Genomic DNA, 82,265 nt, shown 5'->3' with positions numbered 1-82,265 from the left:
TAGGGTAACAAGTACTGCGTTATTAGTATTTTAAGACTAGCAAAAAAGACATATCTGCAAAGGTAATGTCCTCGTTTTCGTTTTCCTAGACAGCCTTTCGTTCTAGGCCGTCTGAAAACCAACGAACTTTTCCACGAAACCAACCATATCGTATAAAACTGACCCTCATGGAAAAAATCAACGGCAATTAATTTTAATCGGGCTGATGGGGCGCGGGCAAAACCACTTTGGGCAAGCAGCTTAGCCCAAATGTTTGAATTGCCCGTTTTACGACAGCGACTACGAAATCTGCACTTCTTCGGGCGTATCCATTCCGACCATTTTTGAGATGGAAGGGGAGGAAGGCTTCCGAAACCCGCGAAACCAATATGTTGAAGAAGCTCGCTTCCCGGCGCAATATCGTTTTATCGACCGGTGGCGGCTCCGTATTACGCAGTGAAAACAGACAGATTTTTGCGCCAAAACGGCACGGTTGTTTATCTGCATGCCATCCCCGAAACCTTGCTGGAGCGTACCCGTTACGACAGCAACCGGCCGCTGTTGCAAGTTGCCGACCCTTTGACCAAACTGCAAGAGCTGTATGACCAACGCGATACGCTGTACCGTCAAACCGCCCATCTCGTCATCGAATCCGACAGCTGTCACAAAACGCTCAAACGCCTGATACAGGCTTTAGGCGAATAAATACGCTTTGCAAAGGAATACTATGCGCACACTGACTGTCCAAACCCCGTCCCATCAATACCCCATCTTTATTGGGCATAAACTGATTGAGCAGGCCGATACGCTGCTTCAGCCCTATTTAGGCAAAAAAGCAGCCATCATTACCAACGAAACCGTTGCGCCGCTTTATCTCAAACAGCTTCAGACGGCCTTAGACAGACTGGGCGTGCCGCATTTCAGCATTATCCTTCCCGACGGCGAAGAATATAAAAACTGGCAGACGCTCAACCTGATTTACGATGGCTTGATGCAAAACCGTGCCGAGCGCAAAACCACTTTAATCGCTTTGGGCGGCGGCGTGATAGGCGATATGGTCGGCTTTGCCGCGGCGACTTATCAGCGTGGCGCACCTTTTATCCAAGTGCCGACCACATTGCTCAGTCAGGTCGATTCCTCGGTCGGTGGTAAAACCGCCATCAATCATCCGCTCGGTAAAAACATGATTGGCGCGTTCTACCAGCCGCAAGCCGTGCTGGCCGATTTGACCGCCCTGCAAACGCTGCCGCAGCGCGAACTTTCTGCAGGCATGGCCGAAGTCATCAAATACGGCGCATTGGGCGATGCCGAATTTTTTGCTTGGTTGGAAGAGAATATGGCCGACCTGATGGTGCAACACCAAGAAAAAATGGCAGAAGCCGTTTATCATTGCTGCAAAATGAAGGCCGATATTGTTGCCCAAGATGAAACCGAGCAGGGTATCCGCGCATGGCTTAATCTCGGCCATACTTTCGGCCATGCCATCGAAGCTGAAATGGGTTACGGCGTATGGCTGCACGGCGAAGCTGTTGCCGCCGGTTGCGTCCTCGCTTCCCATTTGTCGCAAATTTTGGGCAAAACCCAACAAGCCGATACCGATCGTATTGCCGCTTTAATGGAAGCTGCCTCCCTCCCGTCTGCGCCGCCTGTTTTCTCCTTTGAAAAATGGATTGAACACATGAGCCACGACAAAAAAGTCAGCAGCGGTATCATGCGTTTTGTCGGTTTGGAATACTTGGGCAAAGCCAATATCACCGAAATTACCGATATGGAAATCCTCCGCCAAACCTTGCAGCCGTATTTGTGAAGAATGGATGAGGTTTGCTTTAAAATGTAAAAAGGCCGTCTGAAAGTCATTTTCAGACGGCCTTTGGTTTTTTAAGCGTTTTGATTCATCGGCTTAAAGTTAGATAAACCAATTTGGGCAGGTCAATCATTTAAAGCGTCTTTTTATCCAACTCGGCGATAATCAACAAGCCGCTGTCAAAGCGTCGGCTGTCGGCCAGTTTCAGACGGCCTTGATGGCGTTTGACAATGGTGTCTGCAATGGACAGGCCCAAGCCGGTGCCTTGTTGTTCGGTGCCGAGAATGCGGTAGAAGGGGTCGATAACGCGTTGGCGTTCGCTTGGGGGAATACCGGGGCCGTCGTCTTCCACCCAAATGTTGAGGTATTCGGCGGTTTCATCAAAGCCCAAATCGATGCGGCCGCCTTTAGGGGTGTAGCGGATGGCGTTGTCGGTAAAGGTTTTGATGAGGGTGTAGATTTCGGTGTCGTCGGCGTGGATTTGGCAGTCGTTTTCAACGGCAACGCCGATATCTTGACCTTTGGCCAGCGCCAGCGGCATGAGTTCCTGCAAGACGCGGCGGAACTGGTTTTGCAGGCTGATCAAGGTTTTAGGGCGTTGGGTTTCGGGTGCTTGGACGCGTGCGAGGGAAAGGAGTTGCTCGAGCAGGTGGCGGTTGCGCAGTATGCTTTGTTGCAACAGGGCGGACTGCTCGCGCGCTTCGGCAGACAGCTGCATATTGTTGAGCCGCTCTGCCTGAAGGGAAAGGGCGGTCATGGGGCTGCGCAATTCGTGTGCGGCATCGGCGATAAAGCGTTGCTGTTGGCGGACGTTTTCGTCAGTACGTTGCAACAGGTTATTAATGGCGATGACAAAGCCTTGGATTTCGCTGGGAATGTTTTGCGTGTCCATCGGCGAGAGGTCGTTGATTTGGCGCTGTTCCAAATCGTTGGACAGGGTTTTGATGGAATGCATGGCGCGGTGGGTAATCCAGACGGTAAGCAGGATAATCAGGGGCAGGGCGAGGAGCATGGGGAGGATGCTCTGCACGGCGGCCATTTCGGCCAGCTCTTCTCGGTAGTCGCTTTCCTGCATGACGGCGATGCGGCCTTGCTTGGTGGTGCGGGTATAAACGCGGTAGTAATCGTCGTCGTCATCGGCCTGAATGGTGTGCAGGCCGTCTGAAATCTTCTCAGGTAGGCTGACAATGGGGTTGGGCGTATTGGGAAATTGAACGGAAATCTTGTTGTCGTTGTCGAGCGAGTGATTCTCGTCATCGGCATCGCTCGGGTCGAGATAGTTCGCGACTTGGCGCAACAGGTCGTCTTGAACCTCTTGGGTCTCGTGATAAGTATCGTAATATGAAAATATGCCTGCAAGAATGGAGAGGGGCAGGAGCATACAGATCAGGGCGAGGCTGATCTTGACTTGCAGAGATTGTTTGATGGTGTGGATAAGGCGTTGCATGGTTTATGTGTTGATATTGTTGTGGTTTTTCAGACGGCCTGGTTGTTTTGAGCAACCAGCCAGCCGACCCCGCGGACATTTTGAATCGCTTCTTTGCCGAGTTTTTTGCGTAAGGCGTGAATCAGGAAGTCAACGGCGTTGCTTTCGACTTCTTCGCCCCAGCCGTAGATTTTATCTTCCAAATCGCTGCGCGACAGAATCATGCCCGGACGCAGCAGCAGGGCTTGGAGGACGGCAAATTCTTTGTTGCTGAGCATGATGGCCTGTTCCTGCCCGACTACTTCCGCCTGATGGGTGGAAGGGTTGAGCGTGATGATGCCGTTGGTCAGCAGCGTTTGCGCCTGTCCGCCGTGTCGGCGCAATACGGCGCGCATACGGGCTTGCAGTTCAGCCATGTCGAAGGGTTTGACGATGTAGTCGTCTGCGCCGCCGTCCAGGCCGTTAAGACGGCTGTGCAAATCATCGCGCGCGGTCACGATTAAGACGGGAACGGTACAGCCGCCGTTGCGGATTTGCGCCAATACGTCCAAACCGTCTTTGCCGGGCAAACCCAAATCCAAGAGCAGCAAATCGTATGCCTGCGCCGCCACTGCTGCAGCAACTTCCGAACCGCGGCTGACCCAATCGACAGCGTAGCCGGTGTCTTTCAGGTTGGCACTGACGGCTTGGGCAATCATGGCATCGTCTTCAACCAATAATACGCGCATGGAAGTTCTCCGGAGGATGGGTGGATAGTGATTATAACCGCACTCAATTAGTAAAAATTTAGGAACTATCGAAAAACTGATTTTTTGCAAAAGAAGAGGCCGTCTGAAATTCGGTTTTCAGACGGCCTGTATGCTTCAATCCCGATTATTTAGGGTTTTTCTCAATCAAGGCAACCAATTGGTCGATATAGCCTTGAACAAAGCCGCGCGCAGATTCGATGAGCTGGCCGTTGTCGTCAAACAGGGTTGGAGAGTTGCCGAGGAACACTTCCGGTTGGCCGGTCAGCGGCATATCGAAATATGAGAGGGCAAGGCGCAGATTTTTTTGCGCGCTATAACCGCCCATTTTGCCGACAGAATGGCTGATGATGCCGGCCGGTGTTTTTTTCCAGGCAACATCGGCATTGGGTTTGGAGCCGATGTCGATGGCGTTTTTCAGGCATGCTGGGAGGGTACGGTTGTTTTCAGAAGTCACGAACAATACGCCGGCAGAGGCTTTGATGGTTTCACGGAACTCGGTATAGCTGGACGGAGTAGGGAAGTCGGTAACGGCAGGATCGTCGTAGTCGAAGTTGTATAAAGGCAAATGGCCGATTTCGACGATTTGCGCTTCGTAGCCTTCGGGGAACATGGAAATGACGTTTTGTGCGACTTTTCGTGCGAACGAGCCTTTACGCAGGCTGCCGACCAAGATGCTGACTTTCTTTGACATGTTTTTCTCCTGTTTAATAATAAAAATGAAAACAATTCTAAATTTTAGTGTTATCTGGGGAAGCGGTCAAGGTTTCAGACGGCCTGTCAAAATGGTTTATGCTAAAATAACGGTTTCGCTGATATTTCAAATTATTATGCACGCTTCTGATTCGCAAGAGGGCGAAACGGCACACGAATACTACGCCGACAATCCCGACTTTCCTGCTAAAACCATTGTCGCCACCTTATTCATCGGCGCATTTTTCGGCTATCTCAACGATACGCTGCTGAATGTCGCGCTCACGCCGATTATGAAAGATTTCGGTGTCGATAAGACCACGGTCCAATGGCTGACGACGGGTTTTCTGCTGGTCATGGGGGCATTTACGCCGATTACGGCAGGCGTGATTCAATGGTTTGAAACACGCAAAATGGTGCTGTTTACGCAGGCGACGTTTTTAGCTGGCTCACTGATTTGCGCGTTTGCACCGACGTTTGGCGTATTGGTGGTCGGTCGGATGGTGCAGGCAGTGTCTGCCGCGTTTTTTGTCCCGCTTCTGTTTAACGGCGTGTTGTCGATTTTTCCGCCCAACAAGCGCGGAACGGCGATGGGCGTCATCACCATGATGTTTACCGCCGCGCCTGCAATGGGGCCGACGCTGTCGGGCATCATCATCGACCATACGCATTGGCGCGTACTGTTTGGCTTTACCGCGCCGTTTATGTTGGCGGCGATGGTGCTGGTGGGCAAATATTTGACGGTCAATTTGAGTAACATCAGCCGTCCGAAAATTGATATGTTGTCGGCTGTACTATCGATTGCGGGCTTCGGCGGGCTAGTTTATGCGAGCAGTAATTTTGCCCATATGCCGCTGCTGGAATTTATCCTGCTCTTTGCCGCTTCCGTTGTGCTGGTGGGTTGGTTTGCGCATCGTCAGTTCCGTTTGGCTACGCCGTTGTTGAACCTTCGTGCGTTTGAATACAAACAGTTCAGATGTTGTGTTGTGATTTTGGCCGGTGCGATATTCCTGTTTTTGGGCTTGGAGCTGATGGTGCCGATGTACACGCAGCAAGTGTTGATGCTGACCGGTACGGCAACCGGCCTGATTCTGATGCCTGCCAGTATTGCCCAAGCAGTTGCTGCGCCGTTGTTCGGCAAATTGTTGGACAAAAAGGGCGGCCTCTTCGTCGTTTTGCCGGCAACAGTGATGCTGGTGGTGTCGCTGGCGGTATTGTGGCTGTTTTTGCGGATTGATACGCAAGTGGTGATGTTGACGGCGATGTTTACGCTGTTGGCGCTTTCCGTGTCTGCTTGTGTAACCGGCGAAACTCATGGTCTGAACGCGTTGCCGAAAACGCTCAATCCGCACGGTGCGGCGATTCTGACCACCATCAACCCGATTGCCGGTGCCATCGGCGCGGCATTTTTTGTCGGTGAGACCAATATCGGCGAGAAACTTTCCAACGCAGATATGCCGCAACAGGCAATGCTGGACGGTATCCATTTGGCGATGGGTTGCGCTTTGGTTGTCGGTGTTGTGGTCGTTATGTTTGCTTTACGTTTGAAAGCGCATCAGAAATAAATAAAAGGCCGTCTGAAACGTTCAGATGGCCTAAGTACCTCGTAAGAATTTATAAGATTTTTGTAACATAATGAAGTTGAAAAGTATTTTATCAATCAGCCTGATGGTGGCGGTTTGTCCGTCATGGGCTTTGGATTTCGGGCGTATTCCTGAAAATGAAATTTCTGTTTATGTGCAGGAATTGGACAGCGGCAAAGTGATTGCCGAACACCGTGCCGATGAATTGCGCAATCCTGCTTCGACCATGAAGCTGGTAACGGCGTTTACCGCGTTTCGTATGTTGGGCGGTGATTATCGTTGGAAAACCGAGTTTAAAACCAACGGCACAATCAAAGGTGATACGCTGAAAGGCAATGTGTATTGGGTGGGGAGCGGCGATCCTGTGTTTGACCAGCATGATTTGGTGCAAATGCAGCAACAGATGCGCGATAAGGGCATGCGCCATATTGACGGACATCTGATACTCGACCGCAGCCTGTGGGGCGATGTGAAGAATCCGGATGATTTTGCTTCCGATTCTGCCGAAAGCTTTATGACACCGCCCGATCCTAATATGTTGGCGTATAAAACCGTTGAACTGCGTGCTGAAAAAGAAGGAGACGGAAGCTTGGTCATCCGTACCAATCCGCCGCTGCCGAATCTGAACATTCAAAACAAATTGACGCTTGAGAATAAAGAAGGGAAGTGCAGTGTTTTAAAAAACCACATGAAGACTTCCTATAAAAACAATACGCTGACCGTATCGGGTAAGCTGCCGGAAAGCTGCTTGGGCAAAGAACTGTATCTGAATATGTACAGCATGAAAGAATATGTCGGCAAAAGTTTTGTGAACCAATGGCGTCAACAAGACGGCACGGTTTCAGACGGCCTGACGACAGGTGTCGCGCCTCATGATGCACATGTGTTGGCAAGCCATCTATCCAAACCGCTTACCGATATCCTCACCGATATGAACAAGCATTCCAATAATCTGATTGCCCGTTCGGTTTTCCTTAAATTTGCCGGAAATATGTCTGATTACAAGTTGGCGCAGACTAAGGCCGCGTCTATCGTAAAAAGTGAGCTGGCGGTCGCCGGTATCAATACGGAAGGGCTGGTGTTGGAAAACGGCTCAGGCCTGTCCCGCGTAGAACGGCTCAATGCGCGCATGATGGCGCAAATGTTGGAAAAAGCCTACTTCAGCCCGTTTAAAAACGAGTTTATCAGTACGCTGCCGATTGCCGGTAAAGACGGTACGCTTAAAACACGCTTGAAACAGCCGGGTGAAAACCTGCGCCTTAAAACCGGTACGCTTAAAGATGTCCGCGCATTGGCAGGGTATTGGTTGGGCGAAAAGCCGTTGTTGGTTGTCGTCATTATCAACAGCCAGAAATCAACCGATTATTTACGCGACTTGGATAAGCTGGTGTCTAAAATTGTTCAGCCCGGTGGCGAACATTGGATTGATGCTAAGGTCTCCTGCATGATTAGGTATCAGGCTTGATAAGCTAAAAAAGGCCGTCTGAAAATGTATTGGCGTTTTCAGACGGCCTTTGTGTAAGAAGGGGAGGCAAGTATTTATGTCTATTTTGAATAGATGATATAGGGATTTAATGGATAAGCGTTTGGTGTGAATCCGCTTGAGATGGATGGTCTTTCAGGGTTTAAACCGTATGTCTGCTTTATTGCGTTGCCCTGTTTTATTTTATCTAAAATAGCTGGATTTTTTATGAAAAGGCATAGGGTACAGACGAAAAAAATACCGGTAAAAACCGGTATTTTTTACTTTTAACTTAATGGCGCGGCGGACGGGGCTCGAACCCGCGACCCCCGGCGTGACAGGCCGGTACTCTAACCAACTGAGCTACCACCGCGCATCCACTGTCAGAGACAATGAAAAGGAAAGTGGTGGGTGATGACGGAGTCGAACCGCCGACATTCTGCTTGTAAGGCAGACGCTCTACCAACTGAGCTAATCACCCATGCGCAAAATTGCGAAGACGCTATTAAACCAAAAAATCCTGATGCGCGCAAGATTTATTTGCCGATAATTAGATATCTCCCTGCAAACACCAGTTTTCAAAGGAAATAATTTCTTCTTGCTTACCTGCGACAACCAAAATATCACCGTTTTCCAAAACGAAATCAGGGTCAAGGTCTTGGATTTTCCCGGTATTGCGGCGGATAAACAATAGTTTCAGATAATGCGCCGCCAATGGCAATTCACGGATGGTTTTGCCGATGGCGTGTGCCTCGCCTTGTAATGGGAAGGCATGGCGGCAGACGGCCTTGCTGTCTTCGTCGGAGAAGCTGTCATCATCACTGCCGACAAACAAGTCTTGCAAAGATGCATAGCGGCTGTGACGGATATGGGTTATGGTTTGATAAACATGGTTGTAAGAGAGACCGTGACCCAACATGGCATAGCTTGCCAGCACCAGGCTGGTTTCTTTGGTATCGGAGACGGTTTCTTCCGCACCCATTTCGGTAAAGGTTTTGACGTAATCGTCATTGGTGGCTCGAACATAAACCGGCATGCTCGGATGCATGGACATGATGTTGCCGAGAACATGTTGGGTCTCGTGCATATTGTTCAGTGTGATGACCACCATTTTGGCGCGTCCCAAGCCGGCGGCTTCCAAGACTTCACGGCGTTTGGCATCGCCAAAGGAAACCGGTTCGCCTGCGTTGCGTGCCACTTGTACGCGGGCAATGTCCAAGTCAAGGGCAAAGTAGGGGATGCCTTCTTGCGCCAATACACGGGCAACCGATTGACCGCCGCGTCCGAAACCGATAATCAGGACGTGTTCGGATTTGCTCATGGTTTCCACCAGCATGGAGTGTAAGTCCAAGGCTTTCATGTCCCAGTCGGATTTGACGAAGCGGCTGACGATGGCATCGCTGCTGCCCAAAATGAATGGTGCGGCAATCATGGAGAGCAAGACGGCTGCAGTGGCTGCTTGTTCCAATTCGGGCGAAACCATATTGATTTTGCTGGAAATGGCCAGCATCACAAAGCCGAACTCGCCGCCTTGCGCCAAATAAAGCGCACTTTTGAGGCTGTCGCCCACAGGGTTTTTCATGCGCAAAGCGATGATGAAGACGACCAGTGCTTTCAAAATCAACAGGATTGCCAACAAAATCAGGATTTGCTGCCAGTTGCCGATCAGCGCCTGAATATCCAGCTTCATACCGACGGTAATGAAGAAGAAGCCCAGCAGGATATCGCGGAATGGACGGATGTCGTCTTCCACCTGAATGCGGTATTCGGTTTCGGAAAGCAGCATACCGGCAACGAATGCGCCCAATGCCATAGACAGGCCTTCAAGCTCTGTAAGATAGGCCACGCCTAAAGTAACCAGCAAAACGTTGATCATAAAGAGTTCGGACGATTTGCGTTTGGCAACCAGTCTGAACCAGCGTGACATCACTCGGCTGCCGACAACAAACAAAATGCCCAAGGTCAGCAACATTTTCAAACCGGCCAAGCCCAGCTCTACCCATAAGTTGCCTTCGCTGCCGCCAGCAAGTGCCGGAATCAGAATCATCAGCGGTACAACGGCAATATCTTGCATCAGCAAAACACCCATGGCCATTTGACCATGCGGCTGACCCAGTTCGGTTTTCTCCGACAGAATGCGGCTGACGATGGCGGTGGACGACATGGTCAGTGCGCCCGCAGTGGCAAACGCCCAGTTAAACGGTGTGCCCATTGCCATCAAAATGCCCATAATCGAGAGCATGGTAATGATGACTTGCAAACCGCCCAAGCCGAATACGAGGCGGCGCATGGCTTTGAGTTTGGGCAGGGAGAATTCGAGACCGATGCTGAACATCAAGAACACAATGCCGATTTCGCCCAAATAGTCAGTGGCGTGGCTTTGAGGAATCAGTTTGAACATACCCGGACCGGCAATAAAACCGACCAAAAGATAACCGAGCATGGAAGGAATGTTGAATTTGCGACAGCAGATAACCGTAATGACGGAAACCAACAGGACAATGACAATGGGACCGAGGGAGAATTCGTGCATAGAGTGGGCGGCCTTTCGTTAAAAGTAGCTATTGTTATATAGGCCGTCTGAAACACGTCGAAAACCGACAGCAAACCCAAATAAAAACGCACAGAATGAACTTCATTTCTGCGATTTGATTTCCCGTATCATGCTTATTTGGACTTACTGTTTCGAGCGTTATCTAACGGATTGTTAAGATTATATCAAGATAGAATGTAAAGTAGTGTTTTGATTGAAAAAAAAGGGCCGTCTGAAATATTCAGACGGCCTTTAAATAAACAAACGGGTTAAGGCATCAACATGCCGCCGTTGACATGAAGTGTCTGACCGGTAATGTATTTTGCCTGATCAGAAGCCAAGAACAAGACTGCATCGGCAATATCTTGCGCTTCACCGAATTTGCCCAAAGAAGTTTGCGCTTCAAAGGTTTTGCGGGTTTCTTCCGGCAGGGCGCGGGTCATATCGGTGTCGATAAAGCCGGGGGCAACGCAGTTGACGGTAATGCCGCGGCTGCCGACTTCACGCGCCATAGATTTGGAGAAGCCGATTAAGCCTGCTTTTGCGGCCGCATAGTTGGTTTGGCCGGCATTGCCCATCACGCCGACAACGGATGTGATGTTGATGATGCGGCCGGTACGCTGTTTCATCATGCCGCGCAATACCGCTTTGGAGGCGCGGAAGACGGATTTGAGGTTAACCTGCATGATGTCGTCCCATTCTTCCTCTTTCATGCGCATTAGGAGGTTGTCACGGGTAATGCCGGCGTTGTTGACCAGAATATCCAGTTTGCCGAATTCTTTCTCGATGTCGGCAATCAGGTTTTCGATGGTTTCAGGTTCGGCAGAATTCAATGCACGGCCTTCGCCGCCCCATTGTGCCAAGCGTTCGCCGATTGCAGCCGCACCGCTCTCACTGGTGGCTGTACCGATAACTTTTGCACCGGCCGCAGCCAAAGTATCGGCAATCGCTGCACCAATACCGCGAGAAGCGCCGGTTACCAAAGCGATTTTGCCGCTCAAATCTTGTGTACTCATGTTTTATTCCTTAATTGCGATTGGGAAAAATGGTTTCAGACGGCCTTATTTACCTAGGGAGGGTGCTTGATACCGTCGTTTGTTGATTCTGCGTAATAAATATTCTTTGTAGTATGCCCATGCTTGCTTTTTTTGTCCTTGTTTCCAAAGTCGTTTGGCTGCTTGTCTAAATTTCCTTTTAGGATTTGGAAAGGGCAACCAAGTTGATAGAGGTTGTTCTAGATATCCGTTATTCCATGGGGAATTCTTAAAATATTGATCATATGCAGGGTGGAAGCCTAATTGATGCCACGGTTTGATATGGCCAACAAAATGGACTAAGCGGATATTGTTGGGATTGTCGATTAATTCACTGTATTTTTGATGCCAATGTATCCAGTTAAAGTTTTCTGAAAGCCAGTGTACATGACCTATACAGGCTAAATTCAAAATATCTTGGTCTGGACAGGAGAGTTTAAAATTCTGTTTTTCTACGGCTTGCATTTTTTCAGACAAAATTTTATCTATTGCCATATCATTCCATTTGTCAATATTGAATAGAATGACCCCAGAGTTGAAATAAGGCTCAGTATCTGTAAAACCAAATTGATTGAGTTGTTTTATATATGCTCTGTATAAGATTGCATCAGGTACGGCAGCAATCAAAGAATTTGAAATGTCGATTTCAAATAAATCATCAATGTTGCCCAAGCACAGTACATCAGTATCTAAATAAAGCGCAGTATGAGCAATACCTTTTAATAAGCAAGGGATACTCATACGGTAATACATAGCGATAGTAAAATAATGGGTAGTCTGCAGGGTAGAAAAGTATTCTGTATTTAAATGGTAAACGCTTATTGCGTAGTTTTGATTTGATGTTTCAATTTGATCGAAAATATTAAAATCATAACCTTCTGAACCACTAACTAACAAATGAAAATGTATTGGACTGGTATTGTTTTGCAGCACAGAAAGTAACGCAGTGCCGATGTGTTTGATATAGTTTTGATCGGCTGCATAAACAATATGTTTCGGATGTTCAATGAATTCTCGTTTGCGGATATGAACAGTTTCTAATACTAATTTTTCTCTATCAAACATTTAAATTCTCCACAACTTCTCTATTGATTTCAGGTAATCTGATAGGGATATTCGGTTCAATATCAAATGCGCAGCTGATCCAGTTGCTGAAGCTGTATTTGTGTTTCAGGCCGGGGGCAAGCGGTATATACGGCAAGGTCAGGAAGGCTTTGAGTTCTTCAAGGTTGCTTCCGTCCCAGTAGAACATATTGTTCGGGTGATAAAAATCGTAATGTACGATGGTCGGATTGGTCGTAATCAGTTTTTTGTCCAATCCAATCGCTTCGAAAATCCGCAAAGAGAGGCCGTAGTGCTTGCGGTTGAGGAAATCTACCAATACGGAGGATTTGGCCGCTTCTTCTAAGTTTTGACGATAGGAGAGGGCGTTTTCAAATGAGAAGAACTCGACTTCTGGAATGCCTAAAGCCGCTTTTTCTTCGTCAATTTTCTTGCTGGCCAAGCGGAAATCTATTTCTAAACCGATTGAACGTGCAGCTTCGCAAAATGCACGGATGTCATTGTTGCGGTCGGCGGCGTACGAGCCGATAAACAAGATTTTGTTTTGCGGGTTTTCAGACGGCCTGAAGCTGTCAAAGTAGAAGCTGGTGGTTGGAAAGAGTTTTTCGGTGTATTCAGGATGTTTGCCTTGGTCAAACGGATCGAAAAAGTAAAATTTGTCGAAAAATTCGATGTTGTCGAAGTCTTCTTTCAAGAAGGTCAGGGCTTCCCAGTTGTAGTACACCATTAATTTTGAATGCGCTCTGAGCTTGGCGATGAAGTCTTTCGGATAGGCGCCCAGCCAAATCATGAAGCAATAATCCGCTTGTTCGGGATGTTCGCTTAACAGGGTATTGAGGCGTTCTTCTACGGCGCGGAACATGGTCCGTTTTTTGAAGTCTTTTTGTCCAAGAATATTTCGATACCAGATTTTTTTCAGCCGTTGAAATACATTTTTGTATTTGAACTCTTTTTCTTCATAGGTCAGGGACAGCACTTCAAATCCGCATTTCTCCAAGTTCTCAATAATGAGTTCGTGGATTTTGAAGAGTTCCGGCATGGCGAGAATGACTTTTTTCTTACTCATAATGTATTCAATATAATATTTTGTCAGGCAGGTATATTTGCCATAGGCAATAGGGTTAATCAATGCCGAGCAGGCGGTTTAGCCATTGTGTAAACGAATAATAGGCTTTGATTTCAGGGGCAGGTTGCTGATACGGACGTGCCAAAAATTCAGGCAATGCGTCTAAATTACCGCCGTCCCATACGAACACGCGGTCTGGGTGGTATAGGTCGGTTTCCAAGATATGTTTGTTGGTGGTAATCAGTTTTTTATCGAAACGCAACGCATCAAAGATACGGAATGATAAGCCGTAATGTTCGAATTGTGCAAAATCGACGACTGCACCGCAACTTTGCACTTGGCTGAGGTTTTCTTCAAAGCTGAGGATGCTGCTGCGGTCAAGATAGCGGATGCCGTTGTGTCCGAAGGCTTTTTCAGCCCTGTCGTCTTTGCAGTAGATATGAAAATCCAAGGGTAGGCTGAGGCGTTCGGTTTCTTGGATAAAGCGTTTGGTTTGCTCTTCGCGTCGGAGTTCGTAGCCGCCTAAAAAGTAGAGTTTGTTGGTGGGCGCATATTCCGCCACGGGAAAGTCAAAGTAAAAATTGGTGGTGGCTTTGAAATGGCATTGCGGATATTTTTGAATATCGTCGGGGTCGAAAACCCAGCATTGGTCAAAATAATCCAAATATTCAATAATATCTGGAAATCGACCTACGCCATCCCATTGATAATTCACGCAAACATTGCTGTGTTCGCGGATGGTGGCGATGATTTCTTTGGGGTAAATATTGGCGCGGATACAAAGCGCATAATCGGCTTTTTTGCCGTTTAGCAAGGCCAATTTTTGCTGAATGTCGTCGAGGTGGCGGCTGTATTTGAGGTATTTTTTATAGTTGCCGTCTTTGGTGATGTGTTTGTGGTAGAGGTTTTTGAGTCTGCTGCCCAAGTTCGGATAATAGGAATCTCGGTCGTCATAGCACAGATTAATGACATCAAAACCAAGAAAACGCAGATTTTTTTCGATACATTGATCCAGTCCGTACATGTAGGGAACGGCAAGAATAATGGTTTTTTTCATAATGTATTCGGATTGGGGTGGGCTGATTTTTCAGACGGCCTTGCCTGACAGGATAAGGCCGTCCGAAAACGTTTTAGTGGGCTTCGATAAATGCAGCCACTTGGTCGGCATTAGTCAATGCGCTGCACGCGGCTTCTTTGTTGATGCGTTTGGCGAGGCCTGCGAGGACTTTGCCAGGGCCGCATTCGGCGGATTCGGTAATGCCTTCGGAAACAAGCGCGTTGACGGTTTCTGTCCAGCGCACCGGGCTGTACAGTTGGCGTACCAAGGCATCTTTGATTTTGTCGGCATCATCGTAAGAGGCAACATCGGCGTTATGGATGACACGGATTTGCGGTTGTTTGATGGTGATGTCTTTCAGTGCTTCGGCAAGTTTTTCCGCTGCAGGCTGCATGAGGCTGCAATGTGAGGGTACGGAAACAGGCAGCGGCAGGGCGCGTTTGGCTCCGGCTTCTTTGGCGGCGGCCATGGCGCGTTCGACTGCGGCAGTGTTGCCGGCAATCACGACTTGGCCTGGGGAGTTGAAGTTGACGGCTTCAACGACTTCGCCTTGTGCAGCTTCGGCACAAATGGCTTTCACTTGTTCGTCTTCCAAACCTAAAATAGCGGCCATTGCGCCTACGCCTTGCGGTACGGCAGATTGCATAAGTTCGGCGCGCAGACGAACCAGTTTGACCGCATCTGCGAAATCCAATGCGCCGGCAGCGACGAGGGCGGTGTATTCGCCGAGGCTGTGGCCTGCAACGACGGAAGGGATTTTACCTCCGGCTTCCAAGTAGGCGCGATAGGTGGCAATGCCGGCAGCCAGCATGATGGGCTGGGTGTTGACGGTTTGTCCGATTAATTCGGCATCTTCGCCGTTAATCATTGCCCACAGGTCTTGACCCAATACGGCGGAAGCTTCGTCAAATGTGGCTTTAACGATGGCTTGCTCGGCAAAGCCGTTCATCATGCCTAGGCTTTGTGAGCCTTGTCCGGGGAAGAAGAATGCGAAAGACATGGTAATTCCTTATTGGTTTGAATGTTTGAGGGTGTCTGCCAGCAGAAGGAGGGTGGCGACAGTATTGGTTGCGGCGGTCAGTCGGAAGGTGCGGACAAAACTGAGTTTGCTGGTTTTGTGCCTGAATGCGAGGCTGCCGCAATAACCGCCCGGCCAGCCGCCAAGCAGATTGAGCAGGTGCAATTTTGCTTCGGGTATGCGTCCGCCGTGATTGCGTGCGCGCTGTTTGTCTCGGTAGTAAAGCAGGAAAACGTATGCACTCAGTGTGAGATAGGCGATTGCCAGTTTGGGCAATATTACAGCCGTTATGCTTAAAAACAGGCTGCTGATGCAAAGTGCAAACGTTAGGGATTTCATAGGTTTTAGCAGAATAGGCCGTCTGAAAGAGATGTTCAGACGGCCCAACCGTTAGTATTTTACTAAGACCGCACCCCAGGCAAAACCGCCGCCGATGCCTTCGAGCAAGAGATTTTGTCCGCGTTTGATTTGGCCGTTTTTAATACCGACATCCAGTGCCAGTGGAATGGAGGCTGCGGAAGTGTTGCCGTGGTCTTGTACGGTTAAGATCACTTTATCCATGCTCAGGCCCAAGTGTTTGGTGGTAGAGTCGATAATGCGCTTATTGGCCTGGTGCGGCACAAGCCAATCGATTTGATCGGTGGTGTAACCGGCTTCTTCGATAACGTCATCGGCGATTTTGGACAGCATTTTGACGGCAAACTTGAATACGCCGGGGCCGTCCATGCTGATGTAGGGCGAACCGCAAATCTGGCCGTTGGCGATTTGTCCGGGGACGTTCAAAAGGTTGAGGTAGTTGCCGTCGGCTTTGAGTTTGCCGTGGATGATGCCCGGTTCGTCAGATGCGCTTAAGATAATCGCGCCCGCACCGTCACCAAAGAGGACGCAGGTGGTGCGGTCGTTCCAATCGACGATGCGGCTGAAGGTTTCCGCGCCGATAACCAAAGCGTTTTTTGCCATGCCGCTTTTGATGTAGGCATTGGCAGTGGTCAGGGCATACATAAAACCGGCGCACACGGCTTGTACGTCGAAGGCAGGGCAGCCGTTGGCAATGCCTAATTTTTGCTGCACGATGGTCGCAGTGGAAGGGAACTGCATATCGGGAGTGGCTGTAGCAACGATAATCAGGTCGATATCGTCAGCCTGCAAATTGGCATCTGCCAAGGCGCGGCGCGCTGACTCGGCGGCCAAATCGCTGGTTTTTTCGCTGTCGTCTGCAATATGGCGAAATTTGATACCTGTACGCGTGGTAATCCACTCGTCGGAAGTGTCCACTTTTTTTGCAAGGTCGTCATTGCTGACGCGGTTGGCAGGAAGGTAGCTGCCTGTACCGGAAATTTTGGCATATTGCATGAGAACGGCCTTTTTAGAGAGTTAATTCAGATAGTCGGGTATTGTAAGCGAAAATGGGGAAATTCCCAATATTAAGAATGAAGTCGGTGATTAAAGATAAAAACAGGCCGTCTGAACATTTTGAAGTTTCAGACGGCCTGTGTATATCAGCCTTAAGCTTCCGTTGTTAGAGCAGCGGTTTCTTCCAGTTCGGCTGCTGCTTTGACGGCTTCCAAAGCGGCCAACTGGGTGGCTACGCCTTGTTCGATTTGAGCGAGGCCGGCAGATTTGGCTTCGTGGTAGGCTTCTTCTAAAGCATAACGGAAGCCGACTTCGTCGGTTCCGCCATGGCTCTTAATCACGATGCCGCGTAGGCCAAGAAGGATGGCGCCGTTAAATTTGCGCGGATCGAGTTTGCCTTTCAAGCCTTTGAGCGCGGGCAGGGCGGCAATGGCGGCAAGTTTGTTGAACAGGGTGCTTTGGAATTCACGGCGGATGGCGCCGCTCATGAATTTAACCGCGCCTTCGATGGTTTTGAGCATAACGTTGCCGACGAACCCGTCTGCGACAACGACATCGGCTTCGCCATACAAAACGCTGTTGCTTTCGATATTGCCGATGAAGTTGAGTTTGCTGCTGCTCAACAGTTTGAAGGTTTGTTTGACGGCATCCGTGCCTTTGATGTCTTCTGTACCGACGTTCAAAAGAGCGACGCGCGGGCTGCCTTTTTCAGGGTGCAGCGCGTGTACCAGCTCGCTGCCGATGATGGCAAATTGAACCAGTTGTTCGGGCGTACAGTCGACGTTAGCTCCCAAATCCAAAGCCAGAGTAACGTGTTCGCTGTCGGAAGGCAGGAATTTGGCGATGGCAGGGCGCTCAATGCCGGGAATGGTTTTGAGGACGAATCGGGCGGTCGCCATCAGTGCACCGGTATTGCCTGCCGATACGGCGGCTTGCGCGTTGCCTTCTTTAACTTGGTTGATGGCGATGCGCATGGATGATTCTTTTTATTTTTCAGCGCAGATTGTGGCGCTTCATCCATTTCGACGACTTGCGCTGCATGGTAGACGGTAATGCGGTCCATAGGCGCGCCTGCCGAGCTTAATGCTTGGCGGACTGCTGCTTCATCGCCAACCATAATCAGATGTACGTCGGATTGCTGTTTCAGGAAATCCACTGTACCGGGGACGGTAATCGCAAGGCCTGCATCTCCGCCCATGGCATCTACGGCCAGTGTAATCATGTTGTTCTCCGGTTTGTGTGTTTCAGACGGCCTCAGACAATCGGACAAGCACACTCATCTGATTTTCAGGAGAATGAATTGAAAATCAGATGAAAAGGCTTGTTGCGACGGTCGTGCCAGATTTATTGGTTTTGCGCAGCCAATTTGTTGTGTTCGTCGATGTCCAGCGCGTCCCAAGGATAGTTGATCCACCAGTCTTCCACGGTAATGCCGCTGAAATAAGGGATGCCTTCGGGAATCTTGCCGACTTTGGCTTTGATTTTTTCATGCAATACTGCCACGCCGATGGTGCCGAAATCTTCTTTCAACAATTCGTTCAGGCAGAACTCCATGGTAACGCGGCTGTCGTCCACTTCGTCAACAACCAGTACGTTTTTGCCTTTCAGTACATCGGGAACGGGATCGAGCCATTGGACTTTTTTCACTTCCTCGGTCACTTGACCTTCGTGATCGTTGTCGTAGTAGGCTGTGGTAACGGCGTAAATCGGGATTTCCAAGAAGCAGCGCAACATGCGGGCAGGGATAAAACCGCCGCCGCCAATGGCAATCATGGCATCGTATTTGGTGCCGGAGTTTTGGATTTTTTCCGCCAATCCTTTGATTACGCGGTGGATGTCGTCGTAGGTGTACCAGATTTTACGTTTCATGGTGTGCTTCCGAAGAGGAAAATACAGGGTGCAATGCAAAAAAGCCAGTCATTGCATGGCAATATTCTGGCTTTTTCAGTCAGACGAACGGATTATTCGCCTTTAGCTTTTACCACTTTACGGCCACGGTACATACCGTTTGGAGAAATGTGGTGTGGACGATGTACTTCGCCGGTTGCGCTGTCAACAGACAGAGAAGGCGCAGTCAGAGCGTCGTGTGAACGGTGCATACCGCGTTTAGAAGGGGATTTTTTGTTTTGTTGAACGGCCATTTCAAGCTCCTAGATAAATAAACTGTGTCCTAATTAACTGCTTTTCAAACCTGCTAAAACAGCGAAGGGGTTTGGTTTGTCCCGATTGACTTCGTCCAGTGTTCCATTGTTGCCGCAGTCTTCGTGTCGAGGGGAGAAAGGGAGCGACATCAGGATTTGGTCTTCAACCAGAGTCCGCACGTCAAGCTCTTTTTCGAGCAGCATGCCTTCCAATTCTTCATCGGCAAGCATGGCTTCGTCCAAACTCTCTTCATCGGCAAACAGGACGATACGGCTGGTTTCATCGAGCAGAAACGGCATGGGCGTAATGCAACGCTGGCAAATCAGGGGCATGTCGGCTTTGACGTTTAAATCGAGAAACAGACGTTGCAGCCGGTCGCAACCGCCTTGCAGCGTAAACGACACGCGTGTCTGTTTGTCGGCCGGATAATCGTGCGAACTGACTCGTTCATCCAATTCTTCGAGCAGGAAGCTGCCTTGCAGATTCTGCCCTTCGGCGGCGAAAACTTCTGGGTCAATCAAATTAGGGTATGACATAAACGGAGTATGATATAATTTCGGCAGTCTAACGTCAATGTTTTTAAGTAAAAATATGGAAGTAAAACTGCCTTTGGTTTTAGGGTCGAGTTCGGTTTTCCGCTGCGGACAGCTTCGCCGTTTGGGTATCGATTTTCAGACGGCATCGCCTGATTTTGACGAAACGCCTATTGCGGGCGAGCATGCGGGCGAGACGGCGCTGCGTTTGGCTGAAGGCAAAGCCCGTTCATTGGTGGCAACTTTCCCTGCCGCGCTGATTATCGGCGCAGACCAAGTCGCATGGTGCGAAGGACGGCAGTTGGGCAAGCCGATGAACGTCGCAAATGCACAACAGATGCTGGCGGACTTAAGCGGAAAACGGATTAAATTTTACAGCGCAATCGTGCTTTTGAATACTGCTACGGGCAAGGTTCAGCATCATGTCGATCATACGGTGGTTGCCATGCGACAGTTGACGCAGGCGCAAATCAGCCGATATTTGGAACGAGAGCCGGATGCGGTTTATTGTGCCGGTGCGGCGAAGAGCGAGGGTTTGGGCGCTGCTTTGTTGGAGCGGATTGAAAGTACGGACCCGAATGCTTTGATCGGCCTTCCGATTTTCCGTCTGATTGATTTTTTGAAAAACGAAGGTGTGGAAGTTTTATAGTTTGAGGCCGTCTGAATGTGTTCAGACGGCCTGAGATTTTTTGGAGTTGTAAGAATGAAACCGATTTTGTATTTGATTCCTACCCCTTTGGGTGCGCCTGATACGCCATGCCTGTTGCCGCATGAGCAACAGGCGATTGTCGGGCTGACGGATTTTGTCGTGGAAGCGGAAAAAACAGCGCGCGCGCATTTGAAACATTTGGGCGTGACTACGCCTATCCGCGAGCTGAATCTGCAAACGCTGAATGAACACACGGATTTGAAGACTTTGCCGGAATTGCTGAAGCCTTTGCAAGAAGGGCGCAGCATGGGTATTGTCAGTGAAGCGGGTTGCCCGGCTGTGGCCGATCCGGGCGCGAATTTGGTGGCATTGGTGCATAAACACGGTTTTGAAGTACGGCCTTTGGTCGGTCCGTCCAGCTTGTTGCTGGCGCTGATGGCTTCTGGTGCGAATGGGCAGAACTTTGCGTTTAAGGGTTATCTGCCGTCTGAAAAAAATGAGCGCATTCAGAGTTTGAAGGCTTTGGAGCAACGTTCACGCCAGCAAAATGAAACGCAGCTGTTTATCGAAACGCCGTATCGCAACGATGCGTTGTTGGCTGATGCGGTGGAAAACCTGCATCCTGAAACGCGCTTGTGCGTGGCTACGGACTTGACCTTGCCGACACAGGAAATCATCAGCCAGACGATTGCGCAGTGGCGAAAAAGAAAGAAATGCCGAACTTGAAAAAACGCCCGACGATTTTTGTGTTGCATGCCGTTTAGAACTGGATTGGGTTCAATCTCAAACTGTATTTGTTTGAGGAAATAAAAAAGGCCGTCTGAACAACAGACGGCCTTTGTGTTGCCTAAACCTTCATCAAGAAACGACTTCGCCTTGGGTGCGTTGTTTTTCGATGCTGCGGTTGATGTGCCATTGTTGGGCGATGGTCAAGAGGTTGTTGACTACCCAGTACAGAACCAAGCCGGCAGGGAAGAAGAAGAACATGATGGAGAAAACCAAAGGCATGATTTTCATCATTTTCGCCTGCATAGGGTCGGTTGACGGCGGATTCAGATAAGTTTGTGCAAACATGGTTGCCGCCATAATAAAAGGCAGGATGTAGAAAGGATCCGGACGGCTCAAGTCGGTAATCCAACCCAACCAAGGCGCTTGGCGCAATTCTACGGAGGCGAACAATGCCCAGTACAGACCGATGAAGACGGGGATTTGCAACAGCATAGGCAGACAGCCGCCCAGCGGGTTGATTTTCTCGTCTTTGTAAAGCTGCATCATGGCTTGTTGTTGCGCCATGCGGTCATCGCCGTATTTCTCTTTGATGGCTTGCAATTTAGGTGCGGCGGCACGCATTTTTGCCATAGAGCGGTAAGAGGCGTTGGTCAATGGATACAGTACGGCTTTGACGATGATGGTCAAAACGATGATTGCCCAGCCCCAGTTGCCGATGATGTTGTGCAGTTGGTTCAAGAGCCAGAAGAGCGGGGAGGCGAACCAGTGTACTTTGCCGTAGTCTTTGGCCAGTTGCAGTTTGTCGGCGATATTGGCGATAACGGAAGTGGTTTGCGGACCGGCATACAGGTTGATGGCGGTTTCGGCTTTCGCGCCGGCTTGGATGGCGGCTAAAGGCACGCTGACGCTTGCGCTGTACAGGTTGTCGTTGCGACGTTTGATGTCGATACGGCAGTCGCCTGCGGCGCAAACGCTTTGGCCGTCTTTAGGCTGTAAAATCCAAGTGGACATGAAATGGTGTTCAATCATGCCGAGCCAGCCGGTCGGCGTTTTGCGGATGTATTCGGCTTCGGATTTGCCGGATTTGGCATCGTCGTCCAAATCAGAGAAGCTGACTTTTTGGAAGCCGCCTTCAGGGGTGTAAACCATCGGGCCGACGTAAGAACGGGTGAAGTAGCCTTGGCCTTCAGGTTCGCTGTGGTCGCGGACGATGCGGTAGTCTGCGCTCAGGTTGACGGGTTGGCCTTTGCTGTTGGTAATGTCGAAACGGACGTTAACCAAGTAGCTGCCTTTGGTGAAAGTATAAACTTTGTCGATTTTCAGGCCGTTGGTTTCAGGTGCGCTCAGGCGGACTTCAACTTTGTCGCCTTCCAAACTGTATTGTTTTTGCGGAGCGGTAAAGCTGATGCCTTTCAGAACGTTGTTGCCTTGTGCGTCCAAAAGCTCGGATTGGGCAACGTAGGTGTATTCTTTGCCGTCGTTAAACAGGACGAAAGGTTTGTGTTCGTCACCGGTTGCTTTGTATTGCAAGAGGGTCAGCTGGCGCAGGTCGCCGCTTTTCTCATCGATGACGGCTTTAACCGTGTCTGTGGTAACGGTAATAGGGGAGGCCGGGGCAAGCGCGGCTTCGGCAGCGGCTTTTGCCGGAGTGGCGGCAGTTTGCTGTTGCGCAGCTTGTTGTGCCGGATTAGGTTTGGGGCTGGGGAAAAAATGTTCCCAGCCGGCAAAGATTGCCACTGAAATGGCAAAAAACGCCATTAGTCTTTTAAAATCCATAAGAGATTCCTGGAATTGACGGATAGGTAATCGAGATGAAAACTGCTTCAGACGGCATTATATAGAAACCGACGGGAAATTAAAGGAAATCGTGTTCTTTAAATGGTTGACAGCAGCATTATGGAACAGGGTCATGTCCGTGTCCGCCGAAAGGATGGCATCGTGCGATGCGTTTGATGGCCAGCCATCCGCCTTTGAATGCGCCGTATTTTTTGACGGCTTCGACTGCGTATTGTGAACAGGTCGGGGTATAGCGGCAGCGCGGCGGAATGAGGGGGCTGATGCAGTATTGGTAAAAGCGGATGAGTGCAAGGAGGAGCTTGGAAAGCAGGGTGTTCATCGGCGTTTTTTCATCAGCTGGGCAAGTTGGTTTCGGGCTTCCGGGGCAGTTTCCCGATTAAACGCCTGACGCACGCGCACAACAAAATCATGCGGCGGCAGCTGGTGTTGATTCAGCCTGAACCAGTCGCGGATGACGCGCTTCATATAATTGCGGTCATGGGCGCGTTTGGCGGTCTTTTTGCTGACGACCAAACCAAGGCGCGGATGGCCGAGCGCGTTGTCTGCGGACTGGGAGACTTGCAGCAAATCGCGGCTGCGTCGGTTTTTCAACGCAAAAACGGATGAAAAATCATCCGTTTTTAATAAGCGATACTGCTTCGAGAAGCCGTAATTCAAAATTATACAGCCAGGCGTTTGCGGCCTTTGGCGCGACGAGCAGCCAATACTGCGCGACCACCGCGGGTTTTGGAGCGAACCAAGAAGCCGTGGGTGCGTTTGCGTTTGGTAACGGAAGGTTGATAAGTGCGTTTCATGATGTTTCCTAAAAATTGGTAGATAATTAAACCGTGAATTACACTCTAATTTGCCGCTTTTGTCAATCAATATAAAAACTTTTCGTCGGCCTAAGTGTGACAACGGGTTTTATGCATTGATAGAATTTGTGGATAAAATTTTGCGGCGGTTGTGGATAAAAAAGAGCGGAATGGGTATAATCGCCCAACCTTGCTTTTCTCTGTACGCAAGGCCGTCTGAAAGCAGCGGGAGTATCGTAAAAATTTGATTTTTATCGGATTGCCTGTCTGCTCTGCCTTCTTGTATTTCCCAAATCTTCCATTTTCCGAGCTTAATCTCATGACGTTAGCTGAATTTTGGCCGCTGTGCCTTTGCTGCCTTCACGAAATGTTGCCTGCCGGGCAGTTTGCGCAATGGATTGCGCCTTTAACCGTGGGCGAAGAAAACGGCGTATGGGTGGTGTATGGTAAAAACCAATTTGCCTGCAATATGCTCAAAAGCCAGTTTGCCGCCAAAATTGACGCCGTGCGTGCCGAATTGGTGCCTCAGCAGGCTGCGTTTGCGTTTAAGCCGGGCGTAGGTACGCATTATGAAATGGCGGCTCAGGCTGTTGTGCCGGTGCAAGTGCAAGAAGTCATTGAAGTTGAAGAATTTGTAGAGCCTGTCCAAATACCTTTGCAAACTGCTGCTGCAATGGAAGAAGATAGGCCGTCTGAAACGGTTTCCAAGCCTGCAGCTGCCATGACGGCTGCCGAGATTTTGGCGCAACGCATGAAAAACCTGCCACATGAGCCTCAAGTGCAAACTGCCGCTCCGGCTGAGTCTAAAGCAGTTGCCAAAGCTAAAGCCGACGCGCAACACGATGCGGAAGAAGCGCGCTACGAACAGACCAATCTGTCGCGCGACTATACATTTGAAACCTTGGTGGAAGGTAAGGGCAACCGCCTTGCTGCCGCAGCCGCCCAGGCTATTGCTGAAAATCCGGGGCAGGGCTACAACCCGTTTTTCTTATACGGCAGTACCGGTTTGGGTAAAACCCACTTGGTGCAGGCCATCGGCAACGAATTGCTGAAAAACCGTCCTGATGCCAAAGTGCGCTATATGCATTCGGACGACTATATCCGCAGCTTTATGAAGGCTGTGCGCAACAACACTTATGACGTGTTCAAGCAACAATACAAGCAATATGACCTGCTGATTATCGACGATATTCAGTTCATCAAAGGCAAAGACCGTACGATGGAAGAGTTCTTCTACCTGTACAATCATTTCCACAACGAGAAAAACAACTGATCCTGACGTGCGACGTATTGCCTGCCAAAATCGAGGGTATGGACGACCGTCTCAAGTCCCGTTTTTCATGGGGTTTGACTTTGGAACTCGAACCGCCCGAATTGGAAATGCGCGTGGCGATTTTGCAGAAAAAGGCAGAAGCAGCCGGTATCAGTATCGAAGACGAAGCCGCTCTGTTTATCGCCAATCTGATCCGCTCCAATGTGCGTGAGCTGGAAGGCGCGTTCAACCGTGTCAGCGCCAGCAGCCGTTTTATGAACCGTCCTGTCATCGACATGGATTTGGCGCGTACGGCTTTGCAGGATATTATTGCCGAGAAACACAAAGTCATTACCGCCGACATCATCATCGATGCGACAGCCAAATACTACCGTATTAAAATCAGCGATATATTGGGCAAAAAACGCACGCGCAATATTGCCCGTCCGCGCCAAGTTGCCATGAGTCTGACCAAAGAGCTGACCACGCTCAGCCTGCCTTCTATCGGCGATGCCTTTGGCGGCCGCGACCACACGACTGTTATGCACGGTGTCAAAGCGGTGGCGAAACTACGTGAAGAAGATCCCGAATTGGCGCAAGACTACGAAAAACTGCTGATTTTGATTCAGAACTGACCCAATGCAATATTCAGACGGCCTGATGTCAATATGAGGCCGTCTGAATACAAAAAATATTTTAAAATACCCAAATCAACCGATTTCAAATTCAAAGGAATGGAACATGCTGATTTTACAAGCCGATCGCGACAGTCTGCTTAAGCCGTTGCAAGCCGTTACCGGTATTGTCGAACGTCGCCATACTCTGCCGATTTTGTCCAATGTGTTGCTGGAAAGCAAAGACGGACAAACCAAACTTTTGGCAACCGACTTGGAAATCCAAATCAATACCGCCGGCCCTGAAAGTCAGGCAGGCGATTTCCGTATTACGACCAACGCTAAAAAATTCCAAGACATTTTGCGCGCCCTGCCTGACAGTGCGCTGGTGTCACTGGATTGGGCGGACAACCGTTTGACTCTGCGCGCGGGCAAATCTCGTTTTGCCCTGCAAACCCTGCCTGCTGAAGACTTTCCGTTGATGAACGTCGGTAGCGATGTGAGCGCGACTTTCTCGCTGACTCAAGAAACCTTCAAAACCATGCTTTCGCAAGTGCAATACAGCATGGCGGTTCAAGATATCCGCTATTACCTCAACGGCTTACTGATGCAGGTTGAAGGTAATCAACTGCGCCTTGTTGCAACCGACGGCCACCGCCTTGCTTATGCGGCCAGTCAAATTGAAGCAGAACTGCCGAAAACGGAAGTAATCCTGCCGCGCAAAACGGTATTGGAACTCTTTAAGCTGTTGAACAATCCGTCCGAGTCCATTACCGTTGAGCTTTTGGATAATCAAGTACGCTTCCAATGTAATGGTACGACCATTGTCAGCAAAGTCATTGACGGAAAATTCCCTGACTTTAACCGCGTGATTCCTTTGGATAACGACAAGATTTTCCTCGTATCCCGTACCCAGCTTTTGGGTGCGCTCGAGCGTGCCGCCATTCTTGCCAATGAAAAATTCCGCGGCGCGCGACTGTTCCTGCAGCCTGGTTTGCTGAGTGTCGTATGTAGCAACAATGAACAGGAAGAGGCGCGCGAAGAGCTGGAAATCGCTTACCAAGGCGGAGAACTCGAAGTCGGTTTCAATATCGGCTACCTGATGGATGTGTTGCGTAATATCCACTCCGACGATATGCAGCTTGCTTTCGGCGATGCCAACCGTTCAACGCTGTTTACCGTGCCGAACAATCCGAATTTCAAATACATCGTAATGCCGATGCGTATTTAATTGGTGTGTGAACAAACAAAAAGAGCGTGTACGGTACACGCTCTTTTTTATAGGCTCGAATCAAAAGGCCGTCTGAAAATTGTTTTTCAGACGGCCTTTTGATTAAACCGGGATGATTCGGTTAAATAGGAAAACTGGGATTAACGTGGACGTGGTTCGCAGTTTTTCACCAGGAATGAGCCGTTAGGGGCGTTCACGCCAACCACTTCAGAAGTAGTATGGGTGTTTTTGTCGATGAAGCCGGCAGACATTACATAGCCTTTACGGTTGGTGAAAGTAGTGCCAGTGCTGTCAGAACGTTTTTTGTCGACAACCAAAGAGGCTTTTTTGCCACCGGCGTTTACGTCAGCAGTAACTGCACGGCCGCTGCGGTCAAAGCCGTACATCACGTTCAGTGATTTGCCACCGTCACAACGGTAAGAAACGAAGCCGGCAGGTGCAGCGGCAGCAGAGAAGGAAACAGTAGCCAATGCGGCTGCAGTGATAACAGAAAGTAATTTCATGATCTAAGCTCCATATGAGGGTTGTGTGTTATCTTGCAAAGTGAGAAAGGGTTTCCGTTTGCAGATGAGGCGTATTTTAGGCGTTTTGTCGGTAGTGGCAATTAGGTAAATTGCAAAACAGTGTTTACTTATGATTACCCGATTGTTTATTAATAGAAAGTTGTTTGTAATTTGGTGTTGCAAAGTGGTTATGTGGGTTGTTGCGGAATATATACATTAATGATTCTTTAAGAAATATAGCGAAAGAATACAAAAAAGGCCGTCTGAATGTTCAGACGGCCTTTGATATGAAGCGGTTTACAAGAAGAAAATTGCAGCCACAGTCACGGCGATGATGCCGTAGATGGTCATCGGGATGACGGTTTTCTTAATAATCGCACCTTCGGCGTTGTTCACGTTCAACACGCTGCACACGGCGATGATATTGTTGATGCAGACCATGTTGCCCATTGCGCCGCCGACAGATTGCAGGGCGAGGATGAGGGTAACGGACAGGCCGGTATCAAGCGCGATTTGTTGTTGAATCGGACCAAAGGTCAGGTTGGATACAGTGTTGGAACCGGAGAAGAATGCACCAATTGCACCCAAATATGGGGAGAAGTACACCCAATGTTCGCCGGCCATATTGGCAAATTCTTTACCGATGATTTTCACCATGGAGTCATCGCCGCCAACCATCATCAGTTGAACCATAATCAACGCACCCATCAGGGCAAGCAAAGGTTTTTTGGTTTGGTTGAAGGTTGCAGCGTAGAAAGACCACGCATCTTTGAATTTGGTTTTGTACAGCAGGATGCAAATCCAAACGGTGAAGACAAACGGAATCCAAGCCGGAACGTAGAGGGTTTGGTAGGAAGCGTTTACGCCTTGACCGAAGATGTTGCCGAAGGTGATGGTCAGGGAGTCGCTGACGGTGATTTTGGACAAATCAAACGGCAGTTGGAAGCTGAACCATTCTTCTTTGCTGGTCAGCAGACCTTTGATGCCCAACTGTTTGATACGGGTGACCACCAGCATGCCGATCAGCATACCCAAAGGGGCCAGTGCTTTGGCAACTTGGGCGAAAGGTACTTTTTCTGCATTCGGGTCTTTGGCGTAATCTTTGCTCAAGCCCCAGCCGCGGTTTGCTGCGAATACGGACACCATCAGGCCGATTGCGCCGGCAACCAGAGATGGGAATTCTTCATTGACCATCGCCAATGCAACATAAGGAAGGGTACAGGAGAATACGGCGATACCGATGAAGCCCAAGTTTTTGCGGATTTCAGCCCAAGGTACGATGAAGCTCAAGCCGATAACAGGGATTACGAAACCAGCAAAGAAGTGCATTACGCCGGTTTGCATACCGATTTCCATAATGCTCTTTTGATCCAAGCCCAAAGGCGCAAAGCCGAACCAAGTCGGAGTACCTACTGCACCGAAGGATACGGGTACGGAGTTCATCACCAAAGCGAAGATGGCTACTTTTAACGGGTTGAAGCCCAAGCTCATCAGGATTGGCGCGGCAATGGCGGCAGGTGTACCGAAACCGGATGCGCCTTCAATCATAAAGGCGAAAGACCAGCCGATGATCATCAACTGGGCAATCGGATTCGGGCTGATGGTGGCCAGCCATTTGCGGATGACGTCGATACAGCCGGTGGTTTCCATCATGCGGTTAAACATAATGGCACCGAAAATCACGGTAATCGGGGTCAGGGTAGAGACAAGGCCTGATGCTGCCGTTGCGTTGAGCAACATGGCGTTGTCGCCGAAATAAAACAGTTTGATGACGTAAATCAGCGCGGCGGTAATCGGCAGCGCAATGTAAGACGGCATACTGTTTTTCTTAACCATCAGCCAAATCAGCAGGATGATGGGGAAAATGCTGAGAAAGAGAGCCATAGGAATATCCTCGGGGCAACGAGCACCATAACCGTCAATCAATGGCGGTTTGATGCGATGTGTTGAGTAATAGATGTTTTTCGAATAAGGATTGCTATCTTTTTAGATGCAACCAGTTATCAGGTAAATTGGTTTTACCAATTTATGAAAACTGTTGCACACTTTACGTAATCTTATGTAATCGGTCAAGAGGTTTGTAACAAAAAAGGCCGTCTGAAATTGGGTTTTCAGACGGCCTGAGAGCATTGCCAGTAGTGCATTTGGTCGAATATCGAATGGTATTTACATTCAATATTTTGTAAAGGTTTTGTTTTTAATTGATTTCAAACGAATTATTCTATTCCTGCCCATTTATGCGTTTGTACGCTCAGTTGCCAATGGATGGGGGCGTCGGGTCGGCTGTTTAATACGCCGATTTGGCGGATTGTGTCGTAGATATTCATCACACCGTCTTGTTCGCAAGGTGAGAGGTAGTAATGTCGGGCACGGATTTTGCGTTCCATCTCTTGGCAAAACGCAATGACATCGCCGTCGGCAACAATGCGCACTTCGTCGGCTTTCTCGATGCAACTAGATTCATATTTGGCGGCATAGCAGGCCTTAGGGCTGGTGGCAACGTAGTCGATTTGCGGTGGCGCGGGGTTGAGGCCGTTGGTTTCGATACACAGGAAATAGCCTTCGGCTTTGAGTGCATTGAGCAGGGTATCCAAATGCGGTTGGATGGTGGGTTCGCCGCCGGTAATAATGATGTTGCGCGCCGTATAGGTTTTCAGACGGCCTAAAATATCGGACAGGCTCATCATGCCGAATTTGAGGTAGTCGGTATCGCACCAGCTGCACGCGAGATTACATTTGCCCAAACGGATGAAAACGGCGGGCATGCCTGTGTTCCAGCCTTCGCCTTGCAGGCTTTCAAAGATTTCGACAATGCGGTATTGGGGATTGTTCGGGGTGATTTGAATGGTCATGAATGTCGGGTGTGCAGGATTTAATTATTGTGGTGAAGCGTTTTGAGAAATTGGTTGAGGCAGCCATTCTTTCTGTTGGTTCGAGGGGAAAGAATGGCTGTTGTGTTTAAGCGTTAATGACGGCTGCGGCGGCCAAAAATGCCGGCAAGCCTTGTTTGAGCAAAATGCCTTTGTTGCCGGATGAAAACGCGCCCCATGCGGCGGCGATGAGGACAAAGCCGAGGAACAGGATGGTCGCGCCGTAAACGGCGTTGTCGGGTGCTGCAAAGCGCGCCCATACCAAGCCGATAGCGAGGAAGCCGTTGTACAGGCCTTGGTTGGAAAACAGGGTTTGCACGCGTTTTTGTTCCATAAATTCGTAAGGCATGTTGAACAGTTCCGACGCTTTTTCGCTTGGGATTTGCGTCATTTCGAGCCAGGCAATGTAGAAGTGTTCGACAGAGACGAAAAGGACGAGGAGGGTGGAGATGATTTTCATGAAGGTTCCTTTTGATGTTTAGCGGATGGGTGTGTTTGGGGAACAGGCCGTCTGAAAAATACAGGCCGTCGGTTTATTCCCCTTCATATTCCGCACACGAAGTCGGCGTTTCCCATAATTTCACGCTGCATACTTTGACACCGGCGTTTTTCAGACGGCCATACATTTCTACGCTCATGTTTTCGGCGGTGGTGCGGCAGGGCAGGCGCAGGGTTTTCATGTTCCAGCCTTCCAAAAGCGCGGCAATTTGGCTTTCGCGTTCGTTGTTGCTGTGATAGATGAAGGCATGGTCGAATGGGTCGGTAATGTGTTGTTTGACGATGGCTTTCAGGTCGGTAAAGTCCATCACCATGCCGTCTTTTGCGCCGCCTTGGATAACGGGCGCGGAGACGGTGATTTCGAGTTTGTAGGTGTGGCCGTGCAGGTTTTGGCACTTGCCGTCATGCCCGTCGAGCATGTGCGAGGAATCAAAGGTAAAGATTTTGGTGATTTTCATGAGATGAGGGAAGCCGATGAGGCCGTCTGAACGGTGTAAAACCTGTTTCAGATGGCCTTGGGATTATTGTTCGGAAGGGAGTTTGAGGAAATGCTCGCGATAATGGCGCATTTCTTCGATGCTTTCGAGGATGTCGTCCAATGCCTTGTGCGAACCGCGTTTGACCACGCTTTTGGCAACGGCCGGATTCCAGCGTTTGGCCAATTCTTTCAGCGTGGATACGTCTAGGTTGCGGTAGTGGAAATAAGCTTCCAAACGCGGCATGTATTTGACCATGAAGCGGCGGTCTTGATGAATGGAGTTGCCGCACATGGGCGTGGATTTCTCGGGTATCCATGCAGACATGAAGTCCAACAGGTTTTGCTCGACTTCGGCTTCGGTCAGTTTGGATTCGCGCACGCGTTGGGTCAGGCCGGTGCGGCCGTGGGTGGTGGTGTTCCACTCATCCATGCCGTCGAGCAACTCGTCGCTTTGATGGATGACGTAAACGTCCGATTGCGCCAGTACGTTCAAATCGGAGTCGGTAATGATCATGGCGACTTCGATAATGCGGTCGTGTTCCGGGTTGAGGCCGGTCATTTCCATATCGAGCCAGCAGAGGTTGTTTGCGTTTTGGGTCATTTCAGACGGCCTTGTGTTTTCAGTTGGCAGTATTATAAAGGATAAAGGTTCGGGCCGTCTGAAAGCATTTGTAACAAGTTGTGCAATCTCTTGATATAATCGTCCGTTACACAAAAATTCACCGCCAAAAATCATGAACCCAAGCCCTTTGCTCGATATTATCGATACGCCTCAGGATTTGCGCCGTCTGGAGAAAAAACAGCTGCCGCAAGTCGCCGCCGAATTGCGCGAATTTCTGTTGGATTCCGTCGGTAAGACGGGCGGCCATTTCGCCAGTAACTTGGGCGCGGTCGAGCTGACGGTGGCCCTGCATTATGTGTACGACACGCCCGAAGACCATTTGGTCTGGGATGTCGGTCATCAAAGCTATCCGCACAAAATCCTGACCGGCCGCAAAAATCAAATGCACACCATGCGCCAATACGGCGGTTTGGCGGGTTTCCCAAAACGCAGCGAGTCGGAATATGACGCGTTCGGCGTGGGGCATTCTTCCACATCCATCGGCGCGGCCTTGGGCATGGCCGTTGCGGACAAACAGTTGGGCAACAACCGCCGCAGCGTCGCCATCATCGGCGACGGCGCCATGACGGCAGGTCAGGCGTTTGAAGCCCTGAACTGCGCAGGCGATATGGATGTCGATTTGCTGGTCATCCTCAACGACAACGAAATGTCGATTTCCCCCAATGTCGGCGCGCTGCCGAAATACCTTGCCAGCAACGTCGTGCGCGATATGCACGGCCTATTGAGTACCATCAAAGCCCAATCGAGCAAAGTATTGGACAAATTGCCCGGCGCGATGGAGCTTGCCCAAAAAGTCGAAAATAAAATCAAAACCTTGGCAGGCGAAGCGGAATACGCCAAACAGTCGCTGTCTTTGTTTGAAAACTTCGGTTTCCGTTACACCGGCCCGGTGGACGGCCACAACGTTGAAAATCTAGTGGACGTATTAAAAGACTTGCGCGGCCGCAAAGGCCCTCAGTTGTTGCACGTCATCACCAAAAAAGGCAACGGCTACAAATTCGCCGAAAACGATCCTGTCAAATACCACGCTGTCGCCAAGCTGCCGAGCGAAGTGCCTGCGCCGGAAGTCAAACCTGTCGCGGCCAAACCGACTTATACGCAAGTGTTCGGCCAATGGCTGTGCGACCAAGCGGCGGCTGACGAGCGTTTGGTTGCCATCACGCCTGCCATGCGCGAGGGCAGCGGCTTGGTTGAGTTTGAACAGCAATTCCCCGACCGCTATTTCGACGTCGGCATTGCCGAGCAACACGCCGTTACCTTTGCCGGCGGTTTGGCATGCGAAGGCATTAAGCCTGTCGTGGCGATTTACTCCACTTTCCTGCAACGCGCTTACGACCAGTTGGTACACGACGTTGCCCTACAAAACCTACCTGTTTTGTTCGCCATCGACCGCGCAGGTATTGTCGGTGCAGACGGCCCGACCCATGCCGGTTTATACGACTTGAGCTTTTTGCGTTGCGTGCCGAACATGATTATTGCCGCACCCAGCGACGAAAACGAATGCCGCCTGCTGCTCTCAACCTGCTATCAGGCAAATTCGCCGTCCGCCGTCCGCTATCCGCGCGGTACAGGCACGGGCGCAACCGTTTCAGACGGCCTGGAAACCGTTGAAATCGGTGAAGGCATCATCCGTCGCGAAGGCGGAAAAATTGCCGTTATTGCTTTTGGCAGCATGGTTGCCCCATCATTGGCCGCTGCCGACAAGCTGAACGCGACCGTTGCCGATATGCGCTTTGTCAAACCGATAGATGAAGAGCTGATCGTCCGTCTCGCCCGAAGCCACGATTACATCGTTACTGCCGAAGAAAACGCTGAACAAGGCGGCGCAGGCAGTGCGGTGTTGGAAGTGTTGGCGAAACACGGCATCTGCAAACCGGTATTGCTGCTGGGTGTAGAAGACAAAGTTACCGAACACGGCGACCCGAAAAAACTGTTGGACGACTTGGGTTTGAGTGCCGAAACGATTGAAAAACGCATTGCCGGTTGGATCAAGGCCGTCTGAAAAATGATTAAAACCTATCAATACATTGCATAATTTATGGGAAAAAAATTAATCAGCATCAGCATGGTGCGCAACGAAAACGACGTGATCGAATCGTTTGTCCGTCATAATCTCGAGCTGATGGATGAAATGCACATCATCGATCACGGCAGCAGCGATGGCACAAGGGAAATCCTGATTCAATTGAAAGAAGAAGGTTTACCGGTATTTATCTATCAATATCAAGCGCTCAAGTTCAATCATGAGCAATTGGTCAACCAGTTGATGAAGCAGCTTGTAGTAAAAGATGAAGCGATAGATTTCGTTTTTCCGCTGGATGCGGACGAATTTATTTCATGTCCTAGCCGTACCATGCTGGAACAACTCTTGGATGTCATCGGCGAAAACAGGATCGGCATGTACCTTTGGCGCGGCTATTTGCCGACATCGTTGCAATACAACCCCGATTTCACCACACAATTTACCGAGCAACGCCTCGAAACGCTCTTTACCCCCAAAGTCATTATCCCCAGATGGGCTGTCGAATCTTGCAGCGTGATTATCGGCTGCCATTATATGTTGGATAAAGATGGCAACAAGGTTAAATCAACCCTGTTTCATTCGCCGGATTATCGAGGTTTACATTCCTGGTTTATCGAGCAGTTTTCCGCACAATTTGCAGAGACCGATTTGTTGTGGCTGGGGCATTTCCCAATCCGCTCCTTGAACCAGCACATCAAAAAATCCTCGAAAAGTCCATCTTGATTGCTATTAAAGACGGAAGCAATGATATTGCCTGGGAAAACCAGTTGCGCGAATTGTTGGACAACGGCATGAAGATGGACTTGAACGATTTACGGCTGTTGGCATACAGATACCGCGCCGGTTCTACAAGTTTGGAAGACCCGCATTGTAAAGTCAGCCATTACGAACCCTTGCGTAAAAAACCACTGATGCTGAAATACACATCGCCGGAAGCAGGCGATCCTTTGATGACTGTCGGACATTTGGTACTTGCATTGGCAAGCGGCGCACAAGATTCCTCTTTAGGCTTTAAGGCCGTCTGAAAAACACAGCCCGCACACACAATAATAGGAAAGTTATGATCAGCATCTTTGATATTTTCAAAATCGGCATCGGCCCGTCCAGCTCGCACACCGTCGGCCCGATGAAGGCCGCGGCCGCTTTTGCTGATTTGCTGAATGCCGAAAACTTGGATACACAAGTAGCGCGCATTGTCATTGAAGTGTACGGCTCACTTGCTTTGACCGGCATCGGACACGGCACATTCGACGCATTATTGCTTGGTTTGGAAGGCAGCCTGCCGCACGATATTCCGCTGGCAGACATCCCCCAACGCTTGGAACGTATCCGCACGCAACACGTTTTAAAACTCAACGGCCGCGAAATGGCCTTCAATCCCGAAAAAGATTTGGATATCCGCGGCGACAAAGTGTTGCCCAAGCATCCGAACGGCTTGAACTTTATCGCCTACCATTCAGACGGCCAGAAGCTGAAAGAGCAGATTTATTATTCAGTCGGCGGCGGTTTTGTCGTAACAGACGAAGGGTTTGCACAAGAGGCGCAGGAAAATGCCGATGTGCCGTATCCATACAAAAACTGCGACGAGTTGCTGGCACAATGCCGTCTGAACCAGTTGAATATTTCCGAAGTCGTGTTGGCCAATGAAGCAGCGTTGGCAGGTTGCGATGAGGTAGAAGTGCGCCGCCGTGTGGCCGCCGTAGCCGATGTGATGGAAAACTGCATCAAGCGCGGCTTGGGTGCGGAAGGGCAATTGCCGGGCGGCTTGAACGTCCGCCGCCGTGCGCCGCAGTTGGCGGCCAAACTCAAAGTCCTGCGCGAGAGCGAAATCGTCAATACCCAACTTTGGCCGATGGTGTACGCCATGGCGGTCAACGAAGAAAATGCCGCCGGCGGACGCGTCGTAACCGCACCCACCAACGGAGCGGCAGGCATCATTCCTGCCGTCTTACACTATTTCCGCAAATTTAATCCGCACGCTAACCAATCTCGTGTCGAAGATTTCCTGCTGACTGCCGGTGCCATCGGTATTTTGTATAAAACCAATGCATCGATTTCCGGTGCGGACGTCGGCTGCCAAGGCGAAGTCGGCGTGGCGTGTTCCATGGCGGCAGGCGCATACGCCGAAGTTATCGGCGGTACCCCGAAACAAGTGGAAAACGCCGCCGAAATGGCCATGGAACACCACTTGGGCCTGACCTGCGACCCTGTCGGCGGCTTGGTGCAAATCCCCTGTATCGAGCGCAACGGCATCGCCGCCGAAAAAGCCCTCAAGCTCGCTACCCTCGCGCTTTTGGAAGACGGCACAGACAAAAAAGTCTCACTTGATGAAGTGATTCAAACCATGCTGCAAACCGGCCGCGATATGAAGGCAACTTACAAAGAAACCTCACTCGCAGGCCTGGCCATTACCTTGCAGAAAAAAGCCATACCGGTATCCGTGCGCGTGGTGGAATGTTAGAAATGGAATAGGGCGATTGCCCAATAAAAAAGGCCGTCTGAAAAACTTTCAGACGGCCTTTTTTGTATGGATTGAAGAACTAACCGTTTTTTTGATAAGGGTTTTCCAGCCCGGCCATTAAGTCGCGGAAGTATTCGCGCAACTGTTTTTCGGAGCAACCCATCAGCAGGGCGTCTTCAAAAGCGTCCTGAGCCATTTGGTAGAGTTCGTTCAAGTTTTCGGTCATGACTTTGACTTTTTCGGTGCAGGAAACGATCCGACCGTCGTCGTCATACCATTTGGGCATTTGCGGCATTGCCATAGCTCACCTCAATTTAAGAAACGGGATGGATCGTTTTTCTTCACACGGCGGGCAAAGGCGTATTTCGCGTTCCAATATTTGTGGCCGAGGCTGGTAATTTCGATACGTTTGCCCGTTCTCGGCGCGTGAATGAAATTGTTGTTGCCGATGTAAAGGCCGACGTGGGAAATACGGCCGCGACCCATGGTGCGGAAAAAGACCATGTCGCCCGGCTGCAATTCCGAACGGTTCACGGCAACGCCCATTTGCGCCTGTTCGGCAGAGGTACGCGGCAGGTTCACGCCCATGGCGCGTTTAAAGATATGTTGCATAAAGCCGCTGCAGTCAAAGCCGGTAGAGGCTGATGTGCCGCCGTAGCGGTAGGCCACGCCGAGCAAGCCCATGGCGCTGCCGATTAACTCATCTGCATTACCCGAAGGTGCGCGCGTATTGTTGCTTGGGGCTGGGCGTGTATTGACGGGGTGGACAGGGGTTGCCTGACGCGTATTGCCGTAAACGTTGGCGTTGTCGTTGAATTGGTTTAAAACATGCTGACGGGTGGTAATCAGGTTTTCCAAATCATCGGCGTAAGAAAAATTGACGCTCGCGAGCATAGCGACCGAAGTCCAAACTGCTGCGAGCCGGAGTAAAAAATTCATTATAAAAACTTCCGTTTCAGAAGGCATCCCCTGCCGATTGCAGGCACATTGCCGGTTTCTGAGATGTTATCCCGTATCATTCTTTTGTTATCTGCTTGATTGTATTCAAAAACCGTCTTTTTGGCAAAAAAACTGCTGTTATTTTGCGTTAAACCCTTGTTTCCAAACAAACTAGAAAAACATTAAATGCGGTTTCGCTTGATTTATCCTCTGCTGCAACCATATAAGCGGCATTCATTGATTTATTTTCAGAGACTGACATGACACAAAATCACAGCGATATCCGTACACGCTTTATCTTCGACGATATGCCTATCCGCGGCATGCACATCCGCCTCGAAAAGGTTTGGCAACACATCGTTAACCAAAAACATTATCCTGTCGCCATCCGCCGCGCATTGGGCGAATTGTTGGCCGCCGGTTCTTTATTGTCTGCCAACCTTAAAAACGAAGGCACGCTGATTGTTCAGGTTCAAGGTCAGGGCCGTCTGAAAATGTTGGTGGTGGAAGCGACTTCTGAAAATACTGTCCGCGCTACCGCGCGATGGGACGAAACTGCTGAAATCCGTGATGACGAAAGCCTGACTGCGCTGTTGGGCGAAAACAGCGTGTTTGTTTTGACCCATCAGCCTAAAGATGCCGACCCATGGCAAGGTGTTGTACCGCTGGAAGGCGACAGCATTGCGCAAATGTTGGTCAACTATATGAAACGTTCCGAGCAGCTCGATACCTATATTACGCTTGCCGCCGACGATCAAGCCGCAGGCGCATTATTGCTGCAACGCCTGCCGGAAGAAGAATTGGATGATGCCGCGTGGGAGCATGTGACCACGCTTGCGCAAACGCTTACTCCGCAAGAATTGACCGGTTTGGATGCGCATCATGCCCTTTACCGCCTTTACCATGAAACCCCGCCCCGCGTTTTTGAACCGGAAGCCATTGAATTTGCCTGCACCTGCTCCCGTGGCAAAGTCAGCGATATGCTGTTGATGCTTGGTGGTCAGGAAGTCGGCGGCGTGGTGGCAGAACAAGGCAGCATTCAAATCGATTGCGATTTCTGCCATAGCAAGTATGTGTTTGATGAAACCGATGTCAACGCTTTGTTTGGCGCGGATGTGGTGAATGCCGTACGCCAAGAAAATGAGCGTTTGCAGTAAGTACGGGATAAAAGTTTCTTAAAGAAATTGGCTTAATAGAAGGGCAGGTCTAATACCTGTCCTTTCTTTTTGGGAAAACTGAATATCATCAATAGAAAATGCCGTCTGAAAAAAGCGTGGCTGATTTCAGACGGCATGATTGTTTTAAACGATGCGTTTAATGTTTAAAGATTATTTCCAAACCAACAAAGCGTGGTTGCGTTTGCCGCGGCGGACGATGGTGTATTTGCCGAAACGTTTGTGTTCGTCAGTCAGCATGTAGGCATCGTCAGGTTTTTCAGCGGCATGGTTCGGATTGTTGGCTTCAGCAGGTTTGCCGTTGAGTAAAACCGCTTTGCTGTTAACAAAACCGCGCGCTTCTTTGTTGGAAGACGCCAAACCGGTTTTTACCAAAGTCTCCACCACGTTGAGGCTCTCGGAAACTTCAAAAGTTGGCAGGCCGTCGAGTGCCAGCTGCTCGAAGTCGCTTTCGGTAAGATGGCTTTGGTCTTCGGCAAACAGGCTTTCAGAAATGCGTTGGGCGGCGGCAAGGGCTTCTTCGCCGTGAATCAAGCGGGTCATTTCCTCGGCAAGAATGCGTTGCGCTTCTGGCTTGGTGCCGCTAGCTTTGTCTTTGGCTTCGATGGCATCGATTTCTTCGATAGACAGGAAGGTAAAGTATTTCAGAAATTTATACACATCGGCATCGGCCACTTTCAGCCAGAATTGGTAGAACTGATACGGAGAAGTTTTCTTCGCGTTCAACCATACCGCGCCGCCTTCGGTTTTACCGAATTTGGTGCCGTCTGATTTGGTTACCAAAGGCAGGGTCAGGCCGAATACTTGTTTTTGATGCAGACGGCGGGTCAAATCGATACCGGCAGTGATGTTGCCCCATTGGTCGGAACCGCCGATTTCCAAAACTGCGCCATGACGTTTGTTCAATTCGGCAAAGTCGTAGCCTTGCAGCAGGGAATAGGCGAACTCGGTAAAGGAAATGCCCACATCGTCGCGCTCGATACGCTGTTTGACGGACTCTTTGTTCAGCATGGCGTTGACGGAGAAATGCTTGCCGATGTCGCGCAGGAAGTCGAGACAGTTCATGCTGCCGAACCAGTCGGCGTTGTTGGCTATAATGGCTGCGTTATCGCCTTCAAAGCTTAAGAAAGGGGCCAGTTGGTTGCGGATGCTTTCCACCCAGCCGGCAACAGTTTCGGCAGAATTCAAGCTGCGCTCCACTGCTTTGAAACTAGGGTCGCCAATCATGCCGGTCGCACCACCCACCAGAGCAATCGGCGTATGGCCTGCTTGTTGGAAACGACGCAATGCCAATACAGGCAGCAAGTGGCCGATGTGCAGGCTGTCTGCTGTCGGGTCAAAACCGCAATAGAGGGAAATTTTTTGTTCGTTTAGCAAAGCGTCTAAGGCTTCGATGTCGGTAGTTTGGGCGATTAAGCCACGCGATTGTAGGTCTTTGATGACGCTCATTGATATCTTCCAAAAAAATTAGCAGTTTTACAAACTGCTAATTGTAACAAATTTCATCGGATGAATGGCTATGGCTTATTGAAGAAGCGTGTGATTTTCAGAAAAACGCTTGGCCAGTTCTCTGCCACCGTAAGGGTTGATGTGGTCTCTATCGGAATAAACTGGCAATCCGTTGATTTTGAAATTTTCCGGAATATAGGCAGTGGCATCGATAATGTACACATTGGCATATTTTTTTGCCAATTCTTTGATGCGTTCATTTCCTTTTGAAGTGACTGTTTCATCAATGGCAAGATTTTGACTAAATCCCGGTATGCGGTAAGACAGAATATAGGCGCGCAAGCCGTTGTATGACAGATTAGGGTTGTCTATCATCAGGTAAACCGCTTGTTTTTCCGAAGAAAGTTTTTGCAACATGAGGTTGAATTTTTTGAAAAAATCGGCATCGTAAGCAAGGGAATGGCTGTTTTCAGGCATTTGGCTGCCCCAGCGCATGGCCAAAAGCACTTTTGAGTGTTGGGGCAGATGCTCTTTTGCATACTCATAAACGGCACGGCAGGAGGCGTTTTGCTTGAATATGGGCGCAGCATAATCTTCTACATAGGCACAACTGTCCGCAGTAACCATCGTTGCCGACCATTTTTCTTTTTTGCCGACAGTATCAAAAAACGTTTTATATTGGTCGGCATGCGAATCGCCCAAAATCAGTAATTCCGGCTGTTTGTCGGTATCACCCCAAACACATTGTTTGTCGGTATTGTTGTGGCAAGAAGTGTAGGAACGCGCCAATCCCATACGGTCGTACTGCTCCATAAACGGGAGCTTCATGGCAAGAAAAGGCGTTATGGCCAAAACAAGCATGGGGACGGCATAAATCCATGCCACAGATTGGGCAAAAGAGCCTTTCCACTTTTTAAACGGTTTCTCGACAAAATAATAAGAAAGCAGGGAGAGTGCAAACATTAAGACAATCGCGGCCGCAGTCGAATACGAAGGCAGATTGTTTGAACCGATGTATCTCATAAAAGCCAATACAGGCCAATGCCACAGATACAGCGAATAGGAAATCAAGCCTATGCCGACTGTAATCTTCCATTGGAAAAATTTTTTCAGCCGGTGTTCAAATTGATTGAAATAAATGAATGCGGCGGCGGCCAAACAAGGAATGATGGCGGCAGGCCCCGGGAAATAGGCGGTTTTTTCCGTATAGGCAAACAGGCAGGCAAACAGTACGCAGACGGAAAGTAATGCGCCTGCCGCCGCATATGGTTTGCCGGTATCCAGCCCTTGTTGTTGCCGATATTGCATCCACACGGCCGTCAACGAGCCGATTAGCATTTCGCAGGCGCGCAGATGGGGCAGGTAATATTTATCCAGCGAAGTCGGTATAAAAGAAGCCAAAATGCTGAATACGCATAGCGTGATAAGGAAGGCAAACTGAGTGCGCCAGCTTTTGCGGACTACCAGTAACAGCAATATCGGAAAGACGAAATAATATTGTTCTTCGACCGATAAAGACCAAATGTGAAGCAAAGGTTTTTCTTCTTGTATGGGATCGAAATAGCCCTGACCCTTTGCAAAAAAGATATTGGAGATGAACCCCAAGGTGGACAGGGCTGTCCTCCATAAAAGGGAAAAATCATCTTTGGTGAATAAAAGAAAGCCGCATATCAGCGTTGCCGCCAATACGGTAAAAAATGCGGGCAGTATCCGCTTGATACGGCGGATGTAAAACTTTTTGAACGAGAAAATTCCACTGCTCATTTCACGATGGATAATCATCGTGATCAGAAAGCCGGAAATGACAAAAAAGATATCAACACCAAGAAAGCCGCCAGGCAGCCAGTTTTTTTCAATATGGAAAACGACAACGGATAGAACAGCAACGGCACGCAATGTATCAATATCTGGGCGGTAAGATAAAACTTTGCTCATAATATTTTGATTTTAATTAGTTTATATTAATGGCGTCGTCTAAAAAGTGATTCCTGCCGAGAATGGCAGTATTTCGGAGGTCGGCCATCGTTTGTCGGAACAGGGCAGTTTGTTTGCCTTCTTAGAATGATTGCTGATGATATGCGTTTGAATAGTAATGGATTAGAGTAGGAATAAAGTTGATAGTTTCAACATAATATTTAATATGTTGTTTTTATAATGAATCAATACGATGTGGTATTGTTTAATTATTTATTGTCATATCAGTGGTATTGTTATTGATGATGTAATCTTGCGCTATTTTTAGGTAAGGCGTGGGTAAGAAACGAGAGATTTTAAGAAAGAAAAATTACGGGTCATGCCCGCATTTATTATGGAGATGATGTTTTGTTGATATTTCAAGACATGAGGCCGTCTGAAAATAAATTCAGACGGCCTTAATCTTAGAAAAGGCCGTCTGAAAAAGCGTTATGCTGGGTTTATACGTTAAAGAGGAAGTGCATCACATCGCCGTCTTGTACAACGTATTCTTTGCCTTCCACACGCATTTTGCCTGCTTCTTTGGCTTTGGCTTCGCCGCCTAAAGCGATGAAGTCTTCGTAGGAGATAACTTGGGCACGGATGAAGCCGCGTTCAAAGTCGGTATGAATCACGCCGGCAGCTTGTGGCGCAGTGTCGCCTTTGTGTATGGTCCAAGCGCGGACTTCTTTGACACCGGCGGTAAAGTAGGTTTGCAGGCCCAAGAGGTCGTAGCCGGCACGAATCAGGCGGTTCAGGCCCGGTTCTTCCAAGCCCATTTCAGCGAGGAATTCGGCTTTTTCATCGTCTTCCAATTCGGCGATTTCGCTTTCCATCGCGGCGCATACGGCCACAACTGGCGCGTTTTCTTTTGCAGCCAATTCTTTCAGGCGGTCGAGGTGCGGGTTGTTTTCAAAACCGTCTTCGGAAACGTTGCCGACGTACATGGCAGGTTTGGCAGTCAGCAGGAACAGCGGTTTGAGCATGGCGAGTTCTTCTGTGTCCAAACCGAAGGAGCGTACAGGCTTACCTTCGTCCAAATGCGGCAGCAGTTTTTTGCACAGATCGACCAGTTTTTGCGCGTCTTTATCGCCTGAGCGTGCACGTTTTTCTTCGCGGACGATGGCTTTTTCGACGCTGGCCAAGTCAGCTAGTGCCAATTCGGTGCCGATGGTTTCGATGTCGGCAATCGGATCGACTTTGCCTGCAACGTGAACGATGTTGTCGTCGTCAAAGCAACGCACGACGTTAACAATCGCGTCAGTCTCGCGGATGTTGGCAAGGAACTGGTTGCCCAGGCCTTCGCCTTTGCTCGCGCCTGCAACCAAACCGGCGATATCGACGAATTCGACGATGGCAGGCTGCATTTTTTGCGGATTGACGATTTTTGCCAATTCAGCCATACGCGGATCGGGGACTTCAACGATGCCGACGTTGGGTTCGATGGTACAGAAAGGATAGTTTGCCGCTTCGATACCCGATTGGGTCAGCGCGTTAAAGAGGGTGGATTTGCCGACGTTGGGCAAACCGACGATGCCGCATTTCAAGCTCATGGTTTTTCCTGAAAAGATAAAAGTTTAACGGCGGATTATAGCATATTGTGGAGGTACTCAAAACAGCCGCAATGCTGGTGTGTTCTTATAATGAAAGGCCGTCTGAAAAAAGAGGGGCAGGCATTCAGCTTATTGTTCTTCCGAAGAATGAGTAAATGAATGAAGCCGTTAAATAAAACAATTTTTCGGACAGGAGGCTTAAGATCAAACCTGAAAGAATACCCAATACCCAATAAATCATCTGACGGTATTTCGGGTCGGGTGCGGTACGTAACATTTTGAAATACAAAACCAGACAGCCGAACATGCAGATTGTTTGAAACAGAATGAGGGGGAGGCTGTCAATGGCTCCGGAAATCGAATCATGAACGATGATTGTCCCTATGCGTATGCATAAATAAATTAAAGCCGAGCCTACCGCCGAATGCCCCAAAGGGACGGACGTGTCGGATGAATCGGGTGTTTTGTGGGGCTGAAGCCTGCCGAATAATAAGATAAATATAATGTCAAACATATTGATAGTTGCCTTGGCGTAAGATATTTTCGTTTTTCAGACGGCCTCAGGGTGTCTGAAAGCTTATTGTGCGGCGATATGGAGCAGTGCCGCGGTAAGGTATGTCAGTAGGCCGACCATCCACCATGCTGAAGTGGTTGCCATAATTAAGTTAATAATTTGATTTTTCAGTGTATTATCTGCTATTTCCCAAAATAGTCCAAAATACAGGGCAAGTTAAATGAATAGAGGGGAAGAGGAGTAAGCAGGTTGAAAAACGGTATGGGGTTTCGTGGGTAAAGTCTTTGCCACGGTTCGCAGTTAGTTTAAAGGCCGTCTGAAAAACTGTTTCAGATGGCCTTTTTTCCGTGCTGCCTTAACCGGTATTACGCAAACCTTGCGCTACGCCGTTGATGGTCAGGTGAACCATTAGCAGCGCGTGCGGATTGTCGGGCTCTTTGCGCAGGCGTTTGAGCATGGCGACTTGCAGGCCGTTGAGGGCGTTCAAATATGGAATCCTCAAGGCAAGCGAACGGGCGAGGCTGCGGTTGTCGCGCAGGAGCTCTTCGGTTTGCAGCAGGTCGAGCAGTGCTTTGCGGCTGCGTTGGTATTCTTCCTTGATCATGCCGAAGATGACTTTTGCTTTATCGGGCGATTCGCTCAAGCCGGCATAGTTTTCCGCCAAGGTGATGTCGGTTTTCGCCATCACTTGTTCCATGTTGGAGAGCATGGCTTGGAAGAACGGGTTGCTTTGGGCATGTTCGCGCAGGGCGGCCAGTGTGTCGTGATTGCCTTCGCACAAGGTTTCCACTGCGCTGCCGAAACCGTACCAAGCCGGCAGCATGAGGCGGTTTTGCATCCATGAGAATACCCACGGAATTGCGCGCAAGTCCTGAATCCGCGCCAAGGTTTTGCGGCTGGCGGGACGGCTGCCGAGGTTGAGGGTGGCGATTTCCTGAATCGGGCTGGTTTGCAGGAAGTAGTCGATGAAGTCGGGGTGGGTAATCAGTTCGCGGTAGTATTTGAACGATACGTCCGACAAATCCTGCATCAGTTTGGCATCAGGGTCTTTTTTGTCCGGCAGGATGCTGGCTTCCAAAGTCGCGGCAACCAAGGTTTCCAAGTTGCGTTGGGCATTGCCCGGGTCGGCGTATTTGGCGGTAATGACTTCGCCTTGCTCTGTAATGCGGATTTGTCCGGCAACGCTGCCTGCAGGTTGCGCCAAAATAGCTTGGTAAGATGGGCCGCCGCCGCGACCTACGCTGCCGCCGCGGCCGTGGAACAGGCGCATGCGGACATCGTATTTTTTGAAGAGTTCGACCAAGCCCAACTCTGCCTGATACAGACACCATGAGCTGGTAACGTAGCCGCCGTCTTTGTTGGAGTCGGAGTAGCCGAGCATGATTTCTTGGATGTTGCCGCGGCTTTCGAGCAGGGCATCATACCAGTCGAGGCGGAACATGGTTTCCATGACCGGACAGGCGTTTTCGAGCGCTTCGATGGTTTCAAACAGAGGCACGATATTGATGCGGCTGTGCGGTTTGCCGTTTTCTACCACCAATAGGCCGCTTTCTTTCAGCAGCAATGCCAAGGCGAGCAGGTCGCTGGGTTGTTCGCAGTTGGAAATAATGCTTTGTGTAACGGCATCTTCGCCGAATTCGTCTTTGATTTTGCGCGCTTCGTTGAAAATCGCCAGTTCGTGACGGGTATGGTCGCTGTATGTGATGAACGGGCTGTACAGCGGACGTTGATGGCTCAATTCGCGCAACAGGGCGGCTTGTTTTTGCTCTTCGTTCAGGCTGTTGTAGTCTTCCAAGCCTGCGTGTTGGAAAAGTTCGGCAACCACATCGGCGTGTTTGCCTGCGTGTTGGCGCAGGTCGAGTGGCATCATGTGGAAGCCGAACACGGACACGCTGCGGATAATGTCGGCCAGACGGCCTTCTGCCAGCAGTTGGCTACCGTTTTCGTGGAGTGAGCGTTGCAGTTTTTTCAGGTCGTTGAGGAACTCTTCGACCGTGGCATAAGGCTCGAGGAAGCCGAATTTGCAGCCCATGCCCAAACCGAGTGAGCGTGCCTTGCCCATGGCGCGTGCCATGATGTAGGCGATGGCGCGGCGGTAGGGTTCTTCGGCACGGGCGATTTCTTCGTCAGGCGAGAGGGCGGCCAGTGCCATTACGTCGTCATTGACTTTGACGCGGCGGATGGAGAGCGGCAATTCGCGGTAGAGTTTGTCGAGTTCGCCGCGATAGAAACGGAACACTGCGTCGGCATGCCGTCTGAACGCAAAACGCAAGGTTTCGGCAGAAACGAACGGGTTGCCGTCGCGGTCGCCGCCGATCCAGCCGCCGATTTTAAGGATATTCGGAACGCGGACGCCGGGATAGGCCGTCTGAAAATCGCGTTCCATTGTGCGGTAGAGTTTGGGCAGGGCTTCAAAGAAGCTCATTGGGAAGATGGATACACCGTTGTTGATCTCGTCGTTGACGCTGAGTTTGTGGCGGCGCGTTTCGCTGGTCTGCCACAAGCCCAAAAGCACGGTGTCGATTTCGCGGCGCAACTGAGCCAGCGCATCAGGATTAGTGCAGCGTTCGCGTTGCGGCAGCAGCGCGCGGATGCGGCGGTTGAAGCTCAAGACGGTTTGGCGTTGCACTTCGGTCGGGTGCGCAGTCAAAACGGCGGTAACGACTGTATTGTCCAGTTGTTGTTGCAACGCTTTGCCGTTGACTTTTCCGGCTTTGAGCTTGCGCACGGTTTCCGTCAGGCTGCCTTCTGCTGCGCTGTGGCCGGCATCTTCGTGGATTTGGCGGCGGCGTTCGTGGTGCACGTCTTCGGCGATGTTCAAAATCTGCGCGAACAGGCCGCAGGCCAAGGTTAAATCGTGGGTTTGTTGTTCGTCCAATTGCGGCAACACCTTTTCAATCAAGGCAGCGCTGTCGTCTGAAGTCGATAATAACTTAACGGTTTCGACCACCAAAGGCGACGCTTCCTCATGCAGCAGATTGAAAAGAGACTGTTTTAAAAATTCCGCATCCGCTGCCAAAGCGGCATCTTTGGGATTGTTTAAGATATGCAGTTGCATGATTTTTCTCTTATTTAAATGTTAATTTGGGTTTGTCCTGAATCCATTGTATAGCAAATTTTTGTAAACTGCCAATGCTGCCGTCCGATACATTTCAAACCAGAAAACAGCCGTCCGTATCCGCCGCGTGGTCGCTGTCTGTAAAATGCCGTAAAATATTACCCATCAAAACAGAGGCGAGAAACCCATGATTGAATTTCCCAACCAGCCCGATTTTCTTGAACAACACACCGCCGTCGCCGTCGGCACCGTCAACATGAGCCAGCAGGCGATACGGGTGTTGATAGAGAATGCCACCGAAAAGGCAAGTATCCTGACCATCGCCCGCGTTGCCGCCATTCAGAGCATCAAACAGACCGCCAACCTGATTCCGCTGCACCTGCCCGGCCGCATCATTGGCGTGCAGGTTGATTTCGATATTAACGTTGAGCTGGCCTGCCTGAAGGCCACGCTGACCGTCCAAGCGAACAGCAACGGCAGCATTGCCACCGAAGCCCTGACCGGCCTAAATTTGGCGCTCTTGAGCGTTTACGACATGATGAAAGACGTTGACCGTAATATGATGCTCAGCGGCATCCGCCTGGAATCCGAAACCAGCAGCGAAGGCCGTCCTTTCCTGTTTGACAACGCATACGAAAATATTAGTTTCTAAATCACTCAGGCCGTCTGAACATTGGGTTTCAGACGGCCTTATTGTTATGATGAACGATCAACAACTCTTGCGGTTCAGCCGCCATATCCTGCTTGACGAAATCGGTATCGAAGGCCAAGAAAAACTCTTGGCCGCCCATGTGCTTGTTGTCGGTTGCGGCGGGCTGGGTGCGGCGGCCTTGCCGTATCTTGCCGCTGCCGGTATCGGCAGCCTGACAATTGCCGATGCCGATGCCATCGACGAGACCAACCTTCAACGCCAAATCACGTTTACCGAAGCCGACATCGGCAAAAACAAGGCTTTGGTCATGCAAGGCCGTCTGAAACAGATCAACAGCCAAACACACATTACAGCCATTGCCGAATTTCTCGATGAGGCCAGGCTTGTCGAATTGGCAAACGCCACCGACATCATTCTTGATTGTTCCGACAATTATCCCACACGCCAAGCGGTCAACCGCGCCGCCGTTGCCACGCGCACGCCTTTGATTTCCGCAGCGGCCGTCGGCTTTGACGGACAAATCGCCGTGTACCGTCCCGATCTTCCCGATACGCCCTGCTATGCCTGCTTGTTTGACGGCGAACAAGCCAGCGACGGTGCTTGTGCATTGTTCGGCGTTTTTTCGCCATTGGTCGGTGTTATCGGAACGACCCAAGCTGCCGAAGCGCTTAAAGTGCTGATCGGTATCGGTACGCCGTCGCACGGCAAACTTTCTACCTACAACGCGTTGAGCGGAAAATGGCAGCAATACGGGGTGAGACGCAATCCCGAATGCCCGGTTTGCAGCGGCCGTTAAAGACAAAAAGCAGGGTAAGGGTTTCAATATTGCCTCAGCTAATCCGCTAGAGTAATCATACTTATCTTTCATTAAACTTGAAGGAAGGCGTTTCTTCCCTTTTCAGACGGCCTGTGGCACGATATGATTCAATGATTAATAAATTTCTTGAGGCCGTCTGAAAAAGGATAAGGAGAAACCGGCTTAATGAATATTATTCGTGCTTTATTGGTGGTATTGGGTTGCCTGGCTTTGGGCGAGGCAACCGTTTGGATTTTGGGGTTGAAGCTGCCGGGCAGTATTGTCGGCATGGCTTTGCTGTTTGCCGCGCTTCAGGCAGGCTGGGTCAAATTGTCTTGGGTGGGAGAACTGGCAGACATTTTGATGGCAAACCTGACTTTGTTTTTGGTGCCGCCTTGCGTGGCCGTCATCAGCTATTTGGATGTGATTGCAAACGACTGGTTTTCGATTTTGACGGCCACAATCGGCAGTACGATCTGCGTATTGTTGGTAACCGGCAAAGTGCATGAGTGGGTCAGGAGGCTGATGTGATGGGCGATATCGACAATTTGTTGCGTATGCCCGTGCTTATGCTGTTTCTGACTTTGGCCGTTTATGCTTTGGCGGTGCAGATTCGGGTGCGCACGGGAAACGTTTTGTGCAATCCGGTATTGATCAGCACGCTGGTGTTGATGGGGTATTTGAAGGTATTTGCCATCGATTACGAGCTGTATCACGACGCGGCGCAGTTTATCGATTTTTGGTTGAAACCGGCGGTCGTATTGCTGGCCGTGCCGCTTTATCGAAATTGGGACCGTATCCGCAGCCAGTGGTTGCCGGTGGTATTGTCGCAGTTGGCGGGCAGCGTAACAGGCATTGTTACGGGCGTATATTTTGCCAAATGGCTGGGCGCTTCACGCGAAGTGATTCTGTCGCTGGCTTCCAAATCCGTGACCAACCCGATTGCGATTGAAATCACGGCATCGGTCGGCGGTATTCCGGCGATTACAGCGGCAACGGTGATTATTGCCGGACTTTTTGGCCAGATGGCCGGATATAAAGTGTTGAAAGGGGCGTTGTATATGCCTTCTTCAGTGGGAATGTCTTTGGGTACGGCCTCGCATGCGATGGGTATTGCGGCGTCTTTGGAATACGGCCGCCGTATGGCCGCATATGCCGGCTTAGGTTTGACGCTCAACGGCGTGTTGACGGCGATATTGGTGCCTATCTTGATTCCCTTATTGGGCGTATAGCGTTTAGGCCGTCTGAAAATAGTGTAAACAGGAGAAAATGATATGGCTGTAAATTTGACTGAAAAACGTGCAGACGAATTGTTGGAAATCGACGGCATCCGTCTGTTTACAGGTCGTGCCGGCATCAAGCAACAAGACCGCGACGATTTGACGCTGATGGTGTTGGGCGGCGGTCATACGGTGGGCGCGGTGTTTACGCAAAACCGTTTCTGCGCCGCGCCGGTGCATATTGCTAAGTCGCATCTGTTTGACCAAGACGGTGTGTGTGCCTTAGTCATCAATACGGGCAATGCCAATGCGGGTACCGGCGCACAAGGCCGGTTGGACGCGATTAAAGTGTGCGCGGCGGCGGCAGAACAGGTCGGCTGCCAATCCAATCAGATTATGCCGTTTTCGACCGGCGTGATTTTGGAGCCACTGCCTGTGGATAAAATTGTGGCTGCTTTGCCGCAAGTGCGCCCTGCATTCTGGTCGGATGCGGCTCGTGCCATCATGACGACGGATACTGTACCGAAAGCCGCTTCACGCACAGGCCTGGTAGGCGAAAAACACACAGTCCGCGCCACCGGCATCGCCAAAGGCTCGGGCATGATTCATCCGAACATGGCGACCATGTTGTCGTTTATCGCCACCGATGCCAAAGTATCCCAACCGATTTTGCAACTGATGACGCAAGAAATCGCAGACGAAAGTTTCAATACGATTACCGTGGACGGCGATACCAGTACCAACGACAGCTTCGTGATTATGGCGACAGGCCGTTGCGGTCAGAGCGAAATCGACAATACCGCCGATCCGCGCTACGCGCAGCTCAAAGCCTTGCTCGGTTCGCTGGCATTGGAATTGGCGCAGGCGATTGTCCGTGATGGCGAGGGCGCGACCAAGTTCATCACGATTGAAGTGCAAAACGCGAAAACCCGCGAAGAAGCGCGCAAGGTGGCTTATGCCGTCGCCCATTCGCCTTTGGTGAAAACCGCGTTCTTTGCCTCCGACCCGAACTTGGGCCGTCTGTTGGCAGCCGTCGGCTATGCCGGTATTGAAGACTTGGATGTCGATGCTTTGAAAATGTGGCTGGATGACGTGTTGGTGGCTGAAAACGGCGGCCGCGCGGAAAGCTATACCGAAGAAGCAGGACAAGCCGTGATGAACCGTCCGGAAATCACCGTCCACATCGATTTGCAACGCGGCGATACGACGGCGGCTGTTTATACCTGCGATTTGTCGCACGAATATGTGTCGATTAACGCGGATTACCGTTCTTAAAAACCTTTATCCTTGTTTTCAGACGGCCTTTGAGAAAAGTATCAAGGCCGTCTGAACACATTGACTGCGTGTTTATGATGAAATTTCCACAGACTTGGGCGGCGCGCCTCGCCCACAAAATCCGCCAAACCAAACGCCTGTCGAAAAAAAGCATGGCCTTTCTGTTTTTGCTGGCAGGCTCGGCACTGGTTGCCTTGACGGCTTTGATGTTTGCGTACTTGGCGGATTTGGCTTTGGAATGGAACGCTTTGTTGGTAGGGAAATATCCGTGGTTTGCATGGGTGGCCTTGCCGCTGGGCTTGCCGCTTTTGGCGTGGTTTACGCGCAAATTTGCGCCGTACACTTCCGGCAGCGGTATTCCGCAGGTCATCGCTTCGTTGTCTTTGCCGTATGGCGCGCAGAAAACCCGTCTAATTCGTCTGGGCGAAACCTTTTTTAAAATTCCGCTGACGTTTTTGGGCATGATTTTGGGGGCGTCGATCGGCAGGGAAGGGCCGTCTGTACAAGTGGGCGCGGCGGTGATGAACGCTTGGGGCGCGTGGTGTAAAAAGCACGGGCTGGCGTTTAGGGGCATGCAGGAAAACGATTTGATTGCCGCAGGCGCGGCCGGCGGTTTGGCGGCGGCGTTTAACGCGCCTTTGGCAGGCGTGGTCTTTGCCATCGAAGAATTGGGGCGCGGCGTGATTTTGCGTTGGGAACGCCAAATCCTGATGGGCGTGTTGGCAGCCGGTTTCATTCAAGTGGCGATACAGGGCAACAACCCATATTTTTCAGGGTTTCAAGGGCATGAGCTGCCAAACATGCTGATGTGGGCCGCGGTGTCGGGTATGGTCTGCGGCGTGGCAGGCGGATTGTTCGGCAGCTTTTTGTATCGCGGCGCGGCGGCATTCGCACCGGTACGCTGGCGCAGTTTCATTCGCCGTCATTTGTTGGTGGTCGCCTTTGCAATGGGTATTTTGCTGGCGCTGCTCGGTACGTTTTATCAAGGCAAAACCTATGGTACGGGCTATCACGAAGCTGCAGCCGCTCTTAAAGGCGCGTATGAAGCGCCGTTCGGCTTGGCCGCCGCGAAATGGGCGGCAACCGTGTTCAGCTATTGGGCAGGTATTCCCGGCGGTATCTTCACGCCGTCTTTAACCATCGGCGCGATGATAGGCGAACACATGGCTTCTTTCGCGCAACTGGGCGACGCGTCCAATGTCGCAGTTTTGCTTTGTATGGCTGCATTCCTTGCCGCCGCGACCCAATCGCCGCTGACCGCTGCCGTAGTGGTAATGGAAATGACGGGCGGACAGAATTTACTGTTTTGGATGTTGCTGACGTGCATCTTCGCTTCGCAAGTCTCGCGCCAATTCTCGCCGCATCCGTTTTACCATGCCGCAGGTTTGCGCTTCAGACGGCATATTGAAGCCGAAAGCGGAAATGTTCAGCACGAGAAAAAAGAATAGGTCGGCATATAAAGGCCGTCTGAAAATCAGATTTCAGACGGCCTTTTATATGCCGTTTAAAGCTGTATTTCAGTTTACTTAAACAGCAAAATCAGCAATAAAACAACCGCAATCACACCCAGCCACAGGCTTTGGCGTTGCTGTACTTTGACCAGATGCACATAGGCATCGCGCATTTCCTGTTGGCGGTTTTCGTCAACCAGCGCACTGATTTTGCGCGGCAGGGAAGGGATGATTTGCGCCCAATCGGGGGCTTCGTTTTTAAGGTTACGCCAAAGGGCTTTGGGGCCGACCTGTTCGTTCATCCAGCGCACCAAAAACGGTTTGGCGGTTTTCCACAAGTCCAAATCAGGATCAAGCTGGCGGCCCAAGCCTTCGATGTTGAGCAGCGTTTTTTGCAGCAACACAAGCTGTGGCTGGATTTCGACATTGAAGCGGCGGCTGACTTCAAACAGGCGCATCAATACGAGGCCGAACGAGATTTGTGAAATCGGTTTGTTGAACACCGGTTCGCACACGGCGCGGACGGCAGCTTCCAATTCTTCCGCGCGCGTGTCGGCAGGCACCCAACCCGATTCGATGTGGGCGGTGGCGACGCGGTGGTAGTCGCGGTTGAAAAAGGCGAGGAAGTTGATGGCGAGATAGCGTTTGTCGTAGTCGGTCAGCGTGCCGACGATGCCGAAATCGAGGGCGATGTAGCGGTTGTCGGCGGCGACCAAAATGTTGCCGGGGTGCATGTCGGCATGGAAAAAGCCGTCGCGGAAGACTTGCGTGAAGAAGATTTCCACGCCGTAATCGGCAAGTTTGTGCAAATCAATGCCGTCTGCTTTGAGTTTGGCGATATCGGATACCGGTGTGCCGTCCATCCATTCGATGGTCAGCACGTCGCTGGTGCAGTAGTCGTAAAACACCTTCGGCACAATCAGCATATCGCTGTTTTGGAAATTGCGACCGAGCTGGCTGGCATTGGCGGCTTCGCGCATTAAGTCCAATTCGTCGTGCAGGTATTTGTCAAATTCGGCCACCACTTCGCGTGGCTTCAAACGCTTGCCGTCTGAAAACAAACGCTCTACCCAGCCTGCACCAAAGCGCATCAGCGACAAATCCTGTTCGATAACGGGCAAAAGGTTGGGACGCAAGACTTTCACTGCAACCTGTTCGCCCGAATGCAGGCGGGCTTTGTGTACTTGGGCGATGGACGCGCTGGCGACAGGCTCTGTTTCAAATTCCGCGTATAAAGTGTCGATGGATTGGCCCAGCGATTTTTCGATTTGCGAGCGTGAAAGTTGCGCGTCAAACGGCGGCACTTTGTCTTGCAGCCTTGCCAGTTCGACCGCGTAATCATGCGGAATCAGATCGGGACGCGTGGACAATACCTGTCCGAATTTGATGAAAATCGGCCCCAGGCTTTCCAAAGCCAAACGCAGGCGCACGGCAGGCATCTCGTGTTTGAACTTGGACGACTGCGGCAGCATATTGAGGAAAGTCCGCGCCCAACCCGGACGGACCAGCGAGGCGATCAGCTCGGCAAGGCGGTAGCGGTAGAGCGTGCAGAGGATGGTTTTAATGCGTTTGAGGCGGTTCATGATGGACGCAGATAAATCGAAAAAACAGAATTATATAGGAAAAACGGGTAAGGGCTTCAGACGGCCTGAGACTTTTGCAAAAACATTTGCCGCATAGCTAACAATTTTATAAGGGCTCAGGTTTTGCCGCCCCAATAAAAAGACGGATATTCACATCATAAATATTCGTCGGCTACTTGCCCAAACTGCCGATTCAAGACATAATCGGGAAATGTGCAGGAGAGTGTTACACCCAACTACAATGTAACCACCGAAGGCGCAGACACCCTTAAATCGCTCAGGTATCAGGGACTGCACATTGAAACAAACAATCTGGAGAGCGGCGTTAGAATAACGTCCACCGAAGGGGAGAAGGCCGTCTGAACCACCATTCAGACAACCGCGCAAAGCAGTGAGCAGACTGGTTTGCCATCATGCGGATACGGCCGAAAATCTCAGGTTCAAGGACAGATAGGGTCATCCGCGCATAGGTGCGCGGGCGGCATCTGAACAAAAAATCCGGAGAAACTTGAGAATGACTGCTCTGAAAACCACCCCATTTCATCAAGCCCATCAAGATGCAGGCGCGAAGCTGGTAGATTTTGCCGGCTGGGAGCTGCCCATCCATTATGGTTCACAAATCGCCGAACACGAAGCCGTGCGCACCGACGCCGGTATGTTTGACGTATCCCATATGCTCGTTACCGACGTAGCGGGCGCAAATGCCAAAGCCTTTTTCCGCAAATTGATTGCCAACGATGTCGCCAAACTCGCCTTCGTCGGCAAAGCCCTTTATTCCGCGCTGCTCAACGACAACGGCGGCGTGATTGACGACTTGATCGTTTACCGCACCAACGAAGCCGAAACCCAATACCGCATCGTGTCCAACGGCGCGACCTGCGAGAAAGACACCGCCCAGTTCCACAAAATCGGACAAGAGTTCGGCGTTGCCTTCAATCCGCGCTACGACCTCGGCATGCTCGCCGTACAAGGCCCGAAAGCCATTGAAAAACTCCTGACCGTCAAACCTGAATGGGCGGACGTGATTCACGGCCTCAAACCGTTCCAAGGTGCAGACTTGGGCAACGACTGGTTTGTCGCCCGTACAGGCTATACCGGCGAAGACGGCGTTGAAGTCATCCTGCCCGGCACTGAAGCCGTCGCATTCTTCAAAGCCCTGCAACAAGCCGGCGTACAACCCTGCGGCCTCGGTGCGCGCGACACCCTGCGCATGGAAGCCGGCATGAACCTCTACGGCAACGATATGGATGACGACACCAGCCCGCTCGAAGCAGGCATGGGTTGGACGGTTGATTTGAAAGACGAAAACCGCGACTTCGTCGGCAAAGCCGCCTTGCTGGCATTGAAAGAAAAAGGTGTTGCCGTCAAACAAGTCGGTTTGCTGCTCGACAAAGGCGGCATCCTGCGCGCGCATATGGAAGTGTTGACCGACAAAGGCAAAGGCGAAACCACCAGCGGCGTATTCTCGCCCAGCCTGAAACAATCCATCGCCATCGCTCGCGTACCGAAAGATTTTGACGGCGATACCGCCAAAGTACTGATTCGCGGCAAAGAAGTCGATGTACGCGTACTGAAGCTGCCGTTTGTGCGCAACGGTCAAAAACAGTTTGATTAATATCGATTCAGACGGCCTTTTTTGTTAAGGGCCGTCTGAAAGCAGGTTTTAATTGTCGTCCGTTACGGACGTAAAGCATTGAACAAGGCATCTGTGGATATTGATTCATGCAGAGGCCGTCTGAAAATAACCCCTATCAATGGAGAATCAAACCATGAGCAACATCCCAGCCGAACTGAAATACGTTGCCAGCCACGAATGGCTGCGCCTTGAAGAAGACGGTACCATTACCGTCGGCATTACCCATCACGCGCAAGAGCTGTTGGGCGACATCGTGTTTGTCGAGCTGCCTGAAGTCGGTGCAAACCTGGCCGCCGAAGAGCAAGCCGGTGTGGTTGAGTCTGTGAAAGCAGCGTCCGACGTATACGCGCCGATTGCAGGCGAAGTCGTTGCCGTCAACGAAGATTTGCCCAGCGCGCCGGAAACTGCCAACAGCGACCCTTACGGCGCAGGCTGGTTCTTCAAAATCAAACCTGCCAACCCTGCTGATTACGACGGTCTGCTGACTGCCGAACAATACGCAGGCGAAGTAGCTTGATTTTTGCAAACATCCAAACAGGTTTTGCGCCTGTTTGATATTGCAGGTCTTAGGTCGTCTGAAAATGCTTTCAGACGGCCTTTGTTTCAATTTTTCCTCAATAAACATGAATTACTGCGAATTTGTCGCCACGCTACCCGATGATACGGACAACCCCAACCAACATTATCACGACACGCAATACGGTTTTCCGATTGAGGACGACAATGAATTGTTTGGGCGGCTGGTGTTGGAAATCAATCAGGCGGGTTTGAGCTGGACGCTGATGCTGAAGAAGCAGCGGGCATTTCAGACGGCATTTAAAGGTTTTGACATCGAGACGGTTGCCGCATTTGACGAAGCCGATATTGAGCGGCTGCTTGCCGATGCAGGCATCGTCCGCAACCGCTTGAAAATCAACGCAGCCATTTATAACGCGCGACAAATCAAACAAATACAGCAAGAATACGGTTCATTCAAAAACTGGCTCGATACGAACCATCCGCTCGACAAGGCTGAATGGGTGAAGCTGTTTAAAAAACATTTCAAATTTGTCGGCGGCGAAATCGTCGGCGAATTTCTGATGAGTACCGGCTACCTACTCGGCGCGCATGTGGAAACCTGTCCGGTTTATAGGGAAATATTGGCATGTCGTCCGAAGTGGGCGGAGGCCGTCTGAAACAACATCTGAAAGAAAAAGCGGTTTTGATACCGATAACAAAAAAGGAGTAGAAATGAAACTATCTGAATTATTCAACCCGAACGAATTTGCCGCGCGCCATTTGAGCTTTGGCGACGAGGCTGCGCTTTTGGAAGCGCTCGGCGAGAAGAGTATGGATGATTTTGTCGGCAACACCGTGCCGCAAAGCATCCGTATGCCGTCCGAACTCGATTTGCCCGAGGCTTTGACCGAGGCGGACGCGTTGGCGAAATTGAAAGGCATTGCGTCGAAAAACGTGATCAACAAATCCTATATCGGTTTGGGTTATTACCCGACCCGCGTGCCGAACGTGATTTTGCGCAACGTGTTGGAAAATCCGGGCTGGTACACCGCCTACACCCCGTATCAGGCGGAAATCGCGCAGGGTCGTTTGGAAGCGTTGCTGAACTTCCAACAAGTGTGTATCGATTTGACCGGTTTCCCTGTGGCGGGCGCGTCTTTGTTGGACGAGGCAACTGCCGCGGCTGAAGCGATGGCGATGGCGCACCGCGTGGGCAAAGTGAAATCCGAGCGTTTCTTTGTGGATGCGCGCGTGTATCCGCAGACTTTGGACGTGATGAAAACCCGCGCCAAATATTTCGGCTTTGAACTGGTGGTCGGCGATTTTGCCCAAGCGGATGAAGGCGAATACTTCGGCGCGCTGTTCCAATACGTCGGCAAAGACGGCGACGTGCAAGACTTGCAGGATGTTATCGGCCGTCTGAAAGCCAAAGGCACAATCGTGGCCGTTGCCGCCGACATCATGAGCTTGGTTTTGCTGAAATCGCCTGCCGAATTGGGCGCGGACATTGCGTTGGGCAACACGCAACGCTTCGGCGTACCGATGGGTTTCGGCGGGCCGCACGCCGCTTATTTCGCGTTTAAAGACGAGTTCAAACGCTCCGCTCCAGGCCGCATCATCGGCGTATCCAAAGACGCATCGGGCAAACCTGCCTTGCGCATGGCTTTGTCCACCCGCGAGCAACACATCCGCCGCGAAAAAGCGACATCCAATATTTGTACCGCGCAGGCATTGCTGGCGAACTTGGCCGGTATGTACGCCGTTTACCACGGCCCCGAAGGCGTAAAACGCATCGCCAACCGTATTCACGCGCTGGCTTCCGCCTTTGCCGATGCGCTGGTTTCAGACGGCCTCAAAGTCGTTCACGAAACCTTCTTCGATACCATTACCGTTGATTTCGGCAGTAAAGAGAAAGCAGACCAAGTGTTCGCCGCTGCTTTGGAATCGGGTTACAACCTGCGCCGCGTCAACGATACTCAAGTTGCGGCAGCCTTCCATGAAACATCGGCATACGAAGATTTGGTTGATTTGTACCGCGCGTTTACCGGCAAGGATACGGCTACATTTGCCGATGACGTCAAAGGCCGTCTGAATGCAGAATTGCTGCGTCAAGACGACATTCTGCAACATCCTGTGTTCAACCGTTACCACACCGAACACGAAATGCTGCGCTATCTGAAAAAACTCGAAGACCGCGACTTGGCGATGAACCGCAGCATGATTTCGCTCGGTAGCTGCACCATGAAGCTCAATGCGACTGCGGAAATGTTGCCGATTACCTGGGCAGAGTTTACCGACATCCACCCCTACGCCCCCAAAGACCAAGCCGCAGGCTACAGCGAACTCTTGACCGACATGGAAAACAGCCTGAAAGCCATCACCGGCTTTGACGCGATTTCCTTCCAACCCAACTCCGGCGCGCAGGGCGAATACAGCGGCATGCTGTCCATCCGCCGCTATCAAGAAGCCAACGGCGAGGGACACCGCAACATCTGCCTGATTCCCAAATCCGCCCACGGCACCAACCCTGCGACTGCCGCTATGCTCGGTTTGAAAGTCGTCGTTGTCGATACCGACGAACACGGTAACGTCAACATCGACGATTTGAAAGCCAAAGCCGAGCAACACCGCGACGCTTTGTCCGCCATCATGATTACCTACCCGTCCACCCACGGCGTGTACGAAGAAGGCATCCGCGACATCTGCCGCATCATCCATGAAAACGGCGGACAGGTTTACATGGACGGCGCCAACCTCAACGCCCAAATCGGCATCATGCAGCCTGCCGAAGTCGGTGCGGACGTGTTGCACATGAACCTGCACAAAACCTTCTGTATCCCTCACGGCGGCGGCGGCCCGGGCGTCGGCCCTATCGGTTTGAAAGCCCATCTCGCTCCGTTTGCACCGGGACACGCTTTGACCGACACCCACAGCGCCAGTGCCGACCAAACCGCCGTTGCCGCCGCAGCTTTCGGTTCTGCGTCCATCCTGCCGATTACTTGGATGTACCTGACCATGATGGGCAAACAAGGCATGGAACAGGCAACGCGCTGGGCATTGCTCAACGCCAACTATGTCGCCAAACGCCTGAGCGAAGACTATCCGATTCTGTATGCAGGCAAAAACGGCCGCGTCGCGCACGAATGTATTGTCGATTTGCGTCCACTCAAAGCCGAAAGCGGCATCACTGAAACCGACATCGCCAAACGCCTGATGGACTACGGTTTCCACGCGCCGACGGTTTCCTTCCCTGTTGCCGGTACGCTGATGATCGAGCCGACCGAGAGCGAAAGCAAAGCCGAACTCGACCGCTTCATCGCCGCCCTGAAACAAATCAAACAGGAAGTGCTGAAAGTCGAGCGCGGCGAATGGCCGAAAGACGACAACCCGCTGGTCAACGCCCCGCACACCGCCGCCGATGTAACCGGCGAATGGGCGCACCCGTATTCCCGCGAAGAAGCCGTCTTCCCGTTGCCGTTCGTGCGTGAAAACAAATTCTGGCCGAGCGTGAAACGTTTGGATGAGGTCTATGGCGACCGCAATCTGGTTTGCTCCTGCTTGCCGATTGACGCATACGAAGAATAAGCCTGAATAGGTTTAAAATTGAACAGGCCGTCTGAAAATGAAAATAGTTTTCAGACGGCCTTTTGTTTGTTAAGATATTTCGCCCGAGAACATACATTTGTTTTTGGTAAAACAACAGTTAAGGCATTCGGAAAGATAGACGGCGAATGCCTGTGCTTGCGAATAAAACCAAACGGCTCCTCATAACGATAAGCAAAAGGCCGTCTGAAAAACAGGAGGACACGATGGACGAACTTTTTATTCAAACGCTGACGATTGCCGGCTCCGATTCCGGCGGCGGTGCGGGCATACAGGCGGATTTGAAGACATTTCAAATGCGCGGCGTGTTCGGCACCAGTGTACTGACAGCGGTTACCGCACAAAATACTTTGGGCGTATCGGCAGTGCATCCGATACCGACCGACATGATTGCCGCGCAGATTGCCGCGATTCAGGAGGATTTTCAAATCCGCGCTTATAAAATCGGCATGCTGGGTACGGCGGAAATCATCGAATGCGTGGCGGAACAAACCGCCGAATGCGACTTCGGCAAACGCGTGTTGGATCCGGTCATGATTGCCAAAGGCGGCGCGCCGTTGTTGGAAAACTCAGCCGTCGAAGCCATGAAACGCCTGTTGCTGCCGCATACGGACGTCTTGACGCCCAATCTGCCCGAAGCGCAGGCCTTGACGGGTATCAATATTGAAAACCGCCAAGATGCGGAACGCGCCGCCAAAATTCTTCAGGATTGGGGTGTGAAAAATGTGGTGATTAAAGGCGGCCATCTTGCCGACAGCCAAAGCGAATATTGCACCGACTGGCTGTTTACGCCATACGAAACCATCGAGCTGAACAGCAAACGTTTCCCAACGCCGCATACGCATGGCACAGGCTGCACGTTTTCGGCCTGCATTGCTGCCGAGCTGGCAAAAGGGTTTGGCGTTCCCGAAGCGGTTCAGACGGCAAAAAACTATATCGCCGCCGCTATTTCCCATCCTCTGGGGATCGGGGCAGGGCACGGGCCGGTTAACCATTGGGCGTATCGGGACGAATAATGCGTTTAGGCCAATTGTAATTGATTGTATTTTTCAGACGGCCTGACTAGGTTTATCACTTGAAATTGTTTACAATATCGGATTAATGCTTTTACGGATAAAAAAGACACCATGCAAGTGACTTCAAAATGGATAGACGGAATGTGCTTCGTCGGCACAACGGCAAACGGACACAGCGTCGTAATGGAAGGCGCGGCGGCTGAAGGCGAAGTCAAACGCGGCCCCAGCCCGATGGAAATGCTGTTGTTGGGCGTGGCAGGCTGCTCCAGCATCGATGTGGTGATGATTGCCGAGAAACAACGCCAAAAAATCACCGACTGCCGTGCCGAAGTGACTGCCAAACGCGCCGACACCGCGCCGCGCGTGTTTACCGAAATCCATATCCACTTCAAAGTGTATGGTCGGGATTTGCAAGAAAGCGCGATCGAACGCGCCGTACAGATGTCTGCCGAAAAATATTGCTCCGCATCGATTATGCTGGGCAAAGCGGCAAAAATGAGCCACAGCTTCGAGATCATCGAAACAGAATAGGGCGGTTTTCAAGGAGAAAGCCGGAGCGTGAGACGGCAGCACACAAAAAAGCAGATATATTCACGCATTAACATGAATATATCTGCTTGCTTTTTATTCCTTTTTCTCTCTCTCTATCAGCCTTTATAACTTGGCTTGTTGATCTCATTGTGCAAGTTTCGTTTAACATTGTCAACAATTTTTAATTATATTTTAAACAACCCCGAAAGCTGCAGGTTTGTAAACGCTTGCGCCTTAATACGGATACTGGGGAAACATTATGGATTACGAAAATAATACCAACGTTGCGCCTGCAACTTCATCGCTTATTTTGGAGGAGCGTCACGATTCCGAACTCTTCCGCGTGTACGCATTGATTTTGGACGGCATTACCGACCATCTGCTGCTGCCGGGCAAAAAACTGACCGAGTCCGAGCTTTGCCGACAAATGGTTTGCTCGCGCAATACCGTGCGTGGCGCATTGTCGCTTTTGGCGCACGATAAAATCGTTGATTTGCAGCCCAACCGCGGCGCATTTGTCCATGTGCCGGACTTGAAAGAAATGAAAGACGTGTTCAACACGCGTATCGAAATGGAAAGCATGATTTTGAGCGTCCTCATCGATATGCCTGATTTGGAAACGCGTCTGCAACCGCTTTACGCCATGATTGAGCAAGAGGGTGCAGCTTCCGAAAGCGGCGACCGCGTGGGTTGGAACCGCCTATCCAATGCCTTCCATGTCGAATTGGCACGATTGCTGGACAACGATGTCCTGTTTGAAATCATGAATACCTTGTGCGCGCGCTCTTCATTGATTGTGGCCGTTTCCGACCCGCTTCGCAAAGAAAAGCGCAACATTGATTCCAATTCGCACCATGAACACCGAGAAATCCTTGATTTGTTGCTGGCAGGCAAGCGCAACCGTGTGACCAAAGTCATGCGCCGTCACTTGGGCGCGTGTATGGAACGCTTGGAACAGAAACTCGAAATGTAATCGGTTTGACAATAAAAAGGCCGTCTGAAATATTCAGACGGCCATTGGTTTATCCCTACAAAACGAAACGCCATGAAACCCAAAATCCAAAGACACGAACATATCCTCAGCCTTGTCCGCGAACATAACTTCATGACAGTGGAAGAGTTGGCGGCGAATTTGGATGTTACGCCGCAAACCATACGCCGCGATGTGCAGGAGTTGAGCGAGACCGGACAGCTCAAACGCTATCACGGCGGCGCATCTTTGGGCGAGGTTTCAGTCGTAACGGCAGGGCAGGAGCGGCGCAACCATCAGCAGCAGGAAAAAAATGCCATTGCCCGGCTGATTGCTTCCACCATTCCCGACAATGCCTCGCTCTTTATCAGCATCGGCACCACCATGGAAGCCGTCGCCGCCGAGTTGGTCAGACAGCGCAAAAACCTGCGGATTATCACCAACAATATCTACGCCGCCTCGATCACTGCGGCGCGTACCGACTACACGGTCATCATCGCTTCCGGCGTGGTCCGCCCCTTGGACGGCGGTATTACCGGTGTGGCGACCGTCGATTTCATCAACCAATTCAAAGTCGACTATGCCATCATGAGTACCCACGGCATAGAAAACGACGGCTCGCTTTTGGATGACGATTACAAGGAAGTCAGCGTCATGCAGGCGATGGTGAACAATGCCCGCGTGCGCTATCTCGGCGTCGACCACAGTAAATTCAACAGCAATGCCTTGGTCAGACTGGGCGATATCGGCGCATTCGATAAGCTGTTTACCGACCGCCCACCATCCGCCGCCATGCAGAAAACCCTAAACGAGCGCGGCGTAGCGTGGCAGGTTGCCGACCCTGTATCAAAGTAGCCAAGTCGGGTACAATTGAGCCATCATTCCATTACTTTCAGACGGCCTGATTGAATGTTCAGGCCGTCTGAAAACAGAAAATCATTTTCCCATCAAAGAAATATTATGTTGAATAAAGACCAATTCGCGGACAACCATTTCATCCGCACCATTATCGAAGAAGACCTCAAAAGTGGTAAACATACAGCCATCCAAACCCGTTTCCCGCCCGAGCCGAACGGCTATTTGCACATCGGCCACGCCAAATCCATCTGCTTGAACTTCGGTTTGGCTTATATTTATGACGGTTTGTGCAACCTGCGTTTCGACGACACCAATCCTGAAAAAGAAAACGACGAATACGTCAACGCTATCAAAGAAGATGTCGAGTGGCTCGGTTTTCATTGGGCGGGCGAGCCGCGTTTCGCTTCCAATTATTTCGACCAGCTTTATGATTACGCCGTCGGTTTAATCAAAGACGGCAAAGCGTATGTCGATGATTTGACCCCTGAAGAAATGCGCGAATACCGCGGTACGCTGACCGAAGCAGGCAAAAACAGCCCTTACCGCGACCGCAGCGTCGAAGAGAACCTCGACCTGTTTACACGCATGAAAAACGGCGAGTTCCCCGACGGCAGCAAAACCCTGCGCCTGAAAATCGACATGGCTTCGGGCAACATCAATATGCGCGACCCCGTCATCTACCGCATCCGCCGCGCCCATCACCACAACACCGGCGACAAATGGTGCATCTACCCGATGTACGACTACACGCACTGCATTTCCGATGCCATCGAAGGCATCACGCATTCCCTGTGTACGCTCGAATTTGAAGCCCACCGCCCGCTGTACGACTGGGTGCTGGACAATATCCCCGCGCCGCATGCCACACGCCCGCGCCAATACGAGTTTTCCCGTTTGGAGCTTTTGTATTCCATCACGTCCAAACGCAAGCTGAACCAACTGGTTTCAGACGGCCACGTTGCCGGCTGGGATGATCCGCGTATGCCGACCATTTCCGGTATGCGCCGCCGCGGCTACACGCCCGAAGGCCTGCGCCTGTTTGCCAAACGCGCCGGTATTTCCAAATCTGAAAACATCGTTGACATGAGCGTGTTGGAAGGCGCGATTCGCGAAGAGCTGGAAAACTCTGCGCCGCGCCTGATGGCGGTTTTGAATCCGCTCAAAGTGACCCTGACCAACTTTGAAGCCGGTAGAACCCAAAGCCGCCGTGCCGCGTTCCATCCGAACCACGAAGAAATGGGCGATCGTGAAGTGCCTATTTCACAAACCATCTACATCGAAGCCGACGACTTTGCCGAAAATCCGCCTAAAGGCTTCAAACGCCTGATTCCCGGCGGCGAAGTGCGTTTGCGCCACGGCTATGTCATCAAGTGCGATGAAGTAGTAAAAGACGCAGCGGGCAATGTGGTTGAACTCAAATGCAGCATCGACCACGATACCTTGGGCAAAAATCCCGAAGGCCGCAAAGTTAAAGGCGTGATTCACTGGGTGTCTGCCGAACACGCCGCCGAAATCAAAGTCCGCCTGTATGACCGCCTCTTTACCGTCGAGCGTCCCGATGCCGTGCGCGGCGAAGACGGCAACTACCTGCCGTTTACCGATTTCCTCAATCCAGAATCCATCAAGGAAATTACCGCCTACGCCGAGCCTGTCGCAAAAGATTTGCCGGCGGAGAGCCGTTGGCAGTTCGAGCGTATCGGCTATTTCGTCACCGACCGCAAAGACCACAGCAAAGACACGCCGGTGTTTAACCGAACGGTAACGCTGAAAGATTCTTGGCAGCCTAAGTAATCTGTTTGTAACAGCGATACTGGAAGGTCGTCTGAAAACTTGGAATCGGGTTTTCAGACGGCCTATTTTCTGAATATAAAGAAAAGGAAATACTTGTTTTGGAGAATTTAATTCTTATTGGCATGGCCTTATTGGCTATGGCCGCCATAGTTTGGATTGCCAGTATTGTGGCAATTGTTAAATCCAAGAATCCGCTGATTAGGAATTCAGCTATCATTTTCAATTTGATCGTGGCGTCATTGTTTGGCATGTATATGGTTAAGACATGGCAAGCTAAAAGGTATGATGATTCAAGTTATCAAACGGCTAAAGAGGAGTTGGTGATTGATGGTATACGAATTCCGGCAGGCTCGAAGCTGACCGTAGCTCCTCAGGATGGGATATCGAAAAAGCCTGATTTTTCTACTTTTAGCGAAGTTACATTTTCTCACCCTGTTGAATGGAAAGGCATCGAAGTTAATGGAATGAATCGTTCTGCGTACCAGACTGAAGATGGTTATCAAGCAACACTGACGATAAATGCTATCGAGGAAGCCAGGACGGTTGATGTGGAAGGGTGGTCCTGCCGGCGTGACGGAGAGATAGAGTGGCAAGCATTGACTAAAGGTGGCAAGGTGCCGTCCAGTCCTGCTGATTATTTCCTATCAAGTTGCATGTTAAACGAATCAGCCGAAGTGTCCCTGCCTGAGTGGTTTGTGGATGGGAAATTGTATTTTATGCGAGTGATGCGCACTGAACGTGACGGTTATTGGCAGGTAAATATTGCTTCCAATGATCAGCCTTATTGGGGAAACGTCATTCTTGATTCAAATAAACAGTTAAAAAACATTGAGCTGACATTAGCACAGAAAAACTTGCCAGGCTGTGCGATTGATGATGACGGTGTTACGCTGGAATGGGATAGGGGTAAACCGGATATCGTTACAGTAGTAAGCACTGTTGATTTGCCTGAATTGTGCTGGGGTAAAAAAGTTGTCCGGCCCAAATCAAAGGCGGCAGAATAGAGGTATTGAAGGCCGTCTGAAAACGTGAAATCCGGTTTTCAGACGGCCTTTGTCGATAAAAGGGATGAGATGGAACGTTATTCTGTACATTTGAAACTGCTGGGAATGGCGGTGTTGTGGGGCGCGTCTTGGCCGATGGGGCGGATGCTGGGGCAGTCGCTGCCGCCGCTGACGGGCGGGGCGGTTCGGTTTGTCTTGGCTTCGGTTTTGTTGTTGGGCTGGTTGTTTGCGCGTAGCAGGTTCATGACTTTGGCGGCTTTGTCGGCACGGCAATGGCTGGGTTTGACGGCGGCTGCTTCCGTCGGCGTGTGCGGCTATGCGGTGTTTTTTATGCTGGGTTTGCAGACTATGCCGGCAGGCAAGGCGGCGGTAGTTGTGGCGGTGAATCCCGTGCTGACGCTGCTGTTGGCAACTTGGTTTTTCGGCGAGCGTTTAAATGCGAAGATTTTGGCGGGTATGCTGCTGGCGGTCGGCGGTGCCATTATGGTGGTAACGCAAGGGCAGCCGTTGACGGTATTGTCGGGCGGCATCAAGGCAGGGGAGTGGCTGATTTTCGGCTGCGTGGTCTGTTGGGCGGCTTATACCTTAATCGGTCGCGCGGTTTTGCGCGGGATAGATGCGCTGACGGTAACGACGGCAACGTCGTTCATTGGTGCGTTGATGTTGTCGGTGGTGGTGTTGTGGACGGACGGAATGCCGTTTGAGGCGATAGCGGCAATGGATGGGCGCGGTTGGACAGCCTTGGCGTGGCTGGTCATCGGCGCAACGGTATTGGCCTATGCGTGGTATTTCGAAGGCGTAAAGACTTTGGGTGCAGGCAGCGCGGCGGCGTATATTACGCTTGTGCCGATTTTCGGTGTGCTGTCTTCGGCGTGGTTTTTGGGCGAACCGCTGCATATTTCGCTGGTTGCGGGCTGTGCGGCGGCGGTCGGCGGTATGACGCTGATGCGGTACGGGCAGAGGGCCGTCTGAAGTTGGGTAAATACTCGGATTTTTGGCGATAGGGTTGCGATTGCTAAGCTGTTGCCGGCCATAATCTTATTGCATGGTAAGATTATGGTCTCGGCTCAGTGTTCGATTTAAAAATTTGACACCCTGCCTCCAACTGCCTAAAATTCAACTTTCTCAAAAATCTACCGTATCCTGCGGCACGATTTCATACTTTCAGACGGCCTGTGTGCCATCTCTCTGATACCATCCAAAATATATCAATACTATGCACGTTTCAGAACTCCAAACCCTCCACATTTCCAAACTCTTGGAAATGGCAGAAGAACATGGCATTGAAAACGCCAACCGTTTCCGCAAACAAGACCTCGTTTTTGCCATCGTCCGCCAGATGATGAAGCAGAATGTCAGCTTTACCTGTTCGGGTACACTGGAAATCCTGCCCGACGGCTTCGGTTTCCTGCGCAGCGCAGATACTTCTTATCTTGCCGGTCCTGACGATATTTATGTTTCGCCCACGCAAATCCGCCGCTTTAATCTGCACACCGGCGACACCATCGAAGGCAGCGTGCGCGTGCCGAAAGACAACGAGCGCTATTTCGCGCTTGTCCGCCTCGACACCATCAACGGCGATCCGCCCGAAGTCTGCAAACACAAAATCCTTTTTGAAAACCTCACGCCTTTATTCCCAACCGAACAATTCAAACTCGAGCGCGACATCAAAGCCGAAGAGAATCTGACCGGCCGCGCCATCGACTTGGTTTCCCCGATCGGTAAAGGCCAACGTGCATTGTTGGTGGCGCCGCCTAAAACCGGTAAAACCGTGATGTTGCAAAACATTGCCCACGCCATTACCGCCAATTATCCCGATGTCGAGCTGATTGTCCTGTTGATTGACGAGCGTCCGGAAGAAGTGACCGAAATGAGCCGTTCTGTACGCGGCGAAGTCGTTTCCTCTACGTTTGACGAGCCTGCACAACGCCATGTACAAGTGGCCGAGATGGTGATTGAAAAAGCCAAACGCATGGTTGAACACAAAAAAGACGTGGTCATCCTGCTGGATTCGATTACCCGTTTGGCTCGTGCCTACAATACCGTCGTGCCGACTTCGGGCAAAATTTTGACCGGCGGTGTCGATGCCAACGCTTTGCACCGTCCGAAACGCTTCTTCGGTGCCGCGCGTAATGTGGAAGAGGGCGGTTCGCTTACCATTATTGCGACAGCGCTTGTTGAAACCGGCAGCCGCATGGACGACGTGATTTACGAAGAGTTCAAAGGTACGGGCAATATGGAATTGCACCTTGACCGCCGTATGGCAGAAAAACGCCTGTTCCCGGCCATCAGCATCAATAAATCCGGTACGCGCCGCGAAGAATTGCTGGTGCCGAACGATCAGTTGCAGCGCATGTGGCTCTTGCGTAAATTCCTGCATCCGATGGACGAAATCGAAGCGACCGAATTTTTGGTGGGCAAACTCAAAGACTCTAAAAATAACGACGATTTCTTTGAATTGATGCGCGGTAAATAAGCATAAGGCCGTCTGAATATGTTTCAGACGGCCTTTACTTTGCTTGAGGAACCTTTATGACCATCCGAATGAATTGGCAAAACTTATTATCCACCCAACGCTTCCGTACTAAAAACGGCGAAATCGTGCCGACCGTTACCCCTTCGACTCAAGAAGGTGCCGATGCCTTGCGTACGGATTTTCACATCGACTACGACCGGGTTGTTTTTTCCGGAGCCTTCCGCCGCCTTGGCCGTAAAACGCAGGTGCATCCGCTGGCGCAACACGATTTGACGCACAACCGCCTGACGCACAGCGTTGAAGTTGCCAGCGTGGGCAGGAGCTTGGGCAACCGTGTGGGCGTGATGTTGCACAACGGCGGTTTTCTGCCGCAGGGCAATACGCCCAGCGATATTGGTGCTGTGGTGCAGGTTGCCTGTTTGGCGCATGATTTGGGCAATCCGCCGTTTGGCCATACTGGCGAAGATGCTTTGCGCGATTGGTTCAGACGGCCTGAACATCAAATTTATTTAAATACATTGAACGAAGCGGAACGCAACGACATTCAAACCTATGAAGGCAATGCGCATAGCCTGCGTATCGTCGCCAGTCTTGAAATGTATCCCGAGGCGGGCGGAATGCGCCTGACTGCGGCAGCCATCGGCGCATTGTTGAAGTATCCGTGGACAACGCAACATCCGAACGGCAGAAAGAAATTCAATATTTATCAAACCGAGTTGCCGTTTATCCGTCAAGTTGCTGACGAATTGGGGCTGGTTTCCGTAGGAGCAGACAGCTGGGCGCGTCATCCTTTGTCTTATTTGATGGAGGCCGCCGACGATATTTGCTATGCCTTGCTGGATTTGGAAGATGCCGTTGAATTGGATTTGCTCACGGATACGGAAGTGGAGAGTATTTTGTCTGAGCTGACCTTTGCCGAAAGCGCATGGCACGCCAGCTCCAGTCGTCAGCGTTGCGCCATGTTGCGCGGCATTGCGATTGGCAAGGCGATTGATGATGTCGCGCAAACCTTTATGCTGCATCAGTCCGACTTGTTGGACGGAACATTCAAAGGCAAAGACTTGCTTGCTCTGTGTAGCCCGCAAGTGCAAAACACTTTGGCAAAAGCGAAAGAATTGGCGCAAACACGGATTTTCCGCCATCACACCAAGCTCTTGACCGAAATTGCAACATTCCCATGCTTAGGCTCCATCTTGGATTTGCTCGTCCCTGCCGCTTATGCCCTGATTGCTGAAAAACAGTTGGCAACGCGTCAGTCTTTGGCGTTGGAATTATTGAAAAAGCACAATCCGATTCTTCCTGAAGACAGTCTGTATCAGGCCTATATGAAAATCTTAGATTTTGTCGGTGGCATGACCGATAACTCCGCCGCCAAAATGGCGCAGGATTTATCAGGAGTAGGGATTTTACGTTAATTTTATATTGTTTAATTTCAATCATTTAATTAAAAATATAAAAAATATCTGCGAAAAGAGTAGACAGGTTTCAGTAAAGTCTATATTATTCGGTCTTCTTGATTCACAACGCACTAGCGAAGTGATGAGGATGCACCCGTAGCTCAGTTGGATAGAGTATCTGGCTACGAACCAGAGGGTCGGGCGTTCGAATCGCTCCGGGTGCGCCACAATATTTATCCGCGCCCATCGTCTAGCGGTTAGGACATCGCCCTTTCACGGCGGTAACCGGGGTTCGATTCCCCGTGGGCGTGCCAGTTTTCAAAAAAACGCAATCTGTTTCAGATTGTGTTTTTTTATTACATTTACTGTTTGTGTTCTAAGGCCGTCTGAAACGCTTAGCAACTCAAGAGACAGAAGTGTGTAAAATAAATTGCCCAGACTTTTTGTCGTCTATATGCGCTTTTCAATCTCATTTTACCATTGTCAAAACCCAATTTATTGACAACAGTATTCATCTTAAAAATTCCCAAACCTGAATTTACATGATTTCATATTTATAATTTATTGATTTTAGAAAATAAAAATATTTATTTGAACTTTTCTTAAAAAATGCCGTCTGAGATAAAGACAAGACGGAATATCTCTGTTAATGTGTAAATGTCAGCCGGCGTTTGCCGGTTTTTTATTGAAACCATTTGGGAGTCAATTATGAATATGAATGTTAAGTTAATCGTTCCTGCCGTTTTGGCGGCTGTTGCCCTGACTGCATGCAGCAGCGGTTCTAAAGCCAAACCTGAAGCCAAAGCTGCGCCTACTGCGCAACAACAAACTCAAGCTCAGGCTCAACAAGCTCAAGCTCCAGTGCCTAATACTTTGAAAGTAGACTCTATCGACGGTACTAAAGAAGTTCACTACAAATGCGGTAAAGACGGCAAAGAGCCTCTGAGCGTAATGTACGGTTTCAAAGGCAACGAAGTTGTTGCTGCACAAGTAAAATACAAAGGCCAATTAACTGAAAACCTGTTCCGTATCACTGACAGCAGCAAAGACGTAAACGCATTCTGGGGCGGCAATGTCGCTTGGGTTGCTGAAGCAGCTACTGCAGCCAACGTAGACAAAGTTGACGGCAACATGTTGACTATCCGCGGTACTACCGAAGTAAACGGCAAACAAGAAGTGGTTGATCAAATCGTTACCCGCTTCTGCGCATTGGACAAAGGCGCGAAAGCTGCCGCTAAACCAGCCGCTAAAAAAGTGAAAAAATAATCTTTTACCGACAGCTTTAAACGCTGGGTAAAATAAAACAGGCCGTCTGAAAAGTTTTCAGACGGCCTGTTCTTTTGAGTGATTTAACCCAAGAACCAGAATTTCAGTGCCCACAATACGGCGACAATCCATACCATAGGCGGTACGTCTTGGGTGCGGTTGCACAAGAGTTTGATGAGTGCGTAGCTGATAAAGCCAAACGCAATACCATCGGCAATCGAGTAGGTAAACGGCATGAAGACGATGGTCAGGAATGCCGGTGCGGCTTCGGTCATGTCGTCCCAATCGATTTCGCGTGCGCTGCGCAACATTTGCGCGCCAACATAGAGCAGGGCGGGGGCGGTAGCGAATGCAGGAATGCTTTGAACCAGTGGGGAGAAAATCAGACAGGCCAGCATCAGTACGCCGACGGTAACGGCAGTCAGGCCGGTACGGCCGCCAGCAGAAACGCCTGCCGCGCTTTCAACGTAAGGGGTTGTAGAAGAAGTACCCAAGGCGGCGCCTGCAACGATGGCGGTTGAGTCGGCAAGCAGGGCGCGTTTCAAACGCGGCAGTTTGCCGTCTTGCAACAGGCCTGCGCGGTGGGAAACGCCGACCAATGTGCCGGTAGAGTCAAACAGGTCAACCAGGAAGAATACAAAAATCACGCTGACCATGCTGACGGTAAACAAGCCTTTGAAGTCCATCTGCATGAAAGTCGGCGCAATGCTTGGGACTTCGCCGACCACGCCTTTGAACTCGCTCAAGCCCAAGACGGTGGAGATGGCAGTCAGCGTCAGAATGGTAATGATGATGGAGCCTTTAACGCGGAAGTGGCCAAGTGCAACTACCATCACAAAGCCTGCCATCGCCAGCAGGGCGGTAGGCTGGTGGATGTCGCCCAAGCCGACCAATGTGGCAGGATTGGCCACAATCACGCCTGCGCCTTTGAGTGCAATCAATGCCAAGAAGAGGCCGATACCTGCGGCAATCGACATTTTCAAGCCCATAGGCAGGGCGTTGACCAGCATTTCGCGCACTTTAAAGAAGCTGAACAGGATAAAAATGATGCCTGAAATGAAAACGGCACCCAAAGCCACACGCCAGTCTACGCCCATGCCTTTGACGACGGCAAAGGTAAAGTAGGCGTTCAAACCCATACCCGGAGCGAGGGCGATCGGGTAGTTGCCGACAAAGCCCATCACGAAACAGCCGATGGCGGAGGCGATACAGGTGGCCACAAATACTGCGCCCATATCCATGCCGGTTTCGCCCAAAATCAGGGGATTGACGATGATGATGTAGCACATGGCGAGGAAGGTTGTCACACCGGCCATAATTTCCGTGCGGACGTTGGTCTGATTGGCGTTGAGGTTGAATAATTTTTCCAAAACGCTTTGATTTGAAGAACTCATTCGAGATATTCCTTTGGGAAAGCCGTTCGAGGACGGCATCATCGGGTTTAACTGCCGGAAGCTCAGATTTTGGCCCTAACTTCTCAACAAATAAGGGAATTTTCGGGCGGTATTATACTGAAAAGCCTTTTGCTCGGGTAATAAAAATACATGAATCAGATAATGCCGGGCTGAACCAAGATAAAGGCCGTCTGAACAGTTTCAGACGGCCTTTGTTTGTGTGTGCTTATACCGGTTTGCCTTTTAGGGAGAAGGTGTAGGCTTCGGTGATTTCCAGATCGATCATTTGGTTGATCATGTCGGGTGTGCCGGTAAAGTTGACCACGCGGTTGTTGGCGGTACGGGCTTGCAGTTGGTCGGGGTCTTTTTTGGAGATGCCTTCAACCAAGCAGCGTTGAACCGTGCCGATCATGGTTTGGTTGATGCGCGCGGTTTCGGCTTCGATGACTTCGTTCAAAGCTTCGAGACGGCGCACTTTTTCTTCGTGCGGCGTGTCGTCGTGCAGGTTGGCGGCAGGCGTACCTGGGCGCGGACTGTAAATAAAGACGAAGCTCAAGTCGAAGGCGATGTCTTTGACCAGTTTCAAGGTTTGCTCGAACTCGCGCTCGGTCTCGCCCGGGAAGCCGACGATAAAGTCGGAGCTGAGACACAAATCAGGACGGATGGCGCGCAGTTTGCGGATGATGGATTTGTACTCCAAGGCGGTGTAGCCGCGTTTCATCGCGCTCAATACGCGGTCGGAACCGCTTTGAATCGGCAGGTGCAGGTGTGAAACCAGCTTCGGCAGGTCGCGGTAGCACTCGATAATCGCGTCGGTAAATTCGCGCGGATGGCTGGTGGTAAAGCGCAGGCGTTCGATGCCGGGGATTTCGTGGACGATGCGCAACAAAGTGGCAAAGTCGCAGATTTCGCCGTTTTCCATTTCGCCGCGATAGGCATTGACGTTTTGGCCTAAGAGGTTGATTTCTTTAACGCCTTGTTGCGCCAAACCGGCAATCTCGGTCAATACGTCGTTGAGCGGGCGGGAAAATTCTTCGCCGCGGGTGTAGGGGACGACGCAGTAAGAGCAGTATTTGGAACAGCCTTCCATAATGGAAATGAATGCCGAACCGCCTTCTACGCGCGCAGGCGGCAGGTGGTCGAATTTCTCGATTTCGGGGAAGGAAATGTCGATTTGAGACAGGCCGGTGGTTTCTTTATCGACGATGAGTTTGGGCAGGCGGTGCAGCGTTTGCGGGCCGAAAACCACGTCCACATACGGAGCGCGTTTGACGATGTTTTCGCCTTCTTGAGAGGCAACGCAGCCAGCAACGCCGATGATGAGGTCGGGATTTTTTTCTTTGAGCGGACGTACACGGCCCAAGTCCGAGAAGACTTTCTCTTGCGCTTTTTCACGCACGGAGCAGGTGTTGAACAAGATGATGTCGGCGTCGTCAGGTTGGGTAACCTGCTCGATACCGCCGTGTTCTTCGGCGAGGACGGACAGCATTTTTTCGCTGTCATACTCGTTCATTTGGCACCCGAAGGTGCGGATAAATACTTTTTTCATGGTTTGTTTTGATTGATTTGCTTGTTGTAAAAGGGTTCAGACGGCCTGTGCAATACTTTGGCCGTCTGAAAAATTATTCTTCCGCCTTTTTCTGCTTTTTGGCGTGTTCGATGAACCTGTCGGCTTCGGCGTCGGTCAAAATCCAGATTTCGCGGACGAGGCGGCTTTCTTCGTTGTATTTGAACGCAACGGCTTTGCCGGTTTGGTTCAGCAGGCGGCCCATGGGGATGAAACGGTCGTTTTCATCGTGGATTTTGGTAAAGCGCGTGATTTGCAGTTTGGCCGCATTGCCGTCCACAATGCCCAACGTCAGCAGGCGCGTCCAAGAAAAACCGCCTTTGCTGACTTTCAGATAAGGCAAATCGACAGTCTTTAAAACGGCCACGTCCATATCGTCAGGCAGGCTGCGTTGCGCATGAACGAGGGAGGACGCCAAAAGGGCGAGGCTGAGTATGAATCCGCGTAACATGATGCTTTTCTTTTATTGTTTCAATAGGTCGCGGATTATAGCACAAGCAGGAAAAATATGGATAGAGTGTTTGTTTTTAAAGAATAATTTTGATTTTGCGCCCGATTCTTATTTTGAAGCCTGGGCCGTCTGAAAAGGATTTGGTGTTAAAATGGCATCGATTTGATTTTCAGACGACCTCTTACGAAAGAATTGACCATGAACCGTAATGAAAGCTTGTTCAACCGCGCCAAAGCCATTATTCCCGGCGGCGTAAACTCTCCTGTGCGCGCATTCGGCAGCGTCGGCGGCGTGCCGCGCTTTATCAAAAAAGCAGAAGGCGCGTATGTTTGGGATGAAAACGGCACGCGTTATACCGACTATGTCGGCTCTTGGGGCCCTGCGATTGTCGGCCACGCCCATCCTGAAGTCATTGAAGCCGTGCGCGAAGCAGCATTGGGCGGTTTGTCGTTTGGTGCTCCGACTGAAGGCGAAATTGTTATTGCCGAAGAAATCGCCAAAATCATGCCGTCGGTCGAGCAGCTGCGCCTTGTCAGCTCCGGTACGGAAGCAACGATGACCGCCATCCGTCTGGCACGCGGTTTTACCGGCCGCGACAAAATCATCAAGTTTGAAGGCTGCTACCACGGCCATTCCGACAGCCTGTTGGTAAAAGCAGGCAGCGGTCTGCTGACGTTTGGCAATCCTTCTTCCGCCGGTGTACCTGCCGATTTTACCAAACATACTTTGGTACTCGAATACAACAATATCGCCCAACTGGAAGAAGCCTTTGCCCAAAGCGGCAATGACATTGCCTGTGTGATTTTGGAGCCTTTTGTCGGCAATATGAATCTGGTTAGGCCGTCTGAAGCCTTTGTCAAAGCCTTGCGCGAATTGACTGAAAAACACGGTGCCGTGTTGATTTACGACGAAGTGATGACCGGCTTCCGCGTGGCGCTGGGCGGCGCGCAATCTTTGCACGGTATCAAACCTGATTTGACCACCATGGGCAAGGTGATCGGCGGCGGTATGCCTTTGGCGGCGTTCGGCGGCCGTAAAGACATCATGGAATGTATTTCACCATTGGGCGGCGTGTATCAGGCAGGTACATTGTCCGGCAACCCGATTGCGGTTGCGGCCGGTTTGAAAACGCTGGAAATCATTCAGCGCGAAGGCTTCTATGAAAACCTGACTGCCTTGACCCAACGCCTCGCCAACGGTATTGCCGACGCGGCTAAAGCGCATGGCGTTGAATTTACGGCGGACAGCGTGGGCGGTATGTTTGGTTTGTATTTTGCCAGCCATACGCCGCAAAACTATGCCGACATGGCGCGTTCCAATATCGACGGTTTCAAACATTTCTTCCACGGTATGCTCGACCGCAATGTCGCATTCGGCCCGTCTGCTTACGAAGCCGGGTTTGTTTCCGCCGCGCATACGCCTGAGCTGATTGACGAAACCATTGCTGTGGCACACGAAGTGTTCAAAGAAATGGCAAAATAAAAGCTGAAGCTGTCATGTGAAAAAAGGCCGTCTGAAAAATATTCAGACGGCCTTTCGCTATTTTAAATCAATGCTTGATTATGCTTCTTCAGCTTTGCTGCGGATAATCAGCAGAGGCAGGTGGCTTTGACGCATTACGGTCTCGGCGAAGCTGCCCATCAGGAGGTGCATCAGGCCGGTGCGGCCGTGTGTGCCGAGTACCAGCAGGTCTGCGCCGTTGTTGTCGGCGTAGTCAACCAAGTCTTGCGCCATTTCGCGCGCGCCTTTGTTGGCAACCAACAGATGTTTCACGATGTTTTCAACGCCGCTTTCACGCGCTGTTTTTTCTGCGAAATCCAAAACTTCGTTGCCTTGAGCCACTGCGGCGGCTTCATAGCTTTCGTGTTGCAGAAATTCAGGAGCCAAAGCCATGTATTCGGCAGGGTTGGCAACGTGAACCAAAGTCAGTTGGGCTTTGTTGAGGCTTGCCAGTTCGGCGGCGTGTTTCAATGCATTGAGGGAAGTCTCGCTACCGTCAACGGCTACAACCAGATGTTTGTACATATTTATTCTCCTTTTGCGCCGAGTAGCGGCACTTTCGTTTAATATGAAATCAGAACTTGTCTGAATGTGAAACGATTATAAACTCTTTCGGGCGGGTACAACAGCCCATCAGCTTTCAAGTATAATGTCAGTCCGAATCGCCTGTGGCGTTTTTCATTAATTTATTGATATATCACAAGGTTACTTATGCAGGATGCCGCTTTTCTATCTTCGCGCCGCTTTGGCGGCATTGCCAGACTTTACGGAGACGAAGCACTGGCGCGCTTTTCGCGTGCGCATGTGTGCGTGGTCGGTGTCGGCGGCGTCGGCTCGTGGGCGGTAGAAGCTTTGGCGAGGAGCGGTATCGGTCGTTTAACGCTGATTGATTTGGACAACGTCGCCGAGTCCAATGTTAACCGCCAGTTGCACGCCTTGACCGATGATTTCGGTAAGGCAAAAGTTACCGCTTTGCGCGAACGCATTGCCCAAATCAATCCGCAATGCGAAGTGACGGAAATCGAAGATTTTGTGACCGAAGACAATCTGGACGAACTTTTCAGACGGCCTTTTGACTTTGTCATCGACGCCATCGACCAAATCCGTATCAAAGCGGCGATGGCGGCGTATTTCGTGCTGCATAAACAACCGTTTATTATCAGCGGCGGCGCGGGCGGACAGAAAAATCCGGCTTTAATCCAAACCGCCGATTTGAGCCGCGTTACCCACGACCCGCTGCTTTCCAATTTGCGCTATACCTTGCGCAAACGCTACGGCTTCAGCCGCGATACCAAAGAAAAAATGCGCGTGCCTTGCGTTTATTCAACCGAGAATATTACGCCGCCGCAATCCGGCGAAGCGTGTTCGACCGATGCCGCGCCGCAAGGTTTGTCCTGCGCAGGCTATGGGGCGAGTATGCTGGTGACGGCTTCGTTTGGGCTGTATTGTGCGCAGGCAGCAGTGGAGCAGATCGCGGGGCGGAAGTGAGGGGTAGAGGAAGATGGTTAAGAGCCGATTTTTTAAAGCCTACTTTATTGCCAGTCTGATTTATGCGGTATGGTTCGGCGTATTGATGTATGCCGTCGATCCGATGTTTCTCGATGTGATGGAATGCAATACGCTGCCGGGCGATTATTTGTGTGTGCAAAGCGGTTATAACCGCCCATTCACCGCTTTTCTTTATCCGTTTCTGTCCGTCGTGATGTTCAGCCTTTTACACGCCGGTATTATGAAATGGCGTAAACGCCGTTCGGTTAAAATGATTTGGCTTTTGGTCGGCTGCGAAAGTTTGCTGTTGTTGGCTTTGATGGTGGCGATGCTTGCGAGGGATGGTTTTGTGTTGTCCCAAGATATTGGCTCGGTACTGACGGGTACGGTTTTTGCCAGTCTGCCCCTGTTGGGTATGGCCTTGGCGCAGACCTTTGCCGTCGCCATTGTTTCTTTGCAAATCAATCGTAAAAACCGCTGATTTTTATATTAAAAACGGGTTGTCCTTGTTTCAGACGGCCTTTTATTGATGAAACTTCTTACTAAACTTAAAAAGAAAAAGACCCTTTAACCATGCCTTCAGAACACCTTATTTCTTCCACTGCCGCAACGCCGTCTGAACATACCGTTGCGTGGGTGTTCGGTCAGCCTGTTACCGATGTGCCGCAGGATTTGTTTATTCCGCCTGATGCGTTGAAGGTGGTATTGAGCAGCTTCCAAGGGCCGTTGGATTTGCTGCTGTACCTTATCCGCAAGCAGAATATCGATGTCCTCGATATTCCGATGGTGAAGATTACCGAGCAGTATCTGCACTATATTGCCCAAATGGAAGCGTATCAGTTTGATTTGGCGGCAGAATACCTGCTGATGGCGGCGATGTTGATTGAAATTAAATCGCGCCTGCTGTTGCCGCGTCCTGAAGAAGTTGAGGATGAAGAGGCGGATCCGCGTGCCGAGCTGGTGCGCCGTCTGTTGGCTTACGAGCAGATGAAACTGGCGGCTCAGGGTTTGGATGCGTTGCCGCGTGCCGGACGTGATTTTGCTTGGGCTTATTTGCCGCTGGAAATTGCGGTCGAAGCGAAATTGCCGGAAGTATACGTTGCCGATTTGACGCAGGCTTGGTTGGGTATTTTGTCGCGTGCCAAGCATACGCGCAGTCATGAAGTGGTGCGGGAAACCATTTCCGTGCGCGCGCAGATGACGGCGATTTTGCGTCGCTTGAACGAAAGTGGTATCAGCAAGTTCAGCGATTTGTTTAAGCCGGAGCAGGGCGCAACATATGTGGTGGTCAATTTTATTGCATTGCTGGAATTGGCTAAAGAAGGCTTGGTGCGTATCGTACAGCCGGAAAATTATGGTGAAATCGAAATCAGCCTGAAAGACGGTTTGGAAATAAATGAAGCCGAAATGCTTTCAGACGGCCTTGAAATCGATGAAACCGATAACGGGTATTTGGAAAAAGAGAATTTAAGATGAATTCGACGACAAGTCGCAGTAAGGCCTCTTTATGGGCGGTGGGCTTGATGCTGTTTGCGCTGTTTTTTGGCGCGGGTAACTTAATTTACCCTGCTTATTTGGGGCAGCAGGCCGGCGAAAACTGGCTTTTGGCAATGTTCGGCTTTTTGTTGACCGGGGCGGGTTTGCCATTGCTGGGTGTGATTGCCGTCGGCTATTCCGGCTCGCGCGATGTGGAAGCACTGGCTTCCCGTGTTGCGCCTTGGTACGGCGTGACTTTTGCCGCCGCGCTTTATCTGGCAATCGGCCCCTTGTTTGCCATGCCGCGTACAGCAACGGTATCTTTTGAAACTGCAATTTCTCCTTTCATTGATGAATCTTGGAAAACATCGCATTGGCCGTATTCAGCCTGGTGTTTTTCGGCATGACTTATTGGCTGTCGATTTCTCCGGGTAAGCTGGTTGACCGCATTGGTAAAGTCCTCACGCCCGTTTTGTTGCTGGCAATTGCAATATTGGTCGGCTATGCCGCTATTAACCCGATGGGCGTGCCGCAGGCGGCGCAAGGCGATTTTGTCACTCATCCGTTGGTTAAAGGCATTTTGGAAGGCTACGGCACCATGGACGCGCTGGCTTCGCTGGTGTTTGCCATTATCGTCATCGATGCCGTTCGTGCCATGGGCGTGGACAACCGCGCGGACTTGCTGAAGACAACGACGATTTCCGGTGTGTTGGCGGCTTCTTGTTTGGCAGTGGTTTACCTGTTTATCGGCTATATGGGCGCGACAGGTGTGGCCGGTATCGGCTTGCAGGAAAACGGCGCGTCGGTTTTGTCTAAAACCGCACAGCACTATTTCGGTACGGCCGGTATTGTGTTGCTTGGTGTCATGGTGCTGCTTGCCTGTCTGAGTACGGCGGTTGGCTTGATTACTTCATGCGCCGAATATTTCAACCGTCTTTGCCCGGGTATTTCTTATAAAGTTTTTGTGATACTGAATACAGTGGTGTCTATCCTGTTGGCCAACAAAGGCCTGTCAGCGATTTTGCAGTTTTCTATCCCTATGTTGATGCTGTTGTATCCGCTGACTATCGTCATCATTCTGCTGGCTTTGACAGATAAACTGTTTGGCGGCGGCCGTATTGTCTATTTCTGTACCATGATGGCGGCCCTTATGGTCGGTTTGCTCGATGCCTATAAGGCCGCGTTTGGATTTGATGCCGAAACTGCGGCTGCCATCGAGCGCGCATTGCCGTTTTACAATATCGGTTTAGGATGGGTTGTTCCCTCTTTAGCCTGCTTTATACTCGGCTGCATTTTGAATGCGGCATTGAAGAAAAAAGCATGATGACAAACAGGCCGTCTGAAATGTTCAGACGGCCTGTTTATTTCACCGACCATGCAAACGACAGATGATTTTTTTAAAGAAATCCGTTATAATTGAAAAGTTAAGGCTTTGCGGAATACCGTTTCGCAGATGCAACATATTGAGAAGATTTATTTCCACAAATCCCGTTTTTTCAGCAAACGACTTGAACTGAAGGCGGATTTCGTGGTATAAATCGCGTTTTACTATTTTAGAAGTTTGGAGACTAACCATGGCACGAGTTTGCAAAGTGACCGGTAAGCGCCCGATGTCTGGCAATAACGTATCACACGCCAACAACAAAACCAAACGTCGTTTTTTGCCTAACTTGCAATCACGTCGTTTCTGGGTAGAAAGTGAAAACCGCTGGGTTCGCCTGCGCGTTTCTAACGCTGCATTGCGCACCATCGATAAAGTAGGCATTGATGTCGTATTGGCTGATTTGCGTGCTCGCGGCGAAGCTTAATTTAAACACCATTAATTAAGGATTACTGCAATGCGCGATAAAATCAAACTGGAGTCCAGTGCTGGTACTGGTCACTTCTACACAACTACTAAAAATAAACGTACTATGCCTGGCAAACTGGAAATCAAAAAATTTGACCCAGTAGCCCGTAAACACGTTATTTACAAAGAAACTAAATTGAAATAATCCAGTTTCTTCCAAGAAAAAGCTCCTGTTTTGCAGGAGCTTTTCTTTTTATTTTCTGATTGGTTTTTGGGGGCTTGTTTCAAATGTGTATGCAAGATATTTTTGGATTGCTTTGGAAGAGACAAAATAAAAGAGCGTGTATCCATTGGGGTCACGCTCTTTTATTTTTCAGACGGCCTGATAGGGGATAAGCAGCCTTAAATCATGAATAAACATTCAAAAACGACTTAATGATCGACTTTGATGCCTTGATTGTCGGAATGTTGTTTTTTATTCAGCTCTTTTTGCAAGGTATCGCATGGCGTGTCGCAATCGCACATTTTCTTCATACCGAGAGAGGAAATACCGCCGCAGCTGCCTTTGATGGTGCGTTTGGAGAAGATATAGCCGACTGCCATGCCGAGGATAACAATGATAAAAATGCCGAAAGTAAGGAGGAGGGTTTTCATGTGTGTATTCCTGAAGATTAGTTTAATAATTTCTTGAATGCGCTGGACATTTTAGTATGGTAGCCGCCTTGCGGGGTCCGGATGATAAGGAAAACGGCGAGATTTTCTTGCTCGGCAAGTTTAAGTGCTTCAGTTTCTCCGAGAACGAACAATCCGGTGGAAAGGCCGTCTGCAAGTGTGGCGTTTTCTGATACTACGCTGATGGAAGCAAGGTTGTGGCTGATGGGTTGTTTGGTTTTAGGGTTGATGATATGGGAAAGGCGGCGGCCTGACTTATCGACATGGAAAATGCGGTAGTCGCCGGATGTGGCCAGTGATTTATTGTCCAATGGAATGGTGATTTGAGTGGCGCCGCCTTGAACGATATTGGGCTGCTCGATGCCGATACGCCAAGGGTTGCCTTGCGCATTGTGGCCTTTGCCATGCAACTCGCCTCCGATTTCTACCAAATAATTGCCGATATTGAGTTTTTCAAGTTCGGCGGCGGTTTTATCCACGCCAAAACCTTTGGCGATGGAGGATAGGTCTAAATAGACTTCGGGATGGGTTTTGGTGAGTGTAGGCTGCTGACCATCTTGGGAAAGTTTGAGTTTGTTCGTACCGACCATTTCTGAAGCATGCTGGATTTCTTGTGCAGTCGGTTCGTGTGTGATTTCTTTTTGCGGACCGAATCCCCAAAGGTTGACCAAAGGGCCGACGGTTACGTCTAGTGCGCCGTGCGTCAGTTTGTTTAAACGCAAGGCTTTGCCGGTCACATAGGCAAAGTCTTGGGAAATAGGCATGGCCTGATTGACGGTGCGCAGCTGGTTGAATTGGCTGATTTCGGAATCGGTCTGGTAGGTAGACATTTGCCGATTGACTTCTTTAAGCGCGTCATCAATGCGTTTTTGTATTTCGGTAGGGGAGGGGAGTTTGTTTTGGCCGTCTGAAAGATATTTGACGGTATAGGTCGTGCCCATGGTCTCGCCTTGCAGGGTAATGGTTTGTTGTTTTTCAGGTTGGCAGGCAGAGAGTGTGAGTGCGGAAAGGATGGCAACGGTGCAACCGATTATCGGACGGTAAAACGAATTGGAAAGAAACGGCATAGGGGATTTGCGGATTATTTTTTGAAGCCTTTATTGTATCGTAAAAGAAAGGTTCAGGCTGAGACCTTTGCAAAAAAGTCCTTCCCCCAACAGCCAAAATCCAAACACAGGTTTTCGGCTGTTCCTATTCCAAATCACTCCTGACTCTACTCAAATACCCCCTTAATCCTCCCCGGACACCCGAT

General features: G+C 50.5%; 73 protein-coding genes, 4 tRNA genes, 5 pseudogenes and 1 riboswitch. Of the genes and pseudogenes, 42 read left to right on the top strand and 40 right to left on the bottom strand.

Features of this window, described 5'->3' with window-relative positions:
- Positions 1–205: 205 nt before the first annotated feature.
- Positions 206–684 (top strand): annotated as a pseudogene (locus TW89_RS02020) (shikimate kinase).
- A 22-nt stretch (positions 685–706) separates the two neighbouring features.
- Positions 707–1,786 (top strand): 3-dehydroquinate synthase, encoded by a 1,080-nt coding sequence (gene aroB, locus TW89_RS02015; RefSeq protein WP_128580387.1) that lies wholly within the window; start codon positions 707–709, stop codon positions 1,784–1,786.
- Positions 1,787–1,916: 130 nt separating this feature from the next.
- On the opposite strand, the gene TW89_RS02010 is transcribed toward aroB, so the two are convergent.
- From TW89_RS02010 to TW89_RS02000, 3 genes are all read right to left on the bottom strand, one after another.
- The gene (locus tag TW89_RS02010) at positions 1,917–3,230 is read right to left on the bottom strand and encodes a sensor histidine kinase (protein ID WP_128580386.1); all 1,314 of its coding nucleotides are present in this window, start codon (positions 3,228–3,230) and stop codon (positions 1,917–1,919) included.
- Positions 3,231–3,259: 29 nt separating this feature from the next.
- Complete coding sequence (locus TW89_RS02005) at positions 3,260–3,937, bottom strand: response regulator (protein WP_070607137.1); 678 nt, start codon at positions 3,935–3,937, stop codon at positions 3,260–3,262.
- Between the two features lie 145 nt (positions 3,938–4,082).
- Entirely contained in the window at positions 4,083–4,649 is a 567-nt protein-coding gene (locus tag TW89_RS02000) for an NADPH-dependent FMN reductase (protein WP_128580385.1), read from the bottom strand.
- Between the two features lie 136 nt (positions 4,650–4,785).
- Between TW89_RS02000 and TW89_RS01995 the strand changes: the two genes are divergently transcribed.
- Together TW89_RS01995 and dacB are read left to right on the top strand one after the other, a co-directional pair.
- Complete coding sequence (locus TW89_RS01995) at positions 4,786–6,213, top strand: MFS transporter (RefSeq protein ID WP_128580384.1); 1,428 nt, start codon at positions 4,786–4,788, stop codon at positions 6,211–6,213.
- 70 nt (positions 6,214–6,283) lie between these two features.
- Positions 6,284–7,696 (top strand): D-alanyl-D-alanine carboxypeptidase/D-alanyl-D-alanine endopeptidase, encoded by a 1,413-nt coding sequence (gene dacB, locus TW89_RS01990; protein WP_128580383.1) that lies wholly within the window; start codon positions 6,284–6,286, stop codon positions 7,694–7,696.
- A 293-nt stretch (positions 7,697–7,989) separates the two neighbouring features.
- On the opposite strand, the gene TW89_RS01985 is transcribed toward dacB, so the two are convergent.
- The 14 genes and pseudogenes from TW89_RS01985 to TW89_RS01920 all read right to left on the bottom strand — a co-directional run bounded on the left by TW89_RS01985 (position 7,990) and on the right by TW89_RS01920 (position 19,494).
- A tRNA-Asp gene (locus TW89_RS01985) sits at positions 7,990–8,066 on the bottom strand.
- A 32-nt stretch (positions 8,067–8,098) separates the two neighbouring features.
- Positions 8,099–8,174: transfer RNA gene (locus TW89_RS01980), tRNA-Val, on the bottom strand.
- A 69-nt stretch (positions 8,175–8,243) separates the two neighbouring features.
- A complete protein-coding gene (locus tag TW89_RS01975; protein WP_128580382.1) occupies positions 8,244–10,226 on the bottom strand; it encodes a monovalent cation:proton antiporter family protein in 1,983 nt (660 codons plus the stop codon).
- Positions 10,227–10,495: 269 nt separating this feature from the next.
- Positions 10,496–11,242: a 3-oxoacyl-ACP reductase FabG gene (fabG, locus tag TW89_RS01970; RefSeq protein ID WP_004520427.1), complete on the bottom strand. Its 747-nt coding sequence runs from the start codon at positions 11,240–11,242 to the stop codon at positions 10,496–10,498.
- A gap of 45 nt (positions 11,243–11,287) precedes the next feature.
- Positions 11,288–12,325: a glycosyltransferase family 8 protein gene (locus TW89_RS01965; protein ID WP_128580381.1), complete on the bottom strand. Its 1,038-nt coding sequence runs from the start codon at positions 12,323–12,325 to the stop codon at positions 11,288–11,290.
- Positions 12,318–13,388 carry a hypothetical protein gene (locus TW89_RS01960; protein WP_128580380.1) on the bottom strand — a complete coding sequence of 357 codons (1,071 nt, stop codon included), beginning with the start codon at positions 13,386–13,388 and terminating at the stop codon, positions 12,318–12,320. Before TW89_RS01960 ends, TW89_RS01965 begins: the two co-directional genes overlap by 8 nt.
- Before the next feature lie 55 nt (positions 13,389–13,443).
- Complete coding sequence (locus TW89_RS01955) at positions 13,444–14,445, bottom strand: hypothetical protein (RefSeq protein ID WP_128580379.1); 1,002 nt, start codon at positions 14,443–14,445, stop codon at positions 13,444–13,446.
- Positions 14,446–14,518: 73 nt separating this feature from the next.
- Positions 14,519–15,445 (bottom strand): ACP S-malonyltransferase, encoded by a 927-nt coding sequence (fabD, locus tag TW89_RS01950; protein WP_128580378.1) that lies wholly within the window; start codon positions 15,443–15,445, stop codon positions 14,519–14,521.
- Between the two features lie 9 nt (positions 15,446–15,454).
- On the bottom strand, positions 15,455–15,739 hold the full coding sequence (locus tag TW89_RS01945) for a DUF1294 domain-containing protein (protein WP_283114258.1): 285 nt from the start codon (positions 15,737–15,739) through the stop codon (positions 15,455–15,457).
- 114 nt (positions 15,740–15,853) lie between these two features.
- Positions 15,854–16,816, bottom strand: a complete 963-nt coding sequence (locus TW89_RS01940) for a beta-ketoacyl-ACP synthase III (protein WP_128580376.1) — start codon at positions 16,814–16,816, stop codon at positions 15,854–15,856.
- Positions 16,817–16,968: 152 nt separating this feature from the next.
- Positions 16,969–18,038 (bottom strand): annotated as a pseudogene (plsX, locus tag TW89_RS01935) (phosphate acyltransferase PlsX).
- Positions 18,039–18,160: 122 nt separating this feature from the next.
- The gene (locus TW89_RS01930) at positions 18,161–18,685 is read right to left on the bottom strand and encodes a phosphoribosyltransferase (RefSeq protein WP_049332638.1); all 525 of its coding nucleotides are present in this window, start codon (positions 18,683–18,685) and stop codon (positions 18,161–18,163) included.
- A 92-nt stretch (positions 18,686–18,777) separates the two neighbouring features.
- The gene (gene rpmF, locus TW89_RS01925) at positions 18,778–18,957 is read right to left on the bottom strand and encodes a 50S ribosomal protein L32 (RefSeq protein WP_002240035.1); all 180 of its coding nucleotides are present in this window, start codon (positions 18,955–18,957) and stop codon (positions 18,778–18,780) included.
- Between the two features lie 33 nt (positions 18,958–18,990).
- Entirely contained in the window at positions 18,991–19,494 is a 504-nt protein-coding gene (locus TW89_RS01920; protein WP_128580375.1) for a YceD family protein, read from the bottom strand.
- A gap of 55 nt (positions 19,495–19,549) precedes the next feature.
- On the opposite strand from TW89_RS01920, the gene TW89_RS01915 reads away from it, so the two are divergent.
- Both TW89_RS01915 and TW89_RS01910 read left to right on the top strand, forming a co-directional pair.
- Positions 19,550–20,140: a Maf family protein gene (locus TW89_RS01915; protein WP_164836682.1), complete on the top strand. Its 591-nt coding sequence runs from the start codon at positions 19,550–19,552 to the stop codon at positions 20,138–20,140.
- A 54-nt stretch (positions 20,141–20,194) separates the two neighbouring features.
- Positions 20,195–20,904 (top strand): annotated as a pseudogene (locus tag TW89_RS01910) (SAM-dependent methyltransferase).
- 94 nt (positions 20,905–20,998) lie between these two features.
- On the opposite strand, the gene yidC reads toward TW89_RS01910, so the two are convergent.
- The 4 genes from yidC to rpmH form a co-directional block, all read right to left on the bottom strand.
- Positions 20,999–22,645 (bottom strand): membrane protein insertase YidC, encoded by a 1,647-nt coding sequence (gene yidC / locus TW89_RS01905; RefSeq protein ID WP_128580373.1) that lies wholly within the window; start codon positions 22,643–22,645, stop codon positions 20,999–21,001.
- 118 nt (positions 22,646–22,763) lie between these two features.
- A complete protein-coding gene (yidD, locus tag TW89_RS01900; protein ID WP_003682178.1) occupies positions 22,764–22,985 on the bottom strand; it encodes a membrane protein insertion efficiency factor YidD in 222 nt (73 codons plus the stop codon).
- Entirely contained in the window at positions 22,982–23,323 is a 342-nt protein-coding gene (gene rnpA / locus TW89_RS01895) for a ribonuclease P protein component (RefSeq protein ID WP_003748912.1), read from the bottom strand. Before rnpA ends, yidD begins: the two co-directional genes overlap by 4 nt.
- A 2-nt stretch (positions 23,324–23,325) precedes the next feature.
- Positions 23,326–23,460, bottom strand: a complete 135-nt coding sequence (gene rpmH / locus TW89_RS01890) for a 50S ribosomal protein L34 (RefSeq protein WP_002214728.1) — start codon at positions 23,458–23,460, stop codon at positions 23,326–23,328.
- A gap of 319 nt (positions 23,461–23,779) precedes the next feature.
- On the opposite strand from rpmH, the pseudogene dnaA reads away from it, so the two are divergent.
- Positions 23,780–25,347 (top strand): annotated as a pseudogene (gene dnaA, locus TW89_RS01885) (chromosomal replication initiator protein DnaA).
- A gap of 106 nt (positions 25,348–25,453) precedes the next feature.
- Positions 25,454–26,557 carry a DNA polymerase III subunit beta gene (gene dnaN / locus TW89_RS01880; protein WP_004520410.1) on the top strand — a complete coding sequence of 368 codons (1,104 nt, stop codon included), beginning with the start codon at positions 25,454–25,456 and terminating at the stop codon, positions 26,555–26,557.
- Positions 26,558–26,697: 140 nt separating this feature from the next.
- On the opposite strand, the gene TW89_RS01875 is transcribed toward dnaN, so the two are convergent.
- From TW89_RS01875 to orn, 6 genes are all read right to left on the bottom strand, one after another.
- Positions 26,698–27,060: a DUF7606 domain-containing protein gene (locus TW89_RS01875; protein ID WP_004520408.1), complete on the bottom strand. Its 363-nt coding sequence runs from the start codon at positions 27,058–27,060 to the stop codon at positions 26,698–26,700.
- 297 nt (positions 27,061–27,357) lie between these two features.
- Complete coding sequence (locus tag TW89_RS01870) at positions 27,358–28,944, bottom strand: L-lactate permease (RefSeq protein WP_128580372.1); 1,587 nt, start codon at positions 28,942–28,944, stop codon at positions 27,358–27,360.
- Between the two features lie 332 nt (positions 28,945–29,276).
- The gene (locus TW89_RS01865; RefSeq protein ID WP_128580371.1) at positions 29,277–29,912 is read right to left on the bottom strand and encodes a 7-carboxy-7-deazaguanine synthase QueE; all 636 of its coding nucleotides are present in this window, start codon (positions 29,910–29,912) and stop codon (positions 29,277–29,279) included.
- Between the two features lie 106 nt (positions 29,913–30,018).
- Entirely contained in the window at positions 30,019–30,390 is a 372-nt protein-coding gene (locus TW89_RS01860; RefSeq protein ID WP_128580370.1) for a DUF1304 domain-containing protein, read from the bottom strand.
- Between the two features lie 73 nt (positions 30,391–30,463).
- A complete protein-coding gene (gene queD, locus TW89_RS01855; RefSeq protein ID WP_128580369.1) occupies positions 30,464–30,886 on the bottom strand; it encodes a 6-carboxytetrahydropterin synthase QueD in 423 nt (140 codons plus the stop codon).
- A gap of 63 nt (positions 30,887–30,949) precedes the next feature.
- Positions 30,950–31,507: an oligoribonuclease gene (orn, locus tag TW89_RS01850; protein WP_128580368.1), complete on the bottom strand. Its 558-nt coding sequence runs from the start codon at positions 31,505–31,507 to the stop codon at positions 30,950–30,952.
- A gap of 133 nt (positions 31,508–31,640) precedes the next feature.
- On the opposite strand from orn, the gene dxs reads away from it, so the two are divergent.
- Genes dxs through TW89_RS01835 form a run of 4 tightly spaced genes read left to right on the top strand, consistent with a single transcriptional unit; the run spans position 31,641 to position 36,012 of the window.
- Entirely contained in the window at positions 31,641–33,530 is a 1,890-nt protein-coding gene (dxs, locus tag TW89_RS01845; protein WP_128580367.1) for a 1-deoxy-D-xylulose-5-phosphate synthase, read from the top strand.
- A gap of 36 nt (positions 33,531–33,566) precedes the next feature.
- The gene (locus TW89_RS01840) at positions 33,567–34,274 is read left to right on the top strand and encodes a glycosyltransferase family 2 protein (RefSeq protein WP_283114254.1); all 708 of its coding nucleotides are present in this window, start codon (positions 33,567–33,569) and stop codon (positions 34,272–34,274) included.
- Entirely contained in the window at positions 34,271–34,576 is a 306-nt protein-coding gene (locus tag TW89_RS11905; protein WP_283114252.1) for a hypothetical protein, read from the top strand. Before TW89_RS01840 ends, TW89_RS11905 begins: the two co-directional genes overlap by 4 nt.
- 35 nt (positions 34,577–34,611) lie before the next feature.
- Positions 34,612–36,012, top strand: coding sequence for an L-serine ammonia-lyase (locus TW89_RS01835; RefSeq protein WP_128580366.1), 1,401 nt, complete (start codon positions 34,612–34,614; stop codon positions 36,010–36,012).
- A 79-nt stretch (positions 36,013–36,091) separates the two neighbouring features.
- Here TW89_RS01835 and TW89_RS01830 read toward each other — a convergent pair whose 3' ends face one another.
- Both TW89_RS01830 and TW89_RS01825 read right to left on the bottom strand, forming a co-directional pair.
- Positions 36,092–36,313 (bottom strand): hypothetical protein, encoded by a 222-nt coding sequence (locus TW89_RS01830; RefSeq protein WP_128580365.1) that lies wholly within the window; start codon positions 36,311–36,313, stop codon positions 36,092–36,094.
- 8 nt (positions 36,314–36,321) lie between these two features.
- On the bottom strand, positions 36,322–36,951 hold the full coding sequence (locus TW89_RS01825; RefSeq protein ID WP_128580364.1) for a C40 family peptidase: 630 nt from the start codon (positions 36,949–36,951) through the stop codon (positions 36,322–36,324).
- A gap of 260 nt (positions 36,952–37,211) precedes the next feature.
- On the opposite strand from TW89_RS01825, the gene hslO reads away from it, so the two are divergent.
- Positions 37,212–38,108: an Hsp33 family molecular chaperone HslO gene (gene hslO / locus TW89_RS01820; protein WP_049348103.1), complete on the top strand. Its 897-nt coding sequence runs from the start codon at positions 37,212–37,214 to the stop codon at positions 38,106–38,108.
- Positions 38,109–38,279: 171 nt separating this feature from the next.
- On the opposite strand, the gene tyrS is transcribed toward hslO, so the two are convergent.
- From tyrS to ppc, 4 genes are all read right to left on the bottom strand, one after another.
- Entirely contained in the window at positions 38,280–39,575 is a 1,296-nt protein-coding gene (tyrS, locus tag TW89_RS01815; RefSeq protein WP_128580363.1) for a tyrosine--tRNA ligase, read from the bottom strand.
- A 75-nt stretch (positions 39,576–39,650) separates the two neighbouring features.
- The gene (locus TW89_RS01810) at positions 39,651–41,510 is read right to left on the bottom strand and encodes an acyltransferase family protein (protein WP_128580362.1); all 1,860 of its coding nucleotides are present in this window, start codon (positions 41,508–41,510) and stop codon (positions 39,651–39,653) included.
- Between the two features lie 479 nt (positions 41,511–41,989).
- Positions 41,990–43,081 carry a redox-regulated ATPase YchF gene (gene ychF, locus TW89_RS01805; protein ID WP_128580361.1) on the bottom strand — a complete coding sequence of 364 codons (1,092 nt, stop codon included), beginning with the start codon at positions 43,079–43,081 and terminating at the stop codon, positions 41,990–41,992.
- A gap of 869 nt (positions 43,082–43,950) precedes the next feature.
- Positions 43,951–46,653 carry a phosphoenolpyruvate carboxylase gene (gene ppc, locus TW89_RS01795; RefSeq protein ID WP_128580359.1) on the bottom strand — a complete coding sequence of 901 codons (2,703 nt, stop codon included), beginning with the start codon at positions 46,651–46,653 and terminating at the stop codon, positions 43,951–43,953.
- A gap of 187 nt (positions 46,654–46,840) precedes the next feature.
- Here ppc and TW89_RS01790 point away from each other — a divergent pair, with 187 nt between their 5' ends.
- From TW89_RS01790 to TW89_RS01765, 6 genes are all read left to right on the top strand, one after another.
- Positions 46,841–47,305 carry a cyclic pyranopterin monophosphate synthase MoaC gene (locus TW89_RS01790; protein ID WP_128580358.1) on the top strand — a complete coding sequence of 155 codons (465 nt, stop codon included), beginning with the start codon at positions 46,841–46,843 and terminating at the stop codon, positions 47,303–47,305.
- A gap of 49 nt (positions 47,306–47,354) precedes the next feature.
- Positions 47,355–48,101 (top strand): HesA/MoeB/ThiF family protein, encoded by a 747-nt coding sequence (locus TW89_RS01785; RefSeq protein ID WP_225522169.1) that lies wholly within the window; start codon positions 47,355–47,357, stop codon positions 48,099–48,101.
- 186 nt (positions 48,102–48,287) lie between these two features.
- Positions 48,288–48,632, top strand: coding sequence for a CidA/LrgA family protein (locus tag TW89_RS01780; RefSeq protein ID WP_128580356.1), 345 nt, complete (start codon positions 48,288–48,290; stop codon positions 48,630–48,632).
- Positions 48,632–49,333 (top strand): LrgB family protein, encoded by a 702-nt coding sequence (locus TW89_RS01775; protein ID WP_070607048.1) that lies wholly within the window; start codon positions 48,632–48,634, stop codon positions 49,331–49,333. Before TW89_RS01780 ends, TW89_RS01775 begins: the two co-directional genes overlap by 1 nt.
- Positions 49,334–49,375: 42 nt before the next feature.
- On the top strand, positions 49,376–50,596 hold the full coding sequence (argJ, locus tag TW89_RS01770) for a bifunctional glutamate N-acetyltransferase/amino-acid acetyltransferase ArgJ (RefSeq protein WP_128580355.1): 1,221 nt from the start codon (positions 49,376–49,378) through the stop codon (positions 50,594–50,596).
- A gap of 77 nt (positions 50,597–50,673) precedes the next feature.
- Complete coding sequence (locus TW89_RS01765; protein ID WP_128580388.1) at positions 50,674–52,044, top strand: chloride channel protein; 1,371 nt, start codon at positions 50,674–50,676, stop codon at positions 52,042–52,044.
- A gap of 74 nt (positions 52,045–52,118) precedes the next feature.
- On the opposite strand, the gene ubiB is transcribed toward TW89_RS01765, so the two are convergent.
- Positions 52,119–53,630, bottom strand: coding sequence for a ubiquinone biosynthesis regulatory protein kinase UbiB (gene ubiB / locus TW89_RS01760; protein ID WP_070649421.1), 1,512 nt, complete (start codon positions 53,628–53,630; stop codon positions 52,119–52,121).
- Positions 53,631–53,836: 206 nt separating this feature from the next.
- Positions 53,837–53,934, top strand: a riboswitch (glycine riboswitch).
- Between the two features lie 210 nt (positions 53,935–54,144).
- On the opposite strand from ubiB, the gene gcvT reads away from it, so the two are divergent.
- The 16 genes from gcvT (at position 54,145) to TW89_RS01675 (ending at position 70,676) form a co-directional block, all read left to right on the top strand.
- Positions 54,145–55,245, top strand: coding sequence for a glycine cleavage system aminomethyltransferase GcvT (gene gcvT, locus TW89_RS01750; protein ID WP_128580354.1), 1,101 nt, complete (start codon positions 54,145–54,147; stop codon positions 55,243–55,245).
- Between the two features lie 139 nt (positions 55,246–55,384).
- The gene (gene gcvH, locus TW89_RS01745) at positions 55,385–55,783 is read left to right on the top strand and encodes a glycine cleavage system protein GcvH (protein WP_036494010.1); all 399 of its coding nucleotides are present in this window, start codon (positions 55,385–55,387) and stop codon (positions 55,781–55,783) included.
- Between the two features lie 106 nt (positions 55,784–55,889).
- Positions 55,890–56,441 (top strand): DNA-3-methyladenine glycosylase I, encoded by a 552-nt coding sequence (locus tag TW89_RS01740; RefSeq protein ID WP_128580353.1) that lies wholly within the window; start codon positions 55,890–55,892, stop codon positions 56,439–56,441.
- 55 nt (positions 56,442–56,496) lie between these two features.
- Complete coding sequence (gcvP, locus tag TW89_RS01735; RefSeq protein WP_128580352.1) at positions 56,497–59,349, top strand: aminomethyl-transferring glycine dehydrogenase; 2,853 nt, start codon at positions 56,497–56,499, stop codon at positions 59,347–59,349.
- 224 nt (positions 59,350–59,573) lie between these two features.
- Positions 59,574–60,383 carry a bifunctional hydroxymethylpyrimidine kinase/phosphomethylpyrimidine kinase gene (thiD, locus tag TW89_RS01730; protein ID WP_164836681.1) on the top strand — a complete coding sequence of 270 codons (810 nt, stop codon included), beginning with the start codon at positions 59,574–59,576 and terminating at the stop codon, positions 60,381–60,383.
- A 111-nt stretch (positions 60,384–60,494) separates the two neighbouring features.
- A complete protein-coding gene (locus tag TW89_RS01725) occupies positions 60,495–60,914 on the top strand; it encodes an OsmC family protein (RefSeq protein WP_128580350.1) in 420 nt (139 codons plus the stop codon).
- Between the two features lie 259 nt (positions 60,915–61,173).
- Positions 61,174–61,887 (top strand): GntR family transcriptional regulator, encoded by a 714-nt coding sequence (locus TW89_RS01720; protein WP_004519550.1) that lies wholly within the window; start codon positions 61,174–61,176, stop codon positions 61,885–61,887.
- 72 nt (positions 61,888–61,959) lie between these two features.
- A complete protein-coding gene (locus tag TW89_RS01715) occupies positions 61,960–62,739 on the top strand; it encodes a DeoR/GlpR family DNA-binding transcription regulator (RefSeq protein WP_128580349.1) in 780 nt (259 codons plus the stop codon).
- 105 nt (positions 62,740–62,844) lie between these two features.
- Entirely contained in the window at positions 62,845–64,533 is a 1,689-nt protein-coding gene (locus tag TW89_RS01710; protein ID WP_128580348.1) for a glutamine--tRNA ligase/YqeY domain fusion protein, read from the top strand.
- 98 nt (positions 64,534–64,631) lie between these two features.
- Positions 64,632–65,537, top strand: a complete 906-nt coding sequence (locus TW89_RS01705; RefSeq protein WP_128580347.1) for a hypothetical protein — start codon at positions 64,632–64,634, stop codon at positions 65,535–65,537.
- 69 nt (positions 65,538–65,606) lie between these two features.
- A complete protein-coding gene (locus TW89_RS01700; RefSeq protein WP_128580346.1) occupies positions 65,607–66,509 on the top strand; it encodes a DMT family transporter in 903 nt (300 codons plus the stop codon).
- A 244-nt stretch (positions 66,510–66,753) separates the two neighbouring features.
- Positions 66,754–68,013 (top strand): transcription termination factor Rho, encoded by a 1,260-nt coding sequence (gene rho / locus TW89_RS01695; protein WP_003748836.1) that lies wholly within the window; start codon positions 66,754–66,756, stop codon positions 68,011–68,013.
- Positions 68,014–68,069: 56 nt separating this feature from the next.
- On the top strand, positions 68,070–69,428 hold the full coding sequence (locus TW89_RS01690; protein ID WP_101755837.1) for a deoxyguanosinetriphosphate triphosphohydrolase: 1,359 nt from the start codon (positions 68,070–68,072) through the stop codon (positions 69,426–69,428).
- A 132-nt stretch (positions 69,429–69,560) separates the two neighbouring features.
- Positions 69,561–69,637: transfer RNA gene (locus TW89_RS01685), tRNA-Arg, on the top strand.
- Between the two features lie 12 nt (positions 69,638–69,649).
- A tRNA-Glu gene (locus TW89_RS01680) sits at positions 69,650–69,724 on the top strand.
- Positions 69,725–70,118: 394 nt separating this feature from the next.
- The gene (locus tag TW89_RS01675; RefSeq protein WP_070826444.1) at positions 70,119–70,676 is read left to right on the top strand and encodes a hypothetical protein; all 558 of its coding nucleotides are present in this window, start codon (positions 70,119–70,121) and stop codon (positions 70,674–70,676) included.
- Between the two features lie 83 nt (positions 70,677–70,759).
- Here TW89_RS01675 and TW89_RS01670 read toward each other — a convergent pair whose 3' ends face one another.
- The 3 genes from TW89_RS01670 to TW89_RS01660 form a co-directional block, all read right to left on the bottom strand.
- A complete protein-coding gene (locus TW89_RS01670) occupies positions 70,760–72,070 on the bottom strand; it encodes an NCS2 family permease (protein ID WP_128580345.1) in 1,311 nt (436 codons plus the stop codon).
- 226 nt (positions 72,071–72,296) lie between these two features.
- Positions 72,297–73,619 (bottom strand): tRNA (N6-isopentenyl adenosine(37)-C2)-methylthiotransferase MiaB, encoded by a 1,323-nt coding sequence (gene miaB, locus TW89_RS01665; RefSeq protein ID WP_003684389.1) that lies wholly within the window; start codon positions 73,617–73,619, stop codon positions 72,297–72,299.
- A gap of 73 nt (positions 73,620–73,692) precedes the next feature.
- Positions 73,693–74,088: a hypothetical protein gene (locus TW89_RS01660; RefSeq protein WP_049333912.1), complete on the bottom strand. Its 396-nt coding sequence runs from the start codon at positions 74,086–74,088 to the stop codon at positions 73,693–73,695.
- A gap of 198 nt (positions 74,089–74,286) precedes the next feature.
- Between TW89_RS01660 and hemL the strand changes: the two genes are divergently transcribed.
- Complete coding sequence (gene hemL, locus TW89_RS01655; protein ID WP_049336068.1) at positions 74,287–75,570, top strand: glutamate-1-semialdehyde 2,1-aminomutase; 1,284 nt, start codon at positions 74,287–74,289, stop codon at positions 75,568–75,570.
- A 78-nt stretch (positions 75,571–75,648) separates the two neighbouring features.
- Here the strand turns inward: hemL and TW89_RS01650 are convergent, their stop codons facing one another.
- Entirely contained in the window at positions 75,649–76,113 is a 465-nt protein-coding gene (locus TW89_RS01650; protein ID WP_003680896.1) for a universal stress protein, read from the bottom strand.
- Between the two features lie 186 nt (positions 76,114–76,299).
- Between TW89_RS01650 and TW89_RS01645 the strand changes: the two genes are divergently transcribed.
- The 6 genes and pseudogenes from TW89_RS01645 (at position 76,300) to rpmG (ending at position 80,546) form a co-directional block, all read left to right on the top strand.
- Positions 76,300–77,076: a tRNA threonylcarbamoyladenosine dehydratase gene (locus TW89_RS01645; protein ID WP_128580344.1), complete on the top strand. Its 777-nt coding sequence runs from the start codon at positions 76,300–76,302 to the stop codon at positions 77,074–77,076.
- A gap of 13 nt (positions 77,077–77,089) precedes the next feature.
- Entirely contained in the window at positions 77,090–77,557 is a 468-nt protein-coding gene (locus tag TW89_RS01640) for a hypothetical protein (RefSeq protein WP_128580343.1), read from the top strand.
- A gap of 92 nt (positions 77,558–77,649) precedes the next feature.
- Positions 77,650–78,552 carry a segregation and condensation protein A gene (locus TW89_RS01635; RefSeq protein WP_128580342.1) on the top strand — a complete coding sequence of 301 codons (903 nt, stop codon included), beginning with the start codon at positions 77,650–77,652 and terminating at the stop codon, positions 78,550–78,552.
- A pseudogene (gene brnQ / locus TW89_RS01630) lies at positions 78,549–79,876 on the top strand (branched-chain amino acid transport system II carrier protein). Before TW89_RS01635 ends, brnQ begins: the two are co-directional and overlap by 4 nt.
- A 250-nt stretch (positions 79,877–80,126) precedes the next feature.
- A complete protein-coding gene (rpmB, locus tag TW89_RS01620) occupies positions 80,127–80,360 on the top strand; it encodes a 50S ribosomal protein L28 (RefSeq protein ID WP_002216391.1) in 234 nt (77 codons plus the stop codon).
- A gap of 30 nt (positions 80,361–80,390) precedes the next feature.
- Positions 80,391–80,546 carry a 50S ribosomal protein L33 gene (gene rpmG / locus TW89_RS01615; RefSeq protein ID WP_003684373.1) on the top strand — a complete coding sequence of 52 codons (156 nt, stop codon included), beginning with the start codon at positions 80,391–80,393 and terminating at the stop codon, positions 80,544–80,546.
- Positions 80,547–80,773: 227 nt separating this feature from the next.
- Here the strand turns inward: rpmG and nqrM are convergent, their stop codons facing one another.
- Both nqrM and TW89_RS01605 read right to left on the bottom strand, forming a co-directional pair.
- Entirely contained in the window at positions 80,774–80,995 is a 222-nt protein-coding gene (gene nqrM, locus TW89_RS01610) for a (Na+)-NQR maturation NqrM (protein ID WP_128580340.1), read from the bottom strand.
- A gap of 17 nt (positions 80,996–81,012) precedes the next feature.
- Positions 81,013–82,080 carry an FAD:protein FMN transferase gene (locus TW89_RS01605; protein ID WP_128580339.1) on the bottom strand — a complete coding sequence of 356 codons (1,068 nt, stop codon included), beginning with the start codon at positions 82,078–82,080 and terminating at the stop codon, positions 81,013–81,015.
- Positions 82,081–82,265: the final 185 nt, after the last annotated feature.

The organism is Neisseria flavescens (genome assembly GCF_001618065.1).
Classification (GTDB): domain Bacteria; phylum Pseudomonadota; class Gammaproteobacteria; order Burkholderiales; family Neisseriaceae; genus Neisseria; species Neisseria flavescens_A.
Note: the sequence above shows the minus strand (reverse complement) of the source record. Positions and strands in the feature narration are given on the sequence as shown.

Coding starts and splice junctions, on each gene's coding strand:
- aroB (WP_128580387.1), top strand. CDS start 707: ATGCGCACACTGACTGTCCAAACCCCGTCCCATCAATACCCCATCTTT.
- TW89_RS02010 (WP_128580386.1), bottom strand. CDS start 3,230: ATGCAACGCCTTATCCACACCATCAAACAATCTCTGCAAGTCAAGATC.
- TW89_RS02005 (WP_070607137.1), bottom strand. CDS start 3,937: ATGCGCGTATTATTGGTTGAAGACGATGCCATGATTGCCCAAGCCGTC.
- TW89_RS02000 (WP_128580385.1), bottom strand. CDS start 4,649: ATGTCAAAGAAAGTCAGCATCTTGGTCGGCAGCCTGCGTAAAGGCTCG.
- TW89_RS01995 (WP_128580384.1), top strand. CDS start 4,786: ATGCACGCTTCTGATTCGCAAGAGGGCGAAACGGCACACGAATACTAC.
- dacB (WP_128580383.1), top strand. CDS start 6,284: ATGAAGTTGAAAAGTATTTTATCAATCAGCCTGATGGTGGCGGTTTGT.
- TW89_RS01975 (WP_128580382.1), bottom strand. CDS start 10,226: ATGCACGAATTCTCCCTCGGTCCCATTGTCATTGTCCTGTTGGTTTCC.
- fabG (WP_004520427.1), bottom strand. CDS start 11,242: ATGAGTACACAAGATTTGAGCGGCAAAATCGCTTTGGTAACCGGCGCT.
- TW89_RS01965 (WP_128580381.1), bottom strand. CDS start 12,325: ATGTTTGATAGAGAAAAATTAGTATTAGAAACTGTTCATATCCGCAAA.
- TW89_RS01960 (WP_128580380.1), bottom strand. CDS start 13,388: ATGAGTAAGAAAAAAGTCATTCTCGCCATGCCGGAACTCTTCAAAATC.
- TW89_RS01955 (WP_128580379.1), bottom strand. CDS start 14,445: ATGAAAAAAACCATTATTCTTGCCGTTCCCTACATGTACGGACTGGAT.
- fabD (WP_128580378.1), bottom strand. CDS start 15,445: ATGTCTTTCGCATTCTTCTTCCCCGGACAAGGCTCACAAAGCCTAGGC.
- TW89_RS01940 (WP_128580376.1), bottom strand. CDS start 16,816: ATGCAATATGCCAAAATTTCCGGTACAGGCAGCTACCTTCCTGCCAAC.
- TW89_RS01930 (WP_049332638.1), bottom strand. CDS start 18,685: ATGAAACGTAAAATCTGGTACACCTACGACGACATCCACCGCGTAATC.
- rpmF (WP_002240035.1), bottom strand. CDS start 18,957: ATGGCCGTTCAACAAAACAAAAAATCCCCTTCTAAACGCGGTATGCAC.
- TW89_RS01920 (WP_128580375.1), bottom strand. CDS start 19,494: ATGTCATACCCTAATTTGATTGACCCAGAAGTTTTCGCCGCCGAAGGG.
- TW89_RS01915 (WP_164836682.1), top strand. CDS start 19,550: ATGGAAGTAAAACTGCCTTTGGTTTTAGGGTCGAGTTCGGTTTTCCGC.
- yidC (WP_128580373.1), bottom strand. CDS start 22,645: ATGGATTTTAAAAGACTAATGGCGTTTTTTGCCATTTCAGTGGCAATC.
- yidD (WP_003682178.1), bottom strand. CDS start 22,985: ATGAACACCCTGCTTTCCAAGCTCCTCCTTGCACTCATCCGCTTTTAC.
- rpmH (WP_002214728.1), bottom strand. CDS start 23,460: ATGAAACGCACTTATCAACCTTCCGTTACCAAACGCAAACGCACCCAC.
- dnaN (WP_004520410.1), top strand. CDS start 25,454: ATGCTGATTTTACAAGCCGATCGCGACAGTCTGCTTAAGCCGTTGCAA.
- TW89_RS01875 (WP_004520408.1), bottom strand. CDS start 27,060: ATGAAATTACTTTCTGTTATCACTGCAGCCGCATTGGCTACTGTTTCC.
- TW89_RS01870 (WP_128580372.1), bottom strand. CDS start 28,944: ATGGCTCTCTTTCTCAGCATTTTCCCCATCATCCTGCTGATTTGGCTG.
- TW89_RS01865 (WP_128580371.1), bottom strand. CDS start 29,912: ATGACCATTCAAATCACCCCGAACAATCCCCAATACCGCATTGTCGAA.
- TW89_RS01860 (WP_128580370.1), bottom strand. CDS start 30,390: ATGAAAATCATCTCCACCCTCCTCGTCCTTTTCGTCTCTGTCGAACAC.
- queD (WP_128580369.1), bottom strand. CDS start 30,886: ATGAAAATCACCAAAATCTTTACCTTTGATTCCTCGCACATGCTCGAC.
- orn (WP_128580368.1), bottom strand. CDS start 31,507: ATGACCCAAAACGCAAACAACCTCTGCTGGCTCGATATGGAAATGACC.
- dxs (WP_128580367.1), top strand. CDS start 31,641: ATGAACCCAAGCCCTTTGCTCGATATTATCGATACGCCTCAGGATTTG.
- TW89_RS01840 (WP_283114254.1), top strand. CDS start 33,567: ATGGGAAAAAAATTAATCAGCATCAGCATGGTGCGCAACGAAAACGAC.
- TW89_RS01835 (WP_128580366.1), top strand. CDS start 34,612: ATGATCAGCATCTTTGATATTTTCAAAATCGGCATCGGCCCGTCCAGC.
- TW89_RS01830 (WP_128580365.1), bottom strand. CDS start 36,313: ATGGCAATGCCGCAAATGCCCAAATGGTATGACGACGACGGTCGGATC.
- TW89_RS01825 (WP_128580364.1), bottom strand. CDS start 36,951: ATGAATTTTTTACTCCGGCTCGCAGCAGTTTGGACTTCGGTCGCTATG.
- hslO (WP_049348103.1), top strand. CDS start 37,212: ATGACACAAAATCACAGCGATATCCGTACACGCTTTATCTTCGACGAT.
- tyrS (WP_128580363.1), bottom strand. CDS start 39,575: ATGAGCGTCATCAAAGACCTACAATCGCGTGGCTTAATCGCCCAAACT.
- TW89_RS01810 (WP_128580362.1), bottom strand. CDS start 41,510: ATGAGCAAAGTTTTATCTTACCGCCCAGATATTGATACATTGCGTGCC.
- ychF (WP_128580361.1), bottom strand. CDS start 43,081: ATGAGCTTGAAATGCGGCATCGTCGGTTTGCCCAACGTCGGCAAATCC.
- ppc (WP_128580359.1), bottom strand. CDS start 46,653: ATGCAACTGCATATCTTAAACAATCCCAAAGATGCCGCTTTGGCAGCG.
- TW89_RS01790 (WP_128580358.1), top strand. CDS start 46,841: ATGATTGAATTTCCCAACCAGCCCGATTTTCTTGAACAACACACCGCC.
- TW89_RS01785 (WP_225522169.1), top strand. CDS start 47,355: ATGAACGATCAACAACTCTTGCGGTTCAGCCGCCATATCCTGCTTGAC.
- TW89_RS01780 (WP_128580356.1), top strand. CDS start 48,288: ATGAATATTATTCGTGCTTTATTGGTGGTATTGGGTTGCCTGGCTTTG.
- TW89_RS01775 (WP_070607048.1), top strand. CDS start 48,632: ATGGGCGATATCGACAATTTGTTGCGTATGCCCGTGCTTATGCTGTTT.
- argJ (WP_128580355.1), top strand. CDS start 49,376: ATGGCTGTAAATTTGACTGAAAAACGTGCAGACGAATTGTTGGAAATC.
- TW89_RS01765 (WP_128580388.1), top strand. CDS start 50,674: ATGAAATTTCCACAGACTTGGGCGGCGCGCCTCGCCCACAAAATCCGC.
- ubiB (WP_070649421.1), bottom strand. CDS start 53,630: ATGAACCGCCTCAAACGCATTAAAACCATCCTCTGCACGCTCTACCGC.
- gcvT (WP_128580354.1), top strand. CDS start 54,145: ATGACTGCTCTGAAAACCACCCCATTTCATCAAGCCCATCAAGATGCA.
- gcvH (WP_036494010.1), top strand. CDS start 55,385: ATGGAGAATCAAACCATGAGCAACATCCCAGCCGAACTGAAATACGTT.
- TW89_RS01740 (WP_128580353.1), top strand. CDS start 55,890: ATGAATTACTGCGAATTTGTCGCCACGCTACCCGATGATACGGACAAC.
- gcvP (WP_128580352.1), top strand. CDS start 56,497: ATGAAACTATCTGAATTATTCAACCCGAACGAATTTGCCGCGCGCCAT.
- thiD (WP_164836681.1), top strand. CDS start 59,574: ATGGACGAACTTTTTATTCAAACGCTGACGATTGCCGGCTCCGATTCC.
- TW89_RS01725 (WP_128580350.1), top strand. CDS start 60,495: ATGCAAGTGACTTCAAAATGGATAGACGGAATGTGCTTCGTCGGCACA.
- TW89_RS01720 (WP_004519550.1), top strand. CDS start 61,174: ATGGATTACGAAAATAATACCAACGTTGCGCCTGCAACTTCATCGCTT.
- TW89_RS01715 (WP_128580349.1), top strand. CDS start 61,960: ATGAAACCCAAAATCCAAAGACACGAACATATCCTCAGCCTTGTCCGC.
- TW89_RS01710 (WP_128580348.1), top strand. CDS start 62,845: ATGTTGAATAAAGACCAATTCGCGGACAACCATTTCATCCGCACCATT.
- TW89_RS01700 (WP_128580346.1), top strand. CDS start 65,607: ATGGAACGTTATTCTGTACATTTGAAACTGCTGGGAATGGCGGTGTTG.
- rho (WP_003748836.1), top strand. CDS start 66,754: ATGCACGTTTCAGAACTCCAAACCCTCCACATTTCCAAACTCTTGGAA.
- TW89_RS01690 (WP_101755837.1), top strand. CDS start 68,070: ATGACCATCCGAATGAATTGGCAAAACTTATTATCCACCCAACGCTTC.
- TW89_RS01675 (WP_070826444.1), top strand. CDS start 70,119: ATGAATATGAATGTTAAGTTAATCGTTCCTGCCGTTTTGGCGGCTGTT.
- TW89_RS01670 (WP_128580345.1), bottom strand. CDS start 72,070: ATGAGTTCTTCAAATCAAAGCGTTTTGGAAAAATTATTCAACCTCAAC.
- miaB (WP_003684389.1), bottom strand. CDS start 73,619: ATGAAAAAAGTATTTATCCGCACCTTCGGGTGCCAAATGAACGAGTAT.
- TW89_RS01660 (WP_049333912.1), bottom strand. CDS start 74,088: ATGTTACGCGGATTCATACTCAGCCTCGCCCTTTTGGCGTCCTCCCTC.
- hemL (WP_049336068.1), top strand. CDS start 74,287: ATGAACCGTAATGAAAGCTTGTTCAACCGCGCCAAAGCCATTATTCCC.
- TW89_RS01650 (WP_003680896.1), bottom strand. CDS start 76,113: ATGTACAAACATCTGGTTGTAGCCGTTGACGGTAGCGAGACTTCCCTC.
- TW89_RS01645 (WP_128580344.1), top strand. CDS start 76,300: ATGCAGGATGCCGCTTTTCTATCTTCGCGCCGCTTTGGCGGCATTGCC.
- TW89_RS01640 (WP_128580343.1), top strand. CDS start 77,090: ATGGTTAAGAGCCGATTTTTTAAAGCCTACTTTATTGCCAGTCTGATT.
- TW89_RS01635 (WP_128580342.1), top strand. CDS start 77,650: ATGCCTTCAGAACACCTTATTTCTTCCACTGCCGCAACGCCGTCTGAA.
- rpmB (WP_002216391.1), top strand. CDS start 80,127: ATGGCACGAGTTTGCAAAGTGACCGGTAAGCGCCCGATGTCTGGCAAT.
- rpmG (WP_003684373.1), top strand. CDS start 80,391: ATGCGCGATAAAATCAAACTGGAGTCCAGTGCTGGTACTGGTCACTTC.
- nqrM (WP_128580340.1), bottom strand. CDS start 80,995: ATGAAAACCCTCCTCCTTACTTTCGGCATTTTTATCATTGTTATCCTC.
- TW89_RS01605 (WP_128580339.1), bottom strand. CDS start 82,080: ATGCCGTTTCTTTCCAATTCGTTTTACCGTCCGATAATCGGTTGCACC.